Origin of the sequence: Pseudoalteromonas sp. L21, from assembly GCF_021728035.1 — a bacterium.
GTDB lineage: Bacteria > Pseudomonadota > Gammaproteobacteria > Enterobacterales > Alteromonadaceae > Pseudoalteromonas > Pseudoalteromonas arabiensis.
The window spans coordinates 346,029-461,371 of record NZ_JAKKCV010000003.1; the positions used below are offsets into that span (position 1 = coordinate 346,029).

The following is a 115,343-nucleotide window of genomic DNA, read 5'->3' on the forward strand; positions in this document are numbered from 1 at the left end:
AAGTCACTATTATGCTTGAAGAGCTACTTGAGCTTGGCATCAATGACGCTGACTATGATGCGTTTTTGATCAAAATTGCTGATGGTGACCAGTTCTCGTCGGGTTTTGTTAGCGTAAACCCTAACTCAAAGATCCCCGCATTGATGGATCACAGCACCAAGCCTGTTACCCGTGTTTTTGAATCGGGTGCGATTTTACAGTACTTGGCCGAAAAATTTGATGCACTCATTCCAAGCGACCACACAAGTAAAACCGAGTGTCGCAACTGGCTATTTTGGCAAATGGGGTCTGCGCCCTATTTAGGTGGTGGTTTTGGCCACTTTTATAGTTATGCACCGTTTAAAATGCAGTATCCAATAGACCGCTTTACTATGGAAGTTAAACGCCAACTCGACGTACTCAACCGCCATTTAAGCGATCATGACTACATGGCAGGCAGTGAGTATTCAATTGCTGATATTGCAATTTGGCCTTGGTACGGAAGCCTTGTACTTGGCTATTTATATGACGCAGCAGAGTTTTTAGATGTTGAGTCTTATACCCATGTTGTGCGCTGGGCAAAACAAGTTGAACGCCGCCCTGCAGTGCAACGTGGTCGCCGTGTTAATCGTATTTGGGGTGATGAAGCAGAGCAACTTGCCGAGCGACACAGCAAAAACGACTTTTAACCATCGGGCTGCCATGCAGCCCATTGCAATAACGGATCCTCTCCTGAACTATAAAACATGAAAAAGCTCAGTAAAGAAGACATCTACCAACGCCTTAGTAACACCGAAGATGCGCGCGCATGTAAAGCCATAGATGAAGCGGCCTGCAAGGTCGTGCCAGGTAACTTTATCACCCTTTTAGTGAGTCAGTTATTTAGCAAGTTTGCTGATGCCCTTTTAAATCCTAAAGTGACGCTTCCTTGGTTATTACAAAGTATTAATGTGCCTAGTAGCTTTATAGCGTGGCTTGTGCCAATACGTGAGTCGGGTTCTATGCTACCGCAGCTTGCTATTGCTCACTTAATTCGCCAGCTTGCGGTTAGAAAATGGGTGTGGGTGGTTGGGGCTATCATTCAAGCAGTATGTATTATCGCTATCCTTATTTGTGCCCTCACCTTACAAGGTACGAGTGCAGGCTTTGCGATTATAGGTATTTTGATTATCTTTAGCCTTGCCCGCGGTTTTAATTCAATTGCAGCAAAAGATGTGTTGGGTAAGGTTATTCCGAAACAGCAACGTGGAAGCATTAGTGGTTTTGCAGCCAGTTTTGCAGGCTTTGCAACGCTCACCTTTGGCCTTGGATTATGGTATTTACAGCATTTGGGTTATGACAATGGCGTTTATGTTGCTCTCATATTAGCTGCGCTCATGTGGCTTTTTGCAGCACTGAGTTACAGCCGAATAAAAGAATATAAAGGGGCAACTGAAGGCGCTGAAAACGGCTTATTGCATGCTCTAAAAAAGTTAAAACTTCTCTATCAAGATAAACAATTTGCCCACTTTATTATTACCCGTGCATTGTTACTTTGCTCAGCTTTAAGCGCCCCCTTTTATATTGTACTTGCCAGTGAACAAGCCTTTGATTTTTCACTACTAGCCACGTTTATGGCTCTTTCTGGCCTTGCTAGTCTCGTTTCAGCGCCAATTTGGGGGAGATTAAGCGACTTATCGAGTCGCCGAGTGCTCGTTTTCGCAGCGATACTTGTCACACTTAACGGTTTAGCCGTGTATTTAGTTGCGTATTTTAGTCCCGCAACACTTAATGAGTTTTGGTTACTACCGCTGTGTTATTTTTTACTCACAGTTGCCCATCAGGGCGTTCGGCTCGGCCGAAAAACCTACTTAGTTGATATGGCTGAAGGGAATAAACGTACTGATTATGTGTCAGTTAGTAATACTGTGATAGGGCTAATACTGTTGCTATTGGGGAGTGTAGGCTTGCTAAATAGCTATTTAAGCACCGCTGAGCTGATCTTATTTTATAGTGTGCTTGGATTTGCTGGTGCAGTAAGTGCTTGGTTTTTAAAAGATACCTAGACCAAATTATTAAAAAAGCGCATAATCACACTGATTTAATTCCAAAAAGGACTTACCATGAAAAAGAGAGTATTTGCACTTTTTACACTACTGACTTTGTCCGCATGTAGCACGAGTGTACCTATTCGTAACTTTGACTCTAACCCCGTACCTACAGTTGCCAATAAAAGCCATGACCTTAAAAGTATCGAGAACGATATACTCAAGGCATGTATGAAGCTTGGATGGACATGTCGTGCAAATCAAGAAGGTAAGGTTTTAGGCACATTAGATATTCGAAAGCACCAATTACGAGTTGAAATTAGCTTTAATGAAAAAGAATATTCTATTGATTACAAAGACTCTATCAACCTAGATTACGATGGTAAGAAGATTCACCGTCAATACATCAACTGGGTAACAAACTTGATGCGTAATATTGATGCTGAATTAGCATATCAATAAAAAAGGCGACTTAGGTCGCCCTTTCTTTATGCATTTACTTGTTCAACATAACATTCATAATCATCCCTTCGCTCACAGAAAAACATTCGTTTAAAACGAACAAACGGCTCGATAAATAGCATTATTATTTTTTTTTATACTTTTTTATACTGAGAACAACTTCCTAATTTGCAGGTGTAATGATGAAAAAAGTACTTGTTTTAAATTCTTCACTCAATGGTGAAAACGGTAACTCAACTAAATTAACAAACACATTTGTAAGTCAACTGACTGAACAAGACCAAGTAGCGATCACCGTGCGCGACTTAAGCAGCGACGCTATTGATCACCTTACGCAAACAGAAATGGCTGCATGGATGACTGATGTAAACGAGCGCAGCGATGAGCAAAAAGCACTTGCAGCAATCTCTGACGAGTTAATTGGCGAACTTAACGACAACGATCTTATCGTTATCGGTATGCCAATGTATAACTTTGGTATTCCATCAACGTTTAAAACATGGATTGACCGTATTGCACGTGCTGGTATTACGTTTAAATACACTGAACAAGGCGCAGTAGGTTTGCTTGAAAACAAAAAAGTTGTGGTACTGGCTGCCCGCGGTGGTGTGTACCAAGGTAGTGATATCGACACTCAAACTAAATACTTAAAAGATGTGCTTGGTTTTGTTGGTATGACTGATGTTGACTTTATTTATGCAGAAGGCTTAGCAATGCCAGGCGCAGAACAAAGCTTAGAAGCTGCACAAGAGAATATTAAAAAATTCGTTGCGGCGTTATAAAACGCAACGATTAGAGCGGTCATTCTGGCCGCTTCTTTTTACATAAAACACCTCAGATATAAAGTAATCTAAACCTCTACTCTCTTCGTATTGCTGCATACATAATTAACACAGACAGATAGCAATGCTTAACGCAGTAAAACAAGCAATCAATATTGTTTGGTTCAAACGAGATTTGCGACTTTCAGATCATCAGCCTCTGGCAGAAGCTGCTGCTTCATCTAATCCGTGTCTGTTATTATTTAATTTCGAACCTTTATTACTAAATGACCCTCATTACAGTCATCGTCATTGGCGATTTGTATATCAATCGCTTTGTGACCTAAATGCGCAGTTAAAAAAACAAGATGCTGAAATTGCGATTTATAATCAAGATATGCTCTCTGTGTTTGAATCGCTAGAAAAAGAGTTTGATATTAGAGCCGTTTTTAGCCACCAAGAAATCGGCCTCAAAAATACCTTCGAGCGTGATAAAGCAATAAAAAATTGGCTTTTCACTAAATCTATTCCATGGCATGAAACCCCGCTTGGTGCTGTTATAAGAGCGCGACCAAAACAATTTGATTGGCAAGCTCATTGGCACAGCGTGATGAATCAACCGCTTGTAACGCCAGATTGGCATAACTTTAAAGCCGTTCTACCTGAAAATTATCAAGTTGCTAAATACACTGAGTGCTTATCAGAGCAGGATGAACAGTTTCAATATGGCGGCCCTCATGCTGCCAGAGCCTGTTTACAAAGCTTTATTGAACAGCGTGCTAAGGGCTATCAAAGCGGTATCTCAAGCCCATCAAAAAGTAGAGAGACTTGCTCTCGGCTTTCACCCTATTTAGCTTGGGGAAACCTAAGCCTTCGGCAAGTTTATCAAACCCTAAAGTACTATTTCACAAGGCAGCCCCTAAGCTGGCGTCGCTCATTACATGCGTTTGAATCAAGGCTGCATTGGCATTGCCACTTTATGCAAAAGTTTGAAAGCCAATGCAGTATGGAGTTTCTACCTCAAAACCCTGCTTACCTGCATTATCCTTATCGAGATGATGAACTTGTTACAGAGCACTTAAAACGCTTTGAACAAGGTCAAACTGGTATCCCTATTATCGATGCATGTATGCGCTGCTTGGCAGCAACTGGCTATATAAACTTTCGAATGCGTGCCATGTTAGTGAGTTTTATGACCCATCATATGAACATTCATTGGCACCCTGTCAGTTTAATTCTATCGCGTTATTTTTTAGACTTTGAACCTGGAATTCATTACCCACAAATCCAAATGCAGGCGTCAGTTACAGGGACCAACACCATTCGCTTATATAATCCAATAAAGCAATCTGAAGACAAAGACGCAGAGGGGATGTTTATTAAAACCTGGTGTCCTGAACTTAAAGACTTACCCATAGAAGATCTTCATCAGCCATGGCTACAACCACCGATGGAAGCCCTCTTTAATGACTTTAAACTCGGCGAAGACTACCCAGAGCCCATGGTCGATTTAGAGCAAGCAGCAAAACAAGCTCGGGACCGATTATGGTCTTTTAGAGAACGCGATGATGTGAAACAGGGTACAAAAGTTGTGCTTCAAAAACATGTTAAAAGTCTTAAAAGGCAACGCCATGGCTCATAAAAAGCTTAATTTACCGAGCAAAATTTGCTCTGTCTGTAAGCGGCCTTTTATATGGCGTAAAAAATGGCAGCGAGATTGGGAAAATGTAAAATATTGTTCAGAGCGCTGCAAGCGTGAAGCTAAGCGAAAAATTGGCGTTTAAGTTGCAACTTCTTTAGCAAATCATACTTTTCGGCCTAATACTCTGAAATCATTTCACACTAGCCGAAATTATTTACAAAGGAGATGACGATGACGATTAAAAAAACGGCTCACACAAGTTGGTCTGGCGATATCAAATCAGGCAAGGGTAAAATCAGTACACAAAGTGGCGCGTTAGATAACCAACCTTTTGGTTTCAACACTCGCTTTGAAGACAAGCCTGGCACCAACCCCGAAGAACTCATTGCTGCGGCACATAGCAGTTGCTTTAGCATGGCATTATCACTGGCGTTAACCGACGCTGATTTTGTAGCTGATGATATTACAACCAAAGCAACTGTTAGCCTTGACGAAGTAGATGATGGCTTTGAAGTAAGCCACATTGCACTTGATGTTAGTGCCAAAATTAAAGGTATCTCAGAGGAAAAATTTAACCAGTTGTGCCAGCAAACCAAACAAGGTTGCCCTATTTCTAAACTAATGAATGCAGAAATATCGCTAACAACACAGCTTAACTAAAATAAAGCTTAACTAAAATGAAATAGCCACCTTCTAAGCAAGGTGGCTTTTGTTAATAAAACACTTCATAAAACCTCGACTACGATTTGTTGTGTTTTTTTTATATCTCTTTCGAAATTAACTCTATTCGTATACTTCTAACACTTTATTACAATGCATTAACCAACTTGTTGTACTATGTACCTGAAAGTCAAAGTACCTGAAAATCAAAATACAACAAGGATATGTATGTTTAAACAACTAGCCCCCATTGCACTTGCAACACTCGCCTATTCAAACTGCTCAATAGCAACAGAGCAACAAGTGGGTAAGCAGTGGTTCAACAGTATTGATTACACTTACCTCGAGCATGACGATTATAACTCTGACGGCTACCAATTAGTAAGCCATTACTACTTTGAGGAGCAGCAAAACTCTGGAGTACTCGATGATTATGGCTACCTCGATACAGACTCAAACATCCGAGTAAATTACTTTAATACTGATAGCACTGATTATCTTGGCATGTTTGGTGAGGGGTATTACAAAAACTGGTTTGTTACAGGTGAAATTTACGATATTGATGATGCGGATAACTATACAGTAGGTGTAGGCTACTTATTTGCCGATGCATTAAAAGTCTCTGTAAATAAAAATGAGCGTGAGTATGGTGATGACTATTGGCGTCTGAAAGCCCAGTATAACCACCAAATCAATGAGAAAGATTACCTAGGCTTTACAGCTGAAACAGATGATGAACTCGACTATTGGAACATCTCTGCCAGATACTTTAATCATTTAAGCGGCAGTCAATACATTACTGTTGATGTCGGTCACCAAGACAGTGTTTATGACTCTGCAAGCAATGCCATGTTAAGCTACTATTTTGGTAATCACTATGCCATAGGTGCAGGTATAGATGATTCTGAGTTAGTTTTACAAGGTAAGTACTTTTTTAACGACCAATACTATGTAACTGCTAATTACACTGAAAGAGGCTCTGGAGAGCTTTATAATCTTAGGTTTGTTGCTCAGTTCTAGTCAAAACTCTAAATGAAAACGCCACTTAAAAAAGTGGCGTTTTACGTTTTAAACATTGCGATTACATATTACCAAGCTGCATCATCATCGCTGTATACATTTTTAAGTTAAGCGCAAGCTGCTCTTCGGTGATAAACTCATGCTCTGAGTGGCCAGTGTATTTTTTACCAGGCATTGATGGGCCAAACGAAACCGCATTATCAAATAGCTTTGCATTTGTGCCGCCACCGATTGACACAAACCCTGCGTCTTGGTCACCGCTAAAGTGCTTGAAGATATCTAGGAGTGCTTGTGCATGCGGAGCGCCATCTAACAACATTGGTGTGCCAATCACGATATCCGTGTCTTTTAAAGTCACCTCATTACGTGACTGCCATTTACTCAATGCTTCATTAATTTGCTGCTTGAGCACAGCTTCTTCTTTACCAACGGGGCGACGCATATTAACAGACAATTTAATATCATTACCTTGGCGAGTAAGCACTGTTGGCGACACTGTCATTGGCCCCATAAAATCATGCTCGTAACCAATATCACCAAATTGTGCGCCATATAAATCAAGGCCAATCAACTGGTTAATAAACTCAATTGCTTGACCATCACTGTTATTCTCAAGATCAATCCCTTTAAATACCTCAGCTAAGTGTGCAATGGCATTTTCACCTGACTCAGGCTCAGAGGAATGTGCAGAGGTACCCTTAACTTGCACTAATAAACCGTCAGTTTGCTCTTTAATCGCTACTTTGACGTTTTTAAGTTTCGCTACATTGTCGTGTAATTTAGCCACTGTTGCCGCGTCTGCATTATGTACGAGTACACTCGCATCTTCAGGGATTTGACTAACAAAGGCCCCCCCTTTTAAATCACTCACATATAAACCTGTTTGCGCTGAGGTCGCTGAGAAAGTCGGCGCAATTAAGCTCCAGCCTTTTTCAGCTACAACCACTGGGTATGACGCATCAATGGTTACAGCATATTTTGGCTGCTGGTAAGTTTTCATAAACTCTTGTAATGGTGCCCAGTCAGACTCTTCTGCAAGGTAAACCATAAGCTCAATACGGTTATTTAAAGTAATACCGTTATCTTTAATCGCCTTCATCGCGTGAAGCGCAGTCGCAATCGCTCCTTTATCGTCTTCGGTACCGCGGGCGATGAGCTTGCCAGGCTCTGAGGTTTTGTCCATTTTAAATGGACTTTGCTGCCATTTACTGGCATCTGCAGGTTGTACATCTCCATGAGTGACAATCGTTACTTTGTCGTTTTGATCACCCATACCAATCAGGACGGTGTAACCTAAATCTTGATAGTCAAAACCAAACTGCGCCGCTTTCATTTTTAAAAACGACTTAAAACCAATAAAGTCTGGGTTATCTGGTGTTGCAAGGCCTTCTTTGTTTACCGTAGGGTAAGAGACTAAATTTCCAAGGGTATGTATTTGCGCTTGTTGATACTGTTCTACCGCATAATTTGCCAGCTTTTCACTTTGCTCAGACACAGCTGCCTGACTAGAAAATGCACTTAATAAAAGTGCAGCAAGTAATGAATGTTTCAAGATAAGCTCCAGAGTTTTAAAGGTTTTTAGAGAGTACGTTTTAATTGTAACGGTTATAGCTCTGACATGAAATCTCTTATTTAAGCAAAAAGTGTCGGCTTAAAATTAATTACAAGGTACAATGTCGACTCACCCCATTTTATTGTTTGTTGACCCCATGAATCGTAGAAAAAAGATCTTCACTAAACTTAAACAAAAAGATAAACGCGCCAATGAGAAACTGCATAAAAGCAACAAACCTGCTTATGTGTCAAAAGCAGAGCGCGAAAAGCGAGCACAGCAAGAAGCTGAACAAGAAAGTTAAAAAGTTATCGTCGGCGCGATTTTACATCGCGCAATATGCGAAATTCCCCATATTATCCGTAGGCGTCACGCTTGCTTGGCGCGTTTTAAAAGCCACGCAAAACATAAACCTTCGCGCGAAATAAATTTCACGCTTACTTTTCACACTCATTCACAAAAAGAGCTTCACATAGTTCCGATTTTTGAGTAATTTAAAATTAATAAAATAACAACAATAAGATACAAGGGAATGAAACGTTTATTGCTGCTTAGCTGTGCGCTTTTATTAAGTGCATGCGCATCTAAAGTTACCAATATTAAAGAAGACCGAGACACGCTATCTAAAGCCGATGAAGGTTATCTACTGATTGGTATAGAAACTAACCGTAGTTTAAAAGCCATTTATATTGATGGTCCAAAGTCAATAGTTCTTACAGCTAAGGATATTCGTAGTGGTAGTAATTATATTTTAGCCAATCTACCACTGGGTGATTACACCATCACTCGGTTAAACTTAAACCGATATTCCTATCTTGAATTTGATAACGATGAAGAAAGTTGGCAATTCACTCTTTCTGCTAAAAAAATTAATTATGTAGGTCATTTAGATATTTCTACGATAGGTTTTTGGTATACTCGCTCTCACATTGTTTTAGAGAACAGAAGCTCTGAAGCACTGCAATACATGGAACAAACCTACCCTTCTATTTTATCTGGTCGTTCGCTAAATTATGGTGGCCCAGGAGAAGACTCCTTCTTTGATTATTTAGAGCAAACATTTTCGCAGCAGGAAGCAAAATAATGAAAAAGCTACTTATCTTATTATTTTTTATCTTTCCTTTGCATGCTGAAATGTTATCAAGTAAAGACTTAATGTATTCGCCCGATCAAAGCCAAGTTATGATCTCGCCCAGTGGCCGATGGATCAGCTTTTTAGAAGCGCAAGAAGATAGAACCAAAACCCTCAACATCATCGATATGAAAACGATGGAAATGTACTATGCAGTTAAACTCAAGGAAAAGGATAATTTTTATAATTATGAATGGCTGAGTAATGACGACATCTTCGTACGTGTGAATGGTGAGTATAACTCAAACTATAGCGCAGTAATCAATGTCACAGAAAGTGAAGAAAAGCCAAAGTTCGAACAGCACAGAGTAACAACCAAAGGATACATAGTCGATAGGTTATCAAACGATTCTGAACACATTTTATTCGCCAAACCAGGTAAAAAGAATACGTTTCTTTATAAGGTACCTCTGGATATTTTATACGAAGATAACCTAAGCTCTTTCTCCCCCATTGAGAAAGGTTTAAAAGGCGCTAGCAACTATTTTTTTGACGAGCATAAGCAGCAATTATTCACTGCTCAATTTGATATTGACGAAAAAAGCTTACAGTTCTTCTATAAGGTTATTGGTAATGAGAAGTGGATACCCCTTTTTACACTCACCGACGCAGATTATCAGTTTTTACCTATTGGATTCACTGACCAAAATCACCTAGCCGTCATTACCAACAAAAATACAGATAAGAGCCAAGTAAGCCTCTTTAATATCAACACGCAAGAAATCACCGACACTCTTTATCAACATCCCAAATATGACATTCAGTCAGCAGAACTTGGTGATAATGGCACATTAATCGCCGCCTCGTATATCAAACATGGTAAATATACGACTGACTATTTTGTAGATACATATAAACAGTTACATAGTAAAGTTGCTGAAGCTTTAGGAGATGAGCAATTCTTCTGGGTAAATAGCTCATTAGACGGAAAAATTCATATTCTTTACAACCATTCCTCAACGATTCCAGGTAAGTACTTTTTATACAGAGCTGAAGCTAACCAAATTGAATTATTATTCTCTACCGATAAAAATAAAGACGCAACGTACGCTAAAACATCGTTTTTTAACTTTAAAGCTTTTGATGGGACTAACCTTGAAGGTTATTTAACCAAACCTATAAACAACGACAAGCAAGTACTATTAGTGATGCCCCATGGTGGCCCGATTGGTATTCGTGAAAGTGATGAATTTAACCCTGAAGTACAATACCTTGCCTCTCGTGGCTTTACCATTTTACGTGTTAATTTCAGAGGCTCAGCGGGGTTTGGTAAAGAGTTTTTAGAAAGCGGTGTTGGTCAATTTGGTAATCTCATTGAACAAGACATTTCTGCCGCAGTAGCACATATTCGTTCACAACATAGCTTTAAACATATCTGCTCTATTGGCGCAAGCTATGGCGGTTACTCTGCGGTTATGTTAGCAATTAAACACCCTGATATTTATGAATGCGTGATTGCAAGTTTTGGTATTTATGACTTACCTCTACTCTATAACGCAAGTAATATCGCCTTAACTAAAGATTATCAAGAGCTTATAAAGCGTACGGTTGGTGAATATAGCCAAGATTTAAAAGATATTTCGCCCGTATATCAGGCTACATCTTTAAAAGCCCCAGTGCTTATTATCGCTGGCAAACAAGATGAAATATCTGGCTTTGAGCAAAGTAACCGCTTTTACTATGTTTTAAAACGTTTAGGCCATGATGTAGAAAAAGCGTTTTTCGAAGGCTCTAGGCATGGTCATCAGAATTGGTATTACGATCAAATAGAAGCAGCCTTAGCCAACGACTTTATTGAGAGAAAACTCAAGCTTAACAGTGCATTGACTCACTATAGAGAATCAGAGAAAAAAACAGTTCAACATGATGCAATATTGTTAGCTGATACTTTTGACAGTAAAGCAATAGAGACTGATCGTAAAAAAGATAGCTTTAAATACTACCAATTGGCAGCCAACTTAGATCATGATCGAGCAATATTCAATGTCGGTAGTTATTATCATCGTGGTGATGATAGACTGGTCGATATTAAAAAAGCTATTGAGTATTACAGCCGCTCGGCGGATTTAGGCTATGTAAATGCTAAAGAAAGACTAAGTTTTATTTATTCTTACAGCTTACTTGTGGAGCCTGACTTTAAAAAGGCTCAAAAGTACTCTCAAGAGCTTTATGATAAAGAACAAACAGTTAAGAACGCATTTAACTTAGCAGTCGTCTATTGCATTGCTGATAATAAGTTTAGAAATACAGAAAAATGTCTTAGTTTAATTGAAGAGTATGCTGAAAAAATTGACAGTAACTCACAGGGAGATATTAGAGAGCAGATAGCCCTGCTAATGCTGGAAGGTCAATATTCAGCTCAAGAACTGGAAAGAATTCAGAAAGTAATTGAAAAACTGTATGGGCTTGATTATCCAAATACAATATTGGAGTTAGAACGGACTGGGTTATTTAAACTAGTTTTATCTGAAAAATTTAATGGCCGTTCTAGTATTGAACAACTCAATAAGGATACGGAATTTTCATATACACTGAACGAAAAACAGCGCTTTGGAATTCAGTTTTCAATGAACCGTGAAGGTATTGATAACCGAAAAGATCGCTTGGTTGTATTTACAAAATGGCACTTCAAACCAAACTCTTCTGAAGAAAATGACTATGTGTATTACCAAACTTTATGGGGCAACCCTCTTGATGAATGGTCTACTTACCGCACTTTAGATGAAACATCGACTCCAGGTACTTGGACATTAGATGTGATGGGCGCAAACCAACAATTGCTATATCAAAACACCTTTAAAGTGACGGCTATCAACTAAACTCAAAATGCGCAATTTCAATCAGGTAGGTACTTTTAAGTGATGGCACACTGGCCTCACTTCTGAAAAGCATTAACGAGTAACCATGAAAACGAAGCAACAACAACGTATTGAGCTGGCCTGTGATTATATAAGCCAACATCTCGATGAGTCTCTATCACTGGAAAAATTAAGTGAGGTGGCGTGTTGCTCAAAATATCATTTTCATCGTTTATTTGTTGCTGGTGTAGGCATAAGCATCACAAAGTATACGCAACTTGCTCGCTTAAAACGCGCCTCATTTCGGCTCGCGTTTGAGCAGCAAATAAAAATTATCGACATCGCTCTAGAGGCACAATTCGATAGCCCTGAAGCATTTAGCCGTGCTTTTAAGCGCACTTTTACGCAGTCGCCTAGCGAGTTCAGAAGCAAACCAAACTGGCCTAATTGGCACACACAGTTTGAATTTTCATTACCTGACAAAAAGGTTTGCCCTATGAATGTAAACATTGTTGATTTTAAAGCACAGCCGGTGGCGTTACTTACTCACCAAGGTTCTGCAAATACACTTATGAATACCGCCGCAAAATTTATTGAGTGGCGTAAAGAATCTGGTTTTTCACCCGTTAAAACCAGTCGCACTTATGGGATCCCGTATAGCGACCCTGCCACGACTGAAGATCATGCATTTCGTTTTGACTTTGCAGGCAGTATCACACGTCCTATAACAGAAAATTCGCAAGGTGTGCGAAATGGTGAAATTCCAGCAGGTCGCTGCGCAGTAGTGCGCCACAATGGTTCTCACGATACTATTAGCGATATGGTTTACTACTTGTATCGTGAATGGCTAGTGCAAAGTGGTGAAGAAGTTCGTGATTTCCCGTGTTTCTTTCATTACCTCAACCTCATCCATGAAGTTGATGAATGCGACTTGCAAACAGATATTTATTTGCCGATTAAGTAACACGAGGCGTGTAAGCAGGTTGTAGGCGCGATTTTACATCGCGCAACACGCGCAATAAATTTCACGCCTACAAATATAAAATCCCTTCCCTAAAACCGATAACTAATGCTGGCATTATACGAGCGGCCTTGCCCTGCAAGCTGCTCAAAACCCTTACTCATATCTTGCTTGTAATTAGCAATACTCACCCCACCGAGTGGCTGTTGGTAGTATTCATCAAGTAAGTTAGTAATTGCCAACTTAAAGGTTAAATTTTGCCATGTTTTCTGACTTGAGATAGCCAATAACTGATAGCTGTCGGTTTTATTTTCTAAACGACGCTCATCAACATTGGTTTTACTATCAACCCACTGCCAGCTCAATGCGTTTTGCCAACCTTTGTATTCGTGCTCCACACTCAGCTTAGTGTTTAGTGGCATGATTTGATATAAGTCTTCATTACTATCATCACGTTCGCCATGACTACTGGTTAATGAGCCTTTTAATTGCCACTTTCCTGCTTGCTTTGAATTATGAAGCTCAACTAATCCAGCAAGTTTAGCGCCATAAAGTGTGGCATCTAGATTCGTAAACGTCAGAATATTGCGTTCTGTATGCGCCATGTCGGTGCGGTTAAAGCTTTTAGTTACCTCAGCATCAATGTAATCACTTACTTGCGTGTACCAGATGTTTGCTGTTATTTGCCAACTATCGTCTTTAGCGAGCTTAGTGTAGCTAGCGCTCAAAGTATGAGCCGTTTCGGCTTCTAAATCTGGGTTACCAATATAGCCGTTACCATCACCAAACCAACCGATCATGGTGGTTGCCATCGTACCAACACCCCAGCTATAACGCTCATATAAATTGGGCGCACGGTTTTTGCGTGCAAGGCCAAATTGCAGCTCATCGTTGTTAGTTAATTGGTAGCGCGCAAGGAGGCTCATATCAACCAAGGTGTCGTCACGTTTACGGTCTAATTGGTTAAATTCCATCGCCGCTTGCGCATCGGTTTTCGACATATGCATCATCGAGCCCATACGACCCATGCCGCCTTCGTTATAAGCCTGTACATCACCTGTATTAGTTGTTACTTGCTCAACACGCACACCTGCCGATAACCACCAAGCTTGGTTGACTTGATTTTGGTACTCAGCAAATGCCCCTAGGCGATCGCGTTTTCCTCCATTGATATTAATGTATTCGTTCGGGCCCATCATCATTGACCCTGCAACCGCAGGCCACCAATCATCAATACGATAATTATAATACTCTTGTCCTAGCATCAATGATGATTGCTTTGTTAAGTCAGTGCGCCAATGTATTTGATAACTGTAGTCTTTAGCATCTGTATTCATTGGCATCATGCCTGTTTTTTCTGCACTAAAAAAACCCATTTCGTGCTTCACATCATGATAGTTCACTTGCACATGTAAATGACTGTCTGTAAGTTCGCGCTGATACTGAGCAACTAATCCGTAACTGGTGTTATCGGTCATATCCATGTATTGATTGGGAAAGCCTTGGTAGGGAATTTTTTGATGGCTTAATTTAACGACAAGTTGCTGTTTATTGTCACGAACAGCACCCGTTAGGGCATGATTTTGCACACGATATAAAGTATCGAGTACGCGGTCACCATGACCATCATCATAGCTATTGGCATCTTCAAAGCTGCCTTGATAAGACAGGCTAAACTGTTTACTTGTAAGGCTTGCACCTAGGCCATACGCTTGGCTGTCGTTAACACTTTTGTACTGAGCGGTAACATAACCTGCACGCCAATTAAGTGAGTCTGTATCGCTAAACTCGAGGGCAATCGTGTTTACCCTAATAACACCAGCAATATTATCGCCACCACTGCTCACCGGCGATACACCTGCAACCACGCTGTAAGACGAAATTTGATTCGCCGACACGTAAGATAATGGCGGGTTCATTTGATTAGCACACGCCGCAGTGACATCAGCACCATCAACGAGTACTTTAACTCTATCGCCCATCATGCCATTCATAACAGGTAAGTTAGACACCCCACCTGCCGCTGAAAAATCAACGCCTAAATCAGATAACAATGAATCGGCAGAGCCAACGAGTTGATGATTATTTTGGGTATGACCTTGTACTTCAATTACTTCAATCGAATCATCAGCAAAAACCGAAATACTTAAAACACAGCTAAGTGCAGCTGCAATTTTAGAAAATGAAAAACCAGGACGAGAGAGTTGCGTGTTCATAAATCTTTAAAAATAAGATAGTTAATTAATAAGTGGATTATAAAACTCATTAATTAGTCTGAACACGCGACATATTGTCGCACCCAGTGCGCAGGGGTCAAAATATTAGCGCAGCACAACCAAAGGAATACGGCTATCTTCAAGCATTTTTAGCGTCGTGCTGCCTAAAAAGAATTGTCGCCATTTAGAGTGACCAAATGCCCCCATCACCATTAAATCAACGGCGTGATCACTTTTATAACGCCATAACGCCTCGTATACATCACCATCAAGCATTCGGGTTCTAACATTAAAACCATGCTCAACCAGCCTTGCCGAGGCTGTATCTAGCTTGTCTTGGCATTGACCGTCTTGTTTATCAACCATCACTAAATGGCAATCTAACCCTGTTAAAATCCCCCCGTTAATAATCTGTGTTATTGCTTTGTCTGTATGTTCGCTACCATCATAGGCAAACATAAAATTAGTTGGCTCATGGAAGTGTGGCGGCACTATCGCAACGGGTGTATGCACTTGGCGAATTAAAGTTTCGATATGTGAGCCTAATACTTTAAAGTCATCATAGTGGCCCTTGCCAGAACGGCCAATAATCATCACCCTTGCATCGTCTTCATTATCAAGTAAAGCGTCCACTAAACTCATAGAAAACTGCTGATGCTCAACCGCAGTCATTCCTGCATGTTGTGCTTTTTTTACCGCTTCTTCAAGCAGCAGCTTGCCATGCTCAGAAGCCATTTTGTTGCGTTCAACTTCCAGTTTTGTCAATTGCTTAAGTAAGGACGTTTGCGACCCTAAGCCAATAATCGCGGTTAGATCATCACGGCCTTGTGGCAAAGGGGGCTCTAAAGCATGTAAAAAGTTAACTGGGTAATCAGTACGCTTGGCTATCCAAATAGCAGCTTCTGTCACTGCATTGGTCATACATGAACCATCGATACAAGCAAATATCTTTTTCATTATGCTCTCCTTCAAAACCAAGCCAGTAAAACCAAGTATAGTCGGCTTTTTATATGTATTTATTTTGAACAGCAAAGACTTAAGAAGTTCAGCTTAATTTCTTATAACAAACAAATGTAGAACGTTCCAAAAAATACTATATCAGTATCGTTAATTTGTATTACAATAGCAATGGGCACACATCTCATACCAGAACAGCCTACTGTTGCTGGCGTTTTCAAAATCAATTTTTAAAGGATCTCCATGACTACCGTAGCCAATAATCAAGGCAACGTAAGCACGTTTACCATTCTGATAGTACTGGCTTTGGGCACGTTTATTTTAGGCTTGTCTGAATTTTCTATGATGCCAATGCTGCCCCTGATCAGCGAAACATTTTCATCAACGCCCGCACAAAGCGGTTATGCCATTAGTGCCTATGCAATTGGTGTCGTTGTGGGTGCACCACTTTTTATGATCACCACAGCAAATATGCGTAAACGTAATGCGCTCTTGATGTTTGTCAGTATGATGTTTTTATTCAATGGCTTAAGCGCTTTTGCAAACTCACTCGAACAGCTGATTTTATTTCGTTTTTTGAGCGGTTTACCACATGGTGCATACTTTGCCGCGGCTATTTTACTCGCCGCCGACATTGCCCCTGCCGACAAACGCGCAAGCTTTATGTCAAAAGTATTTATGGGCTTAACCGTTGCAACAATTGTCGGTGTGCCTATGGTTACCCTCGTTGGGCAAAACTTTAGTTGGCGTTATTGCCTAGCAGGTACTGCCTTACTCGCTTTAGTGGCTTTGGCACTCATTGTTAAGTACGTACCCAACGTAAAAAATACGACACCCACGTCGATTTTAGATGAACTCAGTGTGCTTAAAAATAAGCTGGTGTGGACGATTCTAGGTATCATTATTATTGGTTTTGGTGGCGTATTTTGTGTTTACACCTACATAGCCGACACTATTTTAGTGGTGACTCACACACCAGCTTACACGATTTCTATTGCCATGATTATGTTTGGAATTGGCTGTACTTTAGGGAACTATATACTGGGTAAAGCCGCTGACCGCTCGCCATTAAAAACCACTGGGGCAGCGCTAATTGGTGCTGTTGTATTTGCAGCCAGTTATGTGAGCGCCAGCCACAATATTTGGCTGTTATATGCGGTTATTTTCTTTATTGGCTTTAGCGTTGGTTTAGGTACTGTGATCCAATCGCTGTTAATGGATGTATCACCACAAGGCCATGCAATGATAGGCGCACTCGTGCAATGTGCGTTTAATACAGCCAATGCCATTGGTCCTTGGCTTGGCGGTATGGCCATTGCCGAAGGCGCACTGCCAAGCCAAACAGGCTATGTATCTGCGGCGCTCTTTTTGGGTGGCTTTTTAATGTGGTCATTAAGCGCGATACAAATGAAAAAGCTACGAGTCGAAAGTTAGCAAAAAATGTAGCTGCGATTTTATATCGTCCAGAGAAATGGCGTTTAACAAGAATGCTTTAACATTCGCTGTTAAACGCCACCTACTGCTTGCAACACCTTTATTCATCCTGAAATATCTCTTCGATACTTAAGTTAAACAAACGTGCGGCTTTAAATGCCAGTGGCAAACTTGGGTCAAATTTACCTTTTTCGATGGCATTCACTGTTTGCCTTGATACATCGAGTAATTCGGCTAATTTTGCTTGGGTGTAGTTATGCTCAGCACGCAGCACTTTCAAGCGGTTTTTCATGCTTCATCCTCGTCATTTAACTGCTTATTCATAACTAAAATGCACACTAAATAGGTCACGCCCATAAACAAAACTAAATGTGAGATATCTTCGTTAAAATGCACTAATCCGCTCGATTGTAACAACGAATAGGCTAACCCAAATACCAAGCTTGCACCTAGTGTGATCCCCATGGCATTGAGTTGTACCCGTTGCTGTAATTCATCCATGCCCTGAAGCTGTCGCTTGTTTGCTAAAATCATCATCACGCCAACAAGTATATTTATAACGATTGCGGCAACAGTTATCACCGTTTGATCTTGCCATAAAAAATGCGGCCCAAACGAGGCAATAGCAAGCGTTAGCAACCACGCTACCGTCCACTTAGCAAGGTTTAAAGTATTTTGTTTATTGCGCTGTTTAAATGTTAATCCTGTTTGATTCATTATTCTCACCTTAAAAGTAAAGTTAACTTGACTAAAGATTAACCTACAAAAACAAAAAGTCAAATAAACTTTACAAAAAGTTTTATAAACACGACATGTAAAGATTTTTTTAGTTTCAAAAAAGACAACAGACTTGCTGTTAAACTCATAATATTGTATTAATCTAGAATTACCTGAACAGAATCTGAATCTGTCCATCCGATAATAATAAAAAGAAGATAAACTATGAGTACGGCGCTGTTTTTTGTTGGCGAATGGCAAGTTACCCCAAGCACAAATTCAATACGACGTGGCGAACAAGTCAAACATCTTGAACCAAAAGCGATGGATGTATTATTGCTGTTGTGCGAAAAACAGGGTGAACTGTTAACCAGCGAAGAAATTATCAGCCACTGCTGGCCACATGTAGCGCTTGGCGATAACCCGCTACACAAGGTAATTACGCAGCTTCGTAAAGCATTCGACGACAAAGCCAGTAACCCGCAGTACATCGAAACCATTCGTAAGCGTGGTTACCGCGTAATTGCCAATATAAACTTCCCCCTTGATGAAGAGCAAAAAGCCAGCCAAACAGCTTGGCAAGGTGACTCGCCTTTTGTTGGGTTAAGTGCTTTTTCGCCTGATCAAGCAGGAGTATTTTTTGGTCGCAACAAGCAAATAGAAACCTTATTACAGCGAGTATCTGCACAGATTCAATTTGGCCGTGCCTTTTGTTTAATTTTAGGTTCGAGTGGTTCAGGAAAGTCATCCCTTGTAAACGCGGGTGTATTACCTGCCTTAATGAATACCAGTGGCTATGATGGCATACGTGTTCATAGTTACTGCCAATTAGACTTTGCCGATGTAAATAAAGACCGCTTATTGCTAGATTTAGCCTCTACCCTGCTCGATTTAGAAATAAACGATGCCCCAGTGCTCAGTGATATGAGTGCTGAAACACTGTGCGAGTTATTAACCTCACAACCAGAGCATATTATTAGTCGCTGCAAAGCTGCACTGGCTGAGCTTAATAATGAACACACCAAACCCTACTTATTTTTATTTATTGACCGCTTAGAAGTTTTATTATCATCGCCTTTGTTCACAAATGACGAACGCAGTCAGTTTTTAAAACTCATAGAATGCTTAGCAACCAGTGACTGTATAATCATTTTTAGCGCTTGCCGTAATGATTTTTACCCGCAAGTGGTGAGTCAACCAAGTTTAATGGCAGGTAAAGCCAATGGCGCACATTTTGATTTATTAGCACCCACACGCTCAGAGCTAAAGCAAATGATCCGCTTGCCTGCACTTGCAGCGGGTTTAAGTTGGCAAACACACCCAGAACATCACACCCCCCTTGATGAGCAGCTGTGTAATGACACCGCCAATAACCCTGATGCACTGCCTATGCTGCAATACACCTTGCAGCAGCTGTATTTGCAGCGCAGCCCAGACAGCGAACTGCTATTTTCAGAATACCAAGCCCTAGGCACCATTGAAGGAGCGATTGGCCAAAAAGCCGAGCAGGTATTCTGCCAATTACCCAATGAGCAACAAGCAGAACTTGCCGTTGTGCTTTCAAGGCTGATCACGCTAAACCCAGACGGCGAAACACTCACCAGCCGCGCGGCACGTTGGAGCGAGCTTACAAACCCCGCACAGACTAAGCTTGTGCAAGCCATGGTCGAGAGTCGTTTGTTTGTATCGCACCTTAAAAATGAACAAGCCTGTTTTAGCCTTGCCCACGAAGCGCTGCTGCGTCATTGGCAGCGCGCTATCGACTGGGTAGCTGTGCATCAACAAAGCTTAGCGATAAAAAGCCGTGTGCAACTTGCCACCGAGCGATGGCTGCTTGAACACAAACACACCGACTTCCTACTAGCGCAAGGTAAACCCTTACAAGAAGCACACAGCCTTGTGAGTAACCCTATGTTTAGCTTGTCGAACGATGAACTTGCTTTAATAAAAGCCTCTAATAAAAAAGCAAAACGTAAAAAGCGTGTGTTACAAATCACGGCAGCAACACTTGTGTGCTTAACCTTTATTGCTACATTTATGAGCGTGCGTAGCTACCACGCTGAGCAAGTAGCAAAACAAAAACGCCAAGAAGCTGAGAGTTTACTGGGTTTTATGGTCGGTGAATTTGCCGACAAACTCAGAAGCGTTAAGCGCATGGATTTATTGGATGGTATTAGCAATAAGGCTCTTGAGTATTTTTCCAATCAAGATGAAGAAGCAGCGTCATTATTTGACTTTAGCGATAAACAAGCTCAGTTTAATAACCGCTTTCAGTACGCTCAAACCTTAGAGGCCATGGGCGAAGTCGCCTACTCGCGCGGCAAAACCGACGAAGCCTTTACCGCCTTTGAAAATGCGCGAACGCGCCTAGAATCTTTACTAAAAATTCAACCCAATAACCTTGATTTACTGATGCTCGCAGGGGCTAATGCATTTTGGCTGGGGCAGTTACATTATGATAACCTTGACTACCCTGCTACAGAGCCTTGGTTCAAACGGTATCAAGAATACAGCGAGCGAATGTACGCGTTAGCACCCAATGACTTTAATTCCATTGTAGAGTTATCTTATTCACATAACTCGCTTGGCTCACTGTATTTGAAACAGTTAAACTTTATACCTGCCAAACAAAGCTTTATTAAATCCTTAGACCTAAAAAACAAAGCACTTGAGCTTAAACCAAACAATAAAAACCTATTACGAGATAAGGCTGATACTCTCAGTTGGATTGCTAGCACAGAAGAAAATCTAGGTAATCTAAACGAAGCATTAAACATGTTAGAGCAAGCGGTTATCCAACTAAACTCAATGATTGAACTCACACCTACAAATGCAAGCTTACAAAATCTATTAGCTAATACCTATATGCAACAAAGCTATCTTTTAAGTTATTTCCCAGAAAAACGTAGCGCTTATTTAAAAGCTGAAAAAGCGGCTAACATTATAAATAAAGCTCGTCTGCAAGATCCCGAAAACAAATACTTCAAACGTAAATATTATAGAGCTATTTCATATCAATTGATGCTACTAGAAAAAAGCATCAAAAGTAATAAAATAGATGGGATAAGGAATTACATTGATATAAATGGGTTTTCTAATTTAGAAGTTGTGAATATGCAAATTAGTCTAATACATTACTTCATTAATCGTAACAATTTAAATAAAGCAGAAAGCCTTTTAAAAAAATTAGAAAGCAGCACTGAATTTAAAGAGAGGATTAATAACACCTCAAAGATGGAAAACTTCTCTGAATTTATAAAAATAACCTTGATAAAAGCAAAGCTTGCAAAGGACAAAGAAATTAGAAAAGCTAACTGTAAAAATATTATTAGCTCTATAAAAAAAAATAACAATGGCAGTAAAAGCATTAAAATAGTCCACCCTCTTCTACAAGCTTATACCTGCTTAGAAAAAGAAAGTGAAATTAGTGAAATTAGAAATAAACTAATCGAGTTAGGTATTACTAACTTTAAACTATAAAACGCAATTAGAAGGTAACAACATGCGCGAAAATCAAACTTACAACTTTACAGTCAACATTTCACTTAACAGTAACAATGAGGCGGTATTTACGTATTTTCAAAATGGCCAAGAAGTTTCAGGTGGTGGTACTGTTAAAGAAAGAAACAGCCTTGGAATATATACTTTAGATGAGGCAACTATTGCTAAAGGTTTTCAATTTACGGGAGCAAGGTTTTCAAATCTTGAAGGTAACTGTGTTCAAGACTTTAGCTATGAAATTATTGATAATGGTCAAAGTATTCATATTACAGACGCTGATGATAATAAAGGAATAGTTTGTATGATTTTTAATGTTGAATGCAACGGTGTAAACTATGAAAGTACAGATCCACAAGTAGAAAATGATAGAGAAAACTAAAATCATGTTGTTAAAGGCTCTTTAGAATGAGCCTTTTATTATTTTAAAACAACAACTTAAAACCAGAAGATTACCGGAAGGTTTATTTGCACTTTTTTAAGTAACTTTATAGACACCAAAAACGTTTGCATTGGCAAAAAGGAACGAGTGTGTCTATTTCCAACAACAAAAATAAACAAACAAGCAAAATCACAAACCACGCAGGGGGGGCGTTACCTAACTCTATAAACTCAGATCAGCTCGCTTTAATTGCACAAATGTTTCAACACATGGCTGAGGGTGTTTTTATCATCAATGGTCAAGGCACGTTTGAATTTGCCAACCCGATGGCTGCGCAACTTTTTGGTGATAACCAAGAGGCGTTAATTGGTCAAAACCTATTGCATTACCTGCACGATACCGACCGCGATAAATATATGTATACCCTACTAAGCTGGTTAGATCATAAAGACTCGCCAATTAGTTTAGGGCCAAACGAAGTTAAAATTAATCGTGCCGACAATAAAACACTTGATGCTGATTTATGTATATCAAGCTTACCTAAAAATATCGCTATTGCAGATAATTTATTTATTTGCGTTTTACATGATTTATCATCACATAAAGAGCAATATAACCGCTTAATAAAACAAGCCACAACCGATCACTTAACAGGCCTTGCAAACCGCCTTACTTTGGAAGAATCATTAAAAAAACATTGGCAAGAAAGTGTGCAAACAAATCAGGCTATTAGTACTATATTAATTGATATTGATTATTTTAAACTATTTAACGATCGATTCGGTCATGTTAAAGGTGATAAGTGCTTACAAAAAGTAGCGAGTATAATTGCCGAGTCACTGCCCTCTCATGACTGTTTAGCAGCGCGTTACGGTGGTGAAGAATTTGCCGTTATATTACCAAGGTGTCAAAAAGACACAGCCGCAGCAATTGCAAAACATATTCAAATTAAAATCAATGCAATGTCATTTACAGATATAGGTTTGCCCAGTGATTTTAGAATAAGTGTAAGCCAAGGCATTGCGTGTGAATTTAATAACCAATACCGTACATCAGAGGCGTTAATTTGCGCAGCCGATACCGCGTTGTACCGTGCCAAAACAGAGGGACGCAACAAGATCAGCATTAGCGCGTAAACACATAATTAACAACGTAAAAAACTAATTAACAAGTCGCGTTAGTTACACATATACTATACTTTTATGTTATTTGTTTGTTCCCATTATACGTTTTACACTGCGCTAAAATAGATAAGTCAGATGGAAATCAATAATGGCATTATTCAATAAATTACCTTTGCAACTTGCAATCGCAAGTACGCTTGCTGCATCAGTGACAGCAATCGCTGCTGAGCAACCTACTGAAAATACAGCAAAAGATATTGAAGTTATTTCAGTGACGGGCACACGTCGTAGTTTACGTAGCTTGTCAGAAAGTACTGTTCCGGTTGATTTATTAACAAGCCGCGACTTAGCAAGCACAGGTCAGCTTGAAATTAGCCAAGTACTTGCCTCTCAGTTGCCTAGTTTTAACTACCCAAGTGCAACCCTTGCCGATGGTACTGACCACGCAAAACCTGCTGTATTACGTGGCCTTGCACCTGATCACACTCTGGTATTAATCAACGGTAAACGCCGCCACGCGGGTGCCCTATTAAACTTAGGTGGCACAGTGGGCCGCGGTTCAACGGCGGTTGATTTAAATAATATTCCTACCTCAGCAATTAAACGCGTAGAAGTACTGCGTGATGGCGCTGCCGCGCAATATGGTTCTGACGCCATTGCTGGGGTAATTAACATTGTACTAAAAGATGCCGACGAAGGCGGTAGTGTAAGCTACACCTATGGTGAGTACGACACACAAATGGCAGGCTCGCCACAGTTATTAGGCACAAGCGCAGATAGCGAAGGCAACTTAAGCTTTGCAAAAGGCGCTGACCGCAAATTAAACGATGGTATTTCGCGCACCGCAAGTGCTAATGCGGGTTTCTCATTTGCAGATAATGGCTTTATTAATATTTCAATTGAATCGCGTAATAACGAGCCAACTAACCGCTCAGGTATTGACCAGCGTGAACAATATAGCCGCGATGTAAACGGTAACCTAGACCCACGTGAATTCGACTTTGACCGCTACAACCACCGTTTTGGTAAAGCCGATATCGAAGATATCGCCCTATTCTATAACCTAGGTTATGAGTTTAACGACACGTTATCGCTTTATTCATTTGCTAGTTACTCAAACCGTAAAGGTAATTCGGCTGGTTTTTACCGCCGTGCGAAAGACTCTCGTAACTTACCTGAAGTATATCCTGACGGTTTCTTGCCACAAATTGATACCGACGTAGATGACTACTCATTTGCTATTGGCCTGAACGGCGAAACCAATGAGTGGACATGGGATCTAAGCAGCAACTATGGTCGTAATGACTTTGGTTTAGGTGTTAGCAACAGTTTAAACACGTCAATGGGTGTAAATAGCCCAACAGAGTTTGATAACGGTGCGCTTGTGTATGAGCAATACTTAGTTAACATGGATGCCAGCAACACGCTTGATTTAGGCTTACCTGACGATGTGTTTGTCACCATTGGTGCAGAGTATCGCCACGAAAACTACCAGATTAAAGCAGGTGAAACAGCTTCTTATATCACGGTACTTGATGATGCAGGTAACCCTGTTGCTGCCGGTGGTGCACAAGTTTTAGCAGGCTTTTCACCTGACAGTGCAACTGATGAAAGCCGCCATAATGTCGCTGTATTTGCTGAGTTTGATACCTACCTTACAAGCGACTGGAATGTAGTTCTTGCTGGCCGCTTTGAAGATTACAGTGACTTTGGTAGTACTTTTACATCAAAACTGGCTTCTCGTTACAGCGTGAATGAATCATTGTCTCTACGTGGTGCAATTAGTACTGGATTTAGAGCGCCGTCACTTGCACAAACGTCTTACAAATCGGTAAGCACGGTATTTGAAAATGGTATTCCAAGTGAAGTTGGTTTGTTCCCTGTTGATGAACCTGCGGCGCGCGCATTGGGTGCTCGTGACCTTGATGCAGAAGAATCAGTTAACATGACTGCGGGCTTTATCTTTACGCAAGGTAACTTTAGTTTAACGCTTGATGCATATCGCATCGACATTGATGACCGTATTGTGTTGTCTGAGAACTTAAGTGGCCCTGCCGTCGAGGCTATTTTAGCCGAGGCCGGTGAGCAAAATACTCAACGTGTTCGCTACTTCACCAATGCCATTGATTCACGTACGCAAGGTGTTGATATTGTTGCAACCTATTCATTAGGTTTAGAAAACTACGGTGACTTACGCTTAAGTGCAGCTGTTAACTTTAATGACACCGAAGTTACTCATGTTAAAGAAAACCCTGCTGAGCTTGAAGCCCTTGGTGATAGCTACGAATACTTTGCGCGTCGTGAAATTACCCGCTTTGAAGAAGGCACGCCAGCAAATAAATGGAACTTGTCTGCAACATGGGACGTTGAAAACTTCCAAACAACACTTCGCGCCACGCGTTACGGCGAAGTGGTGGATACATCAAGCACACCAGAAGGTGATGAAGTCATTGATGCAAAATGGATCACTGATTTAGAGGTGGCATACCGCCCATCTGCACAATGGAAATTTGCTGTTGGCGCAAACAACTTATTTGATCAGTACCCACAAGATACTGTAAGCAACATAGGTTACAGCGACTTTAATCAAATTTTCACTTATAGTGCGTTTACACCTTATAGTTTAGATGGCCGTTTCATCTACGGTAACATCACTTATAACTTCTAAAAATAATCGGTGCTGGCTTAGGCTAGCACCGCTTCCTTATAAAAATATAACTCGTTTAACCAACTTTTTTCACACTTGCTGCGACTAACTTAATAACGCAACCCATTAAGGACAGCATTATGAATTTAGTACGCATCACAGCATCAGCTCTATTTGCCGCAGCCACCACTGCCTGTATTGGTCTTTCTAACGCAAGCACAACAATTGACGATAACAACTACCGTGTTATCACCTTTAAGGACTGTAAAAAAGTGCATGAAGGCACGTTAAACAATGAGCAAATCGCCGCCTATCAACAATTAAAGCGTGAGCAAGAAAAACTTGAATCACTGGAGCTTCCCCTCACTGAGATGGAGCAGCAAGTCACAGAATATTCACAGCAAATAGAAGCAATTACAGTAAAGGCCGTGGTAGAAGATGAAAACCACCTAAGAATCAACAAAGATTTATTAAAAGAGCAAGATGAATTAACTCATAAACTTGATTCGCTCATTGCTTCTCATGATGCCGACTTTAAAGCGTTAAATGAGCAAGCTAAACAAATGGAAAAAGCGGCTAAGTTATTTGATGAGGCTATGAAACCTATGATGCAGCAGGGTGAATCGACTCATTTGCAAATTTTAGCGCCAGGCGAAGCTGAAAAATCAGGCTGTTTTTACTCTATCTAAAGCGCGCTTTTAAGCTGTGTATAAAGAGCGGTATGCGTTTGACGAATATCCTCTTTATGCACTTGCTTAAACCACTTAACAGCTTGCTCATGTTTACCTGCTTGCCAGTTTAGCTCGGCTAAACGTAACTTATAGATAGCAAAAATAAGTTGATCAGCTGATTCACTCATATACTCAAGTGCTTGTTGATAATAGCGTTCTGCTTTTGAGTAATGCCCCAATAATTGATGAGTCCGTGCCAAGTTCCCTAGTGCAAGGGTTATTTTACGGGCATGACTGGTCTTTAAAATCCAGTCAACTGCGGCCTCTCTACTGATCAAAGCACTCTCTAAATCACCCAAAGAATGAAATACATGGGCTTTGTTTGATGACAACTCAAAATGAAAAATAGGGTCTTTGCTCTTACCAAATCGACGCTCGGCTTTATCAAGAATTTGTAAAGCCGTTTCTTTATTACCAAATACATGCTGTAAATTTGCCAATTCAACCATGCGCATTGGGTTACCAAACGAGTCAAAAATAGCCTGTAGCTTTTCAAACGCTTTCGTTGCATATTTTTGAGCTACTTCGTGCTCCCCGAGGTAATGCATTGATTTAGCGTAATAAAAGTACACCTGAACTTGAAATACTTCAGGTAGTTCGGGAGTTTGAATGAAAGGTTCGGTATGTTCTTTTAAAGGAAGAAAGTCCATTTGATCATAATAATAATCAAACTGATAAGACTTAATTTCATACCAACGGTCTGAATGAAACTCACTGTTTTTAAGCTGTAGGTTTATATAGTCTAGGCAACTTAATTGCTTTCGCTGCGCACAATAAACCTCATGGTCACTGAAGTTTTCAGAAGCACTGCTCTGAAAAGACAACAAACCGAGTAATAACAGCATTAATCTATTTTTCATTCACTACTTTCCAGTGAGTACACATATAAAAAGTAACAAAAAAGAATGAATTTTGACAGTATATTTTTAATTTATTGTTACAAATGTAATTAAACAAGAAGCCTTTATAAAGGCTTCTTGTTTATTTTTGACGCTAAAGTAGCAGTAAACTACCCAAACCAAGGAACGTGACAAAGCCGACAATATCAGTGACTGTAGTCAAAATAACGGAGCCCGAAAGTGCAGGATCTATCTTAAGCTTATCCAAAATAGATGGGATCACCACACCTGATAGTGATGCAGCAACTAAGTTTAATAGTATGGCAATCGTAATGGTTAAACTCAGCATTCCGTCGTTAAACCAGAAGTAAGTGAGCACACCAATTACAAACGCCCATACACATCCATTTAATGCACCAACCCTAAGTTCTTTTTTCAATAGTGCTCTGCGGTTAGAGTCTGTCACCTGACCTAGTGCTAAACCGCGCACAATAACCGTTAACGTTTGGCTTCCTGCAATTCCGCCCATCGACGCAACCACAGGCATCAGTACCGCAAGTGCTACAACCTGTTCAATGGTCGCACCAAATAAGCCGATAAACCAAGAAGCTAAAAACGCAGTAGCCAAGTTAATACCCAACCAAATACCGCGGTTTTTTGCAGACTTTGTTACACTTGAGAACAGGTCTTCGTCTTCACGAAGACCACCCGCTTTAGCAGCGGCTTCGTCGGTTACTTCTTGGCGTAATTCATACGCCGATGACACTGATAAGCGGCCTAGCAGTTTGTTGTCGGCATTCACCACCGGCATGGCCATTTTTTCGCTATGTATTACCACTTCAGCAGCTTCATATAGGTCATCATCAGCATGCAAAGCCGACACATCAAGGTTCGCATAATCAAGTAAGCTGTCGTTATCGTTGGCTTTAAATAGAGCATTGATTGCCACTTCACCTATCAATGTGCCTTTGCGACTCACTAAATAAATTACTTCGGTATATTGCGGTAACCCTTTTTGAAAAATCTTACGGGCACCTGCCACGGTAAGCTTTTCCGACACTTTTAAGGCATCAAAATCTAACCAGTGACCTAATTGTTCTGGATTATATTGTTGTGCTAGCTCATATTGTTTTGTTTGAACTTCATCGAGTTGGCGACGGGCATAATCAACAAACCGCTCAGGAATGATTTCTTCCAGTTCAAGTAACTCTTCAACACTGACTTCATCAAGTAACTTAAACCCCTCAGCTTCATCTAAGCTTTGTAATAGCCAACGACAACTATCGCCACCTAAATTAATGAAAATTTCGTGTTGTGTATCTTCATCAAGTAGCTGCCATATCTCTAAACGCTGTTCTTTTGGTAAGGCTTCAAATAAAAGCGAAAGATGCTCTGTAGAGAGTTTTTCTTTGGCATCAGCAAGTAACTTGTTTTTACGGGTGGTGGTATCACACTGTAGTAGCTCATCAATGAGCTGCGGAAGTTGGTCAACAGGGTATTCAATCATCTGCAAACTCGGTTAAATACATCAATAACAACAGTCTAACCTAGCTTTATAAAAATAACTGCTACTCAATAAATTTATTTTTAAACTAAATTTTTAATTGGCTTGGGGTGATCCCTGTCCAGCGTTTAAACGCACGCCTAAAGTTTGCTATATCGTAAAACGATAAGCGCATAGCCACTTGCTCATTACATTGCTTACGCATGGCAAGCAGGTAAATCGCTTTACGCTTACTTTGCTCATCATACAATGTTGAAAAACGCACATTATGCGCTTTAAGTTTACGTTTAAAGGTTGCTGAGCTCATAGCAAAAGCACAGGCCACTTGCTCTAAGTTAAGAGCAGGATTTTGATAAATTAATCGCCCTACAGCCTCGACAAACGTTGTATTGGCATAATTGTATGCTGCAAGCTGTGAGTTAATTTGCGAAAAACGAAAACTACTAAAAGCAGGATTTTTCATTCGCAATACTTCTTTATTTAATATCCATTGCGTTATTGGCTTTTCAAACGCAACTTTTAAGCCTAGATGTTGCTCGTATTCTTGGCTATGTCTGGCACGTTTATAAGCAAAGTCAAATTGGCAATGAATACGCTCGCCCGCTACTTTTTTAAGGGTTTGATAAAACGCTGCACTGTAAATTTCCATAACATATTGGCTCATTTCATCATCAAGGCCGACAGCGTTTTGCAGCACAATATGATATTGCTCATTGTGTAGATAACTATAACTAAACAACAACGGAGCCAATTGCATACGCAATGTGTGTAATTGCTTAAGTGCCTGACCAATACTTTGGCTTTGCAGTACGCCTTGGGCGGCAACGGAGGTATCGTTAGCAAGCTGGCTGCCAAGCAAAAACCCACTGTCAGCGGATTTCATCAACACCTTAAATTGAGCCAGTAAACGTACTTGCTGTGAAATACTAAACTGATGTTGCACGCTCATTAAGTCTTGCTCAAACACCCCTGTGCCTCTAAGCAATTTATGAAGCTCCACTCCACGGCTCAAAGCAAGCTCTACTAGCGTGGTGATAAGCCCCTGTGCAGTGAGGTATTTGTCATCTTGATTAAGATACGGCTTCACTATGACTCACTCTTTGTTGTTTTTGTTGTTGTAACTGGGTATGCAAGCGAGCGCTCAAACTGTGCGCTGAATCATCTTGTTTTCGGCTCACTAAAGCAGACGAAACATGTTGAAACTTAGCCTGTTTAGCGCCTTCAACTTTAAAAGCACAATGTGTCAGCGCGGCGATTATTTGCGTTACCAACTCTTTGCCTTGCTGTTCAGTTGTATTTGGCATCAACACCATAAAACAGTCACCTGCATAGCGGCACACAACATCACTCAAGCGACAGTTCATTAACACCAGTTCGCTTACTTCGCTCAATAAGCGATCGCCTTCCATAAAGCCAAATTCAGCGTTAAAGTTTGAAAAGTCTCGAATATCAATTGCCGCCAACTGCAAGGGTTGTGGCACGGTTAATTGATCTTTCAGTACGCTTTGCAAATAATTGGCTTTGTAAAGCCCTGTTATCGAGCACACTAACTCATGCTCGCGATGCATTGCTTCACGACGTTTTAGTTGGCGATTTAATACATATTGCTCTTTGTGCCATTGATAGAGACCAATGCTTGTAAAAATCATCCCTACAGGGGCAGGTAAAGATTCGATCCAAGTAAGCCAAGTATTAGTGGGCTGATGCAGCCATTCATCAAATAAATCGAGAGAAGCTGAAAACATAAAAAGCCCAAGCCCCAAAACTAAAAAACTGGTGACTTTACTGGGAGGCCTTGAAATAAGCAGTGCTGCAATCCATGTCAGTGTCATCAACACAATGCCACCTTCACCTAAAATATCTAACCATGCAATGTCGGCAAGTGGTTTTAACTCCCCTGCTTGTGCGCTTAGCAAAAATGCAATTACAAACAGGGCAATCACAACATTGGTTAACAATCGATGATGAGTAAAAGGGTTAAATCGCATTTTCTATACCTAACAATAAATCACACTGCCATGCTAACCCGTTAGCATTTAAAGCAGCAGGGTCATATTAGCTCAATGATGTGACAGCAAAACGACAATGCTCCCTTTTTAACCCCTTTCAGCGTTGTATTTACTTTAATTGAATGGGGTGATTGCAGCTCAAAATGCTTTCAAAACACCTTTAATTGCTTGTTTTTACTGGTTGTTAGCGGTTTTTTGTCACATTTGCGTCATTTAAGCTGGGTAGTTTGCTCTCCAAACCAAGGACAATCAGGAGCAACCCCATGAAACAATTTAAAACGAAGGCGTTAGTCAGCGCTCTCGCCTTATGCCAATTCGGTGCCTATGCACAAGATGCACAAACGGCAGATGAAAAAAAAGTAAAAGTCTCAGAAGAGCTTGTTGTGTATGGTGAAATTGGTTATCGCAACCGTTCACAAGAACTTGCCCCCACACTTGAGTATTCGCAAGAATACTTCCAGCGTTTTGAGCCACTTACCGCAGGTGACGCATTGAAGCGTGTACCAAGTGTGACGTTTTTGTCTGACGTTTTAGAATCAGATGGAGCACGTATGCGAGGCTTGAGCCCTGCTTATACTAAGGTGCTTATTAATGGCGAAGAAGTGCCAGGCGCAGGTGCAGACCGCTCATTTTTTGTTGACCGCATTCCTGCAGAGCTCATTGAGCGTGTAGAAATTATTCGTGCATCAAGTGCAAACCGCTCAGCCGATGCCATTGCAGGTACACTAAACATCGTTCTTCGTGATGGCTACAGTTTAGATGGTGGTTATTTGCGTGCGGGTGGCCTACGTTATGATGATGGCGAATTAAAAGAAAGCTTTGCAGGCGTTTACGGTACTGAATTTGCAGGTGGTCGCTTATTACTTGGCGCAAACTTACAAGGCCGTTATAACCCAAAACAAAAATCAAGCCGACGCTATGGCGACAGCCCTGAAAATAACGCCAATTATCAAACGGAAGAGTTTGATAACCGCGAAGATCAAACCGACACCCGCGACGGTGACGATACCTCACTCAATGCCAGCTACGAAATCGCCTTTGATAATGGCAGTAAATTCGATATAAGCGCTATTTGGGTTGATACAGACCGAACAGAAGATGAACGTTCATTTGAATACGACGACCCAACCGCCACCAGCAATTCGATTGTTGAAGGGGGGAATCTTGAAACCGACAATGCCAATGTATCTTACATTGATCAAACCAACTACAACATTAACTCAGGCTATGAGCTACCACTTTTTGGTGGCACCAGTAAATTCAAATTAGGGTTTGCACGCTTTGAAGAGTCTGTGTACGAACAAGAAGTAGAAATTGATACCTCTGAACTTCCTATGGTATTCGAAGAAGAGGAAGAAACCGTTGATATCGACGATAAAGAGTGGTCATTGCAATGGCAACACAGCCTATTTGCGGGTGAAAATAAAACCATTCAATTTGGTGCGTTTTTACAAGGTAAAGAACGTGATACGGCGGTTTATCAAGCCGAAGGGGAAAGCGAACAAAACTTTGCAAGCTGGGATCAGTTCAGCAAAACCCCACTGTCGCTGGCAGGCTTTAACAACGAGTTTGAAGCAGCGGCTGGCGGTGTAAATACACTTGAAGAAGACCGCTTAGATGTGTTTGCACTGGTAAAACACGAAGATCAAGATTTCTCGTGGGAAATGGGTGTGCGTTATGAGTCAACCGACTCAAACATTACCGATAAAACTGAAGGTGTAACAGCAGACAATGACTACGACTTTTTCTTACCGTCAGCCCATTTACGCTACAACGTTTCTGAAAACGGCCGTGTAAGTGCCTCAGTTGCACGCAGCCTGCGCCGCCCAGATTTTGATTACATCACCCCAGCTCTACTTGAAAAAGAATTAGGTGATAACGACTTTTTAGGTAACCCAGACCTTCAGCCAGAATCATCGTGGGGTATGGACCTTGGTTATGAGTATCGCTTAGGCAAAAGCGGCGTAGTAGGACTCAATGTATTCTACCGTGATGTTTCTGACCTGATTGAAATTGCTAATACTGGCGTAGAAGGCTCAGAAGGCGAAGGCACCTATATATTGCAACCACGTAACACAGGTGATGGTACTGTGAAAGGGGTTGAACTTGACTTATCAACGCCTCTTTCGGCCCTTAGCATGCCAAACACTGGGGTATTCTTTAACTACTCATGGCTTGATTCAGAAGTAGATGACGCCTTTGGTAGCCGTAAATTTAACGACCAATCTGACTATGTATTTAACGTTGGTTTTATTCAAGACCTACCTGATTTAGGCGCTTCATTCGGTGCAACTTACCGTAAACAAGGTGATGCTTATGGTCGTATCGTGGGTGAAGAAGTGACTACACACTACGGCGCAGACCTTGAAGTATTCGTAGAAAAACGCTGGCAAGACGTCACGCTTCGTCTAGTGGGCTCAAACCTACTAGATGCAAGCAAAGACGAGAGCTTTAACAAGTTCGACACCGTTGATGACCAAATCAACCGCGACTTTGACGAGTATGAACTGGAATCTGAAGAAGCAGGCCCAGTCATTCAGTTAATGCTGCGCTACGCGTTTTAATACACAAAGAGTTATTAAGGCAGCTCACTGCTGCCTTGTTTTATAATTGGGGATCCCATGAATTTTACAACACCACTAAACCTTGCTGCCAGTGCAATATTGCTAAGCACCCTCGCAGCCTGTAGCCAAACAACGGCAACCGAGGCACCAAGTAAAAACCAATTAACTGCCTTTGGCACAACTGAAAATATGCAAGGCTCACAAGCAGCAGCCATTGCTGATGACGCTTGGCTATTAAGCTCACAAAGCCAAGGCTTACAACTGATAGATGCGAAAGGCGCTACGCATATTCTTAAAAAAGGGAATTTTGAAGCCTTATCTGTTAAATCAATCAATAATAATAACTACCTCGTTGCAAGTATTGATAACGAAACTGACCAAGCGGTTATTTTTAGCTTACAAAAAACACCGAAATGGCAGTTAACTGAAATTAGCCGTATTACACCACCAAAAGCAAAACCAGAGGCAGTGTGCTTATTTGCAAACCCAACGACTCAAGCTGTGTCGGCGTTTGTAGCAGACGCTCGTGGTCTTATTCGTGAAACCTTAGTATTTGATATTGAAAATAAGCGCTCATTAAATATTGAATTGCGCGAATTTGCAGGGGTTAGTGAAACATCAGGCTGTGCGGTTGATGATAACAGTAAAACCCTTTATGTAAGTGAAGGCGAAGTAGGCATTTGGCAAATTAACGCTGATGCCGAATCTCGTGCCGATAAAAAACCCCTTGCTATGATGGCACCATTTGGCACTTTAGCCCCAGAGGTTGGCGGTTTAGCAACAACAAGTGACGGTAGCTTATGGTTCACGACCTCAGAAAATAACCAATTGCACCGCCTTGAGAGCAAAACAAAGCGCTTTAACAACTGGCAATTTGCAGATGAATTTGCAATCGAATCTGCTGCAATACGCTTTAACAACAATCAAGCCGATATCGTGCTTTACGATGATGAATCAGGTCATTATCTTAAGGGGCAAATCGACGCCCTGCCAGAGCAACAAAACAAGGCTAAAACAACGGCTATTACTTATATCCATGCACAAGCACAAACCGATGCAGTGCGTGCTTTTGGTGATGCCGCCGATGATCCTGCTATTTGGGTTAACCCTAATAATGCAGCTAACAGCTTAATTCTGGGTACTGATAAACGTCGTGGCTTGATGGTATACGACCTTGCAGGCAAAGAACTACAAGCATTGGAAACAGGCCGATTAAATAATGTAGATGTACGCCAACATTCAAGCATTGATAACTCTACAAATACGTGGATAGCAGGCAGTAATCGTACTTATAACAGTATTAGTGTGTATACCGTTGATAAACGAAATAAAGTACAACACTTAGCTGAGCTGCCAACTACTCTAAAAGAAATTTACGGTATGTGTATGTATTCATCAAACACAGGCAACTATGTGTTTATGAATGATAAATCGGGGCTTTTTCAACAATATAAACTAACTGGTAATAATGAGGGTGTATCAGCACAACTAGTACGTGAATTTAGTGTTCCAAGCCAACCTGAGGGGTGTAGTGCTGATGATACAACCGCAGAGCTATTCTTAGGCGAAGAAGATGAAGGTATTTGGTTTATAGGTGCTGAGCCAAACGCTGGCAGTGAACCTGTTATGCTACAAACAGTAAACGATATACTGGTGGATGATATCGAAGGCATGGAAATCTACCACGCTAAAGATGCCCGTTATTTAGTGGTTTCTAGCCAAGGTGACTATACATATGTGCTCTATAAAATAATTGATGGTAGTACACCTAGCCTTGAATTTGCGGGTAAATTTGCAATAAGCAATAACCTTGAACAAACCATTGACGGTGTATCAGAAACTGATGGCTTAACCGTTACACCTGCATCTTTACCTGGTTACCCTGAAGGTGTACTCATAGTGCAAGATGGGTATAACCGAATGCCACAAGCGCCGCAAAACTTTAAAATTATTGACTGGCGTGAAGTAAAAAAAGCACTTAAATAATGAAGTTGCAGAACTTAGGAAGGTGCTGAGGTAACTCAGCACCTTTTTTATTTCTATAATTTACAGTAAATCAAGCGCTAAGGATTAAATCAGTGTACTTAACCACCAAAGCAACAAGACCAGAATAGAGATACCTACCAACGCTTTGGTTTTATGCTTTTGAATAATACGTTCAGCTTGATTACCCGCATAATATACTACGGCAGCTAAAGCAAAATACCGTATTGAGCGGGCAATAACCGTCGCTAATAAAAACAATACAATGGAGTATTTCGTGGCGCCAGCAGCGAGCATCGCAATCTGAAACGGAATGGGCACAATACCTAACGTTAAAACAAACCAAAAACCTTGTGACTGCATTTTTTGCTTCACTTGTTCGAACTGCTCTGGATTCGAAAAGGTATTTATGACCCAATCGCCAACAATATCAAACAAATAATAACCCAAGGCATAGCCAAATACTGCACCAATAATACAACCAACAGTCGCCATTAGCGCAATAAGCCAGAGTTTTTCACGGCGCGCTTGCATTAAAGGAACAAGCACCGCTTCTAACGGGATAGGCACTATGGTTGACTCTAAAAAGGATGCCACCGTAATCGATTTAAGCATATGTTTAGAATCAACAAACTGCCGCGTTTTTTGCTTAAGCTTTTTTCCTATTGCCATCATCTATCCTTAAGAGTCGTGTTCGTTTTAGCGTACAGCAAAAATCCTTAACCGTCCCTTACAAAGAGTGGCTATAGCGTCCTCGCCCTGCATTTTTAGCCTTATACAACGCTTGGTCGGCACGCTTCATCGTACAGCCAAAAGTCTCTGCATGACGCTTTGTCGCGGAGCCTACACTCACGCTTAATACTTTATTAGACGTAACCATTACATTATTTGCTAAGCACACTAATTGTTCACATATTTGCTTTAGCTGTAACACATCATCTGTAGGTATAAAAAGGGCAAACTCCTCACCTCCGATACGGGCAAATAAAATCGCAGGGTCTAGCTTCTGCTGGCATCTATCAACAAAATCAATTAACACTTGATCGCCCACGTCATGCCCATATTGATCGTTGATTGCTTTAAAGTGGTCAATGTCCACTATTGCCAGACTATGCTTTTTTATTTGGTTTTGCTGCATGAAATGATAGAAATAGCGGCGGTTATAAGCCTTGGTTAGTACATCTGTTTTTAGTTCGTCAGCTAACTTTTTATATGCTTTAGAGAGATCTGATAGCGCCAAAAAAAGCCCTGCTCCCGTAATCAGCATACCGATTGTTCTAAACATGTCTTCAACGTAAATACCTATCCACTTAGGCTGATAAACAAACTCATCTAAAAAATCAAACGTTAAGCCGATACTCCATAGAAATATACCACTACTGAGAAATAGATAACTGACTTTGACAACTGCCGAGGTTTGCACAAACGAAAAGATAAAAATCAGAATTAGTAAGTTGATAACATCAGAGAGTACACCATTTATGTAAATGTCTGCTTCGAGGTGATGGTAAATCGACAAATAACCAACAACAATACCCAACAGAGTAATAATGAATAGGCTAATAAAGCATTGTTTTAATCGTTTTGAAGCCGGTGGTGAATTAACACCGCCCTCTACTGGTATCATTGTTTTTTTCATCAAGCACAACCACCATGACGGCAAGTGAGTAAAACAGTAACAAAGAGCAAAAATAAGTACAGAAAATTGCAATAATCTTCAGATAAAAACAGTATTTGGAATGGAGTAATTAATCTAAAAGCAATCCTTCAGGATGATTTAAATTACCTAAAGTAGAACCAATGAGCTTAAAGGGATCTGCTTAGCGCTTGTAGGATATTACTTGTGGCACAGTTGTCTTGAACGCTCCGCTTCTAACAAACATAATCTCATTGTTATTGATAAACAATGCTGCTAATTTGTTTAAGCGGGTAAATAAAGTAAGTGCTAGTTTTTGTCATCCATCCAATCGAATTTTGCTCTAGCGGGAGTTGGCACTTTTAAGCTTCATGGATACAGGAAGATCTATATGAGAACAATGGAAAACATTATAATTGAGCGTGGTGATCTTGAGAAAATATACCGCTCGGATCATGACCTTACACTCTGGCGCGGATTACATATTGATGAGGTTAACATCAAGACAAACCCACTGTATCCAGACCTTGCTCGAAAAAGACTTCAAAATGGTAAGATTTGAGAGCCTGATGTTGAGGTTTACAACTCAGAGGTTAATGGAAAACAGTATGTCAAATCTGAGGAAGGTAAAGGTACTTCAGTTGTAAATACTGATGGTATGTTTGGCTACAAAAAATGGGAGTATTTTATAATCCCCGCAGGAACCCCTATCAGAAATAGGCTTATCATCACAAAAGACCATGTTATCCCCAGAAAAAAGACAAAGGATAATGGACCTGTATGGCATTATTCAATTTCCCCAAATTACGATATGCCAGTAACAGAGTTTTTAGACGCGCTAGATGAATTAGCGAGAGATGCCGGAATTAGAATACAGGTTAGAAAACATGCAAACTCCTGATCACCGAATGATGTCTGTGTGCATTCAAGCATTACAAGATGCTATCAAATACTATGAATTTTTATCGCAATCAGAAACTGTCGATCTTGATGATTATCAAGAATGTATTTTTATGTATGAAAGGCAACTATGTCAATTGGTTAAACTATACAAAAAAGCAGAAGCAGAAGGAAACGTCAATATCCCTTTAGAAGAACTACTATCCCCACCCTACGATGAGTTAAAAAGCTAGTCAAAATGAATGCGTTAACAGCTCTTTCCCCCGCACCAGTGCCTGTATCAGAGTTTTGTCTTCGTCCTGAAAACATTGATCTAAAGGGGCTTTGTAAATGAAGGTTTTTTTCCAAAATACATTAAAAGTGTTTTACGCATTTGTAGAGCAATTTGTATTTTATATTGCGGCTATAATTGCATTCCTATGTTGGGTTTCTTTTGAAAATATATACTTAACAATTTCACTTTTTATTTTAATTTGTATACTTTTTTGGGCAATCCCGTCTGTTGTGAAGCGAAATAAGTAGAGCTTAAATGTTTATCATCAGGACATTTTTCGCTTTACTCTGGTTTGCGGTTAGTTCACCACTTTACCGCAAACGTCACTAAGTGAAAAACACCTGTAAAAACAATTTTAAGCATTTTTTTAACATAATTATAGATAGTCTATAGTTATTGTAACTCACAGCACATACCTAGTTATCAGGCTCCAACAGCCCAAGTTAAGCCTTATTCTGTTTAAAATATCGCATTTACGTGATTATTTTTTTATGATGCCAACCATATTTAATAACACGCTATTTAGAAATGACGAACGCTCGCTTTATTCCTTTTCGTAAATACGACATTATCTCCCTGTGCCAAGCCTATCTAAACGAAGCGGATCATCAGTCATTCGCTGAATTTTCGACTATTTTGCAAAGTGTTATTCATTACCAATACCATGACTTATTAGAGTCATTAAAAAATAACTATGCCCCGTTTGATCCCAATGCAGACACACGTTTATTAAACCCGATTGACGATAAAACACGTAAAGCGCACCAAGCTAAATTCGCGCAACAGTTTGCCACTGTGCTTAATGCAGCAAATTATGAAACCATCACCAATCAGGACTTACAAGAAGCACTTAATGAAGAATCGCTTTTTAAAGTACGTTTAGCTGTGGAGTTTGCTGACTTTGCCGAAGTGGTGTTCTATCGCCGTGGAGAATCTCAAAAAACAGAAACGCTACGTACTTGGTGGGGCTTAAGAAAAAAGCAAGTTCAGTTTACTAATTACGATCGCGTTGCCATATTCATTCGCTTTAAAGATGAACAATATTTTTTAGAGAAGGGCAAAAAGCCTATGGGTTTTGAGCCTAGCTCAACCATTGTTAAGCTATTTCAGAATGTTCCAAAAGCTGACTTGGAAATGCTATTTCCAAATAGCGAAGTGAAAATGCGCCCTATCGATAAACTTATTATTGGCTCTTCAGCTTTGGTAGGCGGAACTGTGGTATTGGTTACTAAATTAGGTGCATCTATTTTACTGTTAATTGCCATGATTGCTTTTTGGGGAGGCTGGCGCAGCGAAGAAGTGCACATGAGCCAACAGCACTTTATTACTTTTGCTATTGGTATGGGTGTATTTGGCAGCTTTATTTTTAAGGAATGGAGCAAGTTTAAAAACCGTAAAATTCGCTTTATGAAAGCCTTGGCAGATAACTTATATTTTAAAAATCTCGATAACAATGCGGGCGTTTTTCATACCTTAGTAGATGCAGCCGAAGAGGAAGATGTAAAAGAAGCTCTGCTCGCTTATACGTTTTTACTCAAAGCAGATGAAGCAATTAGCTCAGTCCAATTAGATCAGCGCATTGAAGCATGGTTTTACAGCACTCAGCAATGCCAACTCGACTTTGAAATTGACGATGCACTTAGCAAACTCGTCAAGCTCAACCTTGTTGAAGAAACCCAAGGTTTATATCAAGCGGTTGATTTAAAAACAGCAAAGCAACGTTTAGATGCGCGCTGGGATGGATTTTTCACCTTTGGTTAATGCTACTTTATCTCATTGAGCTTGCGTGAATAAAAGTCTACTTCTAGGATGAAATTTTCCAAATAAAAAAGACCATACCATGCAATTTAAAAAAACAATGATAATCGGGGCCAGCTTGCTATGTGCTGCAAATACGGCCCCTGTTTATGCAAACGACAAGTTTGTTTCTGAGGATATCTTTCAATTAGAGTACGCTGGCGACCCACAAATTAGTCCTGATGGGAAAAAAATTGTCTACGTACGCAGCGGCTACGACATCATGAAAGATGGTAATAAACGTAGCTTTTGGCTATACGATCTAAAATCAGGTCAGCACACTCCTCTTTTCGCTGATGAACACAGTTACAGCCAACCGACTTGGTCACCGGATAGCAAAAAAATTGCTTTTACCAGTAATGTAAGTGGTTCTAATCAATTACATGTTTATTGGTTAGCGCAAGACAAACAAGCCCTCTTAACTCAGCTTCCAAAATCAGTTGGCAATTTAACTTGGTCTCATGACTCAGAGCAAATCGCCTTTACAATGAATATCCCAGAAGGCAAAACAGCCTTTGCTAAATCGGTCAAACTCCCTAAAAAACCAAAAGGCGCAGACTGGTCAAAACCTGTAAAAGTAATCGAGAAAGCACGTTATCAAGCGGATGGTGCGGGTATGCTTGAACCTGCCTACCGACATGTATTTGTTATTCCTGTATCGGGTGGCACACCTCGTCAACTAACCACGGGCGACTATCAACATCGTGGTCCACTCGCATGGAGCCCTGATAATACAAAACTCGCGTTTTCAGCAGATCGAAATAGTGAATGGGAATACCGTACGACCGAGTCTGATCTTTACGAAATTAATATCAACACAGCGGAACTAACTCAGCTAACCGACCAACCAGGGCGAGAAACCAATCCTCATTATAGTGAAGATGGCGACGAGCTTGCATTTATCGCTCGCGACAATGCCCCTGTGCCTTACATTAATTCAACCCTTTCAATGCTTGATTTAGACGATAAGTCAGTCAACCATATAACCAAGGAGCTAGACCGCTCAGTTGCAGACTATAAGTGGTCTGGAGATGGCGATTTTATCATTCAGTATGATGACTTTGGTAAGCGTAAACTGGCTAAGGTCTCAAGTCGTGGCAAAGTCACTGACTTAACAGACACACTCTCGGGTACATCAATTGGCCGCCCGTATATTAGTGGTAGTTTTAGTATGGCAAATAATGGGGCCATTGCTTTTACAACAGGCAGTGAATACCGCCCTGCTGATCTAGGTTATCTTTACAAAGGTAAAAGCAAAACTCTTACGTCATTAAATGAAGATGTATTAGGCCATAAAAAGCTTGGTAAAGTACACGAGCTGAATGTGAAGTCTCAGTTCGATGGCCAAGCAATCCAAGGTTGGTATATCACCCCTCCTGATTTTGATGAAAACAAACAATACCCACTGATGGTTGAAATTCACGGCGGCCCGCACCTTGCGTATGGCCCAAGTTTTACCGCTGAGTTACAACGCTATGCCGCAGAAGGTTACGTAGTTGTGTATGTAAATTACCGTGGCTCAACAAGTTATGGTAAAGACTTTGCGCTATTACTTGATGGTAAATACAGCTCAGAGGAAGATTTTGCCGATCATAACTCAGCGGTTGATGCGATGATTGAAAAGGGCTTTATTGATAAAAATAACCTGTTTATTGCTGGTGGTTCAGCGGGTGGTATTGCAACGGCTTATGCAGTTGGTTTAACAAACCGCTTTAATGCTGCGGCGATTACTAAACCGGTGATCAACTGGTTAAGTAAAACCCTGACAGCCGACAGCTATATTGGCCAAATTCGTAACCAATTTCCGGGTATGCCTTGGGACAATGTTGAGCACTATTGGAAACGTTCACCGCTTTCATTAGTGGGTAACGTGACCACGCCATCACTTATTATGACAGGTGAAGAAGACCGCCGTACGCCTATTTCAGAATCAGAGCAATTCTATCAAGCACTAAAACTGCAAAAAGTAGATACCGTGCTTATTCGTGTACCTGGTTCACCTCACGGGATTGCAGGTCGCCCTTCACGTATGATCTCAAAAATTGAATACACACTTGCGTGGTTCAAGCAGTATCAGAAGTAATTTTTTAAGAGCAGGCGCGTTGCTCTCGCGCCTGCTTAAAAATAATTACGACTAACCGCAAGTTGAACGCTGCCAATCGACTGCGCTTTTTCGCATTGTACTTTATGAGTAGAAAATGTGAAAATTAGCTCCTTTATAACTACCTAAAAGTAAGTATGAAACCGCTCAAGCCGCACTTTCGACATTCCTCTAAACTTTATATTCATACCCTGTCCTCTCATTTTAGTTTTTTTTTAGTTAAGTATATTTGTTTCTTTTGTGGCTGCTTTTTAAGCTTTATATTGCACGACAAGTTTAACGTACCGATTGTTGTTGCAGCGGCGGGGACTGGTTTACTAGGTACCTTTATTCCTTTTCCAAGGTATTTTAAGTCACACCCTTACTCAGCTATTTATGCGGGTAGTTTCGCGGGTATGTGCTCTTCAAGCTTAATTGCGAATTATTGGGAGCTTGGGCTTATTTCATTTTTAGGTGCATGCTTATACATTTTAACCATGAACCTATTTGCTGGCTTTGGTGGGCGATTAGGCAGTATCGCGTTTGCCAGTGTTGCACTTTACATGTTAGCTAAAGGGGTTGTTGCATGAACTCAGTCATCATATCACTTGTTGTGCTAGCAGCATTTGCAACCTACTTGTTAGCTCATCATAATCGCTTTGACGGTATTAGAGCGTCTGCATCATTATCAATTATTGCATATTGTGTACTGTACTTTATTACGCCAGATGTTGAGCTGTACAGCGTTGCCTTTTTTGGCGGTACGTTTATTGGTATGAGTGCCCCAAAACGCTTTGGAATTTTTACACTCGCTATCTCGGCATTGCTTTTTTCAATATTATTTGAGTATTTAGTGCCGCTATTAAATGGCTATGGCGGCGCATTAGGGTTAAGTGCATTTTTGTCCGTATGTATTTGTCACATTGGAATTTTACTTGGCGCACCGCGCAGCAAAGCCTCAGCGAAAGAGTAGTGTTTAATACCCGACACTAAATGACTGCCGACCAAGGTCGCATATTATTTAATCAAAAAGCGCCCTATATTTTTAACATGTTGTAAACATCTCTCACTAAAAATATAGGAGCCTCATCATGGCGGGCGAATATAAACAACACTATACACAATTTCAGCGCGACCCAGGTCAGTTTTGGCTTGAGCAAAGTAAACGGATCCCATGGTTTAATGCACCCACTGAACCGTATCAATATGACAAAAACGATTTTTATCACTGGTTTGCCGATGGCAAGTTGAATACCTGCTACTTAGCCCTAGACCAGCACGTCGAGGCAGGATTTGCTGAGCAAACTGCGCTTATTTACGACTCCCCAGTTACCAACACTAAACAACAATACAGTTATGGCGAGCTACAAACTCAAGTGGCTCAATTTGCGGGGCTCATGCAATCCCTTGGTGTGACAAAAGGCGATCGAGTCGTTATTTATATGCCCATGATCCCACAGGCAGTGATTGGTATGCTAGCGTGTGCACGCCTTGGTGCAATACATTCCGTGGTGTTTGGCGGCTTTGCTCCACATGAACTTGCTGTACGTATTGACGACGCGAAGCCAAAGCTGGTGCTGACTGCCTCTTGCGGCGTTGAAATTAATCACATTATTGAATACAAACCTCTGCTCGATGAAGCATTAGACAATGCAAAACACCCAGTCGAACACTGCATAGTGTTTCAACGTGAACAAGCTATTGCGACAATGCAAGATGGCCGTGATATTGATTGGCAATCGGCAAGTGAAAATGCACCACAAGCGCAGCCTGTTGCAGTGAATGGGGACGATCCCCTTTATATTCTTTATACCTCTGGCACAACAGGTACACCCAAAGGCGTTGTTAGAGAAAATGGCGGTCATGCGGTAGCTATGCATTACAGCATGGAAACTGTGTATGGCATGAAGCCTGGTGAGGTTTTTTGGGCTGCATCAGATATCGGCTGGGTAGTCGGTCATTCATATATAGTCTATGCCCCATTAATTTATCGCTGTACAACCGTGTTGTACGAAGGTAAACCCATTAGAACACCTGACGCCAGTGCCTTTTGGCGAGTTGTTGCCGAATATAATGTCACAGCACTTTTTAGTGCCCCAACAGCATTTAGAGCAATAAAAAAAGAAGATCCTAACGCAGAAGGCTTTAAAAAGTACGACACGTCGTCATTGAAGCGTTTATTTCTAGCGGGTGAACGGCTCGATCCACCCACCTACGAATGGCTTCAAGAACACACCGGATTACCAGTACTTGATCACTGGTGGCAAACTGAAACGGGCTGGGCTATTGCTTGCAACCCTATTGGTATAGAACAGCTTACTACAAAGCCTGGGAGCTCGACGGTGCCTACCCCAGGCTTTGATGTACAAATTTTAGATATGAATGGCGAGCGTTGTGCACCAAACGAAAACGGAGCTGTGGTAGTGAAACTGCCTTTGCCGCCAGGTTGCTTACCCACTATTTGGCAAAATAATGAGCGCTTTAAAGCGGGTTATTTAAGTGAGTACCCAGGCTTTTACTTATCTGGTGATGGCGGCTACATTGATGATGACGGTTACTTATTCATTATGGGACGCACAGACGATGTTATTAACGTGGCAGGACATCGCTTATCCACCGGCGAAATGGAAGAGATTGTTGCAGCCCACCCTGCTGTAGCTGAGTGTGCCGTTTTTGGCGTTAACGATACATTAAAAGGCCAACTGCCAATGGCAATGATTGTGCTAAAAGATGACTACCTTGGCGACAGTAAAGAGGTGGAGCAAGCGCTTATTCATTCGGTTAGGCATCAAATAGGAGCGATTGCTTGTTTAAAGAATATTTTGCACGTTGAACGCCTACCGAAAACCCGCTCAGGTAAAATACTTAGAAAGAACTTGCGCCAATTGGTCGATGGTGAAGAGTTGCAAATTCCCTCAACCATCGATGATGCAAGCATTTTTGATGAAATCAACCAACAACTACACAATCGCTGATTTGCTTTTGTAATGTTACCCAAAGGCCTTGTTGTGAAAGGCCTTTCTTCCTTGTGCTATTCTAAACATATTATACTTTATGTTGCTGTTTCATTTTATACATCATCGTATCTGCATGCTGAAGCAAAGTTTTAATACTATTACCATTAATTGGATATAGCGAAATACCATAACTTACACTCACAGGGTAAGACGTGTGATATTTTTTAGCTGCGCGTTTAACGGCCTCTGTGCAGCGCATAGCGACTTCATTACATGGCTTCAAAGATGAGAGTGATGGCAGTAAAACCACAAACTCATCTCCGCCAATACGGGCTAAAATATCCTGTTCTCGCAGCTGAAGTAATAGCTGCTCACTAATTGTAATTAGTAAATTGTCGCCTTGTTCGTGACCATACGTATCATTAATCAGTTTAAAATTATCCAAATCAATATAGATAATTGCAAAGTGCTGTGTGCCTTGCTTATCTTGCATAAAAGCATGTAACTGAATATCTAAGCCTCGCCGGTTCAACAATTTTGTCAGTGGATCTTGATTTACAAGTTCTGTCAAAAACTGACGTTTTTCGACGACCGAAGAAATATCATCAAACGCACCAATATAATGACTAACACAGCCCGCTTCATCGTATAGTGCATCAATCGACAACATTTCAGGAAACACCTCGCCCGATTTACGCTTGTTCCATACTTCTCCTTGCCAACGGCCTGACAATAGCAACTCTTTCCACATAGCTGCATAAAACTCTGCGGGTTGTTGTTTTGCTGAAAGAATTGCGGGGCTTTTACCAATAACATCTTCTTTTTTATAACCCGTTATACGCTCAAATGCAGGGTTTACATCAACAATTTTAGGCGCGGGAGTGGTAATTAAAATACCCCGACTCGTGGTCGAAAAAACCGCCGTAAGTAACTTTATTTTTTCATAATCATCACTGAATGTCATAGCATGCCTTGTTATCTGGCTAGCACGAAAAAGCAAGCCTTATTTATTATTTTAGATAACAAAGGTTAAAAACTCTAAAAATGAAAATTGAATGTTTGATTTAGCGCAAATCAAGGGTTAAATAGGCCAATCAACCACATCGGTATTATCAATAGTCGGTGTAGTTTGCCTTTCTCCGTCCCATTTACGAATGTAACGTCCCGTCGGGTCATATAAGGCTGTTTGCTTATTTATGTGGAAATGGCGACCGCCCCGAGGGTCAACACCCACACCTGCAATATATTGCCAATTCCCCCAATTCGCAGCTACATCGTAATCAATAAGCTGTTGCTCAAAATAGGCAGCCCCATACCGCCAGTCCACTGCAAACTCATTAACTAAGCAACTAGCTGCAATTTGCCGTGCACGATTAGAAATATAGCCTGTTGCATTGAGTTCGTTCATGATTGCATTCACTAGTGGAAATGGCGTCCTGCCTTGGCACCAAGCTAAAAATCGGTGACTGTTAAATGTATGTAAGGGAGGTGACTTTTTTTGCCCTTTAAAACGAAACAGCTTTGCACCAAACAACTTCGCATACCATTTAAAATACTCACGCCAAAGTAGCTCAAACTTAATCCAATAGGTTGACTCATTAGCACCATTTTCTTGTTCGTATTTGGCAACCTCGTGGTAAAGTTGCTTAACACTTATTGTACCGCTGGCAAGCCAAACACTGAATTTTGTACTATTACTAAAGCCGTCTAACTCGTTACGTGTTTCTTTATAACTACTGGGTGCTTTAGATGAGAAATAGTCATTGCAATGCTGCTGGGCTGCAACTAAACCACCATCAAAACGCCCCGATTGAGCTGAACTTTCAGGGATCACATCTTCTGGACATAGCTGTACAGGATGTGGCAGTTGAGATACTGCCTCAAGCGGAGCCGCAACGAATGTTGGCTCAGACTCTACTTTTTTGCGAAAGGCGGTAAAGTTTTTAGGCAAATTATGAAGCTGAAATGGTAAGTCTCGTTCTGTAAATAAGGTATCTTGCTGATAGGTTTTTACGGTAACATCTGGGCATAACTCGCTGATTTTACTTAGCTGCTTTTGCTCGTAGTAACCGACTTGCTCTGTACAAACTAATTTGCTGATAGCGTATTGTTTTAACCGCTGACTAATAATGGTTTCTGGCTCACCAGTAATAACATGTAAGGTTTGCCCTATTGTTTCCAGTGCATCCGCAAAAGCATGCAGACTCTCAAGTAAAAACCGATACTTTTGCTCGCCATAGGGTTTTAATTGATAATTACTCTGCTTGAACCAACGCGGCTCGACAACAAACACTAAATCAAGTTCGCCTTGAAACGCCGCTAAGTCAGACAAGATGACATTATCAATCAGCCGTAAATCATTTTGTAGCCAGTATAAAACACGCTCTTTCATGGTTTCGCTCACATTATTTTAATAATGATACGCGTAAATGAGCTATTTAGTTTTATCTGCCAGAAAGTTTAAGCATCTTGCTCTTTACTCATCAACTCACTCATGCGTTGCATAAGCTCTTGCTCAGTAAGATCTTCTTTGTGTGTGCCTATAGTCCAAATATGACCGAACGGGTCTTCTAACGTCCCTGATCTGTCGCCATAGAATTGGTCGTGCACAGGGCGCAGCTCTTTTGCGCCTAGCGACAAGGCTTTTGCGAATACCGCATCAACATCTTCAACATACAGCATAAGACTCACTGGAGAGCCCCCTAATTGCTGTGGAGACTTAAATTCTATATCAGGGCAGTTATCAGATAGCATGATATGAGAATCAGCAATTTTTATTTCGCCGTGAGCGACTCCGCCATCTGGTAAAGGCATTTGCATTATAAGTTCGGCATCAAATGCTTGTTTGTAAAACTCTATCGCCTTAGTGGCACCGTCTATAACCAGATACGGGGTTACCGCATGGAAACCTTTAGGAATTGCAGAAACAGCCATATTACACCTCAACATTAAATGTGTGACTTATAAAGGTAGCAGCTGTTGTGCAATTTCACGTTATAAATTTACTTTGCTAATGGCTTTGCAAAATTGGGCCTAGGTAGCTTTTCGAGTATGGCGTATAAATAAATCACTACAAGACAAAGCCCTCCCGCTACAAAGAACAAAGTTGGACCACTGTAATAATCTAAAATTAAACCACCACCGAGCGGCGCTAAAGCAAACCCTAAATCATAAAACGAAGCGGCACCAAAGTACGCACCACGAAGATGAGAAGGTGCAAGCCTATCAAGGTGAACGTTCATCGTCGGAAATAAAATGGTTTCGGCCAAACTCATCACAACTATCGCACCAATCCAGCCCCAAAATAAATCTATTGGGTTAAGTGCTAGCCAAAGTTGCGACACCATTAGTAGCACCAAGCCAATTTGAATTCGCACCGTTAGGCTAAATCGCGCCATCATTTTTAACAGCAGAAATTGACTTGAGATGATCACCAATGCATTGGTAAATATCAATGCAGAAATCAGTGCTAATAAGTCAGGAGCCTCTGCACGAGTTAGGTATTGTATGAGTGAACTATCCATTTGCGCATAAATAAACATGCACAAAATATTGGCTAAAATTAAACATTGCAGCAGCTTATCAGCCAATAAAATACGCAGAATTTGTTGACCCTGCTCTGCTGGTTTTTTCTCTTCAAGTTCATCGACTGCGGCAGTATTTTTTGCTGCTTTATGACTAAAATTGAAACCCCAAACAAGTAGCACCAATAAGATAGCAAATGCCCCTGCGGTAACATAAAAGCTCGACTGCTCACCAGTTAAACCTAACCATACGCCTGCTAATGGGCCAACAGCACAGCCTACATTAACAATAAAATAGAGCGACTGCATGGCCAGCTCGCGAGTTTGCGCATCGTCAATAATATCGCCAATCGCCGCACTGGTTAACGGTCGCCAAAGCGCAGTAGCAATCGAGCACATGGTCATCACAATTACATAACCTGCGACGGTTTCAACCTCAGCCAACAGCGAGAAAGAAACGATGTACAACACACCTGTGATGTACATTAATGTATGCCGGCCCACTTTATCTGACAGGCTGCTGCCAATAAAACTGGTAAACACCGAAATCACGGCAGCACTGGTGAGCACCAAACCAACTTCTGTTGCTGTTAAAGCAAACTTTTCGTACAAGATCACCGCAAGAAATGGCCACACCATGTAATAGCTGCCACGGGTAATGAACGAGCCAAATAAGAAGATCCACATAAGCACAGGAAACTGCTTAAAGCGCGCTAAAGAAATATCTGAATTCATTATTTTAATTTTTATGATGATGATTAAACACTATACAGGAACTGAATCAGCCTTGGGCATTTAATCTAAACTTGTTTGTAACAGCGTATTAATTAGCTAAAAACTAACGCAACTTTATTGAGAATACCGTTAAGTGAACTTGAAAAAGACTAATCTAAATAGAAATTATTATTGATTGTATTCGCCATTTCTGTACCATACGCACGTCCAATAAATGGATAACTTATAAAAAGAACTGGAACCTACAATGAAATCAATCAAACCAAGCTTATTAACACTGGCTATTGCAGCTCAGTTTTCAGCGTTTGCTGACGATGCTAAGCCTAAGCAAGATATGGAACACTTAGTCATCACTGCAACGGGCTTCGAACAGAAAGTAACTGAAGCGCCCGCAAGTATCTCTATCATCACTAACGAAGATATAAAATCTCATGCATTTACATCAGTGCTAGATGCTGTGCAGTACTTAGAAGGTATCGACATTGGCACGACACGAGATAAAACGGGCCAAGGCAGTGTGAGTATGCGTGGTTTAACAGGCGAGTACACCCTGTTATTGATTGATGGTAAACGCCAAAATAACCATGGTGATATTTACCCAAACAATTTTGGTGGCAACGCGTTTAACCACGTACCACCGGTCGATGCCATTGAACGTGTTGAAGTTATTCGCGGGCCTGCATCAACGCTTTATGGTGCTGATGCACTTGGCGGTGTAATTAATATCATCACTAAAAAGCACACTGATAGCTGGAGCGGTGCTGTTTCATTTAGCCGTTCATTACAGCAAAACGATGATTTTGGTGATGACATTACCACTGACTTTAGTGTGATGGGTCCGCTTATCAAAGACGTATTAAGCTTAGGTGTGCGCGGCAGTGTATATGAACAACAAGCATCATCGCCAACATTCGAACCAGCAACGGATCCGAATGGTGTTGTACATGTTCGCTCACTTGGCTTTGGTAGTGGTGGTCGTACAGTCGATAACACAAACGAGCAGTATGGTTTTACTTTAACTTATACCCCGTTTGAGTCTCATCATCTACGTTTTGATTATGATAACTCAAGCCAAGTGTATGACAACACGCCTAGCTACGACATTGAATCGGGCACGATTACTTACCCACTTGGCACAAAAGACAATATTGAATCAATTTGGCAAGACCGCCGTGGTCAAGTTAACCCGCGTGCTGGTTATGCAGCTGATCAAGAGTTTGACCGTGAATGGTGGTCACTCAGTTACGATGGCGAGCTTGAATGGGCGACCGTTAAGGCCTCTGTTTCTTATGTTGATACACAAAATAACGGCCGTACTTTACCACTTAGTGTAAGCGAGCGTTTAGAGCTGCAAGCTATGTACGATGGTACTGGCGAATACGAAGGGTTAGATGAGCAGGCACGTAAAGACTTAGCAGAAGAAACCTTCTTACCACGCCCTGCTCGTCCACTTGAAAGCAGCCAATACACCTATGACTTACGTTTTGATATTCCAATTACAGGGCGTTTTGGTAGCCATAACCTAGCAATGGGTGGCCAACTTATCGACGGCGAGTTAAAAGACGGCGTATTTGGCCTTGAAAGTGACCAAGCAGGTCAAGTACAAGAGCAAAACATGTACTCGGTATTTGCCGAAGATAACTGGATGGCAACAGACAACTTTACCTTCACATTAGGTGCTCGTTACGATGACCATGATGTATTTGGCAGCCAAGTATCACCTCGCGTTTACGGTGTATACAACTTATCAGATACTTGGACGTTAAAAGGGGGTGTGAGTACAGGTTATAAAACACCACAAACAACCGATCTTTACGACGGTATCACCGGGTTTGGTGGCCAAGGTACAAGCCCATTTGCGGGTAACCCAGATCTAGAGCCAGAAACCAGTGTGAACTCAGAAATCGCACTTTACTGGAACTCTTTAGACGGCGATCACAATATCAATGTGACTTACTACAACACCAAGTTTGAAGACAAAATAGCCCGCGGCGATACTATTTTAAGCTGTGAGCAAACGAACAATGTTCGCCCTTGTGTGAACTTAGGTCAGTACGATCAACTTGGCTACGATAGCTACAGCCAAAAAATCAATATCGATGAAGTAGACCTACAAGGTGTTGAAATTGCAGGCCAATATACTATCACTAAAACGGTATCGATTAACGGTAACTATACGTGGACTGATAGCGAACAAAAGAGCGGTCCAGAAGAAGGTCAGCCATTAACTAACTCAGCTGAGCATATGGCTAACCTTACCCTAAACTGGGAAGCCACTGACTTTATGAACCTGTACCTTCAAGGTGTATATCGTTCAGATCGTTACCGCGGTTGGGATAACGTACACGACAAAGCTCTTTACTATAAAAACTACAATCTACTTAACTTAGGTGCGCAGTTCTATGTAAATGAGTACGTGCAAATTAATGCCCGTGTAAACAACCTATTAGACGAAGACTTCACGTCTTATAGCACAAGCTATACCGACTTAAATGGTGATGGTGAATATGAGTACCTAACAGGTCGCGGTGTAGTTAGTGAAGTAACATTCACAGACGACTACAACGTGAAAGATAAAGGTCGTAACTTCTGGATTGGCGTTACCGCTTACTTCTAAGTTTTAACTCTCTGAAAATAGACAGCATGCAGTCATGTGCTGTCTATTTCTCTTACTGACTCTATTCTTATTACTGTCACTAAACTGCCAACTTCACACACTAAGCTAATGATACCTGCGTAAGCTTATTTGTCAGTCTATGGAACATATCCTTACAGCCAGCGGCATATCTATTAGTTATCAAGATGAAGGCAATAAACATGCGCCTGTTATTATCTTGATCATTGGTTTAGGGGCGCAATACACGGTGTGGCCAGACAGTCTTTATTATGGACTCGTTGAAAAAGGTTTTAGGGTCATCCGTTTTGATAATCGTGATGCGGGGTTGTCATCAAAACTAGATGAGTTTGGTAACCCGAGCTTGCTAAAACATTGGCTAAGTCGACGCTTTCCTATTCGCGCTAATTTACCTTACTCGTTAGATGACATGGCTCGCGATGTAAAACAATTCATGAACGCTTTAGGCATAAAAAAAGCCCATTTAGTGGGGGCTTCTATGGGTGGTATGATTGCACAAATAGCTGCGGCAAAATATAAAAAACGCGTGCTGAGCTTAACCTCTATTATGTCGAGCAGCTCGCCTTTGTCGTTTTCAAGTTCCAATATCAACCTACTAGTAAAGCTTGCCAAAATAAGACCTCGCAGCAGCAATAAACAAGCCGCTATTGAATATAATGTTCGTCTAAATCAACTCATTGGCAGCCCTGCTTACCCGCAAGATGAACACATTTTGTATGCCAACGCCGAACGCTATATTACACGCGCTGCCAATAACCAAAAGGGGTTTAAACGTCAGCTTGCGGCCATTGCCGCAACGCCGTATCGGGAGCAACTTTTAAAGAAAATTAAAGCCCCTACTTTAGTGATCCATGGCAGTGCAGATCCTGTTATGCCACTGTCTGCGGGTATCAACACCGCACTGTTAATAAAGCGCAGCAAATTAAGAGTCGTGCCCGGTATGGGTCACGATTTTCCGCCTGCTTTAATGAAAAAGATAACCAAATGGATTAGCAAACACGCCTATAAAGCGTCACAAAAAAGTATACCTAAAGCAAAGCATGCCCATAGCCACTTTAAAAAATGACTATGAGAGCGAATAACTTAAGCACTAAATTGATGCCAAGGACCTCTAATAGCGAGTGTTTTTGAAGGTGAGTAAACATTCACAAACAAAGTACTACCATCTGGTGAAAAACAGGCACCAGCAAGCTCTGTTTGTGCAACTAAGCGGGCAAAATTATAAACTTGACCTTGTGGTGTTACACCACGCAAGTGATTATCAACCACATCGGTATATTGGTCTTCACACACAATTAAATGGCCATTAGGTGACACAGTTAAGTTATCGCCAAAGTTATAAAGGGTTTTGCTGCTACTTTCGACAAACAAGGAGATTTTACCAGGTCGCTCACCTTCTTTATCCGTGCCTTCAAACTCTGATGGCTGATATTTCATAACCTGACCCAGTTGTTTTTTACCGCCGTTGGTACAACAAAAGTACAGCTCTTTATCGCCCCAATGAATACCTTCACCACGGGCAAATAATGCTGCTCCTTGTTTATATCCACGCAGGCGTAAGTCGTCTTTTGGGCTTTCAGGGTTATCCAGATTTACCCACTCAACCTCAAATTCTTGATGTAACCCCATGGCTTTTTTATTCCAATTACGGCTATCGAATTGTGGTTTATTCTTCACAACCATGGCTTGTAATTGCCCGCCTTTATGCAGCTTGCCATATTCATTCGGAATAAAACGATAAAATACACTGTCGCCTTTGTCTTCCGTTAAATAAACAATGCCCGTACGCGGGTCAACCGCGGCAGCTTCATGGTTGAATCGCCCCATTGCTGTTAATGGCTCTGGTTTAATTAGGCCTTTACTATTTGCTGGTACTTCAAAAATATAACCATGATCTTGATTGAATCCATCAGCTTTAGTATCGGTGGTTTCTTCGCAGGTTAGCCATGTGCCCCATGGGGTAATTCCTCCAGAACAATTCCGAATAGTTCCCACTAACGACAAATACTCTTGCTCTTTTTGGTGTGTTTTTAAGTTATAAATGATGTGGCTAGTTCCACCTGGTAATGCAATACCGTCACTGTTGGTATCGAATGCGAGGGGGGTTTTATGGTTTGCAATACTTACTTCAGCTTTTGCTAAATCTTTTGGCTTTAGCTCATGATTACGCACTAAAGCAACGTGGTCATTACCAAGTGCGATGCAGCCCATACCATCGGCTTTATCAGGGACCGTAAATCCATCAGACATTTTTTCACCTAGGCTTGAAATAACTTGATAACTGAACCCTGCGGGTAAATCTAATAATTTGTTAGGATCTGGAAGTAATGGACCAAAACCACTAATTGTTGCTTTAAGATCACTGAATGAAACATTCCCCATGGCACTTTTAGACAACCCTAAAAAAGCTAAAGTACCTGCCCCGACTAAAAACTCTCGACGTGAAACCATGTTAACTCCAAGCTGAAAGCAGCTTTATCATACAAATAAAAAAAGCATTATAAAGCAATAAAGCAGCAAAAAGTTACATTATCACAATATTCACAAAAATGTCATGAACCACTGTCGTAGCTACTCTTCAATAATCGCAAGCGACTGATTAGGAAGAACTAAAACTAAATAACCACGACTCTCTAAACTGCAAAAGTCATACTCATACCCAATAATTTGCAAATCAGTGCCACAATCAGTAATAGGCAAGTAGCTCGTAGCAATTTCCTCTAAGAGTAAGCTCGTACCACGCTTGTAGGTATAATTCATATCACCTGCAAAGCTTACAAGTCGAACCATGGGATCACCGGTAATATCAATAGCGTTCGTTCGGGCTAAAAAGCCAAGTTTTAGCTGTGAATTTGCCTCATATACTATTAAATAATTTTCTGTATCATTGGCAATCCATTTCTGTCTTTGCGCTTTGATTTCATCATCATAAAAAGCTGCAAAACCAACATTACCAAGGGTTGAGCGTTTAAAGCTGAGCTTGGTAAAACCATTATATGCATCCACAGATTGTTGATAATTATGCTGTTTATAAATTGCGTCAGCTGAGGTGCTATTTCTTAGATTCATCATATAAAAATCAATTGGGTACTCGCTGAAGTTATACACATAATAATCACTCGAGAAAAAAGGCTCATATAAATCATCTTCATTGAATACCTCATCCTCTGCGCTATTACAGCCAGCAAGCAAACAAAAGATAAGAATTGTACTTAACAGTTTCATTTATATCCCTTACTTTTCAAAACGATAATTTACAAAAACGGCCAACTGCTGCTTAGCACTGTCTGCAACTAATGGGCTTTTTTTAATTGTTGAGTCTAACGTTTCAATTCGGTAAGTCGCTTGGATGGACCAATGTTCGTTATAAATATAAGCAAGATTCAAGGCAGTAAATGGATTAATAGCAGAGCGAGTTTGATAAGCATATCGACCGTATTCTGGGGCAATGTTCTTCTTAGAGATGCCATAGAGGTATTGGGTGTACTTTTCATCTTGCCAGTAGAGACCAAGATCAGCACTAAGCTGTAAACCCAAACCTTTACCGTAAATAGGTAGACGATACTGCGCAAGTAAGGTAAGTCCCTGTGAGTGGTTAGAAACATCTTGCGCTAAACGTAAAAACAACTGTTTGTACTGTAACTGAGTTCTAAAAGTAAGCTCGCCCTTGCCATCTTTATAATTTGTAAATACCTCATCGTCTGACAACTCATCACTAAAAATTAAGCTACTATCATAGGTCTCATCACGAAAACTAAGCCCCATGGTAGCTTCAAATTCTGCACCATATAAAAAAGCATATTGCACTAAGCCGTATTTAGGACCAATACGCCACGCACCTTTACGCGCATTAAAGTATGGAAGCGACATCGTTTGTATATCGTAGCCATGCCAAGGAGTATCGATTGCAAGCTGCCCTGCTCCCACATCCATTTGCCATTTATCTGTTTGCTCTTTTGCTTGAGCACCATTGATAAATAGTGATGCAAAGCAATAAGCAAGGATGAACGGATAAGAAAATAAACTATTTCGCAGAATTTCATGTTTGGTCATGATAATGTCCCTATATTGATGTTTAATAACAATATAACGCTCATCTGATGGGCAAACATGCTGCAAATGTCACAACTTTAAACGTGACATTTGTCATATACATAAACAGATAAATGCGGATTAGAATAAAGACATGAACAAATTTTTACGTCTTTTTGTACAGCGCAGCGACTTTCTGCTTTCAGCAGTCACTTGGCTATTTGTGTTTATTTACACCTTGCATGCATGGTCGCTCAGCACGCCTCCACCACTTGATTACACACCGGTGCATGTTGTATTGATCAGCTGTTTATTTACTAGCTTTTTCGCATTTTTAATTTACTTTGAGTTTTTTAGACGCCACTTTAAGGTTTATCAAACTGTTATTTTAAACGTCACTGTCACCAATGTATTACTATTAATGTGGTTATTTAATATTGGCTTTGTCGCTATTTTATTGATCATTTTTTTAGTTAAGTTCAGTGATTACGAGCCAAGAAAATCAATACTTTATCTCCTTATATGCTTGCCCTTTTGTATGGCGTTAGTTCTTCATTATGGTTTCAATAGAGAGTTTGTTTTGTTAAATGGCCTAGCATTTACCTTGTACAATAGCTTTGCATATCGTTTTGCAACACGGCTTATTTCTGAACGCAAAGCAAAAGAGCAAGCTGCGCATTTATTACGTGAATTAAAAGCAACGCAATCACTTTTAAACGACACTGCCACTCGCGATGAGCGTATTCGCATAGCCCGTGATTTACATGACACCCTTGGTCACCATTTAACAGGGTTGAGTATTCATTTAGAAGTAGCGAGTCACTGCGCAAGCGTCCAAGCACCTAAGCATATTGCTAAAGCCCAGCAGATAACGCGCTTATTACTCAGTGATGTGCGTGATTCAGTGTCATCTATGCGTGAAAACCAAACTATCGACTTATACGCATCACTGCACTCTTTATGCAGTGATGTTGCAGGCTTAAATGTTATGCTTGAATATGATCCGGCGATCAAAATAAGCGATGCACTCTTAGCACAAACCCTATTTCATGCAATTCAAGAAGCGATAACAAATAGTATAAAGCATAGTGATGCCGATGAGCTTAACGTTACTTTACGGCTCGAAAATCAAACTGTGCAATTACATATAAAAGATAATGGCAATAAAAGTACTGAACTTAATTTAGGTAACGGTTTAAAAGGTATGCAAGAGCGACTGGCTCTAGTCAAAGGAGCCATTGAGTTCAAGCACTGTGATAACGGCTTTGCTATTAATGCAACCCTTCCCCATAAACTTAACCCACATACATTGGCGTAACATTATGATTAATGTGCTATTAGTTGATGACCAAACTTTACTAAGAGAAGGGCTCAAAAGCTTATTGGCGTTAAAAGACAACATCCACGTTGTCGCTGAAGCAGATAATGGTCGCACTGCTTTAGAAATACTTAATCGATGTGCTGTGGATGTTGTGCTTTTAGATATTCGCATGCCTATTTTAGATGGTATTGGCGTACTCAAAACAATGCAGAAACAGGGATTCACTCACCCAGTATTAGTGCTTACAACTTTCGATGATAGTGAGCAAGTACTTGAATGTATTCGCTATGGTGCAAAAGGTTATGCATTAAAGGATATTAATTTAGAACGACTAGTGTCTGCCATCGAAACACTGGCTAGTGGCGGCTCTGCACTTTCACCGGCAATTACGCAGAGAATACTTAACAATCCAATTAAGTCTCACAGTGAGCCAACCTTATTGCCTGATAAGTTAAGTAAAAGTGAGCTGAGGGTACTTAATTTAATTGCTGCGGGCTACTCAAATTCAGAAATAGCCCAAGCATTATATAAATCAGAAGGTACAATACGTAATCAAGTATCGTTTATTTTACGAAAGCTAGATGTGCGCGATAGAACACGAGCCGCTCTAAAAGCGATTGATTTAGGTTTAATTTAAAGCGAGTTACCCAGTGCTAAGCCTCGGCCAAATCACCATAGCTCGTTACTAAATTACGGCCATCATGCTTAGAGCGGTAAAGGGCATCATCCGCACGCTTTAAAACATCCTCCCAAGAGGTTTCTTGATTTTTTGATATCGCAACACCCACACTAATGGTTAAGTGCACTGCTTCACCTTCAATATTTAAAGGTGTTCTTGCGACTTTTTTACGAATACGTTGTGCAAGCAATTCAACATCTTGAGGCTTTAAGTGGCTGACCAAAACAGCAAACTCTTCGCCGCCTAAGCGAAAATTATGATCATACCCCCTTAACTGTTGCTTTGCTATCTTGGTGACATGTTTCAAGGCTTTATCACCTTGTATATGACCAAACCTATCATTCACTGATTTAAAATAATCAATATCAAACACGATGAATGCGAGGCGAAAATTATTTCTAGAGCAGCGTTTAATTTCATTACTAGCGACCTTTTCAAGCGCTTTTCGGTTATACCAACCTGTTAAATGGTCAGTAAAAGAGTATTCTCTAAGGGCTAGCTCTTTTCGCCATGTTACGACGACTGAAAATGAAATGGTTAATAAAAATACAAATGCGATAACAGCCAAACTACCAATATCTAATAAAAGACCTTTATCTAACCACGGATAATTTTCTACACCCGCCAATAAAAAATAACCTCGTATTAAAAGTTGAGCAGCGAATATAAATAAAATACCTATTAATAAATAATATCCCCTGCCGACTTCTTCTTTGCGGTGTTTCCAAAGTGCCATAGTTGCTGAAATATCAAGCGCCGCAATTACTGGATACAAGGCTACGATTCTTAACTCAACAGACTCAACCAAAGGAGGAACCAGATTAAGCAAGTAAATACCCACAAATACTATAACGACCAACCCCCAAGTGGAGCGACCATATAAGCAACGTGATACACCACTAAATAAGGCTGCATGTGCACCAAGGTAACAAGCATTAGCAAAAGAAGGATGGAAAATCCAGGAAAGAGAAACTTGAGTCGCAACAATTCCGACTAAGTTAGATACAAAAAATAACACTCCACAAACAAGCCAATCAAGCAAGTATTTTTCATTACGACTAACGATGAAAAGCGCTGCCATTGTAAGCATCATAATAAAGCTTACTAGGGCGGTGCAAATGAGCAATGTGTGAAGATCCATTCTTATTATTGTCCCTGCATGTGAAATTTTAGGCGTGGATAATAAACCAACAAAAATTATTAGTCCAACTACCAACATCAGAACATAAGCACCATAAATATTATTATATTTAATGGTATACGTCTTTAATCGGGACATTCTGTCAACACAAGAATTAACTTTAGCTTAACAGAGGTAATGTTATTATTTGTATTTCTGTTATTTATATTAATTTGAGATTCATTTTTTATTTATATGAAAAAACTAAAACTAAATAACTTTATAAAATAACAATAGTAATCATTTTAACCTATCAGGCTCGCTCATCTTTTGGCGAATCCATAACCACATGTGAAGTAATTGTTCTCACCTGAGGGATTGAGCCCAGTACATCAGCGTGAAACGATTTATAGGCTTTAAGGTCTGTTGTTTCGACTCTTAGCAAATATTCGTACGAACCCGTCACGTTATGGCACTCTTTAACCTCAGCAATAAATTCAAGGGCTTGCTCAAATGCTAGCTGCGATCGTGTTGAGTGCTCATTCAGGCCAACCCCCACATAGGCTATAAACCCTAGACCCACTGCTTGGTTATTAATAACAGCTCGATAACCTGAAATAACGCCTGAGCGTTCAAGTTCCTGTACTCTGCGTAGGCAGGCTGATGGTGATAATCCAACTTTCTCTGCAAGCTCAGCATTAGCCATACGGCCATTGCGTTTTAGCTCATGCAATATTCTGTTATTTATATTGTCTTTTTTCATTCATTATTGCTTTAAATTAACCATGCAAACAACATTAAGCGATAAAATTGCATCAACATCAAGCTATAATTGCATTTCTAAAAATATGGAGAAGTGATAATGACTTTTGAGATCCTTACTGCACTGGCGCTATTTGCCTTAGTTTCATCAATTACGCCTGGTCCTAATAATTTGATGTTAATGAGCTCTGGCGCGAATTTTGGTTTTCGTAGAACAATGCCACACTTACTTGGCGTAACACTTGGATTCATGTTAATGCTAATACTTGTTGGACTAGGTGTTATGCAAGTGTTTGACTTATTTCCATCAAGCTACCTGATTCTCAAAGTATTTTGTGTTGCTTACCTGTTCTATCTTGCGTTTAAGATTGCCACTAGCAATGGGCAACAAGCCTCTAATAACAAGAGTGAGCCCTTTACTTTTACCCAAGCTGCATTATTTCAATGGGTTAATCCAAAAGCGTGGGCAATGGCACTAAGTGCTATTGGTCTTTACGCACCTGATAAAAATCTACTCTCTGTTTTTATTGTTAGTATCGTTTTTGGCGTCGTTAACTTACCATGCGTGTGCTCTTGGACCTTGCTCGGACAAAAGCTTCAACACTACCTCAGAAATCCAGTACGATTAAAAGGATTTAATTACATTATGGCAGGGCTATTAATCGTTTCTGTATTGTTTAGCTTATTTTGAACTTGTCGCAGCACAAAAAGGCCAGCACAACAACAGAGTAGATTTTAGTGTAAAAATCTTTCTATGCTAAGCTTTTAACTATTGCTCGTTTTTCTATGTGAGTTATGGCTATAAACCTCGAAAGTTATTTTTATCACGGCTTCTTTGTTTTTTTGCTGATCACTGTAATAACCTGCTCGGTCATTGCAACCGGATTAATGATTAGCCGTTTTAAAAGTAAGTCAATTGTCTTCTTTAACTTATTTTTCTATCTAGGTGTTGCTGGCTTTGCTTGGCTGTGGATACAAAATATTTTCGGGCTTCCCAGTGATTTTCGGCCCAGTGTTATTATTTATATTCTGTCAATGGTACTACTTCAGCTCTCGATTTATAACCACGATGAAAAGTGCCGCTTTAATCGATTAATGATTGGCCACGGTGCTATTTTTTCAGTTTGCGTATTATTCACAAACAGTATTAACCAACTTGCTTTAGTAGAGGCATGTTTTACTCTAACCGTGTTACCTGCCCTTATTTACTTTACTTTTACCCGAGCACTATACAAGAGCAATATAGGTAATACTGTGCTCTTAGCAGCACAATGTATTTTACTTTTAGTGCCTATTACTCAGTTAACTATTATCACTCATTCACATAACCTACTGACACTTTACTCATTAACCGTGGTTGCTCATGCCACGGTATTTGTCATGACAGGGCTTGGGCTTATCACCACCCTTCTAATCGATGAAAAACGGCGCTATGCTGAACTATCACTCAAGGATCCACTCACAAATTTATATAACCGTCGAGGTCTTCAGTATGTTTTAGACAAACGGCAGTTATTGACTAATCAGCATGCGACTTTCCTTTATGCAAGCGCTTTAGACATCGACTTTTTTAAAAGCATAAATGATAACTACGGGCATGAAGCAGGAGACCTAGTGCTGGAAGTGTTAGCAGAGCTTTTACAACGTCACCTACACCGAGAAGATCTATGCTGCCGTTTAGGGGGCGAGGAATTTCTCATTCTCAGTATCGAAAAATCCCCAGAGCAAGCCTACCAAAAACTTGAAAAGCTTCGCCAGACCATAGAAACAAGTCAAATTGAATATAAACAACAAATCATTTCACTCACAGCCAGCTTTGGCCTTACTCATTGGCAACAAGCAGACACATTTGACGACTTAATTAACCGAGCAGATAAAGCCCTCTATTCGGCTAAAAACAATGGTCGCAACCGAATTGAAACCACATTTTAATCATTTGAACAGTTTAATTTTAATTCCTTATCATTAAAAAAATTAAGTAATTAATCATAAACTTTGATCTAGGTGAAGTGCACTCAATCATATTCAGGCTACACTGATACCAACATGATTAAATTACTAGGACTTTACCATGACACACCTTGTTTCAGACTTGATGACGCCCGATCCGCTGGCTATCACCGCAGCAAACTCATTGCATGATGCTCATAACTTAATGAAAGAAAAAAATATTCGACACATTCCTGTCATTAATGAGCATGGTGGTTTAGTTGGCATGCTGACTCAAAAGATCATGATCGCTCAAGTAATGAGTATTATGGCGAACTTCAGTGCCAGTGCACTTGAACGCAAAGAAAAGCAAACTAAAGTGCAAGATATTATGGCCACTGATTTCACAAGTATTTCACCTAATCAACCATTGCATGAAGTAGCAAAGTTTTTTGTTGAAAACCGTCACGGCTGTATGCCCGTTGTCGATGATGATAATAACTTAGTTGGCATTTTAACCTCTTCTGACTTTGTTCGTTTAGCAGCGGCCCTGCTCTCTTAACGATTTATGTTCCTAGCTTCTGCACACTGAATTTTTTACATAGAGTGTGCAGACTTTTCATATTCATTCAGTATCTTGTTGAGCACCCTCAAAATAAAAATAAAAATAAAACATTAAAAATCAACAGCTTAAAAAATTTCAGATATCGGCATAACGATTGCTTCTACTCTAATAACTTCGCTTTTTAAGTAACGACTAAGTAACTTAAAAGCTTTATGGAAATACAATTTTAGAGAATCTCGGAGGAGTAATGAGTAATACATCATCAAAAGTCGCTGAATTCACGGCCCCAGGCGTTAATAACGAATCAGCAGCCGATACAATTGCTATTTTAGACAAGCGCATGGTCGCTTTAATCGATTTACACCTTACTCTTAAGCATATCCACTGGAATGTTGTCGGTCCAAACTTTATCGGTGTGCATGAAATGCTTGATCCACAAGTAAGTGCCGTTCAAGAAATGACCGACACTATTGCCGAGCGTATTGCAACTATGGGCGGTGTTCCTGTTGGCACACCACAGTCAATCGTTGATCGCCGCGAGTGGAAAGATTACTCACTAGGCAAAGGGCTAGTATCTGATCACTTAACTGCTCTCGATAAAGTTTATAACGGCGTCAATAAAGATCACCGTAAGGCGCTTGAGCAACTTGCTGAATTAGACCCTGTTTCTGAGGATATGATCACAGGCCAACTTGCAGAGCTTGAACAGTTCCAGTGGTTTGTTCGTGCACATATCGAATCGTCTACAGGCGAATTAAAAGGTTAACACTTCTATCCGAAGACCCCTTGCCCAGCTAGCGCTGGGCTTTTTTATGCCTTTACAGCCAACCTTTATGTTTAAAAAATAAATAAGGCGCGAAGCCGGACAGTAGCATAATGGCAATAGCAAATGGGTAGCCTCAAGCCCACTCAAGCTCTGGCATGCTATTAAAATTCATACCGTAAATACTTGCAACCACTGTGGGAGGCAAAAAAACCACCGATGCAATCGAGAAAGTTTTAATGATTTGGTTTTGCTCAATATTGATAAAACCCTGAGTTGAATCCATCAAGAAATTAACTTTATCAAACAAAAAAGTACAGTGAGACATTAGGGTATCGATATCAAGTACAATCTCGCGAAGTGACTCACGGTCTTCAGTAGGTGCGCCAAGGTAACGCAGTAAAAACGAAATATTGCGGCGAGTATCCATCAAGCATAAGCGTACTTTACCGTTGTTGTCCTCAAGCCGTGCAATCCGACTTACCGCTTGCTCTAAGTCTGAGCCATCCTCTTCAAGTACATAAGCACTGAGATTTTCTAGCTGATGGTGCATGTCTTCAAGCATATCCGCATGATTTTCGACCTTTTGATCAAATAAAGTTACGAGTAATTGTTTAGGGTTATCACACGCCACCTGCCCTTTACGAGCACGGAGTCTTAATAAACGAAAATCAGCTAATTCATCATCACGAATCGTCAATAAACAATTATCTTGCAGTAAACACGCAACTGTCACCGTATTAAAACGTCCTTCATTTGGCGACATAAACAGAGCATGTACATGAAGCCCTTCATGATCAATAAAGCAACGCGACGACGCTTCAATTTCTTCAACATCATCAGCCGCAGGCAAAGTAATATTTAGGGTACTCGCGAGGGCGCGACGCTCTTCGCCTGTTGGGTTAATCGTGTCAATCCAATGAGCATTTTTAATGGATGTGGCTAATGGCGTGTCGGGGGCTGGTTCGATTTGTGTTATTACACCTTGGTCAATTGAAAAAAATCTTAACATATGCGCCACTCTTTTTTACCTAAGTGACAAAATAGTACCAGCAACTATCAAGCTAAATACACCTTTTTAGCAAAATAAATGCATTGCTCTTTCTCCAAAGCTTGATAACCATCAGCAGTACGAATTGCACTTATTCAACTCACCAAAAAACGAGAAGTACTGTTTAACCTTTCTAATACCAACTACAAACCTAGCAGAAGTTTATAAAGGCACAAAACTAACCACAGGCTTACTTTTATTTGAATTGGCTAGATCGGAAAATGCCAACAAAATGCGCTCTATCATGCTTGGTAACATAATACTTATTTAATTTTGTTTCTAAAAACTCTACTCTCAGTAGTAGATGATAAGGAGATAATAATGAAAGACTTGCAAAAACTAGTAGGTAATTTAAATAAATCGGGTGCGCTCAGTGGCTTGCTAGGTGGTGTGGCTGGTAGTGGACTGACAAGCTTAATGGGAAGCAAAAGCAAGAAAACGGGGAAAAAAGTAGTAAAGTATGGTGCGCTTGCTGCCATTGGTGGCCTTGCTTGGAAAGCATATAAGCAATATTCAGAGCAAAAACCAACAACAGCTCAAGCTACTTCTTCTCGCACTTTTGACTTTACTCCAGCAGCAATGCCAGAGCAGTCATTTAATGAAGTCATTGATGATAACCACACCGACGGGCAACTCTTATTAATGCGAGCAATGATCGCTGCCGCCTATGCAGATGGCCATATTGACGACACAGAGAGACAAAAGATTTTTGCACAAGTCGATACCCTAGAACTGAGTGCACAAGAAAAAGCGATGTTATTCGATGAGCTAAGAAAACCCATGCAACTATCAGCGCTTATTAATGCTGTACCTAACGCTCAAATGGGTATTGAAGTGTATGTTGCAAGTGCCAGTGCCATCGACTTAAACCAGAGTATCTCTAAACATTATTTAGAAGCGTTAGCAAATCAGTTATGTATTCCAAATGAACTGGTTGATAACATCCACCAACAACTCTCTCAGTAAGGCTTTGACAATCTACTGTGCTCCTTAGTAACTGGAGCACGCTAAGCAATCCTAAAATAGCCAGGTACTCTCCATCAACTCGAAGTCGGCAGTATTGCTCACACACCAACCGACAACGATGGCACAGCAGTGCATTGGCAATTTGACAACTTTAAAGCGTCAGTTGATTAGCCACACAACAAGCCTAAACTAAGGCGCAGTATTGCGATGAGTATCCACGCAAAGATATAAACAAAACAGCCGCACTTCTAATGAGTGCGGCCATTTTTATAATGTAAAGTCGTTTAGTACTTGTACTAATTCATTCTTACTGTATTTGTACTGTTTCGCTGGATATCACGAATACCTTCTTTACTTTCCTTTTCCATCGCAGCAATTTGCTCAGGAGTACGGCATACACGTGTTGGTATATTACTGCCGGTTGGTTTTTCCCTTTTACAAATTAAGCCATCATTGCTTGCTTGCTCGTCGCTTGAACTTGCACAGCCACTCATTAAAACGGCTAATAAAATAACACTTAAAAATTTCATAGACTTCCCTTTTTTTATATTGATTCAGTGTTTATTAAGAACATACTATTATATTGCAGCCCTAAAATAAAATTTTTTAGGTACAAAATATTACTTAATGCGGTTTTTTAGTGCCGTATCTCACCATATCTTTACCATTTTCATAAACGTCACTACTTACATAACGCCCCAATAAAAGCTGATGATTATCATCCAGCACAGCGACAAATGGACGACCATCACTGTTATTTGTAGCAAGCGCAACACCCGCAACATTTTCTAGCCCCAAGCCACCATGTTCAACAAGGCGTAAAAACGTTTCTAATTCGTCTAAAGTTTCGATTACATCGTTATCGTTAATCATCTTAAATACTCAGTGATTGCTAATCGGCCTAGCATAACAGGATTGAAATTTTGGTGCGAACTAGGTAAACCGAATTTCCCCATATAAACGTCGTTTTTTTGCAATCCTCGACTTTGCAATCGGCCTAAAGTGAATACTCATTTAATTTTAAAAGGCTAATTTACGATGAAACGTGGTGACTATTACAACCTTCAACCTGCATTAATCAAACACCTTGTTGAGCAAGAGCAATTAATTAAAAAAGCGGTTGAAACAAGTTTTGGTCTAACAATATGGGAGCTGATCAAACTAAGAGCATCACAAATAAATCAATGTGCTTTTTGCATTGCAATGCATACCAAACAAGCAAGAGAATACGGTGAAACGACCAACCGTATTATTGGTTTAAGTGCATGGCAAGACATGCCAATTTATACAAAACAAGAATGTCTGGCTTTAAAATTATGTGAAAAGTTGACACTTGCCCAACCTATTGATGATACTTTCTATCAATCTCTTAGTGATACATTTTCTGAACAGGGGTTAGTTGCACTGACGATTGCTATTAACGCAATCAACAGCTGGAATCGCATTGTGAAAATGTTTAAACCTGACGTTGAGTTTAATGAGTAACCATTTAACTTTAGAACTAAAAACACCTAAGGGTGACATCGCTAATTATATTCAAGCTATCTGGTATGCGACGGCGCATTCACACGGTGAGCAATGGCTTGCTTGCGATGGTGCGACTGGGGTTATTTTTCCTCTTGCAGGGGCGCTTTTACTTGATGATAAAGCGCTTTCTCCACCTTATGCATTTCAAGAAACATCTACTCACGCAGCAAAGATCACATTTTCAGAAAATGCACAATTTTGTGGTATTCGCTTTAACCCAACTGTTTTAGCTGAGTTCAAACACCACAACCACCCACTTATTTGTGAGCAATCATTAATGGCTATTGCCAAAGGCCTTCAAAAAAACGCCAATCTGCAGGCTTTTGAGGCGCTCATAAGCACGCATTACAACTACCAACCTAGTATTGGTCACACATATGCAAAGCAATTAATTAGTAAACTGATTGAGTTAACGCCACTGCAAACCGCTTATCAACTGGCTCCATTAAGTAAGAGGCAGCTTGAACGGCAAATAAAAAGCCAGTGTGGCGTTACACCTAAGTATTTTGAACGAATTTACCGCGTAAAAATGGCCAAACAAACAATAAAAGATAACCCGACGATGGGCTTTGCAGATATTGCTCAACAGTGTGGCTTTACTGACCAGCCGCATTTCATTAAAGAATTCAAAGCGATAATGCATATTACACCAGCAAGATACCGGAAACTATTGAATAACACGCATACTAAAAAAACCAAACTCATTATGCGTTGAAATCGGTATATTAAATTCATCAAATAAAAGTTCTATATCGATTATCAAACTCACTTAAATAGCATGAACTTACTTGCCAACGGGCGATTTTATTTGCGATCAGCTTTTATCCATAGGATAGTTAACAAAAGCCTAAAAACTTGCTGTTACACAATAGGATAATCATGAAAAAAGTTTTACTTGCCACCAGCTTAATCGCTTTCTCATTTACGGCATTTGCAGCCAATTTAACCGTTGAAGAACTGCGTATTGAAAAAGCGACAAAGGCAATGCCAAAGGTCTTAAACGCTTACAGTGATGACATAAGTCATTTTAAAAATGCTTGGCAAGCAACCACAAGCTACCAGCAAGCAAGTGATCTTATTGATGACTACTCAAAACAATTATGGCGTGATGCAAAAGCACGGATCAAAAAAACCAACAGCTACGACGACCGTGAACTTTATTGGGCACGCTTACTTTCAAGTAAAGTTATTCGTACCAGCAAGCCCCAGTTTGCAATCACTGACAGCGAGCAAGCTGCGCTGTTAACCATGCTAGAAAATGGTAGCCGTGGTCGTACCGACCTTGATTTCAGTAAAAAAACCGACAAACGTATATTAATTACCGGCTTTGATCCTTTTTTACTTGATAGAAATATCAACCAAAGTAATCCATCTGGCGTGGCCGCATTATTACTCGACGGGCAAGTAATTAGCTATCAGGGTATTACTGCGGAGATCAACACAGTGATGGTGCCTGTGCGCTATGAAGACTTTGATCAAGGTATTATTGAATCATTACTTGCACCGTATTATGCACTAAACAACGTAGATATGATTGCTACCATCAGTATGGGTAGTAAAGACTTTGACTTAGAACGCTTCCCTGGTAAACGTCGCAGCGTAACGGCACCCGATAACGCCAATATTGTTTATGGTGGAACAGAAACTAACCCAAAAATATCAAGCTTGCACAACCGTCCCTTACCAGGTAATGAGTTTGTGACGTTTAGCCTACCCGTAGAGCAAATGCAAAAAGCGAAAGGCCCCTTCCCAATTAACGATAATCACAAGGTCGTTACACTTGAAAAGGCTTTTGAGCCAACATCACTCAAAGAACTTGAAGGTGCCATCGCAGTAAAAGGTGGTGGCGGTGGTTACTTATCAAACGAAATTTCGTACCGTAGTATTCGCCTGCGTGATGAGCTTAATTCAGATATTCCAACAGGGCATATTCATACCCCTCGTATTGCGCAATTTGAGCCAGAGACAGAAGCAAAAATCGTTAAACAAATCAAAGCTATGCTCGAACACAGCCTTGTAGCACTCTAGTTAACTAGCTCAGCGAGTGTTTAATGCATTCGCTGAGCAATAAAACCTACAGCCTATTGCGGGCCCGTTCCTCCATCTACTTGGCTCCCCAAAGTATTTGCACTCTCTAATCTATACGGGTAAAGCTGCACATCACTAAACACTGTTGCACCATTATCACGGTATTGATCTGTCGCTGAGCGCCCTGTGTAAATGTTTCCTGATGCACTGAAGTAACCCGAGCCTTGATTCCAATGTGGCTTTGCTGAGTTTTCAAAATAGTTATTCTCGACTAATACTTCTGCACCATCACTGGCACTAATTGCAAAATAAGTAATGTTTTTCCAGTAATTATTAAACATATGAACCCGTGAGTTGTAACCATCTATTTTTGGATTACGCCCTGCTGCAGTATCCCAAAAGTTATGATGTGCTGTTACTTGCGAGTTTTTGAATAAATGCGTGTACCAATGCTGATTAGCGCAAACTTGGGTGTTATAACCATAGAAACGATTCCAACTGAGGGTCACATTCTGACTATTATCAATATCGATATAACCGTCACTTATCTTATTAAAGGCCATATGATCGACCCAAATATGGCTACTATCATCAATTGAAATGCCATCGCCCGCTTCGACGAGTGCAGGGTTAATATTTTCCAGCATGACATTTTTAATAATAATATTACGTTGCTTGCTAATAACTAAGCTAGCACCAACAATTTTTGAGTTTTTACCTAAGCCTAGTAACGTTTTGTTGGACTTTACAATAATACGGCGCTCATTACGTGTTACATTAACTGGTGAATTGGAAGAGCTGCCCAGCTCACTACAGCTTTGATTCCCTACAGGCACTCGGTACCATGTTTTACCGTAATCATTCCATTGGCCACAATCTAAAGGACATGCTTGCACCGTTCTATTGTTAGTGAGACAGTTAATCGTCGTATTATCAGGTATGTGGATCACTTTAGCAGAAGGCGAGCTTAAAGCGTCACTTAAAGCACTGCAGCTTGTAACCCTAACAGGTGTTGCATTACCGCCACCGATTGTTGTCGTTAGGCCATCTTGACCTGGTTGTGCAGCAAAACCAACTAAATCACTTGGTGTTGGCTGAGTGCCTCCGTCACTACCACACGTTGTATCGACAGGGTTTATAAACCACCTTTGAGAGCTTATACCTGCGTCATCATTTTGATACACATTAGCCGCATTGTTTGAGCCTGCAACAGTCAATGATTTATTGGTTAACTTATTCGTTATATTAAAACCACCTGATGACGATGCTTTAAGTTGCCAACGTTGATTGGCTCCTTGCCAATCATCATAAACGATAATATTAGCACCATTTGACTGCGATGAATCAAGTACATCTAACACCTTATTATTGTACTTAGATCGGATAATCCAATATCCATCGCTTTCTTTAATAAACTGAAACTTTTGATTATTTCCTCCCCAATAGTCATAAGTTATGACATTAGGCGCTGCACTTGTATCACTTGTATTAATATCTAACGCTAAGCCAGACCCACGGTTAATAACAGAATACAACTGACCTGATTCAGGCATTGCAGTGCAATTTTCCGCTTGTACTGGTAAACAGCTCAGAAATAGACTAGCCAAGCCAATTTGTTTAATGACGTTTATTGTTTTCAAAACTATCCCTCTCAAATTTGTAATATAAAAATACTTAAGAGGTAAAGTCTAAACCATTCGTTCCCAAAATAAAGTGTTTTGTTTATTTTATGTAAATAAATTTAACTTTAAGAAAACAAAACAGGATACAGAAATAAAAAAGCCACCTAGAGGTGGCCTGAATTGAAGCTAACATTAATTAATACAATTCGAATAATGGTCGGCCATTTTCGTCATATTTTACTTCCATTATGCGGGCATGTCGGTTTGGATCGTAAAGCGGATCTTTTACAATTTCCTCAAGTGGACGTGTATCCGTTTTTGGCACCACACTTGGCTCACCGACGGCATGCTCATAGTCACGGGCATGGTAAATACATAATGGTGTTTCGCCATCTTCAGCAACGGTAAAACAGTTATGACCAGGGCCGAAAATTTTCTTTTCAACACTTGTTTCAAGCACTGGCATGCGTGTTTTAGTCCACGAATTTCGATCAAGTAAATCGCTGTTTTCATCTGCTTCCATATAGCCCATGCAGTAACATGCACCTGTTGCGCTGGCAGAAAAAGCGATAAAGATTTTGCCGTTATTTTTAAGTACCGCAGGGCCTTCGTTTACCCAAAAGTCCACACGCTCCCAATCGTAATCAGGCGTAGTTAGCATAAATTGTGCTGTTTTTAACTTAATTGGTGATTCCATCTCAGCTAAATACAGGTTTGATGCAGCAAATTGGCCGCCGGTTTTCTCTGCCCAACAGAAATAACGTTTGCCATTGTTCTCAAAAATCGTCGCATCCAGTGAGAAGTCTGTGAACGACTTTTCATCACCCTCAGCCGCTTGCATCATACCCAGCTCAACCCATTCATCATTTAATGGATCTTGGCCTTTACATTCCAATACATACGGGCGTAATGCCCATATATCGTCTTCTTGGCTGGCTGCAAAGTAGATGTACCATTTACCATCCAGATAATGAATTTCAGGTGCCCAAATATGGCGACTCATTGGGCCATTGTCATGCTTAAACCAAATATCAAAGGTCTCAGCGTCTTTTAAGCCTTCTAATGTCGCAGATTTACGCAGTTCAATGCGATCATACGTTGGTACAGAACCTGTAAAATAATAAAAACCATCGCTGTGCTTATGCACAAACGGGTCGGCCCGCTGTTCGACTAACGGGCTGTTTGTTTGTAATGTCATGTTTAAACCTGATCGTAAATTTAATTTGTATTATTTTATTACTTATAGCTAAGAACACAAATATAACATCATTTTTATCAGACAGTGAGCATAAATGTAAATCGAGTGGTTGATCTAATCGTCATCAATTAGACAGCTGTTACTGTGCTAAAAAAAGTAGTAAGCCACGTTCATATCGGCTCAAGTATTTTGTTTTACGCGGTAACTTAAGTTGTTGTCTTGTACGTACCTGTGTGGCTTCACTTTCTTTACATAAATCAATCAGCGCAGGATGAACATAAGAATTACGGGCTATCGTTGGTGTGTTACCCAAATGGCTCGATACCGTTTCTAGCATATCGCACAAAGGGAGCTTTTTCTTAGCATTATAAAAAGCTTCGAATGCTAAAACACTGGCGCGCCATGTTCTAAAGTGTTTAGCACTAAACTCCTCTCCCATCACTTGCTGAATAAACTGATTAACCTCACGGGAGGTCACGGGAATACATTCCCCACCTTCTTTATATTGAAATAGATTTTGCCCTGGTAAATCTTGCAACTCTTTAATAATGCTGCTTAAAACACGATCTGTAAGATTAACCTCTCTCACTTTGCCAGATTTAGCTTTATATTCTAAGCGAATATTTTTACCCGTTAATTTGGCATGGCGATTACGTAACGTTGTTGCACCAAAACTGTTATTTTTTTTCGCGTTTCGTTTAGAGCCTACACGTAATGAACCTAAGTCCATTAACCGGACAACCGCAGCTAATGTTCGTTGATAATCCAGCTCATGACCTTGTAAGTATTCAGATAATTTAGCTCGCAATAAAGGAAGTTTGGTGCCAAAAAGCTCACAGGCCTCGAACTTTTTTAGCTCCTGCTGCTCTCTAAAATCTGGATGATAAAGATATTGTTTTCTGCCTTTTGTATCATACCCTGTTGCTAAAATATGCCCATTTTCTTCAGGACAAAGCCAAACATCTTTGTATGCAGGGGGGAATGCCAGCGCATTTAAACGCTTAATTTCTTTTTTTGCTGTAATTCGTTTGCCAGCGGGGTCGTAGTAAAGCCAGCATTTTGAATGTCGTTTTCGAGTAATTCCTGGCAAATTATCATCAACATAAATCAGTTTCATTACATTTCCTCACTACCTTAAGTAATACAGCCTTTCGAGGCGAGCTAAGCCCGCCTTGAGGTGTGCTTCTATCGTTTCCAATAGCGAAGATTTTTTAATCTATTCAAAAACTCATCTACCTGACAGGTGCCTAAATCAATGACGCCATCATCTTGGTTTTCAGCAAGCCCAACCGCTTTTAGCAGCTCAACTGAATCCTTGCTATAACCAATAAATTTGTTATGCGAAAACGCATCTGAAACAAAGTCTTTTGCCTCAGGAATATGACTCAGTTTTTCGGCCCCTTCTTTTGTTGTCAGTAGCGCCACCGCATCATATAAAACCGAAGGGCCACCATTAATAACTTGATCGGCACTTAGATGCTCACCAGTCGAGCTTTTCGCGCCACCCACTTGAGCAGCAATAACTTCAAAATTTGCACCTTGCTCTTTAAGCGCACAACGCAATGAATCAAATAGCTGAGCATCAAAGCCATCACTCACAAGAATACCCAGCTTACGGCCTTTGAATGTATTTAGCGCACTCTTTTGAATGCTCAGGGCATCAGACACTGGAAGGTCTTGGCGTGTTTCGAGTGCAGCTTCGGCAGGTTCTGGCATTGTTTGTAAGCCCAAACCAGAGGCCACTAATTTAGCTAATTCGCTATCAATATTAAGTAAATGAGACACGACACGCTCCCTTATCGCTAAATGCTCAACTTTTGAAAGCTCAAAAACCAGCGCATCTTGAATATGTGATTGTTCTACTTGAGTTTGGCTTAAATAAAACTGCCTTGCTTGACTGTAATGGTCGCTAAAGGTTTCTGAGCGGTATCTCAGCTTGCCACCTTGTGTGTCTTCGTCTGTACTTTTGAAACCATGTGCAGGGCATGCGCGAGGGTTGTTTTCATCACCTTGCCACGAGTTGGGTTCGTAATTTACTCGCCCTTTAGGATTATGCATCGCCATATGACCATCTTGATGAAAGTGGTGCATTGGGCATTTAGGTGCATTAACAGGAATATGAGTAAAGTTTGGCCCGCCTAACCGTTTAGTTTGCGTATCCAAGTAGGAAAAGTTACGACCTTGCAATAGTGGATCAGGGGTAAAATCAATGCCTGGCACTATGTTTTGAGTACAAAAAGCAACTTGCTCTGTCTCTGCAAAAAAGTTATCGACAACTCTATCGAGCACCATGCGGCCAATAATTTTTACTGGCACCTGTTCTTCAGGTATAAGTTTTGTAGCATCAAAAACATCAAATTCAAACTCATCTGCAAAAGCTTGGTCAAATACTTGTACACCGAGCTCCCATTCTGGAAAGTCGCCATTTTGAATTGATTCCCACATATCGCGACGATGAAAATCAGGATCTGCACCATTAAGTTTTAATGCTTCATTCCACACCACAGACTGCATTCCTGCTTTTGGCTTCCAGTGAAATTTAACGTACTTCTGCTCACCCTTTGCATTAACAAACTTAAATGTATGCACACCAAAGCCTTCCATAAAACGTAATGACCGTGGAATGGCTCTGTCTGACATTGCCCACATAACCATGTGCATAGACTCAGGCGATAAACTAATAAAATCCCAAAAGTTATCATGCGCCGTTTGTGCTTGCGGAAAACCACGATCAGGCTCGGCTTTGGCGCTGTGGATCAAATCTGGAAATTTCATTGCGTCTTGAATAAAAAAAACAGGGATATTATTGCCGACTAAATCCCAATTACCTTCTTTGGTATAAAATTTTACTGCAAATCCACGCACATCTCGTGCTAAATCGGGTGAACCTTTGCTACCTGCCACAGTCGAAAAACGTGTGAAAACAGGTGTTTTTTCTCCCTTGCGCTGAAAAATATCCGCGCACGTAAGATCCTCAAGTGTATCGTATGTTTCAAAGTAACCATGTGCACCATAGCCTCTTGCGTGCACAACTCGCTCTGGAATACGTTCATGATCAAAATGAAACATCTTTTCACGAAAGACGTGATCTTCCATTAATGTTGGGCCGCGCTTGCCTGCTGTTAAGGAGTTTTGATTATCACTAACAGGACAACCTTGTGCTGTTGTCATGGTAGGATGTTGATTGTTCGCAGTTTGGTGAAGCTCGCCACCATGCCCTTTTTGACCTGAATATTTAAATGACTCTGCCATGAGTTTCCCTTTCTTATTTACTGGTTTATATAACATCACGTGGGTACACGTGAAAAACTAGTGAGCAAAAAAGAGACCAATAAAAAATAGCCTTACAAACAATAAGTTAATAAAAAGCGTTACAACATAAAGTAAATAGGTTACATAACGTTTGTAATCTTTTCTGATTTGGTTTTAATGTGTTAAAACCAAATCAGAATCTTACATTTTTGTATTAGCGCTTATTTAATAGCTCATGCGCAGATGTTAGTTCATTAGTTGTTTGTGATAATCCGACAGCCTTTGCGCCGCCTATTAGCCAAATTTGATTATTTAAAGTAACAGCACCCAATCCATGGCGAGGGGCTAACCACGTGGTCACTTTATGCCATTGCTTTTTAAGTACATCATATTTAAAGATTTCACTATCAACAGCTTGATTATGCTCCCCTCCAAAAATGTAGATCATGTTGTCGATTGCTGCCGCAGCGTGCCCTGCCCTACCTTTTGGCAGGGCCGGATGAGTTAGCCACTGATCTTGCTCTGGCACGTATTCAAGTACATCTTTTAAAGGTTCACCACCAACGGTTCTGCCGCCAAGCACAAACCAGCGGCCATTCACCTGCACACTTGCCGCACTATTACGTGCAAAGGGTAACGGTGCTGCTTTAGCAAACTCATAGTTATTTGGGTTGAACACAAGGTGTTCTGCTTTATCTAAACTATGTTGCCACTGCCCATTTTGTTCATTACTTGGACTGCGGCCACCCACTAAATGCACCTTTCCATTAAGCACTGCACCTACTGTTTCACTTAACGCAAAAGGTAAACGCGCCACCTTTTGCCATGCTTTGGCGCCCTTACCTAGCATTAATACATCACGGCTATTGGTCCACTGACCTTGGGTATTAACAAAACCACCAAAGGCAAATAATTTGTTTTCTACTGCAATTAAATAGGTGTGGTGGCGTCCTTCAGGCAAGCTTGGAGCTGATTGCCAAGTTGCATAATCAGGTGACCAAAAGTGCACTTTTTCCGTCATTTTACCCGTTGATGCTGGCAGCTCAGTAGAGATACCGCCAGCAACCCAAATTTGCTTATTCATTACTGTGGGGTAAATTTCTTGTATAGCCTCAGGAAGCTCAGGTGCGAACTCCTCACTTGCCGATAAAGTGTAAGGCAAACAAGTAATAAAAAGCGGTAAAAACAGTTTGGTTAAGCGCATACAAATCCTTATTAAGCAGTCGATTATAAAGCTTAAGTGAGCTGTACCTATAAGTACACTGCCAAATAGTCTAACGAGATCAGGTATAGCTATTTCTAAATGACACAAAGTTGATATATTATAACAAAACATTTAGTGTTATTTTATTTAATCTACTTAAGGGTCACTAACATGAGCAAACTCCCCGTCACCGTGCTCTCTGGTTTTTTGGGTGCAGGTAAAACCACCGTACTCAGCCATATTTTGAATAACCGTCAAGACAAAAAAGTAGCTGTCATCGTCAATGATATGAGCGAAATAAACATCGATGCGGCGACAGTTAAAAACGATGTGTCACTTAATCGCGGCGAAGAAAAACTGGTTGAAATGAGTAATGGCTGCATCTGTTGCACTCTGCGTGAAGACCTACTCATAGAAGTACGCGCTTTAGCAGAGACGGGGCAATTTGATTATCTGGTTATCGAGTCAACCGGTATTTCAGAACCCCTTCCGGTCGCCGAAACATTTACCTTTGCCGATGAAGACGGCGTATCACTTTCAGATGTTGCTAGGCTTGATACCATGGTCACAGTAGTTGATGCTGTAAACTTTCTAAAAGACTTTAACGAAGCCAAGTTTTTGCAAGAAACCGGTGAACACTTAGGTGACGAAGATGAGCGCAGCGTTGCCGACTTACTGATCGATCAAGTTGAATTTGCTGATGTGATTTTAATTAGTAAAACCGATTTAATTAACGCAGATGAGCTTGAAAGTTTAAAAGCCATTTTAAGCTCATTAAATACCTCCGCAGAGCTTATTGCCATTGAAAATGGTCAAATTGATATCAATAAAATTTTAGGCACAGGCTTGTTTAACTTTGAAAAAGCGCAACAAGCACCAGGCTGGTTAAAAGAGCTGCGCGGTGAGCATATCCCAGAAACCGAAGAATACGGTATTAGTAGCTTTACCTATGAGGCTAGGCGTCCTTTTCACCCCGAGAAATTTTATAACTTTATCCATAATAATCAACGCGAAGGCAAACTACTCCGCTCAAAAGGCTATTTCTGGCTAGCCTCTCGACCACAGTTTGCTTGTCAATGGAACCAAGCTGGCGGTATTGCACGTTATGGTTTTGGCGGGATATTTTGGAAGGCCTTACCAAAAGATCAGTGGCCAACCGATAACGATTACTTAAATTCAATTAACCAAGTTTGGCAAGAACCCTTTGGCGATATGCGTCAAGAGCTGGTTTTTATTGGTCAAAACCTCAATCAAGCAGAAATCACACGCGCACTCGACAACTGCTTACTTAGCGATGATGAACTGCTAGCAGGAAAAGAGCTTTGGCAAACACTACCCGATCCATTTCCAATTTGGGAGGAAGCATAAATGACAGCCCACGCATTTGAACATGATACTGATAACCTACCAGCAGAGGCAGCAATAGCATTAAGCCCAGTGGTATTTTCACAAATCTATAAACCCGAGCATAACATCGCAATTTGGCAGCGTAGCTTATCAGAGCAGCTGCAAACTGAAGTAACCGAGACTGTTGCAGCCTTTGCAGATCTCAGTATTAACGCTGTGATCAATCAAAACGCGATTGCGGCAGACATTGATAAAGCACTCGAAAAACGACCTCAAGCAAAAGCGCTTAAAGCCGATCTTGCTCAGCTTGTTGATATGTTTTGCTATTTATTTGAGCTTAAGCGTGTGGGTTTAAGACTAAAAGTACTTGAGCGGGCTATGTGCCCACGCTTTCATGTTGATCGTGTTCCTTGTCGATTAGTGAGCACCTATAGCGGTAGTGGCTCTGAATGGCTACAGAATAGCGGACTCGACCGCAATAAACTGGGTGCAGGAAACCAAGGTTTAAGTGATCAGGAATCTGGTTTAATTGCCCCACACACTAAAGTGCAGTCATTAACTGTCGGTGATGTTGCCTTATTAAAAGGAGAAACATGGCAAGGCAATGAAGGTTTAGGCCTTGTACATCGCTCACCACAGGTTGCAACTGGGGAAAAGCGCTTACTACTCACATTAGATTTTATTGCCTAATTAAACCTCAAACTAAACACAATAATGCGCCTGTATTTATATGGGCGCCAAAAATAGTGACTTTAACTCCAAACATAAAAAATTAATTAAACGCTTTTCAAGCCACTTACCATTCACATTAAATTCACATAAACACATATAACTTAACGCCGAACTTCGTACCTAATAATGGTTCAAAGTTCAGTTTAATCAACTAAACGCACGTATGCTTTTAGTAGGAAAGTAACTTTTTATGAAAGGAATTAAACAACATGATTAGAATAACCCAAAACCTGTTTACAATGACTGCAATAAGCGTATCTGTACTCTCAATACTTCCAGCAAATGCAAATGATGGTAACCTAATGGTCAATCAACAAAGTGGCGTTATTGTAGGCTACTGGCATAATTGGTGTGATGGTGCAGGCTATAAAGGCGGGAAGGCACCTTGTGTTAGTTTAAAACAAGTTAATAGCCAATATAACGTGGTTAATGTCTCATTTATGAAAGTATTTGATGTAGCAGAAGGCCGCATTCCCACTTTTCGCTTAGATCCAAACATAGGTTTATCAGAACAAGCGTTTATCAACGAAATTAGTGAACTAAACCGCCAAGGGCGTAGCGTATTACTCGCTTTAGGGGGTGCCGATGCCCATATAGAGTTACAACAGGGCGATGAACACGCTTTTGCCGACGAAATAATTCGCCTTACCGATAAATTTGGCTTTGACGGACTCGATATTGATCTTGAACAAGCAGCCGTGACAGCAGCTGATAATCAAACCGTGATACCTGCCGCACTTCGTTTGGTAAAAGATCATTACAAAGCGCAAGGTAAAAACTTTTTAATTACCATGGCTCCAGAATTTCCTTACCTTAGACAAGGTGGTAAGTACATTCCTTATATTACCGCACTTGCAGGGTATTATGATTGGATAAACCCGCAGTTTTATAATCAGGGTGGTGACGGTGTTTTTGTTGATGGTGTAGGTTGGGTTGCCCAAACAAATGAATCTCTAAAGCAGGAGTTCATCTACTATATGGCTGACTCTTTAGCAAATGGTACTCGCGGCTTTCATAAAATCCCGAATGATAAACTCGTGTTTGGTATTCCTGCCAATATGGATGCAGCTGCATCTGGGTTTATTCAAAATCCTGAAACGCTTTACAGTGCCTTTAATCAATTAACTCAGCAAGGACAGCCTCTTAAAGGCGTGATGACTTGGTCTATCAATTGGGACATGGGGACGAATGCCGCAGGTGCAATGTATAACAACACGTTTATAAAAAACTATGGTCCCTTTATTCATGGTCAAATTATTGAACCTCCAAAAAATGCACCTGTACTAAGTGGTATAACTGACGCAAGAGTTCGCCAAGGAGCCTCATTTGACGAGCTAGCAAATGTAAGCGCCATCGATAAAGAAGACAATAACCTCACCAGTAGTATTGTCGTCACGGGCCGTGTCGATACATCAACTCTCGGACAATATATTCTCGTTTATACTGTTAAAGACTCTGCTGGTAACGAAAGTAAAGAAAGCCGCAAAGTCGAGGTGTTTAGTGATAAGCCTTTATTCAGCGGGGTTAATAACGTGAAGCTTGCCCTAGGTAGTACTTTTGAACCAATGGCAGGTGTCACAGCAAATGACACTGAGGACGGTGATTTAACAGCTAACGTCTCGGTTTCAGGTCGTGTTGATAACTCAAGAGTTGGTCAATACACCCTAACCTATTCAGTATCTGACAGTGCTTCACAAACCTCAACAGTGGTTAGAACTATTACAATTTCAGGCAGCACACTATGTGCAAGCCAATGGGATAAAGACACAGTCTACCTAGCAAACCAACTAGTAAACTATGAAGGAAATATTTATAGAGCCGGTTGGTGGACTAAAGGTGAACAACCGACTAGCTCAGACCAATGGGGCGTTTGGAAACTTGCTAATGATGCTTGCCAATTAACAAACTAATACGATTATTAAAGCTCACAGAACGTCTGTAATGTGAGCTTTAACATACACCCTATTTCAAATTAAAAAAAAGCATACTAAGTGAACTCGCAATTGCCGAAAGAGCAAACATGCGAAGCAGTAAAATTGAAACATTGCCTGCCCCACCGGCTAGAGTCCCTCTAAAACTCAGCGGGTAATCATGGAATACCATTAAGTATAAAACGTTAAATAGCCCTACCCGCATCCCGTCAATTTCAAGCGTATCGCCATTTTTTAAGTGGATTTCACAAACATGCAAACTTGGTAGCCTCCTATGTGCTTCACCAAACTTCCGCCTGTACTTAAGATCCATTGTATAATTAAATATCACCTCTGCAATGTCGTCTCTAGCAATTGTAACTGTACGATTTGTGTGCTTTTTAAACGTCAATTTATCAATTTTAAGCTCATTCTTACTTATGCTCATTGCCCATTTAAAGCCAAAGCCATACTTTTTGTAAGTCATGATACGTTTTGTGATAAACACAGCTAAAAAACTGCCAAGACAAATCAAAAAAGCCAACCAAGGGAGCACTGCATCTTTTAAATAAAAGGCCGAAAGAGAAATAGCGAATACCATAAATGCAAACAGAACTTCTGCCTTGCCAGATAAAACCGCAAGGCCTGGTAATGTCTCTAACTCAGTTATTGAATCCTCGGTTAATGACGACTTCCCTTTAAAAGCGGCGTATCGAAACCAGTTCTTGTCATTTAAATCTAATTCAAGTGAATGCTTGGCCATCGACCCCATAAAAATTCCTTTTTATATTAAAATTTGTAATAAGTAACTTATTGCTATTTAAAGATTTTATACCTGAACCAGCACCATGAGTAAATATAAAACGAACCTCGCTCAAAACTAAAATGCCATCAAATAAAAAATCTATGGTAAATTGCACGCAATCATTAGAAGTGGCTACTTTTAATGATTTAAATTTTGTTGATGAATACAAGGCACCCAATGAAAACACTCTCGAAAGTACAACAAAAGCAACAGGCACTGGTTCTTAACGTTGCCGACGCCCTTGAAGAGCAAGGCCGCGCTGAGCTCGAAGGTATGCTGCAATGCTGGTTTGATGTTGAATATCACTTATTCCCAGGCTCTTTACTTTTGTGCTTTCAGTTTGAAAACCAGCAAACATTAGATGCAGCAAACCCTGAGCTGTTGAAATGGCAGAAACGCTTGAGTGCAGCAATGCTGAAAAAAGGCGTGATTCTAAAAGACATGCGCAGGCACTTAGTGTTTACCTTAAAAGGCCCTGATGATTAACTTTGTCTATCGACAAGTAGCGGTTTTAATACCATAAATGGTATAACTTGAGCCTAAAATTAAAAAGGTGTGAACTTAAGTAAAGTTCACACCTTTAAATAAACGATTTAACCACACCAGTTGATAAAATTTTATTTTTAATACGTCATTTCATTTATCAACAGTGTTAAACCCTTTTTATTACAACATCAGCTAGTTAAAACTAGCTTAGAAATAAAATTCCTTGTTAAATATATTACAAAAAAACAATACTAAATAAGACTTAAGGCTTCAACTGTATTAATTTGAATCGCACATAAAATATATAGAATCAAATAATTATCAAACACAAAACCGAACGAAAGAATAAAATAAGTAAAAAAAATAAACTTAACTAAAAATATACTATAAATAGTACAAAGAAAAACACAGCGCATTAATTATTCTATTTTTATAAATAAACTACCAATACTTGCTTAGTTAAACAGTAAAGACATAACACTGTTTAGTACAACCTATCATCTTTCAAGATTGTGTATCTTCACGTGCTCAACTAGCTCTGGAAAAAATGCTAAAAAAACGGCATCTAACTCATGGTAGTGACGGGTAATATCCTCAGCAGCCCCTGAAAAGTTATTACTAAAACGAATACGCCTTGCGATATTATCAAGCGCAAGCCCTACTCCAGCCACTGTTTCATATTCTTTGAACCAGTCATTATTGGTCATACTCGTGACAACTTGTTGCATACGTGAGGGCATCAAGGCTTGGCGTGTATTTAACAGCCCATAACTTTGGTGTTTAAAATCTGCTAATGGCTGGTCGTTAAAACGATGCCAATGCTGAATTAAAAAGTGATCAAATACCACATCAATTGCAACACTGGCAAAACGCTTACGCTGTGGAGAAAAGAAGTGTTTAGCTTCTTTTACTAAAGGATGTGCATCGGTAAATCGGTCTACTAAATAGTGATTCTCAAGCGCATTTTTGACTGTAACAGGCAAGCCGTTTACATGCCTACGCCCGCCAAAATCCCCTAGCAAATTACCAAAATGTGAATCAGCTGTCGGTTTTGCACAATAAAGGTGAGCTAAGTAGTTCAACACATACTCTAAATTAAGTCGTTTTATAGATTGTAATAGAAATTGGCTGTTAATGAAAAACAGAGCAAAGCGTACTTTAGGAGGAAAGGTGTCCCCTTTCCTCTATTACTGGATTAAGATTGTCAGAAGCTATATTTTAAGCTCAACTTATAATTAACCGGCTCACCTGGTTGTGTCCAAATTGCAGAATAAGAATTAGCGTAGTAAGTTTTATTTAGTAAGTTATTTACATTAAACTGTATAGTGACATCATTATTAACAGCGTAATTTGCAAACAAGTTTACCAAGGTGTAAGAAGGTAAGTAATAGTCTAGATCTATCGTTTCGCCCAAACGCTCACCAACATACTGCACCGCAACGCCAACTGTTGCATCGGAGTCCACTAAGCCGTTTAAGTCTCTTTTGATTTGAGCATTAGCGCTATGTTTAGGGATATTCAACAAAGGACTGCCTTGGGGTAACTTGACCCACCAATCAGTATTAACTGTATCATTGGCTGTTTTTGCATCTGTATAAGTATAGGCAAAATCAAAAGATGTACTGTCTGAGATGTAACCATGTAAATCAAGCTCGACCCCTTCACTGCTTACCTCTCCAAGCGCCGTTGATATACCTGCTTGCAAATCAGTAGTCAGCATATTAGTCTTTTTTGCACTAAATACTGTGACGCTACCATTGACACTATTTGAACTGAATTTAACACCCACTTCGAAAGAGCTTGTTTCTTCAGGTTCAAATGCATCACCATTTTTATCGTAGCCGCTATTTGGTCTAAAGCCTTCAGAGTAACTAGTATAATATTGAATCTCATCAGAGTATGCGTACACAATACCCACACGAGGACTGAACGTAGTTTGGTCGCTCTTTAAGCTTTGTTTGTTCATGTGATTATCTATTTGTTGATCAAACCAATCAAATCGACCACCTACCTGCACTTTCCATTGTTCAGTCAGATCAATTTGATCTTGAATGTAAACCCCATAACTATGCTGAACCTCCGAACTGTCAAATAACAGAGCTCCCTCTGGGGCTGTTTTTCCATACTCAGGTTCGTACATATTGATTGCATATCGAGTGTCATCAATCGTTGGACGGTATCGGTGCCAACGTTTATCAAAATCAAATTTACTGGCATCAGCACCTATTAGTAAATGATGAGTGAAACCCACAGTATCAATGCTACCACTGAGCTCTAGTCGAGTAGAGAAGTACTTGGTTCGAAAGTCACGTTGGTTATGTTGTCTGCTTAATGTTACACCATCCATAAAATAGATTTGCCTAGCAGGTGCTAGTTCGGCATCGCTCGACTCACTAATAAACTTCGAATCACTATAACTAAAACCATTTAAAAGTGACCACTGCCCAAGTTGATGCTCAAATGTAAGCTGATGAGAAATCGTATCAACTTCTGTCGGCTTATCGTTTGGCTCACCTAAAAATGATTCAATAGGTAATGCATCAATATCACCATCAATTGCAACAATACCGCGGTCAAAGGTTGTGCTTTGATCAACATATTCAAGTTCATAATTTAACTTCGTGTGTTCTGAAATAAGCCAAAGAATTGAAGGGGTTACAACTGTTTTTTGAGCTTCATGATAATCTCTAAAACTTTCACTATCTTCCACCGCCCCATTAACTCTAAAAGCAATCTGCTCTGAAAGTGCATTGGTGTAATCTCCCTCAGCACGGTAGTTTTGCCAGCTCCCCGCAGTTACTTTTACATAGCCTTGCTCTTCAAACTGTGGTTTTTTCGTCATGATGTTAATCGTTCCACCAGGTTCTGAGCGCCCATAAAGTGCAGAACCTGGCCCCTTCATAACTTCAACATAATCAATATTGCTTGCATCGCGGATACCACTAAAGCTTCTGCCCGATGAATAGCCATTAATTAAAAAGCCCGATGGAATATTCTCATCACCCACTAAGCCACGAATCGCGAAACTCTCCCATAGACCACCAAAATCATTTTGCTCTGTGATACTTGGCGTTAGATCAAAAATGTCGTTTAGCTCAGTTACACCAGCATATTCAAGACTATTGGCTGAAATAAATTCAATACTTTGAGGCTGCTGATTCATAGGTACATCACCGCGAAAAGCCTGTCTTACTCCAGATACAGATATCTTCTCTATATCTGATGATGTTACAGCGACTACCGGTGGTGAAAAAAGTGCACTAATAGCAAGCGAAAGAACTGACACGTTAAATAGGTTTGATTTATTCATTTTAACTCTTAAGTAAAACTTAATCGATTAAGTTTTCACTCACATAACTCCCCTCTACTGGCAAGGTGAAAACTCAATCGTTAACAAAAATTATTATCATTTTTAATATTATAAATAAATAGAAATAAAAGAGCTAGATGTCGATTGAAAAATCTTGCACTATTATGATCGTGCTAATGGGTATTCATCCCCAATGAAAAAGCTCTTGTAGAGCGCTTTAATTGTGGTTATCTAGCGCTAGGCTCAGTAGCCAATTTGTGAAAATGTAAGGTAATCTTGTTCTGTAAATTTTAAACACTGAGAGCTCACCTATTTGAAATTACTCAAAAGGCCTACGTTAAAACGATGCCAATACTAAAAAACAGTATTGGAAATACTTATAGCGAGATGGCCAAAAATGGTTAACCACTACAGTGACTTCTTTCAAGTATCTGCCAAAGCGGATGTAACACTTTTTACAAGCAAAACTTGTATGATCTATGCCGATATCTACTGTTAATCTCACTATTAACGCCAAGTTTTATGTTATAAATTACCAGCAAACTGACTTTTAAAAATGGAATTTAATCTTGAACCTTCAAAACATCCTTTCTTATTACCGAGATTGCTATAAAGAAGATAGCGCGGATCTTAATTTATGGAATCTCAATAAGTTAAAAAAGGAAGATAGTTTCGTTCTCGAAGGAAAAGATGAGCTGGGCTCAGGCTTTTTACCTCGGCTTCCATTGCCTAGCGAATTTGCCGAGCAAATGGTTAAACGTGTTGAAATATATCAACGCGAGCGGGTTCTGCTTTATGTCAGGTTTATTCTCGTTGGTAAATTAGACATAAAAGGTGAAATGAAATCGGTTGTTTCCCCTATTTTATTCAACGAAGCAAGCATAGAAAAAGACGGTGAAGATTATTACTTTTCAACTAATAACCCAGTACCTGAAGTCAATGAACCGTTGATTCAACTACTGATGCCTGAGGAAGACTCAGTTCATCACATTACCAACTCTATAGATATTCAATCACCTCATTATTGGACTTCACGACTCAAAGGCAGCCCTGTTGAGCTTAACCTACTTGAGTTACTTAACTATCCCGAGCTTACAGATGCAAGCGCCATTCAGCGTGCTCTAAAAAGAAAAACAGCCTCGTTATTACCGGTATCTATGCTTACCTTTGTTGAGCGCTCAAGAAGCTCTCGCGGTATACTCCATGAGTTAGAAGAAATTACAGCTTCAAACACATTGCCTGCCCCACTGGCTAGTCTGTTTAGCCATACAAATACAACTGGTAACGCAGCACAACTAAAATTTAATTACTTGCCAGGATTGCTCTCCTCTTCGCAGAAAAAGGTGATTGAAATTGCTGCTAATAGCTCATTAGGGTGTGTATCTGGCCCGCCAGGAACAGGTAAAAGCTACACTATAGCCGCTGTTGCTGCTGAGCACATAGCAAGGGGTCAGTCAGTGCTTGTTGTCGCAAATAATGATGCGGCTTTAGACGTCATTGCCAGTAAACTCGATGAAAACTTCAACTTAAGTGATATCTCTATAAGAGTGGGTCAAAACGCATTTTTATCGAAGCTAAAAGATTATTTAGAATCTTTACTAGCAGGCTATTTTTCAAATGAATTAAATAAAGAGCCCAATGAATGTGAGCAAGAGCTTACACAGCTCAACAGCCAATTAAATACGCTAGAGCTACGCTTCCTAAAGTTTTGTGAAAAAGCGATTATTAGAGGACAACGGTTAAAAAATATTGAAGACAAATCGCCTCAATGGCTAAAGCGCCTTTACTTAACTTTAGTGAAAAGCAAAATTCAACAACTAACAAAGCAGTGGTCAGCCTTAGATAAAATAAACACGCAACATATGCAAAGAGAGTTACTCGCGAGTAACTATTTAAATGCACTGAAACTCAAAAACCTTAAAACACTTGTAGAAACACAGCGCCAGTCTCTGCAAGCCTTTAATAAAGCAATACGTAGCCGCACATCAAAACGACAGTTCGAGTTATTTGATAATATTGAGTACAGTGCGCTTTTGTCTGCATTTCCAGTGTGGTTAGTGAGCTTAAATACCTTACACCGTGTTCTGCCACTAAAAGCAGAAATGTTTGATCTTGTTATTATTGATGAAGCAACTCAATGTAATATTAGTAGTTGTGTTCCTGCCCTTTATCGCGCTAAAAGAGCACTCATCGTAGGCGATACTAAACAATTAAGACACTACTCTTTTTTGGCAAAACATAAAGAAGCACATTTTAAAACACAACATAACTTATCCCATAATAGCCAAGGTGTAGTAAGTTATCGTGATAACTCAATTTTAGATTTAGCACTGAACTCAATTAATAGCCAAGCAGACATTGCATTTCTTGATGAACACTTTAGAAGTAAGCCAGAGCTTATTCACTTTAGTAACCAGCACTTTTATCAAAATAAATTAAAAGTAATGCAACATAAGCCCTGTACCAGCAGTGGCTATTTACATGTAAAACGCATTAACGGCATAAGAAATAAAACAGGGGTAAATCATCGAGAAACCTTGAGTGTTATAGAGTTTATAAAAACACAAATACAGGAAGATGAAAAAACGGGGGTTAACCATAGCATAGGGGTAATTTCACCGTTTAGGCAACAAGCCGACGACATAGCTAAAGAAATAGCCACAACCTTTAGTGAATCGGAGATAACAAAACATAAAATACGTGCCGCTACCCCGTTTGGCTTTCAGGGCGAAGAAAGAGATATAATGTTGATCTCTTTTTCACTCGACAATGAATCTAAACGAGCCGCAGCCTATTTAAATAAAGCGGATGTTTTTAACGTCACAATCACCCGAGCACGCCAACTACAAGTGCTATTTTTATCGGTTGATGCAACCCAACTTCCCAAACAAAACCTATTACAAAAGTACCTTACAAGCATCAGTGAATTTGAAGCTAAACACTCTGTTCAAAACCAACTTGATCAATTTCAGCATGAGGTAATCAATGAACTGAATAAACGAGCTATTGAAACATGGCCAGGTTACACAATTGCTGGCACAGAAGTTGATATTTTATGTCGTTACAATGGCCGCTACTTAGCGGTTGATCTGATTGGTTTTCCTGGCCCTTGGGCCACTTTTTTTGAGCTAAACACCTACAAACGATTCAAACGTGCTGGCATTGAAATGCTACCCATAAGTTACGGACTGTGGGTTGTAGACAAACACGCATGTATTGAAAAAATAGTAACCACAATGACAGAAATACCCGTTTTGGCGAATAACGAATAAATCCATTACCAGCGTATTCATACTCGCTAAATAATTCCCTAAAGCGGCTATCAATAATCCCTAAAAAGTAGGAGGTTGCACTACAACCTCCAACCCATTGCATATTGCTTGACCTTTATTCTCCTGCAAACTTTAACATTCGTGTTTGATCGGTAAGTTCAATATCCACCAACTCAAATGGTGCTTTGGCAGCTTTAGTCACAGAAAACGGCATCATAAAGTTATCTTGACCATTAATCTGCTTTGCGACCTCAACCGTTGCAAGCTTTACACGTTTACCTTTATCGCCCATGCCTGTTAACGTTGCACGAATCGCGTAGCGGCCAGCATCGGTTACTTGCACAGGTACCTGAGCTTGGTATTGATTATTACCAAGAGCTGTCACTTTCGCGTTATCCATAGTGATGGTTTGCGAACTGTGCACAAACGGCATTTTTATAGAGCGTTTAACTATTTGCCCATTTACCACCGCTTTAACACTTGCCTCAAGTTCATAGTAACCATTTACGGCACCTAGGGTTTCAAGTGGGTATTTAAGCACCGCTTCACCATTTTCATAACGCACATCAAGCTGCTCGCCTTCAGGGCTGTATAAACTTAGTTTCACCTGCTTATCTTTAAAGCGCTTTTGACCCATACTTAGCTGTATACCTATACGTTGCTGCTGATCCTTCACTTTAAACTGTGTTTTAGCATGTAAGGCGTTACGTGAGCCTTTTTCAATTACATGTACTAAATAAGTGTCGCTGTCGTTTAGGGCTTGGCTTGTTTTTAACATTGCCTTAGCACCTACCTGACCAAGCCTAAGCCCTACACTACCGTCATTAAATCCAGCATTTTGCATTTTTTGCTGTGACGCAACGGCTTGTATTGATAACGGCTGGGAGTTTGCATCTTTAATTGATAACTTATCGAGCTGTAAATCATCAGGCTTAAACACTTCACCACTATCAAAGCGTGCTTTTGGCGCGATACGAATAAAATTATCTACTTGGTTTACATACAGTGGCACACCGCGCTTAAGCTCTTTGCCCGAAACCTTCTGCCAATATTCAACGCTATCTTTTTCAAGCATGTGTAACTGCACCGCAGATGAAGATTGCACCTGAGGAAATTGATAAACCGTTTGCTCATTAGCATACGTCGCCGTGCTTACAAGCATCATTGCAGCACAAAGTGTGGTTAACTTATTAATCATGGCTTAGCTCCTAAATTCGATTTTTAAGTATGTTTGGTAAGCCAAAACAATTGCGACGACTTTGCTGATGGCTCAAAGGTTCGCTACCTTGAGTTCGTGATTTATCGGTAAACCACACCACCCCAGCTAACGACTGAGAACTGCAATTTAAAAAACCATCTGAGCAGCTGTCTAACCAGTTTTGTGTTACTTCAAGACCCACTTGATTTTGATAGCCGCCACAATAACTGTCGCTGTCCCATACAGCTGATTCAACGTCACTACCTACCACAGTTTCAAATCGAGACGGTAAGCTCGGGCGGTTCGGTGTGCCGTATAGCCACTGTGCGTTATACGACGCCATCCAAGACACCTGTTGTTGCTTAACCGCATCGTTGCCATAACCTAACAGCCAACCCAAGCTTTGCTCAAACGAATTACCTGCAATAACCGCATCAGCCAAAGGCGTACCACCACTTGAAGGAGCCAGGGCAATAGTACGCGTGACTTTGCTAATAATATTTGGATAACGGCTATCCCATGTTGGGTTAGATAAAATCCAACGCACCACATTACCGCCGTTAGAATGAGTGATCAGGGTTAAATCGGTGATGTTTTTATTATTGATAAATGTAGTAAGCTGCCCCGCTAAACAACCAGATGCCGCATCTGCCCACATATACTGCTCAAAATCACAATTAATGACGGTGTAATTACTGCTATTGGGTAAACCTTGACGAACCGTGTCGACAAAGCTACCAGTCCAATAGTCATTATACGCATCGCTTTGCTGGCCTGTACCGTGCACAAATGCGACTCCTTGCGCAGCAAAAGCACTGTGGCTGATACCCGCTGCCAACACTAAAGCTGGCACTAGTGAGAGTGTTTTTATTTTCATGTGTGTTCCTGTTGATTGTAATTTTATCTATCAGGTTGGAGGAGTGACCTCCGACCAAAAACATAGACCAAATAGGTACGAAAGCAAGAAAAATTTACATAAATTTAACTTTATTGTGTTTTTTAAGTACAAATTATTAGGTTTTTCATTGGTAAAAACTGCCAAATGAATATGAGAGACTTGCCTGCTTGGAAGGTTTTAAAGCTAATCATTAGGCGAAAGCCCTCAGAATTAACTTTTATTTATAAATCTTATTAATCCATATCTCTAAATTGACACATAGGATCTTTCATCTTTTAATGTATAAAGGTCACTTAGCATGTATAACACTGGGTGTACTTTTATCTATCGGCAAAACATGAGTCATAAAAGTTTTTAAAGCGCTGGTTATTACAGCAATCTCAATCTCACTTTATACATTATTTATGATTTCATTCACTGACATTTATGCCCAATCTATTAATGGCTTGAAAGTATCAAGCTTTTTTCTTTTGTTTAATTTATTACTAGCGGTGTTATTTTTTAGTAAGCAACTTAAAACAAGTGCGCTTGTTATAAAAAGGCATAAAAGACGACACAAAAAGCAATTACAGTATATTAAGAAACAGTTGCAGAAATAACTATAATATAGGATGAAACCACTACGCACTCTATGGCGTTAAAATGCGTCCTAGACTTCGAATCCATTTTCGCACCTTGTTACTTTTGTTTATTCAAAAAAGCTGTTGCATTACTAGGACAGCTTCTTGGGTATTTGAATTTAATTATATCCAGAGTTATTGACATTTGGGGGTGACAAACAAAACAAGCCTTCCGTTCCTGTATCTAGATCTAATATTAGTCAAACTCTCGAAGTATAAATTTGGCTACTCTATCACTTCGAATGTGTGTAGTTGCTCTTTTCTAAAGTAATGAACACCAAAAAGTAGAGCACCTGCATTTCCGGCGACACTAGGGTCTCCACTATGTCTAAATATGACATAATCATTCCCCTCTTCAATTAACTGACCATCTGATAGATGCATTACAGACGGAGTAATTAAACCACCCAAATTACTGCCATAAATATAGTAGCTACCAAAATCTACACTTTTATTCGTCGAATTAAGCTGCCCCCTTATATCTCGCTCAATTAATTCAGTAAGCTTTTGCATGCCCTCATTTAGCTCGAAACTAAGCGTTTCAACTTCTAATTGAGTTGGGTTTTTAACATCACTGACTGGAATATGAGTTGGAATATGATATAAATATCGACCCACCCAATTATCTGAGTCAACTTCTATTGCTAAAGATATTCTAAATACATCATCGAAGCATTCCTGAACATAACCAACTGGAAAAAGCTTAGTTGCTTGTGGCTGTTCACTATAAAATTCACTACGACTAAAAGCCTCTTTAGCAAATTTTAAAATATCAATACCAACATAATGCTCTTTATAAGACTCACTTTTACTTGAGTTTATGGCCCCTGTAACAGCCTCACCAACAAAAGGAACTGGAACTAGTAACGTTGCAGCGCTGTCAGCAAATATGACTGAAAAATGAGTGCCAGGGATCAACCGTGAACCCGAGGGTAAAGTTGGAAGTTCCTCACTTATTGAGAACTTTTTTATCGTATGTTGAGGAGGTGGCTTACTTTCTTGCATTGCCACGCAACCAGTTAGGAGCGCCATAAATAGAGTCAACAATAAACGCATAAATAGTCCTTGTTCTAAATTAATCTAAACTGATGGTTTAAACACGCACCACGACAACTACATTTCTGAGTCGTAAATCACCCTGTTTTTTCAACTTTAGTGCTTGTTTCAACTAAGATTTATTTTTATAGTTTTGAAGAGCTTCAATCCGTTCTTTATATTTACTTATTGAGCAAGTAAGTTTTGCGCCAATTTCTTTCCAGCACTCATTTCGCTCTTTAATCCACCCAATTTGTTTTTGCTTTAAATCACTGAGCACATTTTCTGAGCCTTTAGTCATTGCTTTGGCCTTTGAAATTGCATTTTGGTAAACAGACGCTAACTCATTATCTAATAAAATAAGTTCAGTATTGCCGCAGATTAATATCTCAATCTCATGGGGGTGAGCCGCATTACAATTAAAAGAAGGGGTTTCTTCTATACGGTTGCCTTCGGATAAATACTTACTAAGTACCCAGCCAGTTTTACCTTGCACACCCACATTACACCATGCATTATTTTTAGACGTCTCTCTTTGTTGCTCTGTCATTTTTTGCCATGCTTGTAATGAAGTGCCCCCTGTGCAGCCTAAATTTTTAATACCATTTGTATCTGGAGGAACAAGTAAAACCAACTTGCTGTTGGCTTGCATTTTTTCAAACATTTGTATTGAGTTTTCACTCGATACGCGAAAAAAATCAGGTCCATCAGCGTTCGCTATTGATACAGACGTATAGAAAGACAAACCTAATAGAAGTAACCGTTTTTTCATCACAATTCCGTTTTAATATTAGCTGTGGGTTAAAAGAGTGGTTTTGCGTTAGGGTCAACTTTTTCACACTCACCAGAAAATTCATTGAGCCCACTTGCAAAAACAATTGTACCTGTTGTCCGATCAATCCGAAGGTTTGGTTTATTTAAAAAATTGATTTTGACCTCACCCGTTACCTCAGTATTCGTGATTTTATATTCACGAATAGGAAACCAATCTGAGGCTTCATCTTTTTGAAAAGGAGGTAGCATACCAACAGGTATTTTTACTTGGCCTTTATCTGAGTGAATTTCAACAAGCATAACCCCTTCAAAAGGTCGTTTTATCATGGCTTGCTCAGTACCAAACTCTTTCGAATGCTCACTTTTATTGCGACTATTCTTAAATGTTGTCTCCGTATCACTCACCGTGCCAGAACCTTTACACTTTAAACTTAAGTTTAATTCTTCAGCCTGTGAAGTAGACGAAAGACAAAGAAGCGATAAACAAAAAAGGAGTGATTCGATTGGTTTGATTGAAAAAAAACGACTATCCATACTAACATCCTAACTGTTAAACAAAGTCAGATAAAATAGTAGCATAGTACGATATTTAAGCTAGCCAGTTTCATAACAGTCAGGGAAAATGATTACACAAACTAATCTACTTTTTTACCAGAAAAACACTCCGTAATAACCCCATAATTTGCCAAATTAAAAGGCCAGTTCTCTCTTTTTGACTATACAGCACAGTCACTTTGTTCACCCAAGATAGCTTGTTTCTTATCTTGATACCGCATAAAAGTAATTAATAAACCATCTTCCCAACAGTGAATTAAACCATGAAAAAACGAAGCAACATCCATTCAATTTTAGCGTAACTTTTATAACAATTTATTGATGTAGCTGTTGACGTAAACTGCAAATCACACTACTCTTTTCTGGAAGCGCTTTCATAAGGGCGGTTTTCAACCTCTTTATGGTAGCGCTTCCAGATATGATATAAAATCTATTTTGACAACAATATCATGCTCTAACAGCATGAATAACAATGATAAAAACGAGGGAAACCTGATGCCAAGCCATAACTTTAAAAGAACAAAGTTAGCTTCCAGCTTATCTTTGCTTTTGGGTGCTAGCACCTGCTTATCTGCTTACGCAGAGCAATCTGAACACAACGACAACATTGAAGTTATTCAAGTAACCGGGTTTAAAGGCAGTATTAAAGAATCAACCCAACTAAAACGCTACTCTTCAGGTGTTGTTGATGCTATTTCATCAGAAGATATAGGTAAATTCCCCGATACAAACCTAGCAGAATCTTTACAACGCATTACAGGTGTATCGATAGACCGCAGTAATGGTGAAGGCTCAAAAGTAACTGTACGTGGGTTTGGTCCAGATTATAATATGGTGACTTTAAATGGCCGTACCATGCCAGCAGCTTCGCTTCCTGCAGGCGGAGGATCGCCAAATTCTCGTGCCTATGATTTTGCTAATCTGGCATCAGAAAGTGTTAAATCTGTCGAAGTTTATAAAACAGGAAAAGCAAATATCGCATCAGGGGGTATTGGCGCCACAATCAATATTAATACAGCTCGCCCTTTAGACAATCCTGGTTTAATTGCTAATATCGGTGTTAAAGCCATGCACGACACAACAAACCGTGTAGGCGATGATATCACACCTGAAATTTCGGGCATTTTTAGTTGGACGGACGAAGACGCTAAATTTGGTGTATCACTTACTGCAAGTGTTCAAGAGCGCGATAGTTCTGCTGCAGGGGCTTTTGTTAACGAATGGAGAACGACCGCTTACGATGGCACAATTCCTCAATCTGCGGATGACATCATTATCGAAAATGCACCTGCAATGGGGCAATATTATTCGATGCCTTCTGATCTTCGTTATACTATCGCAGATCGCGAACGAACTCGAACAAATGCGCAATTAACTCTACAATATAGCCCCGTAGAGTCACTAACAGCAACACTTGATTATACATACTCGCAGCAAGAGTTATTTGAGTCGCGGGCTGAACAGTCAATCTGGATGGATAACTATAAAACCCATTTAATTTTTGATGACAATACCGTTAAAACCCCCATTTACTACAAAGAAGAGCGTAGAGATCTATCAACGCGTGATCTAGGCCTCGCGTTACAAGAACTAAATCAGCTTAATAAAAATGACTCTATCGGTCTTAACCTTGAATACTTTGTAAATGATCGACTTAGATTTGTATTTGATGCACATAGCTCAAAAGCAACGAGTGAACCAGATGCACCTTATGGCAGTTGGGTGAATGCGGGGTTAGGAGCAAATATCGTCGCCTCTCAAGAAGTCGATTTTAGTCGCAAGTTACCCTCAATGGTAATTGGTTTTGATGATTGCAGCCGAGCTAATCTAAACTGTAATGGCGTATTAGACCAAGATGACGTAGGTACTTCTATTCTCGATTCTAACTTTGCGCGCCAAGAGTCAACCGTTGATGAATTCCGATTACTTGGCAAATATGAAATAGAGTCAGGTGTAATTGATTTTGGTATTGAGTCACGCTCTATGGAAAGCCATTCATTACAATCCCTTACACGTAATACAATGGGCAACTGGGGGATTGAAAACCCTGGAGAGTTGCCAGACGGTTACCTTGATCCTACAAACTTCTTAAGTGAATTAGATGGCTACAACACCTCTGGCTCGTTTGCTCAAGGTTTTACAGGTAGCGCATCTGAAATTGGTTATTGGGCAGCAAGCCAGTACGGCTTTAATTTTGCTGCTGATGGTGCATTTGCAACAAACCGCACCATTAAAGAAGAGATTCAAGCTGCATTTGTGCAATATAACTATCAAGGTGAAATTGGCGATATGCCATTTAACCTACTAGTTGGGGCTCGATACGAAACCACAGATATCACCTCAACAGCAAATATTGATTTACCAAATGCAGTAGCTTGGGAAGGTAACAACGATTTTAATGTGCGATATGGCACTGACAAACAAGATTACTCGCTAAGCGCTGACTATGATCACTTTCTGCCTAGCGTAGATTTTGACATAAATGTGGTCGATGATGTAAAACTTCGTGCTTCATATAGCACAACAATCGCACGGCCTACTTATGATAATTTAAGCTCTGCAGCAACAGTTGGGGTACCCACTGGACCTAGTTTAATTCCAGGCACAACCAATGCGCCTGCATCGACGGGTAATCCTGGTTTAGTACCACTCGAATCAGATAATATCGATGTTTCCGCTGAGTGGTATTACAGCGATGTTAGCTATGTTTCTGTCGGTTATTACAATAAAAAAGTTGATAATTTTATTGGCCTAACACCGATGACTCAAAATTACTATGACTTACGAGATGTTTCTGCTGGCCCTCGTGCCCAAGCAGCAAAAGCTGAACTAGAAGCAAGAGGTCTGGCAATCACTGACTCAAACCTATTCCAAATGGTTGCTGCCATGGAAAATGGGGTGGCTTTTGATTCAATGACTTACGAAGAGTTTGAAGCCGCTTACGATATCTTACCTAACAGCGATGACCCTTTGATGGAGTTCACAGCTCAAGTTCCAACCAATAACAAAAATGCAAAAATTGATGGCTATGAGTTTGCTATTCAGCATTTCTTTGGTGACTCAGGCTTTGGTATTCAAGCAAACTACACGATCGTAAATGGCGATGTTGACTTTAATGTTGCCGCAGATCCAACGACAACACAGTTTGCATTAGTTGGTTTAAGTGACACAGCTAACTTCATTGCGATGTATGAGAATGATAAATTTCAAGCGCGTGTAGCGTATAACTGGCGTGATAAATTCTTAAATAATGCTGCTCGCTATGTAAACGAGCCCGCATTTACAGAAGAGTATTATCAAATCGATTTTAATGTGGCTTATAACTACAGTGAACAACTGTCTTTCTTCTTAGAAGGAATTAACATTACTGAGCAAGACAATCGCCAACATGGTCGATATAAAGCACAGTTGTGGAACTTAGACAAAAATGGGGCTCGCTACAATTTAGGCTTGCGTTATAACTTCTAAACGATAGCTGTAAAAATGTTTACAGTTTGATACCTATTTACTTAATGAAGTGAGCTTGTAAGGATTAAACGACGTTGTTATTTAGTTGTTCTAAATTAGACATTTTTAACGCAAATAGTATCACGCTATATTCTCTAAAAGGCTCACGGTTAATGTAAATTGCTACAAAGCCGCTTCTTAATTGAAGCGGCTTTACTATTTAAAGTAAGTATATGAGCAAAAAAATAAATAATATTGTGATCATTGGCGGTGGCGCGGCTGGTTGGCTTACAGCTGGGTTACTAGCCAAAGAACACCCAGATAAAAGTATCATCTTAATTGAGTCTGCTGATATTGGTATTTCGGGTGTTGGTGAAGGCACATGGCCATCAATGCGCAACACACTGCAGCGGATTGGAGTAAAAGAAAGTGACTTTTTACAGCAATGTGACGCCTCTTTTAAGCAAGGTTCAAAGTTCATAAACTGGCGGGGAAAAGAACAGGCAGATAACTATTATCATCCTTTCATGATACCTGAAGGCTACTATAAATATGATGTTCATACTGCATGGCAGCAATTATTCCCTGAACAAAAATACGCCGATGCTATGAATATGCAAAGCTTTATTTGCCAAGCAGCTCTTGCCCCCAAACAACTTAATACACCTGAATATGCAGGTGTTACGAATTACGGTTACCACCTAGATGCCCATAAATTCGCACAATTTCTAGCAAGACATTGTGTAAATACGCTTAACGTAAAACACATCACCGATAATGTTCTTCACGCCAATAATAATGCTCAAGGCTACATTGAAAGTGTCACTACACAGAATAATGGTGAGATTTACGGTGATTTGTTTATTGATTGTTCTGGTAGCCAGGGGCTGTTAATCGCCAAGCACTACCGGATCCCGTTTTTAGATCAAAGTCACATTCTTTTTAATAATACTGCTGTGGCCGCACACTTGCCCTACGAAAGCCCATCTCAGAATATTGCATCAGCGACTTTATCCACCGCACAATCCGCTGGCTGGATTTGGGATATAGGATTACCAACTAGACGCGGTATTGGCTATACATTTAGTGATAAATATTGTGACGTTACAACGGCTATTGAAACACTAAAAAGCTATGCTGCACAATCTGTTGGCATTCAACAAGCTAGCAAGATTGAAACACGAACACTACGTTTTACGCCTGGTTACAGAGAAGTATTTTGGCATAAAAACTGTGTTGCGATCGGAATGTCGCAAGGGTTTATAGAGCCACTAGAGGCTTCAGCGTTAGCCATGGTTGAATTAAGCATCAGTATGCTAAGTGAGCAAATGCCAGTAAACCAAGTGCACATGCAGCTGTTGAGTGATCGGTTTAATAAACGCTTTAGGTACCGCTGGGAGCAAGTCATCAATTTTCTAAAACTGCATTATGTATTGAGTAGTCGTGATGATAATAGCTATTGGTGCGATAACCACCACCCTAAAAGTATCCCAATTGAATTACAGAACTTACTAACATTGTGGCAATATCAGGCTCCCAGTCGATTCGATTTTATAGAAAATGAAGAGATTTTTTCTTCTCCAAGTTATCAATACGTGCTGTATGGCATGGGCTTCAAAACCAAACAAACAACAAAACTTGATAACCATACATACCAGATGGCACAACAACTCTACCAACTCAATCGCAAGAAGATTGCGCAATACTTACAAAAACTACCCACTAATCGACTGTTATTAAAGCAATTACAAAAGGAATAAGGTGGCAACATGAAACAACAACAAATTAAACAGGTGGTCATAGCTGGCGGTGGTACCGCAGGCTGGATGGCCGCAGCCGCGTTAGCTAAATTACTAAATAAAGATATTGAAATCTGCTTAATTGAATCAGACGATATCGGCACTGTCGGTGTTGGCGAAGCAACCATTCCACCTATTCGTACCTTTCATAAATTGCTAGGTATCGATGAGCAAGAATTTATGAGGGCAACACAAGCAACATTCAAACTGGGAATTCGCTTTGAGAATTGGCTTCAGCCAAACAGTGATTACATTCACTCTTTCGGTATGACAGGTAAAGAATGCTGGGCTGGTGAGTTCCACCATTTTTGGTTGCATTGGCAAAAAATGGGCAATACCGATGATTTCGCAGATTACTGCTATGAACTACAGGCAGCTAAGCAAGGTAAATTTGGGTTTAGCCCTCAAAACCCAATTAATTACGCATTTCATATGGATGCCAGCCGTTATGCTGCATTTTTACGAGCATTTTCAGAAAACCTCGGTGTAAAACGTATAGAGGGTAAAATTGAACGGGTAAATAAACATGTTGATAATGGCTTTATTAAAAGCTTATCGCTGGATAATAACACTGAAATAGCGGGTGATTTTTTTATTGATTGCACTGGTTTCAAAGGCATACTTATCGAGCAAGCCTTACATACAGGGTTTGAAGATTGGTCTCATTTATTACCTTGCGACAGTGCCGTTGCGGTACAAACAAAAGGAACACCAGACCCTCTCCCTTACACCCGCTCTATTGCGCATCAATCAGGATGGCAGTGGCAGATTCCTTTGCAAAACAGAGTTGGCAATGGCTTAGTTTATTGCAGCCGCTATTTAAATGACCATAATGCAACTGAGTTACTATTGAGTAACCTTGTTAGTGACACCCTAACCGAACCAAAAATTATTAAATTTAAAACTGGTCGACGACGTAAAGGCTGGAATAAAAATTGTCTTGCTCTAGGTCTTGCCAGTGGCTTTTTAGAACCTCTTGAATCAACGAGTATCCACTTAATTATGACTGGTATCATTCGTTTTATGCGACTGTTCCCTTTTACAGGTGTAACGCCACAAGCGATCGATGAATACAATAAGCAATTACAGTCAGAGCTCGAAAGTATTCGTGACTTTATTGTTTTGCATTATAAGGTTACGGATAGACAAGACAGTGAATTTTGGCGCCATTGCCAAGCTATGGAAATACCTGAATCCCTTGCTCATAAAATCGCATTATTTAAAGAAACAGGGCGGGTTTTCTTAGATGACGGCGATATTTTTCGTGTCGACTCTTGGGTTCAAGTCATGCTTGGGCAAGGTGTTAAACCAGCGCAATATCATCATGTCGCTTCTTTAATGAATAACCAAGAGTTAAGTCGCTTTATGCAAGGCATTAAACAACAAATTGCCCATAGGTTAGCGCAATTACCAACTCATAAAGAGTTTATTAACGAGTACTGTCGAATAGATGATTAAGCCCACAGTAAAGCCGATAATATTATTGTTAAAATATTGATAATAAAATTTACTGTAAAGCCACTTCTAAGCGCTCGCTTTACAGTAATAATACACTAAATTACATCTTTCTTAATGAGAGTTTTTAGTGTTAAGTATGAGTGGTAACTAAAACTACTTAGCGTACGATTGCTAAAAAATAAAACCATGACTCAACATAGAAAATAACTGAATCATTCACCTATTCACTCTTGATTTATTACTAATAACCCTAAAAACAACCTGCATCTAACTCATTAATTATTAAATAATAAAATGAATTAATTACGTTGTTTTAAGACTAAATTAAATAAACGGTTGACCGTTCGGACAATAGCCTCTAACCTAAATATGGAAGCGCTACCATAAACAACCCAATAACTTCGACTCAAGTGAAACACAAAAAAATGGAAGCGCTACCATAACAATTTAAATTTAGTCGCAAGATTTACTTGCATTTGTTTACCAAAGGTTTCTTTACATGACTCAGCTCACGTTACCAAAAAACTCAACAATGCTTAGCAAAGATTTTATCTATGGCGTTGCAACAGCCTCATTTCAAATAGAAGGAGCAGCCGATCAGCGTCTCCCTTGTATTTGGGATACTTTCTGCGCGACGCCTGGAAAAATAGCTGATAACTCAAACGGCGATTCCGCCTGTGAGCATGTAAAAAATTGGCAAGACGATGTTGAACTAATCGACTCTTTAGGTGTAGATGCCTATCGCCTATCAATTTCTTGGCCAAGAGTCATAAAGTTAGACGGTACTTTAAATCAAGAAGGTATTCACTTTTACATTACTATTTTAGACGAACTAATGCGTCGAAATATTAAAGCATTTGTTACCTTATATCATTGGGATTTACCACAGCATTTAGAGGATAAAGGAGGCTGGTTAAATCGCGAAACAGCGTATGAGTTTGCTCGCTATGTAGATCTAGTAAGTAAAGCACTATCAGGAAAAGTATATTCATATGCAACGTTGAATGAACCTTTCTGCAGCTCGTATTTGGGCTATGAAATAGGCGTTCACGCACCGGGTATCAAAGGCCGTGAATTTGGCAGAAAAGCCGCTCATCATTTATTACTTGCCCATGGTTTAGCGATGAAAGTGCTAACTAAAAATAGCCCTGAGTCATTAAACGGTATCGTGCTCAACTTTACTCCTTGTTATTCTGTATCATCGAGCGAAGCAGACACTGCAGCAACAGCTTTTGCAGATGACTATATAAACCAATGGTATATGAAACCTGTGATGCAAGGAGCATATCCTGACATCATAGAACAGTTGCCACCCGCTCACAGACCTGACATTCTAGCTGGCGATATGGATATTATTTGCCAACCATTAGATTTCTTAGGCGTAAATTTCTATACCAGGCTGCGCTATGAAGCAAGTGATACAGATTATTACCATGAACTGCCTCACCAAGCGCCAATGACAGATATTGGGTGGGAAATTTATCCATCTGCATTAACAGAATTATTAGTTTCTTTGCATCAAAAATATGATTTGCCGCCAATTTATATTACAGAGAATGGCGCTGCTATGGCCGACAAAATGGTGGATGGTGAGGTGAACGATCAAGATCGTATCGCCTATTATAATGCCCATTTAAATGCAGTGAATGATGCCATATTACAAGGTGTTAATGTAGCTGGCTACTTCGCATGGAGCTTAATGGATAATTTTGAGTGGGCTGAAGGTTATTCAAAACGCTTTGGTATTGTTCATGTTGATTACAACACACAAATACGAACAGTAAAGCTAAGTGGTAAAGCATATAGCCAGTTAATTACTCGCCGATAAAAAAGACAACAACAATGATAAAACACACTCTTCCCATCTACGAAAAAATTGGCTACGCGATGGGCGATGCCGGTGCTAATTTAGTTTGGCGTGGAGCTCTAGCTTACTTAGCCGTATTTTATACTGATACTTTTGGTATTTCTGCCGCCGCTGCCGCTTTACTTTTTTTAGTCGTACGCCTATCAGATGGGGTCACTGATATAATAATGGGCATGATTGCAGATCGGACGCAAACACGGTTAGGTAAGTTTCGCCCATGGATATTATGGTCAACGCCATTTTTGGCACTCTTCATGGTGCTGTGCTTTACGACACCTGATATTAGCCCAACGGCAAAACTAATTTATGCCTACTTCACCTATATTGGTCTCACTTTAGCGTATACCGTAAGTAATGTGCCCTACTCTGCATTAATGGGGGTTATGACAGGTGATGATCTAGAACGAACTAAGTTATCAGGTTTCCGTTTTGCTGGGGCGTTTGCAGGTGGTTTATTAGTAATGGGCTTTTTACCAGACCTAGTCGCTTACTTTGGACAAGGGGATAGTGCGGAAGGTTACCAATACACCATGTATGTATTTGCCGCCTTACTCACCGTACTCATGTTAGTCACGTTTGCAAGTACCAAGGAGCGTGTTCAACCTGCTACAAATAAGCAAATCTCACTAAAAACAGAGTTAGCGGATTTAAGTTCAAGCTTACCTTTTATCATCCTTCCCTTATTAGCAATCACATTATTTTTCTATTATCGCGAGCTCTACTCAGGCTTATTTTTTGCGGCGACAATGATATTTATGACAGTCCTGATCCGTCGCTTACTGGCAAGTGATCACAGTAAACTGAGTGGCTCACAACGAGATATGGTTGATTTACTTACAAATAAACCATGGCTGATATTGTTAGGTATGGGCTTTTTAACAATGATGTTTAATGGCATTAAATATGGTGTCATTGCCTACTACTTTAAATACTATGTTGGTAACGAGCTTTTGACAGGCCAGTACTTTATTGCTTTATTAGTTGTCTCAATTTTCGGTGCGCTTAGTACAGGGAAGTTAGCGGAAATACTCGGCAAACGCACGTTGTTTATTGCTTCCTTATTATTAAGTGCCCTCTTTACCATTTGTTTCTTTTGGCTGCCTAATGATAACCTCGGCCTGATTTTTGTAATGGGCTGTCTTTCCGAATTCTTCGCCGCCATGATGCCTACCCTATTTTTTACTATGTTAGGAGATAGTGCTGACTATTCTGAATGGAAAAATAAGCGCCGTGCCACTGGCCTTATATATTCAGCAGGGACTTTTGTGCAAAAAACAGGTGGAGGCTTTGCAGGAGCCTTAGTGCTCGTTGTGCTTGCAAGCTATGGCTATGATGGAATGGACGAAACGACCGTTGCACACTCACTCGATGGCATGATTCTACTAATGAGCTGGCTACCAGCCGCTTTTGCTCTTATCGCCGCGGCACTGATGGCCTTTTATCCATTAACATCTGACATGACGGAAAAAATTACAGAAGACTTGGCAATTAGACGCGCAAGTCTGTAAATTAAAAAGCTAAGGTTTATATTTAATAATAATTATGGCAACTATTTATCAAGTATCAGAGCTCGCAGGCGTTTCTTTATCGACCGTTTCTCGCGTTTTGAATGAGAATGACTACGTCAGTAAAAAAACGAAACAAAAAGTACTCGATGCAATGGAGCAGCTTGGTTATACACCAAACTCGATAGCTCGCTCCCTTGCTTCAAATTGCACTAATAGTGTGGGTATTTTAGTCTCTGAATTAGATGGCGCGTTTTTTGGTGAGATGATGTCTGCTATTGAAGCGCAATTAAGGGCCGCTGGGAAACATGTCATTATTACTCCCGGACACAGTGAAGAAGACAAAGAAAAAAATGGCTTAGAATTTTTAATTTCACGTAATTGTGATGCAATCATTGCCCATGTTGAAGCTGTTAGTGATGAGTATCTAGTAAAGTTAAACAAAGGTAAAACCCCTATTTATTTGATCAGCCGCTATGTAGATAAAATGAAAGAAAACTGCATTAGCCTTGATAACGTGATGGGAGGCTACTTAGCAACCAAACACTTACTTAATCAAGGCCATACAGACATAACATACATTGCGGGTCCGTTATTTAAACCCGATGCATTCGATCGATTAGAAGGTCACAAAAAAGCCTTAAAAGAACATGGTATTGCTTTTGATGAGCAAACACTATTTGTCGGTGACTTTAAAGAAACCGGCGGGTATAACGGCTTAGAGTATTTCTTTAGCAACAATATAAAATTTACCGCTGTTGTTTGTGCAAATGATGAAATGGCTTCCGGTGTAATGAAATGTGCAAGAGAGCATAAACTTGACCTTCCAAAAGACTTAGCAATTGTCGGCTTTGACAATGTTCATTTTACAAATTACTTGTACCCAACTTTGACGACGATTGATAACCCAGTTGAAAAAATGGGCATTATGGCTGCCAACCTTGTGTTAAAACAGGTGTATAAACAAAATCGCTCTAATATAGAGCATATTTTTACACCTGATCTACTGGTACGCGATTCGACAACGCATTTAGTCTAAGCTTAACAAAGGCGACACTAACCGCTTATTTTATATAACGAATAATATCGATTTACTAATGGAGTAACAGGTGTTTATCGGTGAAGTAGCAAAAAAAACCAATTTATCTGTTAAAGCTATTCGGTTTTACGAAGAGAAAGAGCTCATTACCCCACCAAAACGTCAAGGAAAGTACCGTGTTTACACCGATGAGCACATAGAAGTATTGAGGTTAATCAAAGAAGCGAAACTGTTGGGTGTTACATTAGCTGAACTGAAAGGGTTCATAAAATATGAAAACGGAGAAGCTAACTGGGCTGAGATAAGTGAGTTTCTATTGCACTTAAAAGGCCGTTTGCAAGATCAGATTGAGCAAACAAAACAGAAAATCACCAAAATCGATTCATGTGTTGCGATTATTAACGCTAACTCGTTAGTTGACTCTCCCCCTTAGTGGAAGGTTTATAATCGTTGAAGATTATTAAAATAGTCAAACGTCATAGCACGTACATTGTGTTTAATTATAATAATTTCAAAAAATTAAGCCTTTCTGATAACTTTGATTCTTATTCGGAAATAATATGGAAAAGTTGGCAAACGAGATTTGGGTTGTTGATGGTAAAACAGTAAATTTTTTCTTTTTACCTTTTACAACGAGGATGACAGTCATTAAACTCGCTAATGGCGACCTATGGGTACACAGCCCTATCTATCTGAGCGACGCTCTAAAGAACCAAATAGACCGCTTAGGTCCAGTTAAACACCTCATCGCACCTAATCACTTACATCACTTATTTTTACCTCAATGGATTACAGCATATCCAGATGCTAAAACCTATGGCACAGATGAAGTCATCAAAAAGCGTAGCGATATCTCATTTGATGCGTCCCTCAATGACGATTTAGCGTGGCAGTGGCATGCCGATATTTCTCAAGAGTTATTTACAGGCTCGCCCTTGATGGAAGAATGCCTGTTTTTTCATAAACGTTCAAAAACATTGATCGTGACGGATTTGGTCGAGAACTTTTCTGGTGATGACTTTAACAGTTGGCAGAAATGGCTAGCAAAAGGTGCTGGGATCTTAGCTCCCGTAGGACAAACACCGATAGATTGGCGTTTAAGTTTCATGTTTAAAAAGTCCCAAGCCAGACAGCACTTCAGAAAAATACTGGCTTGGGAGCCTGAGATGTTAGTTATGGCTCATGGTGAATTGATTAAACACCAAGCCGTTGAGTTTTTACGTAAGTCTTTTCGCTGGCTCGCTAACAGCTAAACTAAAACTAACCAGTTTTGTTTGTGGGTCACAGACCTAATAAAGTATAAAAATTATACCAAACTGTTCTTCAGGTAATGATTGACTCTCCCGTTAAGGGCAGGCTTTAGACTTGCAATTACGTGCTAAAACAAAGCTCTTCATTTTTAAACTGCCATGACGAAACTACAAACCATACTTTCTAATGGGGTGATTTCGATGCACCAGAAGGGCGTTAGTCAGCTTAGTTCTCAGTATGACTAAAGGCTTATGGTTGCTTAAAATATAATATATTATTATTTCTATTAGGCATTGCTGCGGCTCTAAGGATATGCCAAATAGAAAATTGATTGGATAGCGAGCAAATGGATTATATTAAAGTAAATAGAGATACGTGGAATAAAAGAACTGCCCTTCATACCCAATCTACTTTTTACAACCTACCCATGTTTAAAAGTGGAACAAACTCTCTTAACCCGATTGAACTGGCCCTACTCGCTGATGTGAAAAATAAATCACTCCTACATTTACAATGCCATTTTGGTCAAGACACACTCTCTTGGGCGCGACTTGGCGCACGTGTAACCGGCGTTGATTTATCGCCTACAGCAATTGAGTACGCAAATAAGCTCAAACAAAGCTTAAATATAGAAGCAACATTCATAGCAAGTGATGTATATAGTTTTAGCACTATCAACACACATCTGTTTGATATTGTTTATACCTCTTATGGTGTCCTAAACTGGTTACCCAATTTAAGTAAGTGGGCTAACGTAATCGCTAACTCTTTACAAAAAGGTGGAGAGTTTTACCTAATAGAATTTCATTCTTTCAATGAATTATTAAATGGTTATTCTTATTTTCATGACACTGCCCCAACGATTGAAGAAGAAGGCACCTATACCGAGAATTGTGACGGCACTCTGTCGAAAACAGTGACATGGAGCCACTCAATTAGTGACATTATAAACGCGCTCATTCAGGCAGGTTTAACGATAGAGTCATTCAACGAGTACCCATTTAGCCCATATGACTGTTTTGAAGGCTTAGAGTACGTGTCTGATAAGGGGTATCAATTACTTCATAGAGGGCATCAAGTCCCTCTTATTTTTTCAATTAAAGCGAGGAAGCACCTTTAAAATGAGCCATTCTTCGCGTTTCACCATTCTCAGGGGAATTTATGGATATTAGCTTAATCAGTATATTTGTCTCAGTTGCAGCTGCACATTTTCTTGCATTACTTAGTCCTGGGCCTGATTTTGTCTTGGTTGTAAAAAGTGCATTAAAAGGCAATCAAAAGAACGCCATAGGCGTAGCACTTGGTATAGCAACAGCTAACGCAGTGTATATTGCCCTGTGCCTTATTGGCGTTGGTGCCATATTATCTGCATCTATTGGCTTGATGATGACACTCAAAGTTATTGGTGGCTTATTTTTGATGTATATAGCCTATCACGCATTAAAAGCACCTAAAAATGCCTATGCTAATTTCTCCACAAACACGAAGACATCAACTGAGTTTTCGTTGTCATGCTTTTGCAAGGAATTTGTGACTGGGTTTCTTTCAGGCATATTAAACCCTAAAAACTTATTATTTTATTTGAGCCTATTCACTGTTGCACTGACACCTGAGGTCAGTATTAGCTTTAAAGTGCTTTTAGGCGTGTGGATGACCTTAGTGGTCTTCTTATGGGATATGGCAATTATTTATATGCTGTCAAAAAATACTATCAGACAAAAGTTCATTAGAGCGGCATTTTATATTGATAAAGTAACGGGTGTCTTACTCGGTGCCATAGGGTTTAACATTTTAAAATCAGTTTGGTCTAAACAGTAATACTAAAATTAGCCACCGTAAGGTGCTGTTTATAACCCTTTGTAAAGCAGCACCCGTCTCCTTATATGAGCTTTTTTAATTGCTTACTATAAGTTCGGCTTACTTTTAATGTTTTACCTGTTGTTAACGTTGCCATATATTCAGAGTTACGAAGTGGCTCAAGCTGTCTTACGTAAGTTAAATTGACGATGGTCGACTTATGGATCCGCAAAAATGCCTCTGGTAGCATATTGCTTTCAAGCTCTTTCAACCTTGCTCTCATAACATGGGTTTCGGTTGCAGTATGCACACACATATAGTCACCGGCTGCATCAATCCAAAGAATATCGGTGAATGAAATTATTTGAATCGGATTTTTAGCGTCTCGGATCACCAAGTGATCACTATCAAAATTATACTCTGACTGATTGACAGAATGTTTGTGATGCTCAGCTTTGTTACTCACTGCTTGCTCGAGCGCTATCAACTCACTTTTTTGAAATAGCTTTACGTTACTGACCACTCTTTCTATAGCTTCTGCAAGCCTGTCTAGTTTCACTGGTTTTAATAAATAATCAATAGCTCTAACTTCAAAAGCTTGTACTGCATGTTGGTGAAAAGCTGTGACAAAGATGACCGCTGGACATGCTTCGGGTTGAAAATACTTTATCAATTCAAAGCCTGATTTAGTGGGCATTTCGATGTCTAAAAAAATTAAGTCAATTTCATTATTGTTTATGAGTTCAATAGCATCGTCAACACTGCATGCACTCCCAACAATATTGATTTCAGGAAATTGTTCGAGCCGAATACGTAACCCTTCGACAGCACTGTATTCATCATCAACCAGTATCGTGTTTAGTTTTATCATTTATTGTGACCACTTATTGGTAAGATTATACATACCCAAGCACCACCTTCGCTTAAGTTGCCCTTTTCTAATCGGTGTGACTTTCCATACATTAACTTTAGACGTTGCTCACAATTTGCTAATCCAATCCCTCTTTTGTTGGTGCTTTCATCACCAAATCCCTTGCCAGTATCAGACACTTTTATATTTAAATAGCTCTTTGTTTTTTCTATCGCAATGGTGATACACATTGACTGGTTTGAACGCATGCCATGTTTTAATGCATTTTCTACAAGAGGTTGAATCAACATGGATGGGATTAGCAACTCGTTACAATCATCTGCCACAGAAATATCAACAACCAGCTTGTCTGTAAACCGGCACTTTTCTATGTCTAGATAATTGCTAAGAATGCCGATTTCTTCTTTAATTGTTACTTTTTCCAGTGGATCTGTATATAAACTGTGCCGTAAAAGGTCACACAGTTTTTCAAGCATTTTTACAGCCTCTAAACTTTCTTTCTTCAAAATCAATGTACAAATTGCATTGATACTATTGAACATGAAATGGGGGTTTAGCTGGTAGCGCAGCATTTTTAATTGTGACTCTTTAGCTAAATGTGTGGCTTCTGCTGCTTTTTGCGTTTGCTCTAAATTATCTAAATAAATCTTAATCCCATAATAAAACGCGGTCCACGTTGAAAGAACCGTTAATGACGCCGATGTCCATGTGCCAAAATCAAACCATGTCATTGGTTGCCATAAGTTTCCATAAAACCACTGAAGTGTTATCCACTTTATTTGCGTCCAAATTAACGTCGCGATTATGACAACGAAAATATGAAGCGCAATCTTCAGCTTTAGCTCAATAAAATTGATAGAGGCGAATAGTTTTCTAAGGATAAGAGTAATTAGAAACCCGCAAGCTGTGTCAATAATCAAATGCGGGATATGGATAGTCCAAGGCTCATCACTTGGTACTTTAATCATTAACTCGGTTAGCATTGCGTAAACAACCCAACCACATATCTGAAACAGCCAAAATAAGTGGCCGCGGGGGTTACTAGTATTCAAATTATTCAATCCATAAGGTAAAGCTGATAAGCATTACTTGCCCATCAGCTTTACTAAGATTTAGTCAGAGCATGAGAGTAAATAAGCATCTGCATTTGGTTTACTAGTCAGTGCTATATCCGCAACAGCTAAGCTGGCAGCCTTTGCTGAAACATTTAACACCTCTGTCACCTTGGTTATATTATTTAACGCAGATGGACAATTTAACGGTATCGCTAACGTATGCCATTTCTTATCATTCATCAAGGCTTCTATTGATGCAAACTTAATGTTGCGCAAGCAATTTCCTTCATTACACATTACTTGCAATTGAGCCTGATTACTTGGCGCAGTATTAATTCTCATTTTAAGTTCAAGAATAGCTGACTTACTTGCATCACTGAGCACTTCAGGCTGCTGGTAGCTTAAGCTCAAAGTGGCTTTCTTTGCCCCTGCTCGCCAAATGAACTGCCTTGCATCTTCCTGATAAGACAAGTTAACTGATTGCATTAACAAACTAGCACCATCACCACTGGTTGCAGAAGAGCCTGTGGTTTCAGTGGCTGCTGTTTTTGCATCTTTAAGTTCCCACACTAAGTGCTCTGAAAGTCCTCTTACAAATAAAGGCTTAGCGTCATCACTTGCCACCTTTTTAGGTGTTGTCTCTTCACTTAATAAAGGCACATTAACCGTATCTTGATAAGTTAATCCATAATCATAAGCAAACAATGGATCATACGTTTTGTCACCTAGGTTTAATGTGTATTGCGTATCATACTTTGGCCATGAAAAGCTTAATCTACCAGAGAAATCGAACTGAGTGTTACCCTTCGCATCTGTCAATAAAACATCTGCCACGCCCTCACCTTCAGAGCCGGGTAACCATGCAGCAACAAATGCATCAGATGCATTGAGTTCTTTATTTATCCAAAGTGGCCTACCGCTCAAAAATACAGTAACAACCGCAATACCATCAGCTTTTAATTTTTTCAATAATGCTAGATCTGCTTTTGTTTTATGCTGATATTCAAGATATTCGATATCACCAAACCACTCTGCATAAGGCTCTTCACCTATAACTACAATCGCTACATCAGGTTTGACCGAGTAGTTTCCGGCTTCATTTAGTTCAATTTGCCCACCAGCTTTTTCAACTTGCTTCTTCAAACCGTTATAAATTGACGTTGCATTAGGGAAATCATCATTGGTATTGTCTGTACCTTGCCATGAAACGCTCCAACCACCCGCTTGCTTTGCAATATTATCGGCACCCTCGCCAGCAACCAATATCTTGCTTGTTGCTTTAATAGGGAGTATTTGGTCATTATTTTTTAGTAACACTAATGATTTACGAACCGCTTCTCTAGCGAGCTCACGGTGCTCAGCAGCACCTAACCATTCAGGATGCTGAGATTCAGATCGGCTTGATGGTTTACCTCTTGAGAAAGCTCCCCATCGAATTTTCGCTCTCAAAAAGCGTCGAACAGCATCATTAATTCTTTCTTCAGAGATAATCCCCTCTTTCACTTGTGCAACCGTATTATGATAAAAGGCCTCAAAGTGCTCTGGGACCATAATAACATCGACACCGGCATTAATAGCAGCGGCACATTGCTCTAAGTCACAGCCTTCAACGAATTTATGGGCATTCCAGTCGCTAACAACAAAACCATCAAAGCCCATTTGCTTTTTAAGTACCTCGGTCAGTAAATACTTATCACCGTGCACACGTTGACCATTCCAACTATTAAAGGACGCCATAACTGACTGAACCCCTTCATTGATCGCTGAAAAATAGCCAGGGCTATGAATGTCTCTCAATCCCTTTTCATCAATAATGGTGTTACCACGGTCTATACCACGCTCAGTTCCACCATCACCAACAAAGTGCTTTGCTGTTGCAATCCGATTTGTTCCTGTTAAGAAATCATTGTTGATGTTTCCCTGAATACCCACAACCATTTCGCCTGCGTAATCTTTAACTAAATCAGGGTTCTCAGAGTAGCTTTCATATGTTCTACCCCACCGATCGTCCCTGACTACTGCGACAGTAGGCGCAAAACTCCATTCTATTCCGGTTGCAGCAACTTCTTTTGCTGTTGCTTGACCGATGCGTTTAATGAGCTCTTTATCTCTGGTTGCACCTAAACCGATATTATGTGGAAATAACGTAGCTCCATACACATTGCTGTGTCCATGCATCGCATCTGTGCCCCAAATAGTCGGGATTGCAGCCCCATCTAATGATGCATCTACAGACGCCTGATACATTTCGTCTGCGTATTGAAGCCACTGTTTCATCGAGGCTCGTTTATTACCATAAGGCGCGGTATTACCACCATTCAAGTACGATCCAAAGCCATACTTGCGCATCTGTTCGACACTTAAATAGCCTATTTCAGGTTGAATCATTTGCGCTACTTTTTGCTCAATTGTCATTGTTTCAATGAGCTCATCAATTTGCGTTTCAACAGCAGGGTCTTGCTTGAGTTTAGTATTTACATCGGGCCAGTTTACCTGTTCACTGCCGATGGCATGTGAAAGATGACTATAGACAAGCCCAACAAGAACGAATGGGCTTAATAATAACGCTGAAAATTTAAATCTAGACATTTAAAACCTATAATACAACACGTTGAAAAATAAATAGTTAGTTAGGTATGTATTCAATAAAATCATAATATACCCAAGATGAAGCACCATAATATTGCCCAGGAAAGTAATTGGCTTCTTGTGAGTTATCGCCGTGCCAGTGATTAATCATAATTTTGGTGTTATCAACAGGCCAAGCGTACACAGGTATCTCATTATGTGTGAGCACACCATCACCATTATCTTTATACACGGTACGAATAGTTTGCTCTTGGCCATTGGCATCATAAAGATACCAACGAATAACACTGCTAGACCAATCAAAGCCTATCATGAGCAGGCTTTCACGGTAATCGAGACCATATTGACTTAAATCGATGTCCTTTTCCCAGCTCTGATATACTCCGCCTTGCGGCTGATAGATAATATTTGTATGCACAACATTACCAAGTGAGGGGAGCAGCTCAATATCGATTTCTTGCCATGCTCGACCAGGGCTATCCCACCATGATGTGTAAGTGAATATAGATGAAACCGTACCCGCAATATTTCCTGACTTTAAACGTCCTTGTACTTTGCCATAACTATAAAACTGATTACTTTGTAACTCTGAGCATCTGCCCTGCGATAACGACAGTGTTAAACCATATTCACTGGGGCTTAGCATATTAGGCTGAAAAGTACACCCAAATGGCGTGCCATTATCCCCTTGTCGTGCCGTCCAAATACTAGTGTTATAACCCCAAGCGAAGTTATCTTTAAAGTAGTTAGCACTTAAACTAGGGGATAAAAATGCAATACAGAAAATTGATATATGTAGCCAATTTTTTTTCATTTTTTTGCCTCATATCTGGTTCGCCCCCAAATTGCTAAGCAAAATGAGGGCATCTAGTGGTAGGGTTAAAATGAGAAACCGGCTCTAACACCATAGTATCTTGGCATGCCAAAACTTCCTTTTGGTACACCTTTACTTGTGTTGTTCCAGTATTGAATGGTCTCATCAGAAGCGTTATTAATGAACAGCTCCGCATACCATGTTTGACTTTGCGGCTCATACTTCAAAGAAGCATTATATACCGCGAAGGCATCTCGGCTGTCATCGATATACTTTGTCGCTTCATCAGAAACGGCAAAATCCATATCATCTAAATGCTTATCTAAGTTCCATACCGTTGAATAGGATTTGTCTTTCCAACTTGCGTTAAACCAGCCATGAATAAAGCCATATTCACCTAAATTGAACGTATGCGTATAACTAATATTCGCAGTGTATTTAGGTGTCATTGCTAGATTGTTACCCTTGAGGTTAGTGGCTAACAACGTGTTTTCTGGGTCTTTTGATTCTTCATAAGAGATATCGAATAAATATTCTGAGTCATAGTCCCACTTGGTATTCCAATCTTCCGTAATTTTAGCATCAGTCCAAGTTACGTAACCTGTAATACGACCATTTGGATATGGCTTCCAATCAAACTCGAATTCAATACCTTTAATCGTCGATGCGGGAACGTTCTGCGTGTAATACGCTATAACGGGTTGATTTTGATAATCAAGAATAGGATCACCATTATCATCTAAAATCGGTGTTCCGTTGTCATCTTCCACAACTGATAAGCGTTCAACATTACCAATCGAACCAACTGATGCATACTGCATATCGGTATAGTCTGTGTAGAAAAAAGCAGCTTTTAAGTTCAGCGAGTTATCAAAAAAGCTTGATTTAGCACCTAGCTCCCAAGTCAGTACTTCTTCTGGGTCAAACTTCGTTTCGAATCGTGTAACATCACCGGTTCTATCGTTAACCACTTCGTACACATCACCAATACCACCCGCTTTAAAGCCACTCGCTAAGTATGCATAGAGCATGGTTTCTGATGAAATGTCATAGTCTAAACCAATACGGAAATCATGGTGCTGCCAGCTTCCTTTATTGTCGTTTTCAAAATAAGACGCATATATAGATGAATCTTCATAATAGTCGACTGGAAGGTTATTTAACTCAGTTCTATTTAACCAACCAACAGTACAGCCATCTGCATTTGAGCAACGATAAGTTCTACCGCCTTTATCTTGCTTTGTTTCATCACTAAAACGATAGCCCAAAGTTGCATGCAATTTTTCTGTTAATTTATAAGTTCCTTGGCCAAAGATGGCAAATGCATCCGTTGAGCGATCGGGTTGATCCCAAAATGCTTTATCATCCATCGGGTTATCGTAATAACCCACCGTTGTGGTTTTTTCGTGAAAGTAATTAGCACCTACAATCCATATAAAGTCACCGTACTCATCGGATTGAAGTTGAAGCTCTGTTGAAAACGATTCAGCCCCTGTACCGTCTAGGAAGTAAGTAGCACCATCCCAAGGATCAAGACCCACTTCACTGTCTTGTGCTGACTCTCTTTCCATGTCTTCATAACCCATCAACCACACAATATTGTATTTATCATTTAGGTTATAATTTAACGTGTTGCGAAGATATGTGATGTCCAAATCTAATTGCCCAGGAACATTCACAACCGCCTGATAAGTGTTATCACTTGGCAAGAAGTTTGCGCAATCGCCTCCCATTTCAACTGGGCGTCCTCTTAACTTATCACAATTAACTAAATCAAGATTATTGCTGCTGTTGTTTACGTATTTTTGGAAAACCGTATGGTTTGAGAAATTACCATTTAATGGCTCCCAAAGTGTACTGATACGAAATGAATACTCATCGGCATTATTATAAAAATCACTTTTATCGGCAGGTGTTAACGCACGAACTTTTTGTGCTTCAGGGTCTGTACCCGCGCCGTCAATCCACCAGTTTTCTCTTTGAGTAACCGTTTGGCCCACACCTTGATAAGAGTCTTCAGATATTACAGGGGCATTCAATACATCATCAGAGAGTCTGCGAGTATCGTATTGGTTAGGGTCATAGTAGCCTTCTAAATAGGAATCACGTTTTAAACCTTTAGCAGCAAAACGAACTGCAAATTCCTCATTAATAGGAATATTAATCATGCCATCAATGTTTTTACTGTTGTACTTACCAGCTTCAACATTGACGTTACCAAAGACGTTTTCAAATTGCGGCTTTGCAGATATAACGTTGATACTACCGACCGTGGAGTTTCGGCCAAATAAAGTCCCTTGCGGACCACGTAATGCTTCAACACGGTCAATATCGTACATAAGTGCAAGCGCTCCTTGCATTCTAGGTGAATACACACCGTCTAAATGCACACCAACCGCAGGGTCACCAAGCTCTGTGAGATTGGTAGAGCGTACACCACGCATTGAAATAACAGGTGCAGACTGGTCTGTTGCTGTTGAAATATCAAGACTAGGAACAAGGTTAGCAATATCCTTAATATTATTAACCCCATTTTTTTTAAGCTCAGCTTCTGTTAGTGCCGTAATCGCTACGGGAGTTTCCATTAATTTAGTTTTACGTTTTGTTGCCGTAACAGAAATGATTTCTAAGCCACTTTGCGGTTCTTTTGCTGCTTTACTATCAGTATCCTGCTGATTTTCGTTTTGTGCATATACAGGGAATGAGCAAGCTAAAGCGACAGCAACTGCTAATGCCTTTTTATTTATTGTGTG

The 115,343-nt window shown here is 40.1% G+C and carries 94 protein-coding genes (2 of these 94 cut by a window edge); 53 read left to right on the forward strand and 41 right to left on the reverse strand.

The features are described 5' to 3' along the window. From yghU to L3V41_RS10465, 8 genes are all read left to right on the forward strand, one after another. Positions 1-668, forward strand: partial view of a glutathione-dependent disulfide-bond oxidoreductase gene (gene yghU / locus L3V41_RS10430; RefSeq protein ID WP_062570467.1) — the 3' portion only. The gene continues 172 nt to the left of window position 1, outside the view; only the last 668 of its 840 coding nucleotides appear in the window; its start codon lies off the left edge, out of view; the stop codon is at positions 666-668. Positions 669-725: 57 nt separating this feature from the next. Beyond that, on the forward strand, positions 726-2,024 hold the full coding sequence (locus L3V41_RS10435) for an MFS transporter (RefSeq protein WP_237127677.1): 1,299 nt from the start codon (positions 726-728) through the stop codon (positions 2,022-2,024). 57 nt (positions 2,025-2,081) lie between these two features. Continuing rightward, entirely contained in the window at positions 2,082-2,468 is a 387-nt protein-coding gene (locus L3V41_RS10440; protein WP_062570465.1) for a hypothetical protein, read from the forward strand. 182 nt (positions 2,469-2,650) lie between these two features. Continuing rightward, positions 2,651-3,250, forward strand: a complete 600-nt coding sequence (locus L3V41_RS10445; RefSeq protein WP_237115240.1) for an NAD(P)H-dependent oxidoreductase — start codon at positions 2,651-2,653, stop codon at positions 3,248-3,250. Between the two features lie 124 nt (positions 3,251-3,374). Further along, positions 3,375-4,871, forward strand: coding sequence for a deoxyribodipyrimidine photo-lyase (locus tag L3V41_RS10450; RefSeq protein WP_237127678.1), 1,497 nt, complete (start codon positions 3,375-3,377; stop codon positions 4,869-4,871). Then, the gene (locus L3V41_RS10455; RefSeq protein WP_237127679.1) at positions 4,861-5,013 is read left to right on the forward strand and encodes a DUF2256 domain-containing protein; all 153 of its coding nucleotides are present in this window, start codon (positions 4,861-4,863) and stop codon (positions 5,011-5,013) included. The genes L3V41_RS10450 and L3V41_RS10455 overlap by 11 nt, the downstream gene beginning before the upstream one ends. Positions 5,014-5,102: 89 nt before the next feature. Further along, positions 5,103-5,531, forward strand: a complete 429-nt coding sequence (locus L3V41_RS10460) for an OsmC family protein (RefSeq protein ID WP_062570462.1) — start codon at positions 5,103-5,105, stop codon at positions 5,529-5,531. A 228-nt stretch (positions 5,532-5,759) separates the two neighbouring features. Further along, positions 5,760-6,551, forward strand: coding sequence for a putative porin (locus tag L3V41_RS10465; protein WP_062570461.1), 792 nt, complete (start codon positions 5,760-5,762; stop codon positions 6,549-6,551). Positions 6,552-6,612: 61 nt separating this feature from the next. Here the strand turns inward: L3V41_RS10465 and L3V41_RS10470 are convergent, their stop codons facing one another. Beyond that, positions 6,613-8,103: a dipeptidase gene (locus L3V41_RS10470; RefSeq protein WP_062570460.1), complete on the reverse strand. Its 1,491-nt coding sequence runs from the start codon at positions 8,101-8,103 to the stop codon at positions 6,613-6,615. A gap of 157 nt (positions 8,104-8,260) precedes the next feature. Here L3V41_RS10470 and L3V41_RS10475 point away from each other — a divergent pair, with 157 nt between their 5' ends. From L3V41_RS10475 to L3V41_RS10490, 4 genes are all read left to right on the forward strand, one after another. Next, positions 8,261-8,407 carry a DUF2986 domain-containing protein gene (locus tag L3V41_RS10475; RefSeq protein WP_083515370.1) on the forward strand — a complete coding sequence of 49 codons (147 nt, stop codon included), beginning with the start codon at positions 8,261-8,263 and terminating at the stop codon, positions 8,405-8,407. 228 nt (positions 8,408-8,635) lie between these two features. Next, positions 8,636-9,187 carry a hypothetical protein gene (locus tag L3V41_RS10480; protein WP_237127680.1) on the forward strand — a complete coding sequence of 184 codons (552 nt, stop codon included), beginning with the start codon at positions 8,636-8,638 and terminating at the stop codon, positions 9,185-9,187. Then, positions 9,187-12,054 (forward strand): prolyl oligopeptidase family serine peptidase, encoded by a 2,868-nt coding sequence (locus tag L3V41_RS10485; protein WP_237127681.1) that lies wholly within the window; start codon positions 9,187-9,189, stop codon positions 12,052-12,054. The genes L3V41_RS10480 and L3V41_RS10485 overlap by 1 nt, the downstream gene beginning before the upstream one ends. Before the next feature lie 85 nt (positions 12,055-12,139). After that, positions 12,140-12,997, forward strand: a complete 858-nt coding sequence (locus tag L3V41_RS10490; protein WP_237127682.1) for an AraC family transcriptional regulator — start codon at positions 12,140-12,142, stop codon at positions 12,995-12,997. A gap of 89 nt (positions 12,998-13,086) precedes the next feature. On the opposite strand, the gene L3V41_RS10495 is transcribed toward L3V41_RS10490, so the two are convergent. Next, a complete protein-coding gene (locus L3V41_RS10495) occupies positions 13,087-15,210 on the reverse strand; it encodes a TonB-dependent receptor (protein ID WP_237127683.1) in 2,124 nt (707 codons plus the stop codon). A gap of 105 nt (positions 15,211-15,315) precedes the next feature. Beyond that, positions 15,316-16,167, reverse strand: a complete 852-nt coding sequence (locus tag L3V41_RS10500; protein ID WP_237127684.1) for a universal stress protein — start codon at positions 16,165-16,167, stop codon at positions 15,316-15,318. 243 nt (positions 16,168-16,410) lie between these two features. Here L3V41_RS10500 and L3V41_RS10505 point away from each other — a divergent pair, with 243 nt between their 5' ends. Continuing rightward, positions 16,411-17,601, forward strand: a complete 1,191-nt coding sequence (locus L3V41_RS10505) for an MFS transporter (protein ID WP_193988534.1) — start codon at positions 16,411-16,413, stop codon at positions 17,599-17,601. 100 nt (positions 17,602-17,701) lie between these two features. On the opposite strand, the gene L3V41_RS10510 is transcribed toward L3V41_RS10505, so the two are convergent. After that, entirely contained in the window at positions 17,702-17,893 is a 192-nt protein-coding gene (locus L3V41_RS10510; RefSeq protein WP_062570454.1) for a helix-turn-helix transcriptional regulator, read from the reverse strand. Then, entirely contained in the window at positions 17,890-18,318 is a 429-nt protein-coding gene (locus L3V41_RS10515; protein WP_237115008.1) for a hypothetical protein, read from the reverse strand. Before L3V41_RS10515 ends, L3V41_RS10510 begins: the two co-directional genes overlap by 4 nt. A 225-nt stretch (positions 18,319-18,543) precedes the next feature. Between L3V41_RS10515 and L3V41_RS10520 the strand changes: the two genes are divergently transcribed. The 5 genes from L3V41_RS10520 to L3V41_RS10540 all read left to right on the forward strand — a co-directional run bounded on the left by L3V41_RS10520 (position 18,544) and on the right by L3V41_RS10540 (position 26,658). After that, on the forward strand, positions 18,544-21,798 hold the full coding sequence (locus L3V41_RS10520) for a transcriptional regulator (RefSeq protein ID WP_237127685.1): 3,255 nt from the start codon (positions 18,544-18,546) through the stop codon (positions 21,796-21,798). A gap of 22 nt (positions 21,799-21,820) precedes the next feature. Further along, positions 21,821-22,198 (forward strand): DP-EP family protein, encoded by a 378-nt coding sequence (locus L3V41_RS10525; RefSeq protein ID WP_237127686.1) that lies wholly within the window; start codon positions 21,821-21,823, stop codon positions 22,196-22,198. 149 nt (positions 22,199-22,347) lie between these two features. Then, positions 22,348-23,334, forward strand: coding sequence for a sensor domain-containing diguanylate cyclase (locus L3V41_RS10530; protein WP_237127687.1), 987 nt, complete (start codon positions 22,348-22,350; stop codon positions 23,332-23,334). A gap of 136 nt (positions 23,335-23,470) precedes the next feature. Next, positions 23,471-25,990, forward strand: coding sequence for a TonB-dependent receptor (locus L3V41_RS10535; protein WP_237127688.1), 2,520 nt, complete (start codon positions 23,471-23,473; stop codon positions 25,988-25,990). Between the two features lie 119 nt (positions 25,991-26,109). Continuing rightward, positions 26,110-26,658, forward strand: coding sequence for a hypothetical protein (locus L3V41_RS10540; RefSeq protein WP_237127689.1), 549 nt, complete (start codon positions 26,110-26,112; stop codon positions 26,656-26,658). Here the strand turns inward: L3V41_RS10540 and L3V41_RS10545 are convergent. The 4 genes from L3V41_RS10545 to L3V41_RS10560 all read right to left on the reverse strand — a co-directional run bounded on the left by L3V41_RS10545 (position 26,655) and on the right by L3V41_RS10560 (position 31,031). After that, a complete protein-coding gene (locus L3V41_RS10545; RefSeq protein ID WP_237127690.1) occupies positions 26,655-27,560 on the reverse strand; it encodes a tetratricopeptide repeat protein in 906 nt (301 codons plus the stop codon). The genes L3V41_RS10540 and L3V41_RS10545 overlap by 4 nt on opposite strands. A 133-nt stretch (positions 27,561-27,693) precedes the next feature. After that, a complete protein-coding gene (locus tag L3V41_RS10550; RefSeq protein WP_062570447.1) occupies positions 27,694-29,046 on the reverse strand; it encodes a magnesium transporter in 1,353 nt (450 codons plus the stop codon). 85 nt (positions 29,047-29,131) lie between these two features. Next, positions 29,132-30,130, reverse strand: coding sequence for an AraC family transcriptional regulator ligand-binding domain-containing protein (locus L3V41_RS10555; RefSeq protein WP_193988525.1), 999 nt, complete (start codon positions 30,128-30,130; stop codon positions 29,132-29,134). Next, entirely contained in the window at positions 30,114-31,031 is a 918-nt protein-coding gene (locus L3V41_RS10560) for a GGDEF domain-containing protein (RefSeq protein WP_062570445.1), read from the reverse strand. The genes L3V41_RS10555 and L3V41_RS10560 overlap by 17 nt, the downstream gene beginning before the upstream one ends. 284 nt (positions 31,032-31,315) lie before the next feature. Between L3V41_RS10560 and L3V41_RS10565 the strand changes: the two genes are divergently transcribed. Then, a complete protein-coding gene (locus L3V41_RS10565) occupies positions 31,316-33,616 on the forward strand; it encodes a TonB-dependent receptor (RefSeq protein ID WP_237127691.1) in 2,301 nt (766 codons plus the stop codon). Between the two features lie 57 nt (positions 33,617-33,673). Beyond that, positions 33,674-35,602 carry a phytase gene (locus L3V41_RS10570; protein WP_237127692.1) on the forward strand — a complete coding sequence of 643 codons (1,929 nt, stop codon included), beginning with the start codon at positions 33,674-33,676 and terminating at the stop codon, positions 35,600-35,602. 84 nt (positions 35,603-35,686) lie between these two features. Here L3V41_RS10570 and L3V41_RS10575 read toward each other — a convergent pair whose 3' ends face one another. After that, entirely contained in the window at positions 35,687-36,271 is a 585-nt protein-coding gene (locus tag L3V41_RS10575) for a VTT domain-containing protein (RefSeq protein ID WP_130151173.1), read from the reverse strand. A gap of 58 nt (positions 36,272-36,329) precedes the next feature. Further along, the gene (locus tag L3V41_RS10580) at positions 36,330-37,238 is read right to left on the reverse strand and encodes a GGDEF domain-containing protein (RefSeq protein ID WP_062570441.1); all 909 of its coding nucleotides are present in this window, start codon (positions 37,236-37,238) and stop codon (positions 36,330-36,332) included. Between the two features lie 884 nt (positions 37,239-38,122). On the opposite strand from L3V41_RS10580, the gene L3V41_RS10585 reads away from it, so the two are divergent. From L3V41_RS10585 to L3V41_RS10610, 6 genes are all read left to right on the forward strand, one after another. Further along, on the forward strand, positions 38,123-38,368 hold the full coding sequence (locus L3V41_RS10585) for a hypothetical protein (RefSeq protein ID WP_193988522.1): 246 nt from the start codon (positions 38,123-38,125) through the stop codon (positions 38,366-38,368). A 569-nt stretch (positions 38,369-38,937) separates the two neighbouring features. Then, entirely contained in the window at positions 38,938-40,170 is a 1,233-nt protein-coding gene (locus L3V41_RS10590) for a TMEM143 family protein (protein ID WP_193988521.1), read from the forward strand. A gap of 79 nt (positions 40,171-40,249) precedes the next feature. Then, positions 40,250-42,289, forward strand: a complete 2,040-nt coding sequence (locus L3V41_RS10595; RefSeq protein WP_062570437.1) for a S9 family peptidase — start codon at positions 40,250-40,252, stop codon at positions 42,287-42,289. Positions 42,290-42,570: 281 nt separating this feature from the next. Next, a complete protein-coding gene (locus L3V41_RS10600; RefSeq protein WP_062570436.1) occupies positions 42,571-42,876 on the forward strand; it encodes a hypothetical protein in 306 nt (101 codons plus the stop codon). Continuing rightward, on the forward strand, positions 42,873-43,259 hold the full coding sequence (locus tag L3V41_RS10605; protein WP_062570435.1) for a hypothetical protein: 387 nt from the start codon (positions 42,873-42,875) through the stop codon (positions 43,257-43,259). Before L3V41_RS10600 ends, L3V41_RS10605 begins: the two co-directional genes overlap by 4 nt. Positions 43,260-43,377: 118 nt before the next feature. After that, positions 43,378-45,261, forward strand: a complete 1,884-nt coding sequence (locus L3V41_RS10610) for a propionyl-CoA synthetase (protein ID WP_237127693.1) — start codon at positions 43,378-43,380, stop codon at positions 45,259-45,261. A 70-nt stretch (positions 45,262-45,331) separates the two neighbouring features. Here L3V41_RS10610 and L3V41_RS10615 read toward each other — a convergent pair whose 3' ends face one another. The 4 genes from L3V41_RS10615 to L3V41_RS10630 all read right to left on the reverse strand — a co-directional run bounded on the left by L3V41_RS10615 (position 45,332) and on the right by L3V41_RS10630 (position 49,502). Beyond that, positions 45,332-46,207 (reverse strand): diguanylate cyclase, encoded by an 876-nt coding sequence (locus L3V41_RS10615; protein ID WP_062570433.1) that lies wholly within the window; start codon positions 46,205-46,207, stop codon positions 45,332-45,334. A gap of 117 nt (positions 46,208-46,324) precedes the next feature. Beyond that, positions 46,325-47,635: a DASH family cryptochrome gene (locus tag L3V41_RS10620; protein WP_193988518.1), complete on the reverse strand. Its 1,311-nt coding sequence runs from the start codon at positions 47,633-47,635 to the stop codon at positions 46,325-46,327. A 68-nt stretch (positions 47,636-47,703) separates the two neighbouring features. Then, on the reverse strand, positions 47,704-48,177 hold the full coding sequence (locus L3V41_RS10625) for a VOC family protein (RefSeq protein WP_062570431.1): 474 nt from the start codon (positions 48,175-48,177) through the stop codon (positions 47,704-47,706). Between the two features lie 68 nt (positions 48,178-48,245). Beyond that, complete coding sequence (locus L3V41_RS10630) at positions 48,246-49,502, reverse strand: MFS transporter (RefSeq protein WP_062570430.1); 1,257 nt, start codon at positions 49,500-49,502, stop codon at positions 48,246-48,248. Between the two features lie 247 nt (positions 49,503-49,749). On the opposite strand from L3V41_RS10630, the gene L3V41_RS10635 reads away from it, so the two are divergent. Both L3V41_RS10635 and L3V41_RS10640 read left to right on the forward strand, forming a co-directional pair. Continuing rightward, positions 49,750-52,119 (forward strand): TonB-dependent receptor, encoded by a 2,370-nt coding sequence (locus L3V41_RS10635; protein ID WP_237127694.1) that lies wholly within the window; start codon positions 49,750-49,752, stop codon positions 52,117-52,119. 139 nt (positions 52,120-52,258) lie between these two features. Beyond that, positions 52,259-53,203, forward strand: a complete 945-nt coding sequence (locus L3V41_RS10640; RefSeq protein ID WP_062570428.1) for an alpha/beta hydrolase — start codon at positions 52,259-52,261, stop codon at positions 53,201-53,203. Positions 53,204-53,220: 17 nt separating this feature from the next. On the opposite strand, the gene L3V41_RS10645 is transcribed toward L3V41_RS10640, so the two are convergent. From L3V41_RS10645 to L3V41_RS10655, 3 genes are all read right to left on the reverse strand, one after another. After that, complete coding sequence (locus L3V41_RS10645) at positions 53,221-54,588, reverse strand: alkaline phosphatase PhoX (protein WP_237127695.1); 1,368 nt, start codon at positions 54,586-54,588, stop codon at positions 53,221-53,223. A gap of 120 nt (positions 54,589-54,708) precedes the next feature. Continuing rightward, positions 54,709-55,362 (reverse strand): hypothetical protein, encoded by a 654-nt coding sequence (locus L3V41_RS10650; protein WP_237114992.1) that lies wholly within the window; start codon positions 55,360-55,362, stop codon positions 54,709-54,711. Between the two features lie 9 nt (positions 55,363-55,371). After that, positions 55,372-56,190, reverse strand: a complete 819-nt coding sequence (locus tag L3V41_RS10655; RefSeq protein WP_062570425.1) for a MipA/OmpV family protein — start codon at positions 56,188-56,190, stop codon at positions 55,372-55,374. Positions 56,191-56,323: 133 nt separating this feature from the next. Between L3V41_RS10655 and L3V41_RS10660 the strand changes: the two genes are divergently transcribed. Both L3V41_RS10660 and L3V41_RS10665 read left to right on the forward strand, forming a co-directional pair. Further along, positions 56,324-57,487 carry a sensor histidine kinase gene (locus L3V41_RS10660; RefSeq protein ID WP_237127696.1) on the forward strand — a complete coding sequence of 388 codons (1,164 nt, stop codon included), beginning with the start codon at positions 56,324-56,326 and terminating at the stop codon, positions 57,485-57,487. A gap of 4 nt (positions 57,488-57,491) precedes the next feature. Next, positions 57,492-58,127: a response regulator transcription factor gene (locus tag L3V41_RS10665; protein ID WP_062570423.1), complete on the forward strand. Its 636-nt coding sequence runs from the start codon at positions 57,492-57,494 to the stop codon at positions 58,125-58,127. A 16-nt stretch (positions 58,128-58,143) separates the two neighbouring features. On the opposite strand, the gene L3V41_RS10670 is transcribed toward L3V41_RS10665, so the two are convergent. After that, complete coding sequence (locus L3V41_RS10670; RefSeq protein ID WP_083515354.1) at positions 58,144-59,448, reverse strand: GGDEF domain-containing protein; 1,305 nt, start codon at positions 59,446-59,448, stop codon at positions 58,144-58,146. 154 nt (positions 59,449-59,602) lie between these two features. Then, positions 59,603-60,052: an Lrp/AsnC family transcriptional regulator gene (locus L3V41_RS10675; protein WP_237127697.1), complete on the reverse strand. Its 450-nt coding sequence runs from the start codon at positions 60,050-60,052 to the stop codon at positions 59,603-59,605. A 99-nt stretch (positions 60,053-60,151) separates the two neighbouring features. Here L3V41_RS10675 and L3V41_RS10680 point away from each other — a divergent pair, with 99 nt between their 5' ends. From L3V41_RS10680 to dps, 4 genes are all read left to right on the forward strand, one after another. After that, positions 60,152-60,742, forward strand: coding sequence for a LysE family translocator (locus L3V41_RS10680; protein WP_062570420.1), 591 nt, complete (start codon positions 60,152-60,154; stop codon positions 60,740-60,742). 104 nt (positions 60,743-60,846) lie between these two features. After that, a complete protein-coding gene (locus L3V41_RS10685) occupies positions 60,847-61,983 on the forward strand; it encodes a GGDEF domain-containing protein (RefSeq protein WP_062570419.1) in 1,137 nt (378 codons plus the stop codon). Between the two features lie 139 nt (positions 61,984-62,122). Beyond that, on the forward strand, positions 62,123-62,542 hold the full coding sequence (locus tag L3V41_RS10690; protein ID WP_062570418.1) for a CBS domain-containing protein: 420 nt from the start codon (positions 62,123-62,125) through the stop codon (positions 62,540-62,542). A 250-nt stretch (positions 62,543-62,792) separates the two neighbouring features. Next, positions 62,793-63,311, forward strand: a complete 519-nt coding sequence (dps, locus tag L3V41_RS10695) for a DNA starvation/stationary phase protection protein Dps (RefSeq protein WP_062570417.1) — start codon at positions 62,793-62,795, stop codon at positions 63,309-63,311. A 133-nt stretch (positions 63,312-63,444) separates the two neighbouring features. On the opposite strand, the gene corA is transcribed toward dps, so the two are convergent. Continuing rightward, positions 63,445-64,320, reverse strand: coding sequence for a magnesium/cobalt transporter CorA (gene corA / locus L3V41_RS10700; RefSeq protein ID WP_237127698.1), 876 nt, complete (start codon positions 64,318-64,320; stop codon positions 63,445-63,447). Positions 64,321-64,680: 360 nt separating this feature from the next. On the opposite strand from corA, the gene L3V41_RS10705 reads away from it, so the two are divergent. Beyond that, positions 64,681-65,325, forward strand: coding sequence for a tellurite resistance TerB family protein (locus L3V41_RS10705; protein WP_062570415.1), 645 nt, complete (start codon positions 64,681-64,683; stop codon positions 65,323-65,325). 296 nt (positions 65,326-65,621) lie between these two features. Here L3V41_RS10705 and L3V41_RS10710 read toward each other — a convergent pair whose 3' ends face one another. Together L3V41_RS10710 and L3V41_RS10715 are read right to left on the reverse strand one after the other, a co-directional pair. Further along, entirely contained in the window at positions 65,622-65,855 is a 234-nt protein-coding gene (locus L3V41_RS10710; RefSeq protein WP_193988508.1) for a hypothetical protein, read from the reverse strand. Between the two features lie 94 nt (positions 65,856-65,949). Continuing rightward, entirely contained in the window at positions 65,950-66,198 is a 249-nt protein-coding gene (locus L3V41_RS10715) for a hypothetical protein (RefSeq protein WP_237127699.1), read from the reverse strand. 165 nt (positions 66,199-66,363) lie between these two features. Here L3V41_RS10715 and L3V41_RS10720 point away from each other — a divergent pair, with 165 nt between their 5' ends. From L3V41_RS10720 to L3V41_RS10730, 3 genes are all read left to right on the forward strand, one after another. Further along, entirely contained in the window at positions 66,364-66,810 is a 447-nt protein-coding gene (locus L3V41_RS10720; RefSeq protein WP_062570412.1) for a carboxymuconolactone decarboxylase family protein, read from the forward strand. Then, positions 66,803-67,567 carry a helix-turn-helix domain-containing protein gene (locus tag L3V41_RS10725; protein WP_062570411.1) on the forward strand — a complete coding sequence of 255 codons (765 nt, stop codon included), beginning with the start codon at positions 66,803-66,805 and terminating at the stop codon, positions 67,565-67,567. The genes L3V41_RS10720 and L3V41_RS10725 overlap by 8 nt, the downstream gene beginning before the upstream one ends. Before the next feature lie 164 nt (positions 67,568-67,731). Beyond that, entirely contained in the window at positions 67,732-68,880 is a 1,149-nt protein-coding gene (locus L3V41_RS10730; protein WP_237114986.1) for a hypothetical protein, read from the forward strand. 53 nt (positions 68,881-68,933) lie between these two features. On the opposite strand, the gene L3V41_RS10735 is transcribed toward L3V41_RS10730, so the two are convergent. The 5 genes from L3V41_RS10735 to L3V41_RS10755 form a co-directional block, all read right to left on the reverse strand. Further along, positions 68,934-70,520 (reverse strand): RICIN domain-containing protein, encoded by a 1,587-nt coding sequence (locus tag L3V41_RS10735; RefSeq protein WP_193988503.1) that lies wholly within the window; start codon positions 70,518-70,520, stop codon positions 68,934-68,936. A 178-nt stretch (positions 70,521-70,698) separates the two neighbouring features. After that, the gene (locus L3V41_RS10740) at positions 70,699-71,700 is read right to left on the reverse strand and encodes a family 43 glycosylhydrolase (protein WP_062570408.1); all 1,002 of its coding nucleotides are present in this window, start codon (positions 71,698-71,700) and stop codon (positions 70,699-70,701) included. Between the two features lie 139 nt (positions 71,701-71,839). After that, entirely contained in the window at positions 71,840-72,817 is a 978-nt protein-coding gene (locus L3V41_RS10745) for a DNA topoisomerase IB (protein WP_193988501.1), read from the reverse strand. Between the two features lie 68 nt (positions 72,818-72,885). Then, positions 72,886-74,952 carry a catalase gene (locus L3V41_RS10750; protein WP_062570406.1) on the reverse strand — a complete coding sequence of 689 codons (2,067 nt, stop codon included), beginning with the start codon at positions 74,950-74,952 and terminating at the stop codon, positions 72,886-72,888. Positions 74,953-75,166: 214 nt separating this feature from the next. Next, positions 75,167-76,156: a kelch repeat-containing protein gene (locus L3V41_RS10755; protein WP_193988499.1), complete on the reverse strand. Its 990-nt coding sequence runs from the start codon at positions 76,154-76,156 to the stop codon at positions 75,167-75,169. A 171-nt stretch (positions 76,157-76,327) separates the two neighbouring features. Here L3V41_RS10755 and zigA point away from each other — a divergent pair, with 171 nt between their 5' ends. The 3 genes from zigA (at position 76,328) to L3V41_RS10770 (ending at position 80,145) form a co-directional block, all read left to right on the forward strand. Then, complete coding sequence (zigA, locus tag L3V41_RS10760; protein WP_193988498.1) at positions 76,328-77,524, forward strand: zinc metallochaperone GTPase ZigA; 1,197 nt, start codon at positions 76,328-76,330, stop codon at positions 77,522-77,524. Further along, entirely contained in the window at positions 77,525-78,193 is a 669-nt protein-coding gene (locus L3V41_RS10765; RefSeq protein WP_062570403.1) for a DUF1826 domain-containing protein, read from the forward strand. It abuts the gene before it with no gap. A 251-nt stretch (positions 78,194-78,444) separates the two neighbouring features. After that, on the forward strand, positions 78,445-80,145 hold the full coding sequence (locus L3V41_RS10770; protein WP_237127700.1) for an immunoglobulin-like domain-containing protein: 1,701 nt from the start codon (positions 78,445-78,447) through the stop codon (positions 80,143-80,145). A gap of 52 nt (positions 80,146-80,197) precedes the next feature. On the opposite strand, the gene L3V41_RS10775 is transcribed toward L3V41_RS10770, so the two are convergent. Then, on the reverse strand, positions 80,198-80,917 hold the full coding sequence (locus L3V41_RS10775) for a hypothetical protein (RefSeq protein WP_237127701.1): 720 nt from the start codon (positions 80,915-80,917) through the stop codon (positions 80,198-80,200). A 210-nt stretch (positions 80,918-81,127) separates the two neighbouring features. Here L3V41_RS10775 and L3V41_RS10780 point away from each other — a divergent pair, with 210 nt between their 5' ends. After that, positions 81,128-81,436 (forward strand): hypothetical protein, encoded by a 309-nt coding sequence (locus L3V41_RS10780; protein ID WP_062570400.1) that lies wholly within the window; start codon positions 81,128-81,130, stop codon positions 81,434-81,436. Positions 81,437-81,933: 497 nt separating this feature from the next. Here the strand turns inward: L3V41_RS10780 and L3V41_RS10785 are convergent, their stop codons facing one another. Together L3V41_RS10785 and L3V41_RS10790 are read right to left on the reverse strand one after the other, a co-directional pair. Further along, positions 81,934-82,518 (reverse strand): acyl carrier protein phosphodiesterase, encoded by a 585-nt coding sequence (locus L3V41_RS10785; RefSeq protein WP_237114978.1) that lies wholly within the window; start codon positions 82,516-82,518, stop codon positions 81,934-81,936. Positions 82,519-82,640: 122 nt separating this feature from the next. Next, a complete protein-coding gene (locus tag L3V41_RS10790; RefSeq protein WP_237127702.1) occupies positions 82,641-84,746 on the reverse strand; it encodes a TonB-dependent siderophore receptor in 2,106 nt (701 codons plus the stop codon). 569 nt (positions 84,747-85,315) lie between these two features. On the opposite strand from L3V41_RS10790, the gene L3V41_RS10795 reads away from it, so the two are divergent. Next, positions 85,316-88,018, forward strand: coding sequence for an ATP-binding protein (locus L3V41_RS10795; protein ID WP_237127703.1), 2,703 nt, complete (start codon positions 85,316-85,318; stop codon positions 88,016-88,018). 115 nt (positions 88,019-88,133) lie between these two features. On the opposite strand, the gene L3V41_RS10800 is transcribed toward L3V41_RS10795, so the two are convergent. The 5 genes from L3V41_RS10800 to L3V41_RS10820 all read right to left on the reverse strand — a co-directional run bounded on the left by L3V41_RS10800 (position 88,134) and on the right by L3V41_RS10820 (position 93,077). Next, positions 88,134-89,216 (reverse strand): DUF4785 family protein, encoded by a 1,083-nt coding sequence (locus L3V41_RS10800; protein ID WP_237127704.1) that lies wholly within the window; start codon positions 89,214-89,216, stop codon positions 88,134-88,136. A gap of 10 nt (positions 89,217-89,226) precedes the next feature. Beyond that, complete coding sequence (locus L3V41_RS10805; protein ID WP_062570395.1) at positions 89,227-90,093, reverse strand: hypothetical protein; 867 nt, start codon at positions 90,091-90,093, stop codon at positions 89,227-89,229. An 866-nt stretch (positions 90,094-90,959) separates the two neighbouring features. Further along, a complete protein-coding gene (locus L3V41_RS10810) occupies positions 90,960-91,790 on the reverse strand; it encodes a hypothetical protein (protein ID WP_237127705.1) in 831 nt (276 codons plus the stop codon). A 112-nt stretch (positions 91,791-91,902) separates the two neighbouring features. Further along, entirely contained in the window at positions 91,903-92,541 is a 639-nt protein-coding gene (locus L3V41_RS10815) for a lysozyme inhibitor LprI family protein (protein WP_237114969.1), read from the reverse strand. 29 nt (positions 92,542-92,570) lie between these two features. After that, positions 92,571-93,077 carry a hypothetical protein gene (locus L3V41_RS10820; protein WP_062570391.1) on the reverse strand — a complete coding sequence of 169 codons (507 nt, stop codon included), beginning with the start codon at positions 93,075-93,077 and terminating at the stop codon, positions 92,571-92,573. A 516-nt stretch (positions 93,078-93,593) separates the two neighbouring features. On the opposite strand from L3V41_RS10820, the gene L3V41_RS10825 reads away from it, so the two are divergent. The 10 genes from L3V41_RS10825 (at position 93,594) to L3V41_RS10870 (ending at position 107,282) form a co-directional block, all read left to right on the forward strand. Then, complete coding sequence (locus L3V41_RS10825; RefSeq protein WP_237127706.1) at positions 93,594-96,566, forward strand: TonB-dependent receptor; 2,973 nt, start codon at positions 93,594-93,596, stop codon at positions 96,564-96,566. 212 nt (positions 96,567-96,778) lie between these two features. Continuing rightward, complete coding sequence (locus tag L3V41_RS10830; RefSeq protein WP_237127707.1) at positions 96,779-98,305, forward strand: tryptophan halogenase family protein; 1,527 nt, start codon at positions 96,779-96,781, stop codon at positions 98,303-98,305. A 9-nt stretch (positions 98,306-98,314) separates the two neighbouring features. Then, entirely contained in the window at positions 98,315-99,802 is a 1,488-nt protein-coding gene (locus tag L3V41_RS10835) for a tryptophan halogenase family protein (RefSeq protein WP_237127708.1), read from the forward strand. A gap of 499 nt (positions 99,803-100,301) precedes the next feature. Then, positions 100,302-101,630, forward strand: a complete 1,329-nt coding sequence (locus tag L3V41_RS10840) for a GH1 family beta-glucosidase (protein WP_237127709.1) — start codon at positions 100,302-100,304, stop codon at positions 101,628-101,630. 14 nt (positions 101,631-101,644) lie between these two features. Continuing rightward, positions 101,645-103,177, forward strand: coding sequence for an MFS transporter (locus L3V41_RS10845; RefSeq protein WP_237127710.1), 1,533 nt, complete (start codon positions 101,645-101,647; stop codon positions 103,175-103,177). A gap of 34 nt (positions 103,178-103,211) precedes the next feature. Then, positions 103,212-104,213 (forward strand): LacI family DNA-binding transcriptional regulator, encoded by a 1,002-nt coding sequence (locus tag L3V41_RS10850; RefSeq protein WP_193988485.1) that lies wholly within the window; start codon positions 103,212-103,214, stop codon positions 104,211-104,213. Between the two features lie 70 nt (positions 104,214-104,283). Continuing rightward, positions 104,284-104,646, forward strand: coding sequence for a MerR family transcriptional regulator (locus L3V41_RS10855; RefSeq protein ID WP_237127711.1), 363 nt, complete (start codon positions 104,284-104,286; stop codon positions 104,644-104,646). Between the two features lie 127 nt (positions 104,647-104,773). Beyond that, the gene (locus L3V41_RS10860; RefSeq protein WP_193988484.1) at positions 104,774-105,466 is read left to right on the forward strand and encodes a DUF4336 domain-containing protein; all 693 of its coding nucleotides are present in this window, start codon (positions 104,774-104,776) and stop codon (positions 105,464-105,466) included. A 344-nt stretch (positions 105,467-105,810) separates the two neighbouring features. After that, complete coding sequence (locus L3V41_RS10865) at positions 105,811-106,584, forward strand: methyltransferase domain-containing protein (protein WP_062570382.1); 774 nt, start codon at positions 105,811-105,813, stop codon at positions 106,582-106,584. A gap of 41 nt (positions 106,585-106,625) precedes the next feature. Then, positions 106,626-107,282, forward strand: coding sequence for a LysE family transporter (locus tag L3V41_RS10870; RefSeq protein WP_237127712.1), 657 nt, complete (start codon positions 106,626-106,628; stop codon positions 107,280-107,282). Between the two features lie 61 nt (positions 107,283-107,343). Here the strand turns inward: L3V41_RS10870 and L3V41_RS10875 are convergent, their stop codons facing one another. From L3V41_RS10875 to L3V41_RS10895, 5 genes are all read right to left on the reverse strand, one after another. Then, positions 107,344-108,132: a LytTR family DNA-binding domain-containing protein gene (locus L3V41_RS10875; RefSeq protein ID WP_062570380.1), complete on the reverse strand. Its 789-nt coding sequence runs from the start codon at positions 108,130-108,132 to the stop codon at positions 107,344-107,346. Further along, positions 108,129-109,184, reverse strand: a complete 1,056-nt coding sequence (locus L3V41_RS10880) for a histidine kinase (protein WP_237127714.1) — start codon at positions 109,182-109,184, stop codon at positions 108,129-108,131. Before L3V41_RS10880 ends, L3V41_RS10875 begins: the two co-directional genes overlap by 4 nt. 60 nt (positions 109,185-109,244) lie before the next feature. Continuing rightward, positions 109,245-111,776: a glycoside hydrolase family 3 protein gene (locus L3V41_RS10885; RefSeq protein ID WP_237127715.1), complete on the reverse strand. Its 2,532-nt coding sequence runs from the start codon at positions 111,774-111,776 to the stop codon at positions 109,245-109,247. Positions 111,777-111,813: 37 nt separating this feature from the next. Further along, positions 111,814-112,590 (reverse strand): family 16 glycosylhydrolase, encoded by a 777-nt coding sequence (locus L3V41_RS10890; protein WP_237127716.1) that lies wholly within the window; start codon positions 112,588-112,590, stop codon positions 111,814-111,816. Positions 112,591-112,655: 65 nt separating this feature from the next. Further along, positions 112,656-115,343 carry the 3' portion of a TonB-dependent receptor gene (locus L3V41_RS10895; RefSeq protein ID WP_237127717.1) on the reverse strand. Its footprint extends 3 nt past the window's final position, so only the last 2,688 of its 2,691 coding nucleotides appear in the window; the start codon falls outside the window, past its right edge — the gene reads right to left on this strand; it ends in the stop codon at positions 112,656-112,658.

Excerpts from the sequence above, each read along its gene's own strand:
- L3V41_RS10435 (WP_237127677.1), top strand. The coding sequence starts at position 726 with ATGAAAAAGCTCAGTAAAGAAGACATCTACCAACGCCTTAGTAACACC.
- L3V41_RS10440 (WP_062570465.1), top strand. The coding sequence starts at position 2,082 with ATGAAAAAGAGAGTATTTGCACTTTTTACACTACTGACTTTGTCCGCA.
- L3V41_RS10445 (WP_237115240.1), top strand. The coding sequence starts at position 2,651 with ATGAAAAAAGTACTTGTTTTAAATTCTTCACTCAATGGTGAAAACGGT.
- L3V41_RS10450 (WP_237127678.1), top strand. The coding sequence starts at position 3,375 with ATGCTTAACGCAGTAAAACAAGCAATCAATATTGTTTGGTTCAAACGA.
- L3V41_RS10455 (WP_237127679.1), top strand. The coding sequence starts at position 4,861 with ATGGCTCATAAAAAGCTTAATTTACCGAGCAAAATTTGCTCTGTCTGT.
- L3V41_RS10460 (WP_062570462.1), top strand. The coding sequence starts at position 5,103 with ATGACGATTAAAAAAACGGCTCACACAAGTTGGTCTGGCGATATCAAA.
- L3V41_RS10465 (WP_062570461.1), top strand. The coding sequence starts at position 5,760 with ATGTTTAAACAACTAGCCCCCATTGCACTTGCAACACTCGCCTATTCA.
- L3V41_RS10475 (WP_083515370.1), top strand. The coding sequence starts at position 8,261 with ATGAATCGTAGAAAAAAGATCTTCACTAAACTTAAACAAAAAGATAAA.
- L3V41_RS10480 (WP_237127680.1), top strand. The coding sequence starts at position 8,636 with ATGAAACGTTTATTGCTGCTTAGCTGTGCGCTTTTATTAAGTGCATGC.
- L3V41_RS10485 (WP_237127681.1), top strand. The coding sequence starts at position 9,187 with ATGAAAAAGCTACTTATCTTATTATTTTTTATCTTTCCTTTGCATGCT.
- L3V41_RS10490 (WP_237127682.1), top strand. The coding sequence starts at position 12,140 with ATGAAAACGAAGCAACAACAACGTATTGAGCTGGCCTGTGATTATATA.
- L3V41_RS10495 (WP_237127683.1), bottom strand. The coding sequence starts at position 15,210 with ATGAACACGCAACTCTCTCGTCCTGGTTTTTCATTTTCTAAAATTGCA.
- L3V41_RS10500 (WP_237127684.1), bottom strand. The coding sequence starts at position 16,167 with ATGAAAAAGATATTTGCTTGTATCGATGGTTCATGTATGACCAATGCA.
- L3V41_RS10505 (WP_193988534.1), top strand. The coding sequence starts at position 16,411 with ATGACTACCGTAGCCAATAATCAAGGCAACGTAAGCACGTTTACCATT.
- L3V41_RS10510 (WP_062570454.1), bottom strand. The coding sequence starts at position 17,893 with ATGAAAAACCGCTTGAAAGTGCTGCGTGCTGAGCATAACTACACCCAA.
- L3V41_RS10515 (WP_237115008.1), bottom strand. The coding sequence starts at position 18,318 with ATGAATCAAACAGGATTAACATTTAAACAGCGCAATAAACAAAATACT.
- L3V41_RS10520 (WP_237127685.1), top strand. The coding sequence starts at position 18,544 with ATGAGTACGGCGCTGTTTTTTGTTGGCGAATGGCAAGTTACCCCAAGC.
- L3V41_RS10525 (WP_237127686.1), top strand. The coding sequence starts at position 21,821 with ATGCGCGAAAATCAAACTTACAACTTTACAGTCAACATTTCACTTAAC.
- L3V41_RS10535 (WP_237127688.1), top strand. The coding sequence starts at position 23,471 with ATGGCATTATTCAATAAATTACCTTTGCAACTTGCAATCGCAAGTACG.
- L3V41_RS10540 (WP_237127689.1), top strand. The coding sequence starts at position 26,110 with ATGAATTTAGTACGCATCACAGCATCAGCTCTATTTGCCGCAGCCACC.
- L3V41_RS10545 (WP_237127690.1), bottom strand. The coding sequence starts at position 27,560 with ATGAAAAATAGATTAATGCTGTTATTACTCGGTTTGTTGTCTTTTCAG.
- L3V41_RS10550 (WP_062570447.1), bottom strand. The coding sequence starts at position 29,046 with ATGATTGAATACCCTGTTGACCAACTTCCGCAGCTCATTGATGAGCTA.
- L3V41_RS10560 (WP_062570445.1), bottom strand. The coding sequence starts at position 31,031 with ATGCGATTTAACCCTTTTACTCATCATCGATTGTTAACCAATGTTGTG.
- L3V41_RS10565 (WP_237127691.1), top strand. The coding sequence starts at position 31,316 with ATGAAACAATTTAAAACGAAGGCGTTAGTCAGCGCTCTCGCCTTATGC.
- L3V41_RS10570 (WP_237127692.1), top strand. The coding sequence starts at position 33,674 with ATGAATTTTACAACACCACTAAACCTTGCTGCCAGTGCAATATTGCTA.
- L3V41_RS10575 (WP_130151173.1), bottom strand. The coding sequence starts at position 36,271 with ATGGCAATAGGAAAAAAGCTTAAGCAAAAAACGCGGCAGTTTGTTGAT.
- L3V41_RS10580 (WP_062570441.1), bottom strand. The coding sequence starts at position 37,238 with ATGAAAAAAACAATGATACCAGTAGAGGGCGGTGTTAATTCACCACCG.
- L3V41_RS10585 (WP_193988522.1), top strand. The coding sequence starts at position 38,123 with ATGCAAACTCCTGATCACCGAATGATGTCTGTGTGCATTCAAGCATTA.
- L3V41_RS10590 (WP_193988521.1), top strand. The coding sequence starts at position 38,938 with ATGACGAACGCTCGCTTTATTCCTTTTCGTAAATACGACATTATCTCC.
- L3V41_RS10595 (WP_062570437.1), top strand. The coding sequence starts at position 40,250 with ATGCAATTTAAAAAAACAATGATAATCGGGGCCAGCTTGCTATGTGCT.
- L3V41_RS10605 (WP_062570435.1), top strand. The coding sequence starts at position 42,873 with ATGAACTCAGTCATCATATCACTTGTTGTGCTAGCAGCATTTGCAACC.
- L3V41_RS10610 (WP_237127693.1), top strand. The coding sequence starts at position 43,378 with ATGGCGGGCGAATATAAACAACACTATACACAATTTCAGCGCGACCCA.
- L3V41_RS10615 (WP_062570433.1), bottom strand. The coding sequence starts at position 46,207 with ATGACATTCAGTGATGATTATGAAAAAATAAAGTTACTTACGGCGGTT.
- L3V41_RS10620 (WP_193988518.1), bottom strand. The coding sequence starts at position 47,635 with ATGAAAGAGCGTGTTTTATACTGGCTACAAAATGATTTACGGCTGATT.
- L3V41_RS10625 (WP_062570431.1), bottom strand. The coding sequence starts at position 48,177 with ATGGCTGTTTCTGCAATTCCTAAAGGTTTCCATGCGGTAACCCCGTAT.
- L3V41_RS10630 (WP_062570430.1), bottom strand. The coding sequence starts at position 49,502 with ATGAATTCAGATATTTCTTTAGCGCGCTTTAAGCAGTTTCCTGTGCTT.
- L3V41_RS10635 (WP_237127694.1), top strand. The coding sequence starts at position 49,750 with ATGAAATCAATCAAACCAAGCTTATTAACACTGGCTATTGCAGCTCAG.
- L3V41_RS10640 (WP_062570428.1), top strand. The coding sequence starts at position 52,259 with ATGGAACATATCCTTACAGCCAGCGGCATATCTATTAGTTATCAAGAT.
- L3V41_RS10645 (WP_237127695.1), bottom strand. The coding sequence starts at position 54,588 with ATGGTTTCACGTCGAGAGTTTTTAGTCGGGGCAGGTACTTTAGCTTTT.
- L3V41_RS10650 (WP_237114992.1), bottom strand. The coding sequence starts at position 55,362 with ATGAAACTGTTAAGTACAATTCTTATCTTTTGTTTGCTTGCTGGCTGT.
- L3V41_RS10655 (WP_062570425.1), bottom strand. The coding sequence starts at position 56,190 with ATGACCAAACATGAAATTCTGCGAAATAGTTTATTTTCTTATCCGTTC.
- L3V41_RS10660 (WP_237127696.1), top strand. The coding sequence starts at position 56,324 with ATGAACAAATTTTTACGTCTTTTTGTACAGCGCAGCGACTTTCTGCTT.
- L3V41_RS10665 (WP_062570423.1), top strand. The coding sequence starts at position 57,492 with ATGATTAATGTGCTATTAGTTGATGACCAAACTTTACTAAGAGAAGGG.
- L3V41_RS10670 (WP_083515354.1), bottom strand. The coding sequence starts at position 59,448 with ATGTCCCGATTAAAGACGTATACCATTAAATATAATAATATTTATGGT.
- L3V41_RS10675 (WP_237127697.1), bottom strand. The coding sequence starts at position 60,052 with ATGAAAAAAGACAATATAAATAACAGAATATTGCATGAGCTAAAACGC.
- L3V41_RS10680 (WP_062570420.1), top strand. The coding sequence starts at position 60,152 with ATGACTTTTGAGATCCTTACTGCACTGGCGCTATTTGCCTTAGTTTCA.
- L3V41_RS10685 (WP_062570419.1), top strand. The coding sequence starts at position 60,847 with ATGGCTATAAACCTCGAAAGTTATTTTTATCACGGCTTCTTTGTTTTT.
- L3V41_RS10690 (WP_062570418.1), top strand. The coding sequence starts at position 62,123 with ATGACACACCTTGTTTCAGACTTGATGACGCCCGATCCGCTGGCTATC.
- dps (WP_062570417.1), top strand. The coding sequence starts at position 62,793 with ATGAGTAATACATCATCAAAAGTCGCTGAATTCACGGCCCCAGGCGTT.
- corA (WP_237127698.1), bottom strand. The coding sequence starts at position 64,320 with ATGTTAAGATTTTTTTCAATTGACCAAGGTGTAATAACACAAATCGAA.
- L3V41_RS10705 (WP_062570415.1), top strand. The coding sequence starts at position 64,681 with ATGAAAGACTTGCAAAAACTAGTAGGTAATTTAAATAAATCGGGTGCG.
- L3V41_RS10710 (WP_193988508.1), bottom strand. The coding sequence starts at position 65,855 with ATGAAATTTTTAAGTGTTATTTTATTAGCCGTTTTAATGAGTGGCTGT.
- L3V41_RS10715 (WP_237127699.1), bottom strand. The coding sequence starts at position 66,198 with ATGATTAACGATAACGATGTAATCGAAACTTTAGACGAATTAGAAACG.
- L3V41_RS10720 (WP_062570412.1), top strand. The coding sequence starts at position 66,364 with ATGAAACGTGGTGACTATTACAACCTTCAACCTGCATTAATCAAACAC.
- L3V41_RS10725 (WP_062570411.1), top strand. The coding sequence starts at position 66,803 with ATGAGTAACCATTTAACTTTAGAACTAAAAACACCTAAGGGTGACATC.
- L3V41_RS10730 (WP_237114986.1), top strand. The coding sequence starts at position 67,732 with ATGAAAAAAGTTTTACTTGCCACCAGCTTAATCGCTTTCTCATTTACG.
- L3V41_RS10740 (WP_062570408.1), bottom strand. The coding sequence starts at position 71,700 with ATGACATTACAAACAAACAGCCCGTTAGTCGAACAGCGGGCCGACCCG.
- L3V41_RS10745 (WP_193988501.1), bottom strand. The coding sequence starts at position 72,817 with ATGAAACTGATTTATGTTGATGATAATTTGCCAGGAATTACTCGAAAA.
- L3V41_RS10750 (WP_062570406.1), bottom strand. The coding sequence starts at position 74,952 with ATGGCAGAGTCATTTAAATATTCAGGTCAAAAAGGGCATGGTGGCGAG.
- L3V41_RS10755 (WP_193988499.1), bottom strand. The coding sequence starts at position 76,156 with ATGCGCTTAACCAAACTGTTTTTACCGCTTTTTATTACTTGTTTGCCT.
- zigA (WP_193988498.1), top strand. The coding sequence starts at position 76,328 with ATGAGCAAACTCCCCGTCACCGTGCTCTCTGGTTTTTTGGGTGCAGGT.
- L3V41_RS10765 (WP_062570403.1), top strand. The coding sequence starts at position 77,525 with ATGACAGCCCACGCATTTGAACATGATACTGATAACCTACCAGCAGAG.
- L3V41_RS10770 (WP_237127700.1), top strand. The coding sequence starts at position 78,445 with ATGATTAGAATAACCCAAAACCTGTTTACAATGACTGCAATAAGCGTA.
- L3V41_RS10775 (WP_237127701.1), bottom strand. The coding sequence starts at position 80,917 with ATGGGGTCGATGGCCAAGCATTCACTTGAATTAGATTTAAATGACAAG.
- L3V41_RS10780 (WP_062570400.1), top strand. The coding sequence starts at position 81,128 with ATGAAAACACTCTCGAAAGTACAACAAAAGCAACAGGCACTGGTTCTT.
- L3V41_RS10790 (WP_237127702.1), bottom strand. The coding sequence starts at position 84,746 with ATGAATAAATCAAACCTATTTAACGTGTCAGTTCTTTCGCTTGCTATT.
- L3V41_RS10800 (WP_237127704.1), bottom strand. The coding sequence starts at position 89,216 with ATGATTAATAAGTTAACCACACTTTGTGCTGCAATGATGCTTGTAAGC.
- L3V41_RS10805 (WP_062570395.1), bottom strand. The coding sequence starts at position 90,093 with ATGAAAATAAAAACACTCTCACTAGTGCCAGCTTTAGTGTTGGCAGCG.
- L3V41_RS10810 (WP_237127705.1), bottom strand. The coding sequence starts at position 91,790 with ATGCGTTTATTGTTGACTCTATTTATGGCGCTCCTAACTGGTTGCGTG.
- L3V41_RS10815 (WP_237114969.1), bottom strand. The coding sequence starts at position 92,541 with ATGAAAAAACGGTTACTTCTATTAGGTTTGTCTTTCTATACGTCTGTA.
- L3V41_RS10820 (WP_062570391.1), bottom strand. The coding sequence starts at position 93,077 with ATGGATAGTCGTTTTTTTTCAATCAAACCAATCGAATCACTCCTTTTT.
- L3V41_RS10825 (WP_237127706.1), top strand. The coding sequence starts at position 93,594 with ATGCCAAGCCATAACTTTAAAAGAACAAAGTTAGCTTCCAGCTTATCT.
- L3V41_RS10830 (WP_237127707.1), top strand. The coding sequence starts at position 96,779 with ATGAGCAAAAAAATAAATAATATTGTGATCATTGGCGGTGGCGCGGCT.
- L3V41_RS10835 (WP_237127708.1), top strand. The coding sequence starts at position 98,315 with ATGAAACAACAACAAATTAAACAGGTGGTCATAGCTGGCGGTGGTACC.
- L3V41_RS10840 (WP_237127709.1), top strand. The coding sequence starts at position 100,302 with ATGACTCAGCTCACGTTACCAAAAAACTCAACAATGCTTAGCAAAGAT.
- L3V41_RS10845 (WP_237127710.1), top strand. The coding sequence starts at position 101,645 with ATGATAAAACACACTCTTCCCATCTACGAAAAAATTGGCTACGCGATG.
- L3V41_RS10850 (WP_193988485.1), top strand. The coding sequence starts at position 103,212 with ATGGCAACTATTTATCAAGTATCAGAGCTCGCAGGCGTTTCTTTATCG.
- L3V41_RS10860 (WP_193988484.1), top strand. The coding sequence starts at position 104,774 with ATGGAAAAGTTGGCAAACGAGATTTGGGTTGTTGATGGTAAAACAGTA.
- L3V41_RS10865 (WP_062570382.1), top strand. The coding sequence starts at position 105,811 with ATGGATTATATTAAAGTAAATAGAGATACGTGGAATAAAAGAACTGCC.
- L3V41_RS10870 (WP_237127712.1), top strand. The coding sequence starts at position 106,626 with ATGGATATTAGCTTAATCAGTATATTTGTCTCAGTTGCAGCTGCACAT.
- L3V41_RS10875 (WP_062570380.1), bottom strand. The coding sequence starts at position 108,132 with ATGATAAAACTAAACACGATACTGGTTGATGATGAATACAGTGCTGTC.
- L3V41_RS10885 (WP_237127715.1), bottom strand. The coding sequence starts at position 111,776 with ATGTCTAGATTTAAATTTTCAGCGTTATTATTAAGCCCATTCGTTCTT.
- L3V41_RS10890 (WP_237127716.1), bottom strand. The coding sequence starts at position 112,590 with ATGAAAAAAAATTGGCTACATATATCAATTTTCTGTATTGCATTTTTA.